This window comes from Microvirga sp. 3-52, assembly GCF_018383585.1.
Taxonomy (GTDB): Bacteria; Pseudomonadota; Alphaproteobacteria; order Rhizobiales; family Beijerinckiaceae; genus Microvirga.
Genome location: NZ_JAHAMK010000008.1, coordinates 57,672 through 143,972 on the forward strand (window position 1 = coordinate 57,672; position 86,301 = coordinate 143,972).

Annotated in this window: 86 protein-coding genes, 1 tRNA gene and 1 other RNA gene (1 of these 88 cut by a window edge); 53 read left to right on the forward strand and 35 right to left on the reverse strand. The window is 64.9% G+C overall.

Going from position 1 to position 86,301, the window contains the following annotated elements; genetic code table 11:
• Nucleotides 1–38, forward strand: the 3' portion of a protein-coding gene (locus tag KHP60_RS08870; RefSeq protein WP_213563540.1) for an NfeD family protein. 412 nt of this gene lie to the left of the window's left edge; 38 of the gene's 450 nt are visible here — the last part of the coding sequence; its start codon lies off the left edge, out of view; the stop codon is at nt 36–38.
• A 60-nt stretch (nt 39–98) separates the two neighbouring features.
• On the opposite strand, the gene KHP60_RS08875 is transcribed toward KHP60_RS08870, so the two are convergent.
• Nucleotides 99–1,094, reverse strand: coding sequence for an SIS domain-containing protein (locus KHP60_RS08875; RefSeq protein WP_213563541.1), 996 nt, complete (start codon nt 1,092–1,094; stop codon nt 99–101).
• A gap of 62 nt (nt 1,095–1,156) precedes the next feature.
• Complete coding sequence (galU, locus tag KHP60_RS08880; RefSeq protein WP_213563617.1) at nt 1,157–2,023, reverse strand: UTP--glucose-1-phosphate uridylyltransferase GalU; 867 nt, start codon at nt 2,021–2,023, stop codon at nt 1,157–1,159.
• A 338-nt stretch (nt 2,024–2,361) separates the two neighbouring features.
• Between galU and KHP60_RS08885 the strand changes: the two genes are divergently transcribed.
• Complete coding sequence (locus KHP60_RS08885; RefSeq protein ID WP_213563542.1) at nt 2,362–3,588, forward strand: lytic murein transglycosylase; 1,227 nt, start codon at nt 2,362–2,364, stop codon at nt 3,586–3,588.
• Between the two features lie 57 nt (nt 3,589–3,645).
• Nucleotides 3,646–4,896, forward strand: a complete 1,251-nt coding sequence (locus KHP60_RS08890) for an SGNH family hydrolase (RefSeq protein ID WP_213563543.1) — start codon at nt 3,646–3,648, stop codon at nt 4,894–4,896.
• Nucleotides 4,897–4,972: 76 nt separating this feature from the next.
• Here the strand turns inward: KHP60_RS08890 and KHP60_RS08895 are convergent, their stop codons facing one another.
• Together KHP60_RS08895 and gltB are read right to left on the reverse strand one after the other, a co-directional pair.
• On the reverse strand, nt 4,973–6,394 hold the full coding sequence (locus KHP60_RS08895; protein ID WP_213563544.1) for a glutamate synthase subunit beta: 1,422 nt from the start codon (nt 6,392–6,394) through the stop codon (nt 4,973–4,975).
• Nucleotides 6,395–6,412: 18 nt separating this feature from the next.
• Nucleotides 6,413–11,131 (reverse strand): glutamate synthase large subunit, encoded by a 4,719-nt coding sequence (gene gltB, locus KHP60_RS08900; protein WP_409366267.1) that lies wholly within the window; start codon nt 11,129–11,131, stop codon nt 6,413–6,415.
• Nucleotides 11,132–11,701: 570 nt separating this feature from the next.
• Here gltB and KHP60_RS08905 point away from each other — a divergent pair.
• Nucleotides 11,702–12,778 carry a low specificity L-threonine aldolase gene (locus KHP60_RS08905; protein ID WP_213563545.1) on the forward strand — a complete coding sequence of 359 codons (1,077 nt, stop codon included), beginning with the start codon at nt 11,702–11,704 and terminating at the stop codon, nt 12,776–12,778.
• 165 nt (nt 12,779–12,943) lie between these two features.
• Here the strand turns inward: KHP60_RS08905 and KHP60_RS08910 are convergent, their stop codons facing one another.
• Nucleotides 12,944–13,402 carry an Hsp20 family protein gene (locus KHP60_RS08910; RefSeq protein ID WP_213563546.1) on the reverse strand — a complete coding sequence of 153 codons (459 nt, stop codon included), beginning with the start codon at nt 13,400–13,402 and terminating at the stop codon, nt 12,944–12,946.
• A 195-nt stretch (nt 13,403–13,597) separates the two neighbouring features.
• Here KHP60_RS08910 and KHP60_RS08915 point away from each other — a divergent pair, with 195 nt between their 5' ends.
• Nucleotides 13,598–14,659 (forward strand): alpha/beta fold hydrolase, encoded by a 1,062-nt coding sequence (locus KHP60_RS08915; RefSeq protein ID WP_213563547.1) that lies wholly within the window; start codon nt 13,598–13,600, stop codon nt 14,657–14,659.
• Here the strand turns inward: KHP60_RS08915 and hisN are convergent.
• On the reverse strand, nt 14,579–15,361 hold the full coding sequence (gene hisN, locus KHP60_RS08920; protein ID WP_213563548.1) for a histidinol-phosphatase: 783 nt from the start codon (nt 15,359–15,361) through the stop codon (nt 14,579–14,581). The two genes, KHP60_RS08915 and hisN, sit on opposite strands and share 81 nt — an antisense overlap.
• Before the next feature lie 116 nt (nt 15,362–15,477).
• Between hisN and KHP60_RS08925 the strand changes: the two genes are divergently transcribed.
• Nucleotides 15,478–16,737, forward strand: a complete 1,260-nt coding sequence (locus KHP60_RS08925; RefSeq protein WP_213563549.1) for an MFS transporter — start codon at nt 15,478–15,480, stop codon at nt 16,735–16,737.
• A gap of 175 nt (nt 16,738–16,912) precedes the next feature.
• Here the strand turns inward: KHP60_RS08925 and KHP60_RS08930 are convergent, their stop codons facing one another.
• Nucleotides 16,913–17,803, reverse strand: coding sequence for an N-formylglutamate amidohydrolase (locus tag KHP60_RS08930; protein ID WP_213563550.1), 891 nt, complete (start codon nt 17,801–17,803; stop codon nt 16,913–16,915).
• Between the two features lie 174 nt (nt 17,804–17,977).
• Between KHP60_RS08930 and cpdR the strand changes: the two genes are divergently transcribed.
• The 5 genes from cpdR to KHP60_RS08955 all read left to right on the forward strand — a co-directional run bounded on the left by cpdR (nt 17,978) and on the right by KHP60_RS08955 (nt 20,342).
• Nucleotides 17,978–18,334 (forward strand): cell cycle two-component system response regulator CpdR, encoded by a 357-nt coding sequence (gene cpdR, locus KHP60_RS08935; RefSeq protein WP_036361886.1) that lies wholly within the window; start codon nt 17,978–17,980, stop codon nt 18,332–18,334.
• Between the two features lie 89 nt (nt 18,335–18,423).
• A tRNA-Val gene (locus tag KHP60_RS08940) sits at nt 18,424–18,498 on the forward strand.
• A gap of 44 nt (nt 18,499–18,542) precedes the next feature.
• Nucleotides 18,543–18,668, forward strand: coding sequence for a type B 50S ribosomal protein L36 (gene ykgO / locus KHP60_RS08945; protein WP_009763379.1), 126 nt, complete (start codon nt 18,543–18,545; stop codon nt 18,666–18,668).
• Nucleotides 18,669–18,737: 69 nt separating this feature from the next.
• Nucleotides 18,738–19,352 (forward strand): M48 family metallopeptidase, encoded by a 615-nt coding sequence (locus KHP60_RS08950; protein WP_213563551.1) that lies wholly within the window; start codon nt 18,738–18,740, stop codon nt 19,350–19,352.
• 15 nt (nt 19,353–19,367) lie between these two features.
• The gene (locus KHP60_RS08955) at nt 19,368–20,342 is read left to right on the forward strand and encodes an alpha/beta fold hydrolase (protein ID WP_213563552.1); all 975 of its coding nucleotides are present in this window, start codon (nt 19,368–19,370) and stop codon (nt 20,340–20,342) included.
• On the opposite strand, the gene pyk is transcribed toward KHP60_RS08955, so the two are convergent.
• The 3 genes from pyk to KHP60_RS08970 all read right to left on the reverse strand — a co-directional run bounded on the left by pyk (nt 20,339) and on the right by KHP60_RS08970 (nt 23,378).
• Nucleotides 20,339–21,775, reverse strand: a complete 1,437-nt coding sequence (gene pyk, locus KHP60_RS08960; protein WP_213563619.1) for a pyruvate kinase — start codon at nt 21,773–21,775, stop codon at nt 20,339–20,341. The genes KHP60_RS08955 and pyk overlap by 4 nt on opposite strands.
• Nucleotides 21,776–21,777: 2 nt before the next feature.
• Nucleotides 21,778–22,239 carry a DUF1036 domain-containing protein gene (locus KHP60_RS08965; protein ID WP_213563553.1) on the reverse strand — a complete coding sequence of 154 codons (462 nt, stop codon included), beginning with the start codon at nt 22,237–22,239 and terminating at the stop codon, nt 21,778–21,780.
• A 200-nt stretch (nt 22,240–22,439) separates the two neighbouring features.
• Nucleotides 22,440–23,378: a DMT family transporter gene (locus tag KHP60_RS08970; RefSeq protein ID WP_213563554.1), complete on the reverse strand. Its 939-nt coding sequence runs from the start codon at nt 23,376–23,378 to the stop codon at nt 22,440–22,442.
• Nucleotides 23,379–23,489: 111 nt separating this feature from the next.
• Here KHP60_RS08970 and KHP60_RS08975 point away from each other — a divergent pair, with 111 nt between their 5' ends.
• The 3 genes from KHP60_RS08975 to KHP60_RS08985 all read left to right on the forward strand — a co-directional run bounded on the left by KHP60_RS08975 (nt 23,490) and on the right by KHP60_RS08985 (nt 24,958).
• Nucleotides 23,490–24,329 carry an N-formylglutamate amidohydrolase gene (locus tag KHP60_RS08975; RefSeq protein ID WP_213563555.1) on the forward strand — a complete coding sequence of 280 codons (840 nt, stop codon included), beginning with the start codon at nt 23,490–23,492 and terminating at the stop codon, nt 24,327–24,329.
• Between the two features lie 4 nt (nt 24,330–24,333).
• Entirely contained in the window at nt 24,334–24,639 is a 306-nt protein-coding gene (locus KHP60_RS08980; RefSeq protein WP_213563556.1) for a DUF1244 domain-containing protein, read from the forward strand.
• 61 nt (nt 24,640–24,700) lie between these two features.
• Nucleotides 24,701–24,958 carry a DUF2312 domain-containing protein gene (locus KHP60_RS08985; protein ID WP_152712898.1) on the forward strand — a complete coding sequence of 86 codons (258 nt, stop codon included), beginning with the start codon at nt 24,701–24,703 and terminating at the stop codon, nt 24,956–24,958.
• Between the two features lie 212 nt (nt 24,959–25,170).
• On the opposite strand, the gene KHP60_RS08990 is transcribed toward KHP60_RS08985, so the two are convergent.
• Entirely contained in the window at nt 25,171–25,611 is a 441-nt protein-coding gene (locus KHP60_RS08990) for a thioesterase family protein (RefSeq protein ID WP_213563557.1), read from the reverse strand.
• 160 nt (nt 25,612–25,771) lie between these two features.
• Between KHP60_RS08990 and KHP60_RS08995 the strand changes: the two genes are divergently transcribed.
• On the forward strand, nt 25,772–26,632 hold the full coding sequence (locus tag KHP60_RS08995; protein WP_213563558.1) for a DUF1989 domain-containing protein: 861 nt from the start codon (nt 25,772–25,774) through the stop codon (nt 26,630–26,632).
• A 59-nt stretch (nt 26,633–26,691) separates the two neighbouring features.
• Here the strand turns inward: KHP60_RS08995 and KHP60_RS09000 are convergent, their stop codons facing one another.
• Both KHP60_RS09000 and KHP60_RS09005 read right to left on the reverse strand, forming a co-directional pair.
• On the reverse strand, nt 26,692–28,338 hold the full coding sequence (locus KHP60_RS09000; RefSeq protein WP_311924731.1) for a DUF882 domain-containing protein: 1,647 nt from the start codon (nt 28,336–28,338) through the stop codon (nt 26,692–26,694).
• Between the two features lie 134 nt (nt 28,339–28,472).
• Nucleotides 28,473–30,239, reverse strand: coding sequence for a murein L,D-transpeptidase (locus tag KHP60_RS09005; RefSeq protein ID WP_213563559.1), 1,767 nt, complete (start codon nt 30,237–30,239; stop codon nt 28,473–28,475).
• A gap of 406 nt (nt 30,240–30,645) precedes the next feature.
• On the opposite strand from KHP60_RS09005, the gene KHP60_RS09010 reads away from it, so the two are divergent.
• From KHP60_RS09010 to KHP60_RS09055, 10 genes are all read left to right on the forward strand, one after another.
• Entirely contained in the window at nt 30,646–32,496 is a 1,851-nt protein-coding gene (locus KHP60_RS09010) for a M3 family oligoendopeptidase (protein ID WP_213563560.1), read from the forward strand.
• 107 nt (nt 32,497–32,603) lie between these two features.
• Entirely contained in the window at nt 32,604–34,550 is a 1,947-nt protein-coding gene (locus KHP60_RS25460; RefSeq protein WP_213563561.1) for a PQQ-dependent sugar dehydrogenase, read from the forward strand.
• Nucleotides 34,551–34,686: 136 nt separating this feature from the next.
• Nucleotides 34,687–35,136, forward strand: coding sequence for a DUF4440 domain-containing protein (locus KHP60_RS09020; RefSeq protein ID WP_213563562.1), 450 nt, complete (start codon nt 34,687–34,689; stop codon nt 35,134–35,136).
• 147 nt (nt 35,137–35,283) lie between these two features.
• The gene (locus tag KHP60_RS09025) at nt 35,284–36,651 is read left to right on the forward strand and encodes an AarF/ABC1/UbiB kinase family protein (RefSeq protein ID WP_213563563.1); all 1,368 of its coding nucleotides are present in this window, start codon (nt 35,284–35,286) and stop codon (nt 36,649–36,651) included.
• A 187-nt stretch (nt 36,652–36,838) separates the two neighbouring features.
• Nucleotides 36,839–38,056: a glycosyltransferase gene (locus KHP60_RS09030; protein WP_213563564.1), complete on the forward strand. Its 1,218-nt coding sequence runs from the start codon at nt 36,839–36,841 to the stop codon at nt 38,054–38,056.
• A 113-nt stretch (nt 38,057–38,169) separates the two neighbouring features.
• The gene (locus KHP60_RS09035) at nt 38,170–38,463 is read left to right on the forward strand and encodes an aa3-type cytochrome c oxidase subunit IV (protein WP_213563565.1); all 294 of its coding nucleotides are present in this window, start codon (nt 38,170–38,172) and stop codon (nt 38,461–38,463) included.
• Nucleotides 38,464–38,541: 78 nt separating this feature from the next.
• Nucleotides 38,542–39,678, forward strand: coding sequence for a Re/Si-specific NAD(P)(+) transhydrogenase subunit alpha (locus tag KHP60_RS09040; protein WP_213563566.1), 1,137 nt, complete (start codon nt 38,542–38,544; stop codon nt 39,676–39,678).
• Nucleotides 39,679–39,698: 20 nt separating this feature from the next.
• The gene (locus KHP60_RS09045; RefSeq protein ID WP_213563567.1) at nt 39,699–40,148 is read left to right on the forward strand and encodes a proton-translocating transhydrogenase family protein; all 450 of its coding nucleotides are present in this window, start codon (nt 39,699–39,701) and stop codon (nt 40,146–40,148) included.
• Between the two features lie 4 nt (nt 40,149–40,152).
• Nucleotides 40,153–41,550: an NAD(P)(+) transhydrogenase (Re/Si-specific) subunit beta gene (locus tag KHP60_RS09050; RefSeq protein WP_213563568.1), complete on the forward strand. Its 1,398-nt coding sequence runs from the start codon at nt 40,153–40,155 to the stop codon at nt 41,548–41,550.
• Nucleotides 41,551–42,187: 637 nt separating this feature from the next.
• The gene (locus KHP60_RS09055) at nt 42,188–42,667 is read left to right on the forward strand and encodes a GNAT family N-acetyltransferase (protein WP_213563569.1); all 480 of its coding nucleotides are present in this window, start codon (nt 42,188–42,190) and stop codon (nt 42,665–42,667) included.
• Here the strand turns inward: KHP60_RS09055 and KHP60_RS09060 are convergent.
• The 6 genes from KHP60_RS09060 to KHP60_RS09085 all read right to left on the reverse strand — a co-directional run bounded on the left by KHP60_RS09060 (nt 42,637) and on the right by KHP60_RS09085 (nt 46,648).
• A complete protein-coding gene (locus tag KHP60_RS09060) occupies nt 42,637–43,260 on the reverse strand; it encodes a nucleotidyltransferase family protein (RefSeq protein ID WP_213563570.1) in 624 nt (207 codons plus the stop codon). The two genes, KHP60_RS09055 and KHP60_RS09060, sit on opposite strands and share 31 nt — an antisense overlap.
• A 21-nt stretch (nt 43,261–43,281) precedes the next feature.
• Nucleotides 43,282–44,145, reverse strand: coding sequence for a tetratricopeptide repeat protein (locus tag KHP60_RS09065; RefSeq protein ID WP_213563571.1), 864 nt, complete (start codon nt 44,143–44,145; stop codon nt 43,282–43,284).
• 233 nt (nt 44,146–44,378) lie between these two features.
• A complete protein-coding gene (gene rpsU / locus KHP60_RS09070) occupies nt 44,379–44,609 on the reverse strand; it encodes a 30S ribosomal protein S21 (protein ID WP_009763401.1) in 231 nt (76 codons plus the stop codon).
• Between the two features lie 157 nt (nt 44,610–44,766).
• A complete protein-coding gene (locus KHP60_RS09075) occupies nt 44,767–45,855 on the reverse strand; it encodes a 5-(carboxyamino)imidazole ribonucleotide synthase (protein ID WP_213563572.1) in 1,089 nt (362 codons plus the stop codon).
• Nucleotides 45,856–45,862: 7 nt separating this feature from the next.
• The gene (gene purE / locus KHP60_RS09080) at nt 45,863–46,354 is read right to left on the reverse strand and encodes a 5-(carboxyamino)imidazole ribonucleotide mutase (protein WP_213563573.1); all 492 of its coding nucleotides are present in this window, start codon (nt 46,352–46,354) and stop codon (nt 45,863–45,865) included.
• Nucleotides 46,355–46,447: 93 nt separating this feature from the next.
• Entirely contained in the window at nt 46,448–46,648 is a 201-nt protein-coding gene (locus tag KHP60_RS09085) for a YdcH family protein (RefSeq protein ID WP_036355000.1), read from the reverse strand.
• Nucleotides 46,649–46,950: 302 nt separating this feature from the next.
• Between KHP60_RS09085 and KHP60_RS09090 the strand changes: the two genes are divergently transcribed.
• Nucleotides 46,951–47,133, forward strand: a complete 183-nt coding sequence (locus KHP60_RS09090) for a YdcH family protein (RefSeq protein ID WP_204238615.1) — start codon at nt 46,951–46,953, stop codon at nt 47,131–47,133.
• 77 nt (nt 47,134–47,210) lie between these two features.
• Here the strand turns inward: KHP60_RS09090 and KHP60_RS09095 are convergent, their stop codons facing one another.
• Complete coding sequence (locus KHP60_RS09095) at nt 47,211–47,969, reverse strand: sulfite exporter TauE/SafE family protein (RefSeq protein ID WP_213563574.1); 759 nt, start codon at nt 47,967–47,969, stop codon at nt 47,211–47,213.
• A 113-nt stretch (nt 47,970–48,082) separates the two neighbouring features.
• Here KHP60_RS09095 and KHP60_RS09100 point away from each other — a divergent pair, with 113 nt between their 5' ends.
• Both KHP60_RS09100 and KHP60_RS09105 read left to right on the forward strand, forming a co-directional pair.
• Complete coding sequence (locus KHP60_RS09100) at nt 48,083–49,996, forward strand: propionyl-CoA synthetase (protein WP_213563575.1); 1,914 nt, start codon at nt 48,083–48,085, stop codon at nt 49,994–49,996.
• 12 nt (nt 49,997–50,008) lie between these two features.
• Entirely contained in the window at nt 50,009–50,236 is a 228-nt protein-coding gene (locus tag KHP60_RS09105) for a hypothetical protein (protein ID WP_213563576.1), read from the forward strand.
• Nucleotides 50,237–50,272: 36 nt separating this feature from the next.
• On the opposite strand, the gene KHP60_RS09110 is transcribed toward KHP60_RS09105, so the two are convergent.
• Entirely contained in the window at nt 50,273–50,989 is a 717-nt protein-coding gene (locus tag KHP60_RS09110; RefSeq protein WP_213563577.1) for a DUF1013 domain-containing protein, read from the reverse strand.
• A gap of 152 nt (nt 50,990–51,141) precedes the next feature.
• Complete coding sequence (locus KHP60_RS09115) at nt 51,142–52,140, reverse strand: NAD(P)H-quinone oxidoreductase (RefSeq protein ID WP_213563578.1); 999 nt, start codon at nt 52,138–52,140, stop codon at nt 51,142–51,144.
• A 102-nt stretch (nt 52,141–52,242) separates the two neighbouring features.
• Here KHP60_RS09115 and KHP60_RS09120 point away from each other — a divergent pair, with 102 nt between their 5' ends.
• Together KHP60_RS09120 and KHP60_RS09125 are read left to right on the forward strand one after the other, a co-directional pair.
• Nucleotides 52,243–52,449 (forward strand): DUF1192 domain-containing protein, encoded by a 207-nt coding sequence (locus tag KHP60_RS09120; RefSeq protein ID WP_213563579.1) that lies wholly within the window; start codon nt 52,243–52,245, stop codon nt 52,447–52,449.
• 327 nt (nt 52,450–52,776) lie between these two features.
• Nucleotides 52,777–53,313: a DUF1465 family protein gene (locus KHP60_RS09125; RefSeq protein ID WP_249688641.1), complete on the forward strand. Its 537-nt coding sequence runs from the start codon at nt 52,777–52,779 to the stop codon at nt 53,311–53,313.
• A gap of 329 nt (nt 53,314–53,642) precedes the next feature.
• Here the strand turns inward: KHP60_RS09125 and rpmE are convergent, their stop codons facing one another.
• Nucleotides 53,643–53,882 carry a 50S ribosomal protein L31 gene (gene rpmE, locus KHP60_RS09130; RefSeq protein WP_213563581.1) on the reverse strand — a complete coding sequence of 80 codons (240 nt, stop codon included), beginning with the start codon at nt 53,880–53,882 and terminating at the stop codon, nt 53,643–53,645.
• A 164-nt stretch (nt 53,883–54,046) separates the two neighbouring features.
• On the opposite strand from rpmE, the gene KHP60_RS09135 reads away from it, so the two are divergent.
• From KHP60_RS09135 to pip, 3 genes are all read left to right on the forward strand, one after another.
• Nucleotides 54,047–55,846: an ABC transporter transmembrane domain-containing protein gene (locus tag KHP60_RS09135; protein ID WP_213563582.1), complete on the forward strand. Its 1,800-nt coding sequence runs from the start codon at nt 54,047–54,049 to the stop codon at nt 55,844–55,846.
• A 117-nt stretch (nt 55,847–55,963) separates the two neighbouring features.
• Nucleotides 55,964–56,137, forward strand: coding sequence for a DUF3606 domain-containing protein (locus tag KHP60_RS09140; protein WP_213563583.1), 174 nt, complete (start codon nt 55,964–55,966; stop codon nt 56,135–56,137).
• Between the two features lie 68 nt (nt 56,138–56,205).
• Complete coding sequence (pip, locus tag KHP60_RS09145; protein ID WP_213563584.1) at nt 56,206–57,159, forward strand: prolyl aminopeptidase; 954 nt, start codon at nt 56,206–56,208, stop codon at nt 57,157–57,159.
• A 1-nt stretch (nt 57,160) separates the two neighbouring features.
• On the opposite strand, the gene KHP60_RS09150 is transcribed toward pip, so the two are convergent.
• From KHP60_RS09150 to tkt, 9 genes are all read right to left on the reverse strand, one after another.
• Nucleotides 57,161–58,189 carry a peptidoglycan -binding protein gene (locus KHP60_RS09150; protein ID WP_213563585.1) on the reverse strand — a complete coding sequence of 343 codons (1,029 nt, stop codon included), beginning with the start codon at nt 58,187–58,189 and terminating at the stop codon, nt 57,161–57,163.
• The gene (locus tag KHP60_RS09155; protein WP_213563586.1) at nt 58,189–59,154 is read right to left on the reverse strand and encodes a flagellar motor protein MotA; all 966 of its coding nucleotides are present in this window, start codon (nt 59,152–59,154) and stop codon (nt 58,189–58,191) included. Before KHP60_RS09155 ends, KHP60_RS09150 begins: the two co-directional genes overlap by 1 nt.
• A gap of 118 nt (nt 59,155–59,272) precedes the next feature.
• Nucleotides 59,273–60,067 carry an inositol monophosphatase family protein gene (locus KHP60_RS09160; protein ID WP_213563587.1) on the reverse strand — a complete coding sequence of 265 codons (795 nt, stop codon included), beginning with the start codon at nt 60,065–60,067 and terminating at the stop codon, nt 59,273–59,275.
• Between the two features lie 130 nt (nt 60,068–60,197).
• A complete protein-coding gene (locus KHP60_RS09165) occupies nt 60,198–61,097 on the reverse strand; it encodes a tetratricopeptide repeat protein (RefSeq protein ID WP_213563588.1) in 900 nt (299 codons plus the stop codon).
• Nucleotides 61,097–61,747 (reverse strand): thiamine phosphate synthase, encoded by a 651-nt coding sequence (locus tag KHP60_RS09170; protein ID WP_213563589.1) that lies wholly within the window; start codon nt 61,745–61,747, stop codon nt 61,097–61,099. Before KHP60_RS09170 ends, KHP60_RS09165 begins: the two co-directional genes overlap by 1 nt.
• Before the next feature lie 265 nt (nt 61,748–62,012).
• Nucleotides 62,013–63,101, reverse strand: a complete 1,089-nt coding sequence (gene fba / locus KHP60_RS09175; protein ID WP_213563590.1) for a class II fructose-bisphosphate aldolase — start codon at nt 63,099–63,101, stop codon at nt 62,013–62,015.
• A gap of 119 nt (nt 63,102–63,220) precedes the next feature.
• Complete coding sequence (locus KHP60_RS09180) at nt 63,221–64,411, reverse strand: phosphoglycerate kinase (RefSeq protein ID WP_213563591.1); 1,191 nt, start codon at nt 64,409–64,411, stop codon at nt 63,221–63,223.
• Nucleotides 64,412–64,424: 13 nt separating this feature from the next.
• Nucleotides 64,425–65,432, reverse strand: coding sequence for a type I glyceraldehyde-3-phosphate dehydrogenase (gap, locus tag KHP60_RS09185; protein WP_213563592.1), 1,008 nt, complete (start codon nt 65,430–65,432; stop codon nt 64,425–64,427).
• Between the two features lie 45 nt (nt 65,433–65,477).
• Nucleotides 65,478–67,412: a transketolase gene (tkt, locus tag KHP60_RS09190; RefSeq protein WP_249688651.1), complete on the reverse strand. Its 1,935-nt coding sequence runs from the start codon at nt 67,410–67,412 to the stop codon at nt 65,478–65,480.
• Between the two features lie 309 nt (nt 67,413–67,721).
• Here tkt and KHP60_RS09195 point away from each other — a divergent pair, with 309 nt between their 5' ends.
• From KHP60_RS09195 to KHP60_RS09205, 3 genes are read left to right on the forward strand one after another with little or no spacing between them, the layout of a single operon-like run.
• Nucleotides 67,722–68,015 (forward strand): DUF4164 domain-containing protein, encoded by a 294-nt coding sequence (locus tag KHP60_RS09195; protein WP_213563594.1) that lies wholly within the window; start codon nt 67,722–67,724, stop codon nt 68,013–68,015.
• A gap of 3 nt (nt 68,016–68,018) precedes the next feature.
• The gene (locus KHP60_RS09200) at nt 68,019–68,387 is read left to right on the forward strand and encodes a cell division protein ZapA (protein ID WP_213563595.1); all 369 of its coding nucleotides are present in this window, start codon (nt 68,019–68,021) and stop codon (nt 68,385–68,387) included.
• A 13-nt stretch (nt 68,388–68,400) separates the two neighbouring features.
• Nucleotides 68,401–69,180, forward strand: a complete 780-nt coding sequence (locus tag KHP60_RS09205; RefSeq protein ID WP_213563596.1) for a GNAT family N-acetyltransferase — start codon at nt 68,401–68,403, stop codon at nt 69,178–69,180.
• 6 nt (nt 69,181–69,186) lie between these two features.
• Here KHP60_RS09205 and KHP60_RS09210 read toward each other — a convergent pair whose 3' ends face one another.
• Nucleotides 69,187–69,471: a hypothetical protein gene (locus tag KHP60_RS09210; RefSeq protein WP_213563597.1), complete on the reverse strand. Its 285-nt coding sequence runs from the start codon at nt 69,469–69,471 to the stop codon at nt 69,187–69,189.
• Between the two features lie 178 nt (nt 69,472–69,649).
• Here KHP60_RS09210 and ssrS point away from each other — a divergent pair.
• The 13 genes from ssrS (at nt 69,650) to tolB (ending at nt 80,183) form a co-directional block, all read left to right on the forward strand.
• Nucleotides 69,650–69,807, forward strand: a non-coding RNA gene (gene ssrS, locus KHP60_RS09215) — 6S RNA.
• A 4-nt stretch (nt 69,808–69,811) separates the two neighbouring features.
• Nucleotides 69,812–70,393, forward strand: a complete 582-nt coding sequence (locus tag KHP60_RS09220) for a 5-formyltetrahydrofolate cyclo-ligase (protein ID WP_213563598.1) — start codon at nt 69,812–69,814, stop codon at nt 70,391–70,393.
• Between the two features lie 13 nt (nt 70,394–70,406).
• Entirely contained in the window at nt 70,407–71,228 is an 822-nt protein-coding gene (locus KHP60_RS09225; protein ID WP_213563599.1) for a TIGR00282 family metallophosphoesterase, read from the forward strand.
• A gap of 195 nt (nt 71,229–71,423) precedes the next feature.
• Nucleotides 71,424–72,116 (forward strand): exopolysaccharide biosynthesis protein, encoded by a 693-nt coding sequence (locus KHP60_RS09230; protein WP_213563600.1) that lies wholly within the window; start codon nt 71,424–71,426, stop codon nt 72,114–72,116.
• A gap of 144 nt (nt 72,117–72,260) precedes the next feature.
• Nucleotides 72,261–73,007 carry a YebC/PmpR family DNA-binding transcriptional regulator gene (locus KHP60_RS09235; protein ID WP_213563601.1) on the forward strand — a complete coding sequence of 249 codons (747 nt, stop codon included), beginning with the start codon at nt 72,261–72,263 and terminating at the stop codon, nt 73,005–73,007.
• Between the two features lie 106 nt (nt 73,008–73,113).
• A complete protein-coding gene (gene ruvC / locus KHP60_RS09240; RefSeq protein ID WP_213563602.1) occupies nt 73,114–73,617 on the forward strand; it encodes a crossover junction endodeoxyribonuclease RuvC in 504 nt (167 codons plus the stop codon).
• 140 nt (nt 73,618–73,757) lie between these two features.
• Entirely contained in the window at nt 73,758–74,375 is a 618-nt protein-coding gene (ruvA, locus tag KHP60_RS09245) for a Holliday junction branch migration protein RuvA (protein WP_213563603.1), read from the forward strand.
• A gap of 285 nt (nt 74,376–74,660) precedes the next feature.
• Nucleotides 74,661–75,707, forward strand: a complete 1,047-nt coding sequence (gene ruvB / locus KHP60_RS09250; RefSeq protein WP_213563604.1) for a Holliday junction branch migration DNA helicase RuvB — start codon at nt 74,661–74,663, stop codon at nt 75,705–75,707.
• Between the two features lie 46 nt (nt 75,708–75,753).
• Complete coding sequence (ybgC, locus tag KHP60_RS09255; RefSeq protein WP_213563621.1) at nt 75,754–76,161, forward strand: tol-pal system-associated acyl-CoA thioesterase; 408 nt, start codon at nt 75,754–75,756, stop codon at nt 76,159–76,161.
• 304 nt (nt 76,162–76,465) lie between these two features.
• On the forward strand, nt 76,466–77,206 hold the full coding sequence (gene tolQ / locus KHP60_RS09260; protein ID WP_213563605.1) for a protein TolQ: 741 nt from the start codon (nt 76,466–76,468) through the stop codon (nt 77,204–77,206).
• Nucleotides 77,207–77,218: 12 nt separating this feature from the next.
• Nucleotides 77,219–77,668, forward strand: a complete 450-nt coding sequence (locus tag KHP60_RS09265) for a biopolymer transporter ExbD (protein ID WP_213563606.1) — start codon at nt 77,219–77,221, stop codon at nt 77,666–77,668.
• A gap of 34 nt (nt 77,669–77,702) precedes the next feature.
• Nucleotides 77,703–78,821: a cell envelope integrity protein TolA gene (gene tolA, locus KHP60_RS09270; protein ID WP_213563622.1), complete on the forward strand. Its 1,119-nt coding sequence runs from the start codon at nt 77,703–77,705 to the stop codon at nt 78,819–78,821.
• Between the two features lie 27 nt (nt 78,822–78,848).
• Nucleotides 78,849–80,183: a Tol-Pal system beta propeller repeat protein TolB gene (tolB, locus tag KHP60_RS09275; RefSeq protein WP_213563607.1), complete on the forward strand. Its 1,335-nt coding sequence runs from the start codon at nt 78,849–78,851 to the stop codon at nt 80,181–80,183.
• 41 nt (nt 80,184–80,224) lie between these two features.
• Here the strand turns inward: tolB and KHP60_RS09280 are convergent, their stop codons facing one another.
• On the reverse strand, nt 80,225–80,839 hold the full coding sequence (locus tag KHP60_RS09280; protein ID WP_213563608.1) for an HdeD family acid-resistance protein: 615 nt from the start codon (nt 80,837–80,839) through the stop codon (nt 80,225–80,227).
• 88 nt (nt 80,840–80,927) lie between these two features.
• Nucleotides 80,928–82,430 (reverse strand): phospholipase D-like domain-containing protein, encoded by a 1,503-nt coding sequence (locus KHP60_RS09285; RefSeq protein ID WP_311924755.1) that lies wholly within the window; start codon nt 82,428–82,430, stop codon nt 80,928–80,930.
• Nucleotides 82,431–82,687: 257 nt separating this feature from the next.
• On the opposite strand from KHP60_RS09285, the gene pal reads away from it, so the two are divergent.
• The 4 genes from pal to KHP60_RS09305 form a co-directional block, all read left to right on the forward strand.
• A complete protein-coding gene (pal, locus tag KHP60_RS09290) occupies nt 82,688–83,188 on the forward strand; it encodes a peptidoglycan-associated lipoprotein Pal (RefSeq protein ID WP_213563609.1) in 501 nt (166 codons plus the stop codon).
• Nucleotides 83,189–83,414: 226 nt separating this feature from the next.
• Nucleotides 83,415–84,401 carry a tol-pal system protein YbgF gene (ybgF, locus tag KHP60_RS09295; RefSeq protein ID WP_213563610.1) on the forward strand — a complete coding sequence of 329 codons (987 nt, stop codon included), beginning with the start codon at nt 83,415–83,417 and terminating at the stop codon, nt 84,399–84,401.
• A gap of 29 nt (nt 84,402–84,430) precedes the next feature.
• The gene (tilS, locus tag KHP60_RS09300; protein WP_213563611.1) at nt 84,431–85,450 is read left to right on the forward strand and encodes a tRNA lysidine(34) synthetase TilS; all 1,020 of its coding nucleotides are present in this window, start codon (nt 84,431–84,433) and stop codon (nt 85,448–85,450) included.
• A gap of 147 nt (nt 85,451–85,597) precedes the next feature.
• Nucleotides 85,598–86,301 (forward strand): ATP-dependent metallopeptidase FtsH/Yme1/Tma family protein (locus KHP60_RS09305; RefSeq protein ID WP_213563612.1); only part of this gene is annotated, 704 nt, incomplete at its 3' end.

The following is an 86,301-nucleotide window of genomic DNA, read 5'->3' on the forward strand; positions in this document are numbered from 1 at the left end:
GGATCGAGGGCTCGACGCTCGTGGTCGACGATCCGTAAGCATTTTCAGGCGAAGTGGACGCCGGTTCGCCGCCTCGGAAATGCGATGCCCAGGAATCTCTACGCCGCTCCGGCGCGCAGCAGGTCGAGGTAGTGCACGAGGCCGATGGGCCGGTTGTTCTCGACCACGATCAGGGCCGTGATCCGGGAAGCCTCTTCCATCTCCAGGGCAGTCGCCACCAGGGCATCCGGCGCGATGGTGCGCGGCGTCTTGGTCATGATCGCTGCCACCGGCAGGCTCATGAGATCAGGCTTCAGGTTCCGGCGCAGGTCGCCGTCGGTGACGATGCCCGCCAGCGTGCCGTCATTGTTCACCACGATCACGGCGCCGAAGCCCTTGCGGCCGATCTCGCCGATCGCCTCGTCCATGCGGGCTTCGATCCCCACGACAGGCAGACGCTCGTCCTTGTGCATGATGTCGCGCACCAGCTTGAGGCGGGCACCGAGCTTGCCGCCCGGATGGAACACTTTGAAGTGCTCCGCCGTAAAGCCGCGCTTTTCCAGCAGGGCGACCGCCAGGGCGTCACCGAGCGCGAGCTGGATCGTGGTCGAGGTGGTCGGTGCGAGACCGTTGGGGCAGGCTTCCTTGGCCTTCGGCAGGGTCAGGCAGATGTCGGCCGCGCGGCCGAGGGTCGATTCCGCATTCGAGGTAAGCGCGACCAAAGGCACCCGGAAGCGTCGGGAATAGCCGATGATGTCGGCGAGTTCCGCGGTCTCTCCCGACCAGGACAGCGCGATGATCACGTCGTCCGTCTGGATCATGCCCAGGTCGCCGTGGCTCGCCTCGGCCGGGTGAACATAATGGGCGGGGGTGCCGGTCGAGGCGAAGGTGGCGGTGATCTTGCGTCCCACGTGGCCGGACTTGCCCATGCCGGTGACGATGACGCGGCCCTTGGCCGCCGCGAGGGTTTCGACCGCAGCCGTGAAGACCGGGCCGAGGCCGTCGCCGATGGCGTCCATCAGGATCGTCAGGCCGTCCCGCTCGGTTTCAAGCGTGCGCAGGGCCGAGGCAATGGCCGGATCGGGCGAATGGGGGGCTGTTTTTGCAAGTGCCATGGCCGCCCCTCTAGCATAGGGAGGCGGCCATGCGGAACCCTTGGCGGAACCCTTGAGCTCGCCTACTTCTGCCGCAGCAGGGCCTCGAGCTCCCGGCGGAAATCGGCGGACAGCTCCTCGCGTTCCAGGGCATAGGCCACGTTGGCCATGAGGAATCCGATCTTGGAGCCGGTGTCGTAGGTCTTGCCCTGGTACTTCATGCCGAAGAACTGCTGCTGCTTCATCAGCCGGATCATGGAATCCGTGAGCTGGATCTCGTTGCCGGCGCCGCGCTCTTGGGTGGAGAGCAGGTCGAAGATCTCGGGCTGCAGGATGTAGCGGCCGGAAATGATGTAGTTCGAAGGCGCGGTGCCCTTCGGCGGCTTTTCCACCATGCCGGTGATCTCGAAAGTCTGGCCGAATTCCTGGCCGACCGAGACAATGCCGTACTGGTGCGTCTGGTCCTCCGGCACTTCCTCCACGGCGATGATGTTGCCGCCATGCTTGTCATGGGCGGCGATCATCTGCTCCATGGAGCCGCGGCTGAGCATGTCGGGCAGGATCACGGCGAAAGGCTCGTCGCCCACGAGCTCGCGGGCGCACCAGACCGCGTGGCCGAGGCCGAGCGGCTCCTGCTGGCGGGTGAAACTCGTCTGGCCGGCCTGGGGCTGGTCCTTAGCCAGAAGTTCCAGCTCCTTCGTCTTGTTGCGGCTCTCCAGCGTGCGGTTGAGCTCATAGGCGATGTCGAAATGGTCCTCGATCACGGCCTTGTTGCGGCCGGTGACGAAGATGAAATGCTCGATGCCGGCGGCACGCGCCTCATCCACCACATGCTGCACGACGGGGCGGTCGACGACGCAGAGCATCTCCTTGGGAACGGCCTTGGTGGCAGGCAGGAACCGGGTGCCGAGACCCGCGACGGGAAGGACTGCTTTGCGGATACGCTTCATTGATTGGGCCATGATTGAGCATCAAGAGGGAAGGGTAATCTAAGTCAGGACCGGGAAAAGGGAACCGATAACTGTCAAGCTTCGGCGCCTTCCAACGCGGCAGGGCTTCCGGGGTTTCACGGTTGCGTGCGCCTTGCTGCAGCTCCCGGTCTGAATTGGAGCTGAAGGATCATGGTTAAGCTGCCAACAGCGGCAGTTTTGAGGAGGCCGATCAGACTGCCTGATCCATGGATGATCTATAAGGACGCACTCTCAACAAGGGGAGCTATCAACCGGCTGTTAACCTGCTTAGTGTCGCATTGGCAGGACAGATCTGTCCTGCTTCGTGAGCGACTTCCATGCGCCAGCCGCTTTCCCTGGTGCGCCGCCTTTCCGGCGCACTCCTTCTCGGTCTGAGCCTCACCGTGGGTGCAGGCGGTAGCGTTCCGCCCGTGCAGGCGCAGGAATCCTCCCAGGCCGGCTTCCAGCGCTTCGTCCAGGGGCTCTGGCCAGCCGCTAAGGCGCGAGGGGTGTCGCGAGCGACCTTCGATGAGGCGTTCCGGGGCGTCGAGCCCGATACCAGGATCATCGCGCTCACGAAAAAGCAGTCTGAATTCGTCCGTCCGATCTGGGACTACATCAACGGCGCCATCTCGGCCCAGCGCCTGAAGCGCGGCCAGGACATGGCGGCCGAATGGTCCAAGACCCTGGCCGCCGTCGAGCGGACCTATGGGGTTCCGCGCTCCGTGGTGCTTGGCGTCTGGGGCATGGAGACCAATTTCGGCAGCTTCACCGGCTCGATCTATGCGGTGCGGGCGCTGGCGACCCTGGCCTATACCGGCTACCGGGGCGATTTCTTCAAGGAGGAACTGCTCACCGCGCTCCAGATTCTGGAAGGCGAGCATATCGACCGCTCCAAGATGCTGGGCTCCTGGGCCGGCGCCATGGGTCAGACCCAGTTCATGCCCTCAAGCTTCATGAAATTCGCTGTCGACGGCAATCGGGACGGGATTCGGGATATCTGGTCCTCGGTGCCCGACGCCATGGCCTCCACGGCCAATTACCTGCGCCAGCACGGCTGGGAGCCAGGGCTGCCCTGGGGCTTCGAGGTGACGCTGCCGCGCGGCTTCGACTATCGGCATTTGAGGCAGGATTTCGCTCGGTGGCAGGCCGTGGGCGTGCGGCGCGTGGATGGGAAAACCATGCCGCGCTCAGGCGAGGCCAGCCTGTTCCTGCCGGGGGGAGCGAGCGGACCGGCCTTCCTGGTGACCCGCAACTACGACGTGATAAAGGCCTACAACTCCTCGGATGCCTATGCCATGGGGGTCGCCCATCTCGGCGACCGGCTCCTCGGCGGATTGCCGATCCAGGGCGCTTGGCCCAAGGACCAGCCCATGCTCGACAAGGATCAGCGCCAGGAATTACAGGAGCGGCTGGCCGGCCTCGGGTTCTATGAGGGCAATACGGATGGTAAGCTCGGCTCCAAGACCCGGGAGGCCGTGCGGAACTTCCAGCTGCGCCGTGGCTTGATCCCGGATGGCTATGCCGATTATGCGGTCTTGCGTGAACTGCGCGCGACCCGCTGACGGAGCCCCCGCAAGGCTCTATACTCGAGGCTGGTCCGGAACGAAATGGAACCGCCTATGACCATGGTGCCGATCCTTCGCTGCGTGTCCCTGGCGCTGCTGCTGGCAGCCCTCGGGGGCGGTGCGGCCATGGCCCAGTCCGGCTATTACCAGCAGCAAGGCCAGCGCGATCTGCGGGCTTATCCTCCAGGCTATTATCCTGGAAAACTCGTACAGCCCGCGCAACCCCGTCCGCAGCAAGGCTTCAGCATCAGGCGCTTCCTCGGGGTCCCGGAGGAGCCTGCCCGGCCGACGCGTACGCCCGTCGCACGCCCCCGCAAGTCCGCCCCGTCATCGGCCGCCGTTGCGAAACAGGAGAAGCCGAAGGTCGATCCGAGCACATACGTGGTGGTGTTCGGCGACGCCCTGGCCGGCTTCGCCCGCCAAGGGCTCGACGCGCATCTCGCCGAAAACCAGGATGTGGCGGTTGTGCCCAAGATCAGGGACACGAGCCTTGTCCGCACCGATCCTGCCGATTGGCCGAATTTCATCAAGGCGGCCCTCGATGGCGGCCAGAAGACCACCATCGCCGTGGTCATGCTCGGCGCAAGCGACCGGCAGGCGATCCGGGAGGGAGACGAGACCGTCGAGCCCCTGTCAGACCGGTGGAAGGAGCTCTACCGCCAGCGCGTCGATGCGATCGTGAACACGTTCAAGGAGCGTAGCATCCCCGTGGTCTGGATCGGCCTGCCGCCGATGAAGAACAGCAAGACCTCCGAGGATCTGGTCGCCATCAACGAGATCTACAAGGAAAGCGTCCAGCGCGGCGGCGGCACTTACGTCGATATCTGGCCGGGTTTCGTAGACGATGAGAACCGCTATACGGCTGAAGGCCCCGACGTCGACGGCGAGCCCGCCAAGCTGCGCACCAACGAGGGTGTGTTCTTCACCCGCGCCGGCGCGCGCAAGGTCGCTTTCTTCGCCGATACCGAGATCAAGCGCATCCTGGGGCAGGGCGGAACGGCGACTGCGGTTGCCCCCAATCCGGCCGATATCACGCCCGCGGACGGATCTTCCCCTCCCTCAATCGAGGCAGCGATCCCGGCCCCGCCGGATGCTGCCGCACCGGTCTCGCTGCCCTCGAAGCCCTTGGTCGGACCTGTCCTCCCGCTCACTCGCCAGGACGTGACCCCAGGGGGAGCGCTGGTATCGGCCCCGCCGAAGCTGGCCGGGGACAATGCCTATACGGCCCAGCGTGCCTTGCGGGTAGGAATCGCTCCAGGTTCCCGTCCCGGGCGGGCCGACGATTTCCGTTGGCCCAATCCTTGAAAGCATCTGGACAACAAAAAAGCGGCGGTTCATCTCGAGGTGAACCGCCGCTTTCGTTTTGGCTAGCAGATGGAGATCAGACCGGCAGGGTGCTGGATCCCATCAGGAAGGTGTCGATGGAGCGGGCAGCTTGGCGGCCTTCGCGGATGGCCCAGACCACCAGCGACTGGCCGCGGCGCATGTCGCCGGCGACGAACACCTTCGCGCTCGACGTGCGGTAAGTCTTGTCGTCGGCGACCACGTTCCCGCGACGGTCCATGGCGACGCCTGATTCGTCCAGCAGGCCGTCCTTCACTGAGCCGGCAAAGCCGATGGCGATGAAGACCAGGTCGGCTTTGAGCACGAACTCCGACCCGGGAATCGGCTGGCGCTTCTCGTCCACGCGAGCGCATTGCACGCCGGCCACGCGGCCCTTCTTGCCGACGACGCCGAGGGTTGCCGCCTGGAACTCGCGCTCCGCGCCTTCCGCTTGAGATGACGAGGTGCGCATTTTGGTCGGCCAATAGGGCCACACGGTCAGCTTGTCCTCGCGCTCTGGAGGCTTCGGGCGGATGTCGAGCTGCGTCACGGAGAGCGCGCCCTGACGGAAGGCTGTCCCCACGCAATCGGACGCCGTATCGCCGCCACCGATGACCACCACATGCTTGCCGTTGGCGAGAATTGGATCGGCGGTGACTTCCTCGTTGCCGAGGCGCTGGTTGGATTGGGTCAGGTACGGCATCGCGTAATGCACGCCGGCGAGATCCTGTCCCGGCAGGCTCGGGTTGCGCGGATCTTCCGCGCCGCCGGCGAACAGCACCGCGTCGAACTCGTTGTGGAGCGAGGCGAAGCTCTTGTCGACGCCGATATTGACGCCGCAATGGAAGACCACGCCTTCCGCCTCCATCTGCTTCACGCGGCGGTCGATGTGGTACTTCTCCATCTTGAAGTCCGGGATGCCGTAGCGCAGCAGACCGCCGGGCTTCGCCTGGCGCTCGAACACGTGCACCTCATGACCCGCGCGGGCGAGCTGCTGGGCGGCCGCCATGCCGGCAGGGCCCGAGCCGATCACGGCCACGCGCTTGCCGGTCGAAACCTCCGCCGGCTCCGGCTTCACGAAGCCCATCTCCCAGGCCTTGTCGGCGATGGCCTGCTCGATGGTCTTGATGGTGACCGGCTGGTTCTCGAGGTTGAGCGTGCAGGCTTCCTCGCACGGCGCCGGGCAGATGCGGCCCGTGAATTCGGGGAAGTTGTTGGTGGTGTGGAGGTTGCGCGCGGCCTCCTCCCAGTCGTTCTGCCAGACCAGATCGTTCCAGTCGGGAATCTGGTTGTGCACCGGACAGCCCGTCGGCCCGTGGCAGAAGGGAATGCCGCAATCCATGCAGCGTCCCGCCTGCTTCTTCAGATCGTTGTCGTCGAGCGGCAGCGTGAACTCGCGGAAGTGGCGCACGCGTTCTCCGGCGAGCTGATACTTCTGCTCCTGCCGGTCGTATTCGAGAAAGCCTGTGACCTTGCCCATGGGTTTGCCCCTTAATCCTTATTCCGCCGCCTGCAGGTTCCGGAGACGATCCATCTCCTGGAGCGCTCGGCGATACTCGACCGGCATGACCTTCACGAACTTGGTGCGGTAGGTCGTCCAGTTGTCCAGGATCTCCTTGGCGCGCGTCGAGCCCGTATAGGTGTGATGGTTGGTGATCAGTTGCATCAGGCGCTCTTCATCGGGGCCCGACATGTTGGCCATGATGTCGATGCGGCCCTTGGTCTCCAGATCACCGCCGTGGTGGTGAAGGCGGCGCATCAGGTCCTCCTCCTCCTCGACGGGTTCGAGATCGACCATGGACAGGTTGCAGCGCTTTGTGAACGTGCCGTCCTCGTCGAGCACGTAGGCGATGCCGCCCGACATGCCTGCGGCGAAGTTGCGGCCCGTCTGACCGAGCACGACCACGAGGCCGCCGGTCATGTATTCGCAGCCGTGATCGCCGGTACCTTCGACCACCGCGATGGCGCCCGAGTTGCGCACGGCGAAGCGCTCGCCCGCGACGCCGCGGAAGTAGGCTTCACCGGCGATCGCCCCGTACATCACCGTGTTGCCGACGACGATGGAGTTCTCAGGGAGCGCCTTCGAGGCAGAGGAAGGGCTAATGATGATCTTGCCGCCCGACAGGCCCTTGCCGACATAATCGTTGGCTTCGCCCTCGAGATTGAGCGTCACGCCGGCCGCGAGCCACGCGCCGAAGCTCTGACCTGCGGTGCCCTTCAGCTTCACGGTGATCGTGTCGTCGGGCAGGCCCTCATGGCCGTAGCGCTTCGCCACTTCGCCGGAGAGCATGGCGCCGACCGTCCGGTCGGAGCTGCGCACACGCGACTCGATGATGACGGCCTCGCCGTTCTCGAGAGCCGTCCCAGCCTGAGCGATGAATTCGCGGTCGAGCACGTTCTCGATGGGGTGGACCTGCCGCTCCTGGTGACGGATCGACACGTTCGGGCCCACATCGGGCTTGTGGAACAGCTTCGTGAAGTCGAGGCCCTTCCCCTTCCAGTGGTCGATGGCCGCGTTCTTGTCGAGGAGATCGGACTGGCCGATCATCTCGTCAATGGTGGTGAAGCCCATCTCGGCCATCAGCTCGCGCACTTCCTCGGCGACGAAGAAGAAGTAGTTGATGACGTGCTCGGGGAGGCCCTTGAAGCGCTTGCGCAGCACCGGGTCCTGCGTGGCGACGCCGACAGGGCAGGTGTTGAGATGGCATTTGCGCATCATGATGCAGCCGGCGGCGATCAGCGGCGCGGTCGAGAAACCGTATTCGTCGGCGCCGAGCAGCGCTGCGATGATGACATCGCGGCCCGTGCGCAGTCCCCCGTCGGCCTGTAGCGCCACGCGTCCGCGCAGCCGGTTGAGCACGAGGGTCTGCTGGGTCTCGGCAAGGCCGATTTCCCAGGGCGAGCCTGCATGCTTCAACGAGGTGAGGGGAGACGCACCCGTGCCGCCCTCGAAACCCGAGATCGTGATGTGATCGGCACGCGCCTTGGCGACACCCGCCGCCACCGTGCCGACGCCGACTTCCGCCACGAGCTTCACCGACACGTCTGCTGACGGATTCACGTTCTTCAGATCGAAGATCAGCTGGGCCAGATCCTCGATGGAATAGATGTCGTGGTGCGGCGGCGGCGAGATGAGGCCGACGCCGGGAGTCGAGTGACGCACGCGGGCAATCTTGGCGTCGACCTTATGGCCGGGCAACTGGCCGCCTTCACCGGGCTTGGCGCCTTGGGCCACCTTGATCTGCATCATGTCGGCATTGACGAGATATTCCGTCGTCACGCCGAAGCGACCGGAGGCCACCTGCTTGATGGCGGAACGCTTGGAGCGACCGTCGGACAGGGGGCGGAAACGCTCCGGCTCCTCGCCGCCCTCGCCCGTGTTGGACTTGCCGCCGATGGCGTTCATGGCGAGCGCCAGCGTCTCGTGCGCTTCCTTCGAGATCGACCCGAAGGACATGGCGCCGGTGGAGAAGCGCTTCACGATCTCCTGGGCCGGCTCGACCTCGCTCAAGGCGACGGGCGTGCGTCCCGACTCGTCCGCCTTCTTGATGCGGAAGAGGCCGCGGATCGTCTTGAGCTCGTTGTCCTGCTCGTTCACGAGACGGGCATATTCGCGGTAGCGGTCCTGCGCGTTGAGGCGCACGGCGTGCTGCAGCGTCGCGACCGTATCCGGGTTCCAGGCATGCACCTCGCCGCGCTGGCGGTAGGCGTATTCGCCGCCGACATCGAGCGCGTTGCGGTAGATCGGCGCGTCGCCGAAGGCGTCGCGGTGGCGGCGCACGTTCTCTTCCGCCACCTCGTCCATGCCGATGCCTTCGATGGTGGTCGCCGTGCCGAAGAAGTCACGAGACACGAAGTCGGACTTCAGGCCGACCGCGTCGAAGATCTGTGCGCCGCAATAAGACTGGTAGGTGGAGATGCCCATCTTGGACATCACCTTGAGCAGGCCCTTGCCGATGGACTTGATGTAGCGCTTGATCGCCTCGTCCGCGTCCACTTCCTCCGGGAGCTCGCCGGCTTCAAGCATGGCTTCGATGGTCTCGAAGGCGAGATACGGGTTGATCGCTTCCGCGCCGTAGCCGGCCAGGCACGCAAAGTGATGGATCTCACGCGGCTCGCCGGACTCGACCACGAGGCCGACCGAGGTGCGCAGGCCCTTGCGGATCAGGTAGTTGTGCACGGCGGCGGTGGCGAGCAGCGCCGGGATCGGAATTCGGTCCGGACCGACCATGCGGTCGGTGAGGATGATGATGTTGTAGCCGCCGTGCACCGCCGCTTCCGCACGGTCGCAGAGGCGGTCGAGGGCGCCATCAAGGGCAGCGGCGCCGAGTTCGGCGTCATAGGTGATGTCGAGGGTCTTCGTGTCGAAGCGATCCTCGAAATGGCCGATGCAGCGGATCTTCTCCAGGTCCTCGTTGGTGAGGATCGGCTGACGCACTTCCAGTCGCTTGCGGCGCGACGTGCCTTCGAGGTCGAGGATGTTCGGACGCGGACCGATAAACGACACGAGGCTCATGACGAGTTCCTCGCGGATCGGATCGATCGGCGGATTCGTCACCTGGGCGAAGTTCTGCTTGAAATAGGTGTAGAGCAGTTTCGACTTGTCGGAGAGCGCGGAAATCGGTGTGTCCGACCCCATGGAGCCGACGGCCTCCTGGCCGGTGACGGCCATGGGCTGCATGAGCAGCTTCAGGTCCTCCGAGGTGTAGCCGAAGGCCTGCTGGCGGTCGAGGAGGGACACGTCCGTGCGGGACTCGCGCGCCTGGACGGGCTTGAGGTCCTCCAGCACGATCTGCGTGCGTTTCAGCCACTCCTTGTAGGGATGGGCGTTGGAGAGCTGCTGCTTGATCTCGTCATCGGAGACGATGCGGCCCTCCTCGAGGTCGATGAGAAGCATCTTGCCCGGCTGCAGGCGCCACTTCTCGACGATCTTCTCCTCCGGGATCGGCAGAACGCCCATCTCGGAAGCGAGCACCACGAGGCCGTCGTCGGTCACGAGATAGCGGGCGGGGCGTAGGCCGTTGCGGTCGAGGGTCGCGCCGATCTGCTTGCCGTCGGTGAAGCACACGGCGGCCGGGCCGTCCCACGGCTCCATGAGGGCCGCGTGATACTCGTAGAACGCACGCCGGTCGTCGTTCATGAGCGGGTTGCCGGCCCATGCTTCCGGAATGAGCATCATCATGGCGTGCGACAGGGAATAGCCGCCGCGCACCAGGAATTCGAGCGCATTGTCGAAGCAGGCGGTGTCGGACTGGCCCTCATAGGAGATGGGCCAGAGCTTGGAGATGTCGTTGCCGAAGAGTTCCGAGTCGACCGAAGCCTGACGGGCGGCCATCCAGTTCACGTTGCCGCGAAGCGTGTTGATCTCGCCGTTATGGGCGACCATGCGGTAGGGATGCGCGAGCTGCCAGGTCGGGAAGGTGTTGGTGGCGAAGCGCTGGTGCACGAGGGCGATGGCGCTTTCGAAGCGTTCGTCCTGCAGGTCGAGGTAGTAGTCGCGCAGCTGCGTGACGAGCACCATGCCCTTGTAGACGATGGTGCGGGACGACAGGCTGACCGGATAATAGCCGGCCGTCCGCACGTCCTTCATGTCGTAGACGGCGTTGGAGATGACCTTGCGGGCGATGAACAGGCGGCGCTCGAAGGTCTCGGCATCGTCCATGCCCTTGCCCTTGCCGATGAAGATCTGGCGGTGCTGCGGCTCGGTGGCCTTCACGCTCTCGCCAAGATCGCTCGAATCCACCGGCACTTCGCGCCAGCCGAGGACCTGCAGGCCCTCGTCGGTGATCGCCTTGGTGACGATCTCCTCGACGAGCTGGAAGCCCTCCGGATCGCGGGGCATGAACAGATGGCCGACACCGTATTGGCCTTCCTCGGGCAGCCAGATGCCGACCTTGGCGCATTCGGCGGCGAAGAACTTGTGCGGGATCTGAACCAGGATGCCGCAGCCGTCGCCCATCTTCGGATCGGCCCCCACCGCACCACGATGGTCGAGGTTGTGCAGGATCGACAGGCCCTGCTCGACGATGTCGTGCGACTTGCGGTTCTTCATGTCGGCGATGAAGCCGACGCCGCAGGAATCCTGCTCGTTGGACGGATTGTAGAGCCCCTGGGCAACCGGCAGGCCCGGATCACGCACCACTTTGACCGTGTCCGCCATCGTGGCGGTACGGCTTGGCACTTGGGTTTCCAGGCTCTTCGTCGGCTCGTCGCTCATGGCAGATCCTCACATCCGAACACGTCTTCAAGGCTCTTTGAGGCGGCTTTTGGGCCCGCCGGATGATTGGATCGTCCGGGTGCCCGCCGCTTCTTCGGTTTTTCGAGGGTTGGGTCCGGCAGGGGAGCCCGCTCCTCGCGGGCATCCTTGGGCTTTCAGAGTTCAGCCCAGAGTCGCCCGTCCCGCCCACGTTTTGCAGGCGGCTTTGTTGGTATCTCGTTTCGTTCGCGTCAGGCGAAGCATCAAGAAGACCCCAAGGCGAAAGTCGAGGAGTGCAGGCACTCCAAAAAGGGACAGTATCGCTGTCCTAATGGCGGCAAAGTGCCAGAGTTCAGCGCAGTGCACAAGAGGGTTTAGAAACATTTTAGACAAAAGTTACAAGCCGATGACCGCGAATGTAACAAAAGCAGCTTTCGGGCCTTAGGGACGAAAGTCTTCGCCGATGGGTCAATGATCTTGACATGTTGCCGCGACCGATCCGGATCCCGTCCCGACCTAGACGGCAGGAGCATCCAGGCCATGCCCAGAATGGCATTCCCCTTTGGGATCTGATGCTCTAGGAAACCCTTCATGAATTTCGCCAGCGACAACATCGTGGGGGCCAGCGCTCCTGTTCTCCACGCCATTCTGGAGGCCAATGCCGGGACCATGGCGGCCTACGGCAACGACGAAATCTCGCAATGCGTCAAGGCGCGGTTCAACGAGATCTTCGAACGTGAAGTCTCCGTGTTCTTCGTGACCACCGGAACGGCCGCGAACGCGCTTGCCCTGTCCTCAGCCGTGCCGCCCTACGGTCTCTGCGTCTGCCACCGGGAAGCGCATGTCATCGACGACGAGTGCGGCGCGCCGGAATTCTTCATGCACGGGGCGAAGCTTGCGGGGCTGCCTGGTGTCGGGGCCAAGCTTAAGGCGGACGACGTCGACGTCTATCTCAAGAGCCTGCCCAAGGCGGTCAAGCAGATGCCGCCGAAGGCGCTGTCGATCTCGCAGGTGAGTGAGGGAGGTCTGGTCTATGGCCTCGATGAACTCGCGGCGCTTGGAGCGGTCTGCCGCGAACATGGGCTATCCTTCCATATGGACGGCGCCCGCTTCGTCAACGCGCTCGTCTCGCTGGGCTGCACCCCAGCCGACATGACCTGGAGGCGCGGCGTCGACATACTTTCCTTCGGCGCCACCAAGAACGGCGGCCTCATGGCAGAGGCCATCGTAGTGTTCAAGCCGGCACTCGCGGAGGCGCTCGACTACCGGTCGAAGCGTGCCGGTCAGATTATCTCCAAGGGGCGTCTCATCGCGGCGCAGTTCGAGGGCTATTTCGCGGACGGTCATTGGCTCGACAATGCGCGCCATGCCAATCGCATGGCGACGCTTCTCTCTGATGGGCTCCTGCAGTTGCCCGGCGTGCGTCTGGCATGGCCGACCCAAGCCAACGAGGTCTTTCCGATCATCCCGAAGACCCTGGATCAGGCGCTGAAAGCCGCCGGCATCCTCTACCATCCGTGGACGGACCTGAGCCTGCCTGAGGCCGAGCACGTTGCCGATCACGAGGTGTTGATCCGCCTCGTCACGTCCTGGGCTTCCAGGGAAGAGGACGTGCGCAGGCTGCTGGAGGTTGCGTCTTCGGGGATATCGCGCCACGCCGCCGAGTGATTGCCCTAACCCTGCCGCAATCACCCGCGATTGGTTCTCTCCAGAGACCCTTGACCGACGGGGGCCCCTCCAGCCCCAGCGGGATTATTCAAGGACCAGGATCCGACAATAAAAAAGCGCCCCGGCCGAACCGGGGCGCTCTTCGTTTGGGTTTCAGACGAACCGTTAAGCAGCCTGCTTGGCTTCGATGGTCCGAGTGCCGTTCGAGGAAATCGGGATGAGCTTCGGCTTCTTGGCCTCCGGGATCTCGCGCACGAGGTCGAGATGGAGCAGGCCGTTCTCGAGCGCCGCACCCGTCACCTGGACGCCGTCAGCCAGCTGGAAGCGCCGGTCGAAGCTGCGCGCCGCAATGCCCTGATGGAGCACGTCGACTTTGCGCTCTTCGGAGGGCTTGCGCTCGCCGCGGACCGAAAGGGTGTTTTCCTTGACCTCGATGGTCAGATCGCGATCGGTGAAGCCGGCAACCGCGATCGAGATGCGATAGGCATTCTCGCCGGTGCGCTCGATGTTGTAGGGCGGGTAGCTCGGGGCCGCATCGACGCTGACGAGCTGGTCGAGCATCGAGAAAAGACGGTCGAAGCCGACCGTGTTGCGATAGAGGGGAGCAAGATCGTACTGTCGCATGGCATATCCTCCGCTTGAAGCGACATGCAGAATAAGAATCCACCTTGAAGAGGCTGGATCCGGGTTGATGTGCCGCCGTCATGGCCGGCACAGGTTCGATTTGGGAATAGATGTGTTTGCTTTCAAGAGGGTCGTTTTCTGCACTGAAAATGCCCTATAACAGAGCCCAAGCGTCTGATCCTGGAACCTCCTCCCGTGGAATTCATCACCCCCCCCGACAATCCCGTGCCCGGCGAGCCCAAACTCGTCAGCGTTACGACCCGTGACGGCATCACGCTCCGGGCCGCCACCTGGATGCCGGAGACCGAGGAGCCGCAGGGGACGGTCTGCATCCTGCAGGGCAGGGCGGAATTCATCGAAAAGTACTTCGAGGTGGTGAGCGAACTGCTCGACCGGGGATTTGCCGTCGTTGCCTTCGACTGGCGCGGGCAGGGGCTGTCCGGGCGGCAGGTAAGCAACCCGCGGAAGGGCCATGTCCGGCGCTTCGCCGATTTCCGGCACGATCTGGAGGCGGTCCGGGACCAGATCCTGGTGCCTCACATGCCGCAGCCGCATTTCGGCCTCGCCCATTCCATGGGCGGCGCTATTGCCCTGAACGCGGCCTATGAAACCTGGCTGCCCTTCCGCCGTCTCGTGACCACGACGCCGATGATTGCCTTGTGCATCGTCAAGCGCACCCGCTCGTCCGCATTTCTGGCGCGTATCCTGCGGTTTTTCGGCATGGGCAAGATGTTCGTGCCGGGCGGTGGCGAGACATCGATCTCTACGATGCCGTTCAAGGGAAACCGCCTGACGAGCGATCCCGTGCGCTATGCCCGCAACGCCGATGCGGCTCATGCCATCGGGGCCGGCGCGGTGGGCGCGCCGACCGTCGCCTGGCTCGACAGTGCCTTCCGCTTCATGAAGCGCTTTGCCGATCCGCGCTATGCCGTGAAGATCCGGTTGCCGACCTTGATCGTGGCGGCTGGTGCCGATCCGGTCTGCGCCACGCCGGCCACGGAGCGGTTTGCCGCGCGTCTTAAGGCCGGCTCCGTCATCGTGATTCCGGGTGCCCGGCACGAGATCCTGATGGAGCGTGATGTGATCCGCGAGCAGTTCTGGGCCGCTTTCGATGCCTTCGTCCCCGGCACTCCCGATCCGGAGGTGGGGGCGAAGCGCAGTTTGGCCGAGGTCGGTTTAGCGGCTGAGCAGCTCGACGGCGGCGGCGTGGACCCGGCGGTCGCCCGCAGCCACGATGCGCCCGCCGTCAGCAGCTGAGCCCCCTTCCCAGGTGGTGACGACGCCGCCGGCCCCCTCGATGATCGGCACGAGAGCCGCGATATCGTAGGGCTTCAGCCCGGACTCGACCACAAGGTCGATATGGCCTGCGGCCAGCATGCAATAGGCATAGCAATCGCAGCCGTAACGGGCAAGGCGGGCGACGCTCTCCACCCGGTCATAGGCGCGCAACTCGTCGCCGGCGAAGAGGCGCGGGCTCGTGGTGGAGATGACGGCATCCTTCAGCGAGGCGCAGCGGCGCGTCATGAGCTTGCGATCCCCGCCCGGCCCCCGATAGGTCGCGCTGCCCCCGTCGCCGAAGAAGCGTTCGCCGGTGAAGGGCTGATGCATCATGCCGAAGACCGGCTGGCGCCTGTAGGTCAGCCCGATCAGCGTGCCCCAGGTGGGAAGCCCGGCGATGAAGGCCCGCGTTCCGTCGATGGGATCGAGCACCCAGACGTAATCCGCATCCTCGCGCTCGGCGCCGAATTCCTCGCCGACGATGCCGTGGGTGGGGAAGCTGCGCTTGATGAGGTGGCGCATGGTCGCCTCGCTCGCCCGGTCGGCTTCCGTCACCGGGTCGAAGGCGCCGCCGCGGGATTTATCCTCGGTGGCGATAGCGGTGCGGAAGAAGGGCAGGATCGCCTGGCCCGATTGCGTCGCGAGCTCGTTGACGAAATGCGTGAAGTCGATGAGCCCCATGACGCGCGTGTCTCCTTAAAGACTAGTACGGGCGGCCTTGGCCCGCCTGCCATCAGCTTTTATCAAGCGCTTGGCGCGCGGCAAGAGAGCGGCGCTGTCAAAGGGACACGGTATCGATGAATTTTGCGCCCAAGCTCGACACGACCCGCTCTGAAACGGCCCTGTTCCTGATCGCAGTCCTCGCTGCGCTCTATGCGGTCAGCCAGTTCCTGCGCAATTCCATCGGTGTCATCGCCAACGATCTGGCCCGGGAGCTCGATCTTACGGCCACACAGACGGGACTTCTCTCCAGCGCCTTCTTCTTCGCCTTCGCGGCAGTCCAGATCCCGATCGGCATTCTCATCGACCGCTACGGTCCGAAACGGACCATGCTGGCGACGGCGGTCCTGACGGTAGCGGGAACCATACTCTTTGCTCTTGCACCTTCCGCCCTCATGCTCATCGCGGCGCGGGCTCTCATGGGGCTCGGCTGCTCCACATTCTTCATGGCGCCGCTCGTAATCTATGCCCGGCGTTTCCCGCCGGAACGGTTCGCCGGGCTCACGAGCCTGCAGATGGGCTTGGCCAATATAGGCACCCTGGTGGCGACGGCTCCGCTGGCAGCATCGGCGGCGACCTTCGGCTGGCGCGACTCGTTCCTCGCGGTCGCCGTCCTGACGGTTGTCATCCTAGTTGCCATCGTGTGGATCGTGCCCAGGGATTCTGGCTCGGACCGACCCAAGGAGACCTGGGCTGCCGCCTTCCGGGGTGTGGCGGCTGCCCTGAAGGTACCGTCCTTCTGGCCGGTCTTCTTCATGCACCTGACCACCTACGGATGCTTTGCCTCTGTCATCGGGCTCTGGGGCGGGCCTTGGCTGTCCGACGTGCACGGGGCCGATCTTGGCATGAGGGGGAATATTCTGCTCCTCGGCGCGACGGCTCAGATCTGCGGCATGTTTCTCTGGGGGGCGATGGACCGGTTCTGGGGCAGCTACAAGAAGCCCGTGCTGATCGGCAGCACGGCGACAATCCTGCTTCTGAGCGTTCTCGTTCTTGCGCCCCTTGACCGGACATCCGCCACGCTGTGGTTTCCGCTCTTCGGCCTGTGCGTCGCCTACACGCCCATTCTCACAAGCCATGGAAAGTCGTTGTTCCCGGCGACGCTGACCGGGCGGGGCATCACGCTCATGAACATCGGCACCATGGGCGGCGCCTTTCTCTCCCAGAGCGTGACGGGAATATTGATTGATCTCGTGGGGCGGTCCGAACAGGGGCTCTACCGGCCGGAGGGCTACCGCCTCGTGTTTGCCGCCCTGGCGGGCTGGCTGTTGCTGAGCCTCGTCTTCTACGTCAGAGCCATCGATCCGCATCCAAGCAGTCATGCGTACAAGGCATGACAAAAGCGAAGATTTCGGTTGCAATTTGTGCGATGCGGCGTGATTATTGCAGTGCGATATGGCGATGGCGTCGCCTTATCGTAGCCCTTCTTGGGCGTTTCCTCCCTAAACTTCGGGCCGCTGGCAACAGTGGCCTTTTTTCTTGCCTGAACGACAGCGCAAGGTCTTGAGAGGATCACTCCGCCGCGATCGACCGGATCGTCAGCTCGCCCTCGACATCCGAGATCACCTGGGCAAAGGCCTGCGTCAGGTCGCCTGCCAGAACCGCAAAGCCGGGCTTCTTATGCATGTTGCGCTCGTCCATGTAGAGCGCCCGGTTGATCTCGATCTGGAGCGCGTGGCGCCCCAAGGCCGGCTCGCCGTAATGTTCGGTGATGAAGCCGCCGGCATAGGGCTTGTTGCGGATCACCGTGTAGCCGCGCCCTCTCAGGGCCGCTTCCACCAAATCGATCAGAAGGGTGGTGCAGCTCGTTCCATAGCGGTCACCGAGCACGATGTCGGCCTTGGCCCCGTCCTCGCGGCTGACGCTGGAGGAGGGCATGGAATGGCAATCGATCAGGATGGCGTGCCCGAAATGCTGAGCCGTCCGGCGCACGAGATTCCGAAGGGTCCGGTGATAGGGCTTGTAGAGCCATTCGATCCGATGCAGGGCCTCCTCCACATGGAGGCGCGAGCGGTAGATCTCCTGCCCGTCGGCCACGATGCGCGGGATGGTCCCGAGGCCCCCGGCCACCCGCATGGAGCGGGTATTGGTGAAAGGCGGCAGGCGGCCGTCGAACATGCGGGAGTCAAGTTCGTAGGGCTCCCGGTTCAGGTCGAGATAGGCCCTTGGGAAGCGCGCGGTCATGAGTGGGGCGCCGAGATCAGCCATCGAGCCGAAAAGCTCGTCCACGAAGGCGTCCTCGGACCGCCTCAGGGCGATGGCATCGAGGCGGGACGCAGCCAGAAAGGAGGCCGGATACACCGCGCCCGCATGCGGCACGTTGAAGACGAAGGGAATCGTCTGTGCCGAAGGTTCGGTGACGGTGAAGGGAGGGTCGAACTCATCGACGATGGCTGGCCGCATCAGAATTCTTGGCTGTGTTGGAATAGAAGCAGGACTTTGTGCTAGTGTAAGGCAGCGCCGCCGCCTGTCCATGACAATATCGTAGCAAGTCTGCGTCCGACTTTCACGGCTTGTTTACCCTCGACCCGTCATGAAGGAGAGAGCACCTCCGCCACGATTCGGGACTGGCAACCGATGAAGATCCTTCTTGCCGAAGACGATAACGACATGCGCCGCTTCCTCGTGAAGGCGCTGGAGAACGCAGGCTACGACGTCGCCTCGTTCGATAATGGCCTTTCCGCCTATAACCGCCTGCGTGAGGAGCCCTTCGAGCTCCTCCTGACGGACATCGTCATGCCGGAGATGGATGGCATCGAGCTCGCCCGCAAGGCCACCGAGCTCGATCCGGAGATCAAGGTGATGTTCATCACCGGCTTTGCCGCCGTTGCGCTCAACCCGGATTCCCAGGCCCCGCGCGATGCCAAGGTCCTGTCGAAGCCGTTCCATCTGCGCGATCTGGTGAGCGAAGTCGATAAAATGATGGCTGCCTAAAAAAGGGCAGGTCTAAGGCTTGCGCCAAAGCCCGCTTGTGGGTATATCGCCCCCACAGCCGAAGCGGGACGTCAAAATCACCGTTTCCCGGGCGCGTAGCTCAGCGGGAGAGCACTACGTTGACATCGTAGGGGTCGCTGGTTCGATCCCAGCCGCGCCCACCATTTTCTTTTTTCCGGCCTTCCCGAAGGGCCGCAGGAGACCGGATATGAAGATCCGTAACTCGTTGAAGTCGATCCGCGGCCGCCACCGCGACAACCAGCTGGTTCGTCGCAAGGGCCGGGTCTACATCATCAACAAGACCCAGAAGCGCTACAAGGCTCGTCAGGGCTAAGTTCGCTGCGGCGATGCCGCACACGAGAATCTGAATTGACCGCGCATGCCGGGACCCTAAAATCCCGGCATGCGTTTTTTCGCGTGCCTGCTGGCCCTCACCTTAAGCTTTTCCGCACTCCCGGTCAGTGGGCAGGAGCCCGCGCGTCCCAAGGATTCGAAGGAGCAGGCTCAGCCGCCCCAGCCGCCCCAGGCGCGACCCCGGGCCTCTACCCTGGATGAGCTGTTCGAGCGCTTAGGAAAAGCTCAGACCGAGCGCGAGGCGGAGGGCATCTCCTCTCTGATCGAGCGGCGCTTTGCCCGATCCGGCTCCGATACGGCCGATCTTCTTCTGAACCGTGCGGCCGAGGCCTTCGGGAAGAAGGACTTCCCGCTTGCGATCGAACTGATCGACCGGGTCCTGGCGCTCCAGCCCAACTGGGCGGAAGCCTGGTACAAACGGGCGACCGTCTTCTACCAGCTCGACGATCCGGTGGGCGCCATGGCCGACCTGCACCGTGCGATCAAGATCGAACCCCGCCACTTCAATGCCTGGACCGGGCTAGGCCATATCCTCATGGCCTCGGACGACAAGGCGCGGGCCCTTGAGGCCTACCGGCGGGTGCTCACGATCAATCCACAGATGTCCGACGTGAAGACCATCGTGAACCGCCTCGGTCCCGAGGTTGACGGGCAGGACCTCTAAACCCAGCTTGCGGGGATGACCCTGCTTCTCGTCATCGCCGTGCCGCTCGCATTCCTCGCCCTGGGAGCCGCTTTCTCCTATCTCTATGCCTGGACCATCGAGAGGCGCTACCCGCCGACCGGCCGGTTCGTCGCGGTCGACGGCTGCAGGCTCCATTATCGGGAGGAGGGGCCGAAGGACGAGCCGCGCGGGACCGTCATCCTGCTGCACGGCGCTTCATCCAACCTCGTCGAGTCCATGCTCGGCCTCGGTCGATCGCTCGCGCAAAGCTATCGGGTCCTCGCCTTCGACCGTCCCGGACACGGCTGGAGCGAGCGCAAGCCGGGCCTGGGCGAAGCAGAGCCTGCCCGCCAGGCGGCGATGATCGCGGGTGCCTTGCGGCAGTTGGGCGTTCGGAATGCGGTGATCGTCGGGCATTCCTGGTCGGGCACCATCGTCCCGCATCTCGCCCTCGATCATGCCGATGTGGCGGGAGCGATCCTCGTGCTTTCCGGCATCACGTCGCCCTGGCCCGGAGGCTACATCGGCTGGTACCGGCGCCTGATCGATTCCCGGGTGGGATGGCTGCTGATGCGCACGCTTGCCGTGCCGGTTCTGCTCATGCTGCGGCCCCCGATGAAGAGAAAGACCTTCCGGCCGCAGGCGGCTCCGCGGGACATCGTCACGGAGGGCTTCATTCCCCTGGCTTTCCGGCCGAGAACCTATGAGGCGAACATGCAGGATTTCGCCGTCATGTACGATGCGGTCCTGCGGCAGAGCAGGCGCTACCGGGAGATCCGGCTGCCCGTCACGGTGGTTGCGGGCGACCGGGACGAGATCGTCTGGACCGATCTCCACAGCGTCTCCTTTGCCCGGGAGGTGCCAGGTGCGGAGCTGATCCTGATGCCCGGCATCGGCCACATGCCGCAATATGCCGATCAGGAGACGGTGATTGCGGCTGTCATGGCCCTGGCCGAACGGGTCGCGCCGGCCAGGATCGGGGTGGATTAGGCCTGTGCGGCGTGTTCCTGGTTGACGAAGGCGATGCGCACCATGTTGGTGGCGCCGGGCGTGCCGAAGGGCATGCCGGCCACGACGATCACGCGGTCGCCGACGGACGAGTATCCCTCGCGCAGGGCGAACTTGCAGGCGCGGAATGCCATGTCGTCGATGTCGCTGGCATCCTTCGTGCGGATCGAGTGCACGCCCCAGACCAGCGCCAGACGGCGGGCCGTGTTCACGCTGGGAGTGAGGGCAACGACCGTTGAGTTCGGCCGCTCGCGGGCGATGCGGAAGGCGGTGGAACCTGAAAAGGTCCAGGCCGCCACCGTCTTGATGTTGAGCGTGTCGGCGATCTGGTGGGAGGCCGCCGCGATGGCGTCCGAGCCGGTGGCTTCCGGCGCTGCGTTCAGGGTGCGCATGATCGACCAGTAGTTCTGGTCCTGCTCCACCTCTTCGGCGATCCGGCTCATGGTGGCGACCGCATCGATCGGGTACTGACCCGAGGCGCTCTCGGCCGAGAGCATCACCGCATCCGCGCCATCGTAGACGGCCGTCGCCACGTCGGAGACCTCGGCGCGGGTCGGAACCGGCGACGTGATCATGGATTCCAGCATCTGGGTGGCCACCACCACCGGCTTGCCGAGCTGGCGCGCCGTGCGGACGATGCGCTTCTGGATGCCCGGCACCTTTTCCAGCGGCATCTCGACGCCGAGGTCCCCGCGGGCGACCATGACCGCATCGGAGATTTCCATGATTTCGTCGAGGCGGGTAATCGCCTGCGGCTTCTCGAGCTTGGACATCACGAGCGCGCGGCCGCGGGCGACCTTCTTCACCTCGGCTACGTCCTCGGGACGCTGCACGAAGGAGAGGGCGATCCAGTCCACGCCGGCATCGAGTGCCGCTTCGAGATCAGAGCGGTCCTTCTCGGTCATGGCTGCGACCGGGATCGTGGTGTCGGGCAGGCTCACACCCTTGCGGTTGGAGATCTTGCCGGCGACCTCGACCGAGGTGGTGGCCGAGCCCTGCTTCACGCTTTTGACGCGCAGGCGCAGCTTGCCGTCGTCGATCAGCACCGTATGGCCGGGCTCGAGGGAGGAAAGGATCTCCGGATGGGGCAGGTGCACGCGATCCTTGGTGCCGAGAGTCTTGTCGGCATCGAGTGTGAAGCTCTGGCCCTGCACGAGCATGGTGCTGTCGCCCTCGAAGGCGCCCACGCGCAGCTTGGGACCCTGCAGATCGGCCAGGATCGCGATGGGGCGCTTGAACTTGGCCTCGACGGCGCGGATCATTTCGACCCGCTCCTTCAGCTTCTCGCGCGGCAGATGGCTCATGTTGAGACGGAAGACGTCGGCGCCGGCCTGGAACAGTTTGGCGATCATCTCCGGGTTCTCGGAAGCCGGTCCCAAGGTTGCAAGGATCTTCGTGCGCCGTTCGCGTCTCATCGTCATGGCCCCCCTGGCCGGTTCGTTTCGGTGAGCTGGATCGTCCAGCTCTTCTGTTCACCTGTATCGACTTCGAAGAAGCCGCTGCGATCAAAGCCTCTGGCGAGGCAGTCTTCCGTTCCGCGAATCGTGAATTCGCGCTCCCGGGTGCACATGAAGGAGCGTCCGCTCCATTCGCCGCCCCGGTCGTAATCGATGCCATAAATATAATAGAAGCGTCCGCCGAGCTGACCTTTCAGCAGGGTCTCGCAGGCGCGGGCGTTAAGATTCCACCAGCCCTCCGTCACCCAGCCCTGTGCGTCCCGGTAGCCCAACGCGATGCCGACCCGGCTTGACGTCATGTTGCACAGACGCAGGTCCGCCTTCGCGGGGGATGCGGCCAGAAGGCACCCACTGACGAGGAACGATGCAAGTGCAAGGCTTCGCCGCCAGCGAGGAGACGAGGAGAGGAGAACGGCCTTCATGGATGCGGTATGATCGAATCGAAAGGAATGAAATCGCACAATGCTGTGAGAACTATGTCGAATCGTTGTCGGCCAGAAGTCGAGCCGGAGCAAGACTTTACAGCAGGGATGCTGCAGATTTTGCAGGCCGCATGGCCTTTCCGACACGGTCGGGGAGCCTTTGGCCGATCTTTACTCTCCGTATGAAGAGGATCCGGGACTTACTCGCCCAGCGCGTCGACCTTGGGCCGCGCGGTCCAGATGCCGAACAGGATCAAGGCGCCGCCCAGGCTCTGGACCAGCGTCAGCTCCTCGCCGAGGATTGCCCAGCCGAACAAGGCCGCTGCAATCGCTTCCAGGAAAATCACCAGCGATGAAAAGACCGCTGGCAATCGCCCGAGCGCGATGGCGAGAAGTCCCTGACCGCCCGCGTGGCTGACATAGGACATGGCGAGAAGGGCCGCGATGCCTTGCGCCGTCTGCGGGATCACCCGCGTGTCGAAAAGAAGCGCGATGACCAGAAGAATGGCGGAGGTGATCAGCCCTGCCTCGAACGTGACCCGCGCGGCGCCTGCCGTCTTGCGCGCCCGGCTTGCGGCCAGGAAATAAAGGCCGAAGAAGAATGCCGTGGCGACACCGTAGAGATCCCCCTCGATCCGGGCAGGATCAGCCTGCAGGCTCTGGCCGATCAGCGCCGCGCCGCCGAGAAGACACAGGGCAAGGCCCATGAAGGTGCCCCGCGACACCCTCTGCCTCAGCACGAGCCAGACGATCAGCACGACGAAGAGTGGAGCCATGGTGGCGAAGAAGGTGGCGTTCGCCACCGTGGTCCTGAGGATCGCCAGATGCCAGAAGAAGAGATCACCCGCAAAGACGATGCCGCCGAAGATGCTTGCCTTGGAGAATCGCACCTTCGGCGCATCGGCAGGGGCGCGTTTCTCCTCGATTCGCATCCAGGCGTAGAGCAGGGGCAGGCAGAGCGAGACGCGCCAGAAGGCACTGGCGAAGGGGCCCACATCGGCCGGCGCCCCACCCATGTCGGCGGAGGCGAAGCGCACGAAAATCGGGGAAACTCCCATGGCGACGGCGCCGAGGCAGAGCGCGGCAAAAGCGGAGGCGAAGCCCGGCTCGAGCCGGGCCGTTGTGGATGGGGCGGCCATGAACGTCGTGAAAGTATGTTGCGCGGAAGGTCGCGTTGTCAGGGTTGGAGGGGCAGGGTAAGGCTTTTCGTCCGCCGTTCAATCCACCCTTCCTGAAATTCATTCCTCGCCATGTCAGCTTCCGCCGCGCTCAAGCTCGACGATCCCTGCCCAGAGCCTCACCCGGTCGAGATTCTTCCCGGCTCCGTCGAATCGGGGATCCTGATTCTGTGCGACCACGCCTCCAACGCCGTGCCGTCTGACTTAAGCGATCTGGGTCTGCCGGAATCCGAGTTCGGGCGCCATATCGCTTACGACATCGGGGCCGCGGCCGTGACCCGCTCCCTGGCTCGCCGCCTGGGCGCTCCGGCGATCCTGACCCGGTTCTCCCGGCTCATCATCGACCCGAATCGAGGCCGCGACGATCCGACGTTGGTCATGCGCCTGTCCGACGGCGCTGTGGTACCGGGCAACGCCGAAGTGGACGACGCCGAGGTGCAAAGGCGCATCGCCCGGTTCTACGATCCGTACGACGATGCGATTGCGGATGCGATCCACAAGGCCATGGCGGCGGGTCACCCGCCCGTCGTCGTAACGGTCCACAGCTTCACGCCGGTCTGGCGCGGCAGGCCTCGGCCCTGGCACGTGGGAATCCTCTGGGATGCGGACGATCGCTTCGCCAGGCCCCTCCTGGAAGGGCTGGAGGCCGAGGGCGGACTCGTCGTCGGCGACAACGAGCCCTATGATGGGGCTCTTGCGGGCGATACTGTCGACCGTCACGCCACCATCCGGGGCCTCGCCAATGCGCTTATCGAGATCCGCCAGGATCTGACCGCCGCGGAGGAGGGGGCCGAGGAATGGGCCGACCGCTTCGCGCGGCTGATCAAGCCGCTCGCCGGCCGGCAGGAGCTTCGGGAGCCCAAGATTTTCGGCACCCGCACGCGCGACCGCCTGCGCCAGCATGGAGGGTAGGCTCATGAAGGACATCGACGGGAGAACTCAGGTAGAGCTGGAGGCCGCCGCCTTCCGCAGGCTTGTCGAGCATCTGCGGGAACGGACCGACGTTCAGAACATCGACCTCATGAATCTGGCGGGGTTCTGCCGGAATTGCCTGTCGAACTGGCTGAAAGAGGCCGCCGACGAGCGGGGCATCGCGCTCTCCAAGGATGAGAGCCGGACCCACGTCTACGGCATGCCCTACGAGGAATGGAAGGACCGCCACCAGCGCGAGGCCGCCCCATCCCAGCTCGCCGATTTTGAGAAATCGAAGCCGGGGCATTAAAACGGCTTCAACCAAATAGCCATAACACTGGCGCCAACACCACACGTAAGGGGCTTTCCTCATGGATGACGCAGCTTTCAACACCGAATCCGTCGCAGCCGACCAGCTGAAGGCTTTCATCGAGCGCATCGAGCGTCTCGAGGAGGAAAAGGCCGGCATCGCGGGCGACATCAAGGACGTCTATGCCGAGGCCAAGGGCAACGGCTTCGACACCAAGGTCCTGCGCAAGATCATTTCCCTGCGCAAGCGCGACTACGCCGAGCGCCAGGAGGAGGACGCGATCCTCGAGCTCTACATGCAGGCGCTCGGAATGGTCTGAACCGTTCCTGCCGTTCAAGCCTTCCAAAGGCCTCGCAGATCGCCCTGCGAGGCCTTTCTTGTTTCGGATAGGTTTAACCTGACCGCTTCCGTCATCACCGGCCTTGTGCCGGTGATCTCGATGGTTTGAGGCGCCACGCTTCTCCGTATTGGGATGGCCGGGACGGGCCCGGCCATGACGGCAAGGAAACGGCCTGCTCTACGAGCGCTTGACTAGGATTCATCCTTCAACATCAACTCTTGCAGAATATCGCGGGTCTGCAGCGGTAGAGGCGTCGAGCCGCGCGTTTCCTTGTCCACCATGACGATGGTGGCCTCCGTGGCTGCCGCAAGATGACTTTGGCTGAACAGGTCCTGCCCCAGGGTGAACGAACTGCGCCCCACCTTCAGAACGCCTGTGCCGATGTCGACCGTGCCCGGCCAGAAGAGCTCAGCCCGGAAGTCGATCAGCAATCTGGCGATGACGAAGCTCCGGCCCTCAGGTGCGAGCGGCCGTGCCGGATCGTACATGAAGGCTACCCGCCCTACCTCCGAGAAGGTCGCGAAGACCGCGTTGTTCACGTGCCCCTGCCGGTCGAGATCGGAATAGCGGATATCGGCGGAGGTCCGGCTCGGAAAGTCTTCCAGGGCGCGGCGGGTATCCAGGTCTGTCATGCGGCCGTCCTTGCGATGGTGCCATACCATACGGGATAGCGGCCGGCTCAAGCAAAAAGCGCTCTCTCCCCGATCCGACTATCTGCCATGCATGCTTCCCGCTCGCTTGCGACGATCCGGTTTCCTATAAGGAACTGACCAAGAAGAGCTGGAGAGATGCATGAAGCTGACCCGGGACCAAGTGTCCGAACCTGTCGACGCACACGCGCGTCGCAAGATCGCTCCCGTCATCTGCTACCCCGTGGAGACCCTGCCGCGACCCGATCTCGCTGCGTACCGGGCCGCTCGCGAGGGCTGGCAGAAGGTCGATGAGGTGATCGTCCCGCCCCGCGACGCGCGCTCCTTCAACGTGCCCGCGGGCTGCTTCTTCCGGATCGTCAGCATTGAGGGACCGCAGGTGGGAGACCTCAATCTCTGGTCGGCGGACGATCTCGGCGAGCGCTTCTTCTCCGGCAAGACCAGGGCTCTCAACGGCACGCATCTGTCGACCGGGGACCAGCTCTGGTCGTCCCTGCCGTATCTGCGGCCGATGGCGACGATCACCCACGACACCCTCGACTGGTACGGCTTCGACGAGTACGGCGGCTCCGTGCACGACGTGATCGGCACGCGCTGCGATCCCTACACGCACCGGCTGCTCTCGGGCCAGGACTATCACTATTGCTGCCACTCCAACCTGACTCGCGCCCTGGCCCATGGTCTGGACCGTCCCAAGGAGGAGGTCGAGCCGGCGGTGCACGATGTGCTGAATGTCTTCATGTGCACCGGGTTCACCCGTGACACGGGGCAGTACTTCATGAAGGCGAGCCCCGTCCGGCCGGGCGATTATCTCGAATTCTTCGCTGAGATCGACCTGTTGGGCGCGCTCTCCGCCTGCCCGGGCGGCGATTGCAGCACGGAGCATTCCAGCGATGTGGCTGTCTGCCATCCGCTGCTGGTGGAGGTCTACCGGCCGAAGGCGCCGCCGCAAGGATGGACCTCGCCGGGGCGCAATCCCTATGGCCGGCAGCACGGCGAGTGAGTGATCCTGCCTTCCAGGCAACGATCTGATCGAACAGGGCTCCGGGAGGAGCCCTGTTCTCAGCGCGCGACGGGAAGCGGTTTGACCGCCGGTCCTGTGAATCGGTTCGTGGCCAGATCGCCCACGGGCTTGCTCGAGAAGCCCATATGCAGGCTGGGTTCCGCCGACATCAGAGCGGTCAGCGCCGTCGCCGGCGGCTTCTTTGCGGCCGGCTGGGCCTTGGCTTCGGGAGCCGCCGCGGGCTTTGCCTTCGTGACTTCCTTAGGCGTCGAGCCGGTGACCGGAATGTCGACTGGGCTTGCGGCGGCGACCACGATGGTACGCAGGTCCGGACGCGGCGGTGGCAACGGGTGCTGGACCGCGGCCATTTCGGTGGAACCGCGCAATTCCGGAATGCCGGGGATCGGGTTCGTCGCCGCAAGCGAGCCCGGGCGGGCCGGTGGAAGCGGGGCATAGGCCACGGCAACGGTGCCTGCGACAGTGTCTGCGCCCGCATCATCCGCATCGGGGCGACGGGGCGGCATCGGCGCGAAGGACATGCCCTTGGCGATGGACATCTGGGCTTCCGGTCCCTGCTGCCACGCGAGCGCCGGGCCCGATGCGGTCTGGACGGTGCCGGGCGCTCCGTTGATCCGGGTCGGCGGCAGCGGCGCGGAGGCTGGCGGGGTCAGATCCTCACGCAGGGCCGGCGCCATGGCGGCGACGACCGCAGGAGCGGGCGGTTCGGCCCGCGGCTGGATCGCGACCGGGGCCCGACGCGTCGGCTCCGGGGTCTGGCCCGGCTGCAGCGCCGCATAGACCGATGAACTGCTGTCGCTGGCGTAATAGTTCTGCGTCGGCTGCGATTGGCGGGAGGCGATGAGCGCCCGGCCCGGCCGCGACGCGACGCGGATCTCCTCCGCATCCTCCTCTTCGTCGTCTCCGCCGAGGCCGAACAGGGTGGCCCAGAAGCTCTTGCGGCGCGGCTGGCTGGCGACGGCCTCCCCTGCATCCGCGTAGGCCGTGTAGCCGGCCACCGTGCCGCCCTTGGCCAGCACCTCGGCACGGGCCTCGTCATAGCCCGGCAGGGGTCTGCCGTCGGAGGGGATGTGGACGGTCTTGCCGTCGGGAAAGATGCTCGCGAGCTGGGCGCGGGTCATGCGTGGCCAGGCACGCACGCTGCCCACATCGAGATGGACGAAGGGCGTATAGGCATTGGGATAATAACCGACGCCGCCGTTTTGAAGCCGCATGCCGATGGCGCGCAGGCGCACAGTCGACACATCCGGCAGGTAGAAGTCCATGGCCTTGCCCTGCATGTGCTGGCTGTTCTTGGCCACCGCGCTGGAGCGCCGACGGAGCATCGAATTGGTGTTTGGAGAGCGGTAGCCCGAGTTCACATGCACCGGCGCGCTCGATCCAGCCTCGCGATAGACTTCCCACACCGTATCGAACAGGCGCGGGTCCATGCGGGTCGGCTCATCGCGCCGCCAGTCGCGCAGGAACCAGTTGAGCTGCTGCAGGGCGCCCGAATCGTACTGGCCGTTGCGCCGGAACGTGACGGTGAGGCTTTCCTTAGTGTTGTTGTTGTAAAGGCTGAGCGTGCGGGTATCGCCATTGGCCACCGCATCCTGCGTGCCGCGCACCCCGCCCACGATGACGGCCAGAAAGGCCGCAAGACCGATGCCGGCGCGACGCGCCAGGCGGTCCGTACGCAATACTCTCACTGTGATACTCGTCTTTACCGGTCCGCATCCGTGGATGCAGCGATCCTTATGGTGAAAGGATCTTTGCCGAGGACGGTTACCTTCCCGTTAAGTGAGCGAAAGAAACTCGCCGAAAAACGGATGGGAAGAGGGAGCTATTCGGACAGGTTCAAGGCGGCGCGGACCTTGCGGTCAAGTCCGTAGAGATCCTCGAAACGCCTCACCTCGCCCTTTTCGTCGACTGCGAGCGTGAAGTAGGTCAGATGCACGGGCAGGGGATTGGTCAGGTGCACGTAGCGCTCGCCCTTGCCGATGAGCCCGCGCAGCCTCTGCTCGGTCCATTTGCCGTCCTTGCCCATGATCTCTTCTGCGAGCTCGAAGGGCTTGTCGACGCGCACGCAGCCATGGCTGAACGCGCGCTTGCCGGCTGAGAACAGATTGCGGTTCGGCGTGTCGTGCAGATAGACCGCATGCTGGTTGGGGAACATGAACTTCACGAAGCCCAGCGCGTTGCGCTCCCCCGGCGGCTGCTGGACCGTGATCCGGTCGCCCCTGCGGATGATCTTGTAACCCTTGCGTGCAGCGTAATAGGGATCGTTGGCAAGTCCCGGCAGGATCTCCTTCTTCATGATCGACGGCGGGATCGTCCAGGACGGATTGACTACGAGATACTTCATGTTCTCGGAGAAGATCGGCGTCTGCGACTGTTCCTTGCCCACGATCACGCGGGTCTGGTGAACTACGTTGTGCCCTTCGACCACCTGCAGGCGGAATTCGGGCACGTTCACCATGATGTGCCGCTGCCCCAGATCGGCCGGCAGCCAGCGCCAGCGCTCCATGTTGGCGATCAGGTCGGATTGCCGTTGCGCCACCGAGGGGCCCGAGAGGGCCGCCACCGTCTGGGCGTTCAGAACGCCCGTGTTCGGCAGGCCCTTTTCCTTCTGGAAGGCGGCCACCGCGGAGGCCACGCGCTCGTCATAGACGGTCTGATTGTCCGTACCCTTGGCAAGATTGAATCTCGCGCGGATCAGGGGTACGCGCGGATCCTTCATGCCTACGCGCAGGATCGGGCCCCGGGGCAGGCGCACGCTCGGCTGCGAGGGATGGTTCTCGCGCAGTTTCGCCAGCCGCTCCTTCAACGCCTTGTAGCCAGGATGGGGCGGGTTGTAGGCCTCGAGCACTCCGCCCGCATCCCCGGCGGAGGAGACCTTGCGCAACACCTCGTCGATCGCCGGAAGGGCGAGCTTCGGGGTCACCAGGGGCGAAAGGCGGGCAAGATCGATGCGCCCCCCGCGGGCATCACGGGCATAGCGGATCACGGACAGGGAGAGTTTCACATCGGCCCGGGCCCATTGGGCCGGAGGCGCATCCTTGCGCAACCCTCTGTCGGGCAGGGAATAATCGGCGGGATCGAGGCCGTCTTCGTCAGCGGCCTTCAGGCGCTCCATCGCCCCTTGTGCAGCGGGCGACCAGGCACCGTCCTGCGTCCAGACCAGAGGACGCTCGGCCTGCGCGTAGAAAGCCGACAGGGCTTCCCGATCCTTGCCGCTCACGCGCAGTTCCCGCATGGCGGCATCGTCCGCGAACAAGCCCTCCACGGCCATGCGGAAAAGGTCCGCCTGCATCAGGGCCGTCACGGGGGCCGCATCGGGCAGGGGAATGTCGATGGCCGGAGCGGGCTTCAGATCGGCTGATTCGATGGTGACCGGTGCCGGCTCAGGGATCGGGATGGCCTGGGAGGCCTCGTCCTTCTGCGCGGGGGACTGCCGAACGGCGACATCGTGGAAGGAGGGTTCTGCAGGAACGGACTGAGCGATGTCGGGCTGGGAGCTTCCCGTATCTTCCGCCAGGGCGGAAAGGGGGAGGAGGGAAACAGATCCAATGAGACCTAGCCAAAGTGCCGTCTTGCGCAGGTCACGCATGATCTTGCTCCTCGTCGCAATGAGAGTGGAGGACGGAAGATTCCTCCATCAAATGAATTTCGTCAGTGTTCCCGCACACGTTCTGTTACGCTTAACGCACAAAACGTCATGCGGCTTCATCGTCTAGGCCAAGTTCCTTCAATTTTCTGTAAAGGGCCGCGCCAAAGCGCGCGTCCTGCCTTCCCACGAGCGTATCGTCCAGAGGATGACCGGAGACGGGTATGAAGATGCAAAAGGACCTCCGGGAATCGTTCGGGCGATGCTGGTCGAGAAGGGTAAACCGGTTCTTAACGAAGGGCGGGAGCGGAATCCACCCCTCGGCCGATATGGGTTGATCCGGAGAGCGCGGCGGCCAATATGTGTGCAGAACCATTCCTTTAGTCCGTTCCCAATCAGGCTGTCGTCCGTGACCTCTCAGAACGCTTCTCCCTTGTACCATCCGTCCTCTGCCGGCGCCGCGCAGGCCGAACTCGGGCCGCTGCCGGAATGGAACCTGTCCCATCTCTATCCCGGCATGGACAGTGAGGAATTCAAGCGGGATCTCGCGAAGGCCGAAACCGAGTGCAAGGCGTTCGCGGAAGCCTTCCGCGGCAAGCTCGATGAGATGGCCAGGGGCGAGAAGGCGTCCGAGCGACTGGACGAGGTGGTGAAGCGATACGAGGCGCTCGAAGACCTTCTCGGCCGCCTCATGTCCTATGCGGGCCTCGTCTATTCCGGCGACACCACCGACCCGGTCCGCGCGAAGTTCTATGGCGACACCCAGGAGCGCCTGACCGCGGCCTCGACCGAACTGCTCTTCTTCGGGCTCGAACTCAACCGGATCGATGATGCCGTGCTCGACAAGGCCATGAGCGAGGGGCCGCTCGCTCATTACAGGCCCTGGATCGAGGATCTGCGCAAGGACAAGCCCTATCAGCTCGAGGATAAGATCGAGCAGCTTTTCCACGAAAAGTCGGTCACCGGACGCTCTGCCTGGAACCGCCTTTTCGACGAGACCATCGCGTCCCTGCGCTTTACGGTGCGCGGCGAGGATCTGCCCATCGAACCGACCCTGAACAAGCTGCAGGACCCGGACGAGAGCGTGCGCAAGGACGCCTCCGACGCCCTGGCAAAGACCTTCAAGGCCAATCTTCGTACCTTCACCCTCATCACGAACACGCTCGCCAAGGACAAGGAAATCTCCGACCGCTGGCGCGGCTTCAAGGACGTGGCCGATTCCCGCCATCTGGCGAACCGGGTCGAGCGCGAGGTCGTCGAGGCGATGGTCTCCGCCGTGCGCGAGGCCTATCCACGCCTGTCGCATCGCTATTACGCCCTGAAAGCCAAGTGGTTCAGCAAGGACAAGCTCGACCATTGGGACCGCAACGCACCCCTGCCGAAGGTCGAGCAGCGCACCATCTCCTGGAGCGAGGCGAAGGACACGGTTCTCTCGGCCTATTCAGCCTTCTCGCCGCGCATGGCCGACATCGCGCAGCGCTTCTTCGACGAGAACTGGATCGATGCGCCGACCCGCCCCGGCAAGGCGCCGGGGGCCTTCGCCCACCCGACGGTGCCCTCGGCCCACCCCTATGTGCTCCTGAACTACCAGGGCAAGCCGCGGGACGTGATGACGCTGGCTCACGAGTTGGGACATGGCGTGCATCAGGTCATGGCCGGACCCAACGGGGCTCTCATGGCGCCCACGCCCCTGACGCTGGCCGAGACGGCATCCGTCTTCGGCGAGATGCTCACGTTCCGCCGCCTCCTCGACCAGACCACCGATCCGGTGCAGCGCAAGGCGATGCTGGCGGCGAAAGTCGAGGATATGATCAACACGGTGGTTCGCCAGATCGCGTTCTATTCCTTCGAGCGCAAGGTGCATCTGGAGCGCCGCAACGGCGAACTCACGGCAGACAAATTGTGCGAACTCTGGATGTCGGTTCAGGACGAGAGCCTCGGACCGGCGATCCGCCTGGGTCCCGGCTACGAGAGCTTCTGGACCTACGTCCCGCACTTCATCCACTCGCCGTTCTATGTCTACGCCTATGCCTTCGGCGATTGCCTCGTGAACTCGCTCTACGGCGTCTATGAACGTTCCAACGAAGGCTTCGTAGACCGCTATTTCGCACTCCTCTCGGCGGGTGGCACCAAGCATTACTCGGAGCTCCTCGCCCCCTTCGGCCTCGATGCCGGGGATCCGTCCTTCTGGCAGATCGGCCTGTCGATGATAGAACGGCTGATCGGCGAGCTCGAGGCGATGGAGACGGAAACGGCGTGATTGCTCTGCCCTGGGCGGCGGAATGACTTGTCGCTCAGGGCAGCCTAATCTTGTAAATCAAAGAGTTACAGAACGATCGCTATGGGGGCAGGACCGGGAGGTCGACCATGGCAGTTCGTATCGGAAGTCAGGCTGCAGACCGGCTGAGCGGCACCGGTGCGGCGGATGTGATCTACGGCTACGATCCCAACGCCAGAACCCCGCCCACCATGGCGGCCAGCATGATCGTGTCCGGCCTGGAAAATCCCCTGTACCTGACGTCGGCGCCGGGCGATCCAAGGCACCTCTTCATCCTCGAGAAACGCGGGCTGGTGAAGGTCTATGACACCGCGACGAACCAGACCCTCGGCACCTCTTTTCTCAACGTGTCCACCCAAGTCGCGACCGATGGGGAGCAGGGCCTTCTCGGCCTTGCCTTCGCGCCCGATTTTGCCACGAGCCGGACGTTTTACGTTTATCTCAGCACGACGGCCGGCGATGTGGAGATCCGCGAATACAGGACGCTGGCGTCCAACCCCCTCGTTGCCGACGCCGGCAGCATGCGTCTGATCGACCGGATCGACTACCCGTCGTCCACCAACCATCGCGGCGGGTGGATCGGCTTCGGCCCTGACGGCTATCTCTATGTGGCGACCGGCGACGGCGCCGACGGAGCCAATTCGCAAAACCTCGGCAATCAACTGGGCAAGATCCTGCGGCTCGACGTGATGTCCGATGCCTTCCCGACGGATGCTGCCAGGAACTACGCCTTGCCCACCGACAATCCGGCTTCCATCGATGGGCTCGCGGGCAGTGCGGTGGGAACGGGAATCTATGCGGCCGGACTGCGCAACCCCTGGCGCGTGAGCTTCGACCGCCTGACCGGCGAGATGTATATCGGCGACGTCGGCCAGAGCACCTACGAAGAGATCAATCTCGGAAGGGCCGGAGCCAATTACGGCTGGAGCGTCACCGAGGGGCCGTTCAATCCCGGATCGTTCCCGAATTATGCGAACCCGATCCATTTTTATGATCGCAGTCTCGGTCAGGCGGTCACTGGAGGCTATGTCTATCGCGGCCCCGAGCAGGATTTTCAGGGAACGTATTTCTTCTCCGATTTCGCCAGCAGCGGGATCTGGTCCCTGCAACGGGCCTCCGGTTCGTGGTCGTTCCAGGATCGGACGGGACAGGTCGCAGTGGGAGGCGGCCCAATCGGTTCCGTTTCATCCATGGGGGAGGACGGATCCGGCAACCTCTACATCGTCGATTACGGCGGCAAGATCTTCCGTCTCGACCTGAGATCCGGGAGCGGTTCCGATCCCGGGGCCGACGCTGCGGATGTTCTCAGGGGCGGCGGCGGTCATGACCGGATCTATGGCGGCGGCGGGAACGACTCGCTCTATGGCGGCAGCGGCAATGATTATCTCCGAGGCGGACCGGGCGCCGATCTCCTGTCGGGCAGCAGCGGATTCGATTACGCCGATTACCGCGATTCTCCAGGGCGCGTGGCCATCGACCTCCTGAAAAGGACACAGGCTGGCAGCGATGCCTCCGGCGACCGTCTTTCCAGTATCCAGGGCGTATGGGGCAGTGCGTTCAACGATGTTCTGAAAGGCTCCACGGGTGACAACGTGCTTCGCGGCGGAGCCGGCAGCGACCGCCTCTCCGGCCATGCGGGCGATGACAGGCTCTACGGCGATGCCGGTCGGGATACCATCTTCGGAAGCTCCGGGAAGGACTGGCTGTCCGGAGGATCGGAGGCCGACGTGTTCCGCTGGCAATCCATCGGCGCTGTCGATCCCGCCTTGAGCCGCGCGGACATCGTGCGCGATTTCAGTCGCGGCGCCCGGGATCATCTGGATCTGGCGGGGATCGACGCCAACGCTCTGCGCGGCGGAAACCAGGCCTTCGCTTTCATCGGCAAAGGGGAGTTCACGACGGCAGGACAGGTCCGGTATGAGGTCGCGGGCTCCGAGGCGCGGGTCTTCCTGAATACGGATGCCGACCAGGATGCGGAAGGCATCATTCGTCTTGCCGGTATCCGCAGCCTGAAATCCGGCGATTTCGTGCTGTAATCCAGCCGTTATGGAAAGGGCGATCAGGTCGCCGGCCCAGGCTTGGGCCCAGGCCATGAGAGCGGCTCCCGCGAGTGGAACAAGGCCGGCGACATGAGACTGTCAGCGGGCGCCGCGGGGATCATTGGGTGAGGTCATGGCACACGAAAGCATCACGGACGAGGAGCTTGCCGAACTCATCCAGCGCACAGAGGAAGCCACGTCGGCGTTTATGCGCGGGGACATGCATCGTTACCTCGCATTGACGCCCCACGCTCGCGGCTTCGTGCTGATGAATCCTTTCGGCGGAGAGCCCACCCGCTATGACGACCGGAGCGAGAGCCTGCTCAAGGTCGCCGGCTACTTCAAGGCCGGCGAGGCACGGTTGGAAGTGGCCGAAACCTATGCATCGGGCGATCTCGTGGTTCTTGTGATGGTCGAGCGCCAGCATGGCGAGGTCGGCGGTCGGCCGGACCAAGAGTGGCCGCTGCGCGTCACCCAGGTCTACCGCCGTGAAGAAAATCAATGGAAGCTGGTGCATCGGCATGCCGATCCGCTCTCCCGCCCTATCAGCCTGGAGCAGGCGGCGGCCCTCGCCCGCGGCTGACCGAGGGTGCCCCCGTGATGGCGCATCCCCGCAGCCATTCGGGACGTGCATGGGCGCGATCTTGGTCGAATCGGCCCACATGGCCTAGCGGTTGGCACAGCAGACCATATCTTAAGCTCTCCGGTTCAGAGCAAGAGATCCCACATCATGGCCGATTCCGACCGCGAAGCGAACCGCTTCTCCGCGCGTGCCGCCCGTTATGCCCGCGTGGGCGCCAATATGGGCGGGGTCGCGGCCCGCATGGCCGGTTCGCGGCTGTTCGGGGGCGATGCCCGGGACGCTTCCAATGCGGCGGTGCTGGCACAGGCGCTCGGCGGGCTCAAGGGACCTATCATGAAGGTGGCGCAGCTTCTGGCCACCATCCCGGATCTCATCCCGCCGGAATATGCCGCCGAGCTGCAGAAGCTCCAGAGCGAGGCCCCTCCCATGGGGGCCGCGTTCGTGAAGCGTCGCATGCAGGCGGAGCTGGGGCCCCAATGGCAGGGCCGCTTCGGCTCCTTCGATCTCAACCCGGCGGCCGCCGCGTCCCTCGGCCAGGTCCATCGGGCGACCACGAAGGACGGCGAGAGGATCGCCTGCAAGCTGCAATATCCCGACATGCAATCCGCCGTGGAGGCGGATCTGAGCCAGCTCGAACTCGTCTTCGCCCTCCACCGCCGCATGGATCCCGCCATCGATACCCGCGAGATCGCCAAGGAGATCGGCGAGCGTGTGCGCGAGGAGCTCGATTACGAGCGTGAGGCCAAGCACGCAGGGCTCTATGCCCAGACTCTCGCGGACGTGGAGGAGGTCCGGGTCCCGCGGGTTCACCCTGAGCTCTCCACCCGGCGGCTTCTGTCGCTCGAATGGCTGGAGGGGGAGAAGATCCTGCAATTCACGGAAGCCCCGGTCGAGATCCGCAATCGGCTGGCGGTCGCCATGTTCAAGGCCTGGTGGCACCCCTTCAGTCATGCCGCCGTCATCCATGGCGATCCGCACCTCGGCAACTACACGGTGTTCTCAGAGGACGGCGAGGCGAGGGGCATCAACCTCCTCGATTACGGCTGCATCCGCATCTTCCACCCGCGCTTCGTCGGCGGCGTGGTCGATCTTTATCGCGGCCTCCAGACCGACGACCGGGCCCGGGTCGTCCATGCCTACGAAACCTGGGGCTTCAAGAATCTCTCGAACGAGCTGATCGACATCCTCAACATCTGGGCCCGCTTCATCTATGCCCCGCTCCTCGACGACCGGGTCCGGACCGTGGCCGACGGGGTGAAGCCCGGCGAGTACGGCCGCCGCCAGGCCTTCGAAGTCCACAAGGCCTTGAAGGAGAAGGGGCCCGTCACCGTCCCGCGCGAATTCGTGTTCATGGACCGGGCGGCCGTGGGCCTGGGCGCGGTCTTCCTGCACCTGAAGGCAGAACTGAACTACCACCAGCTGTTCGAAAACGAGATCGAGCGCTTCTCTCTGGAGAACCTGGAGCAGAAACAGAAAGAAGTCTTGGCTGCTTCCGGTTTACCAAATCCTGTGTAATGAGGTTGCATTTTCCGCCGTTCGGCCTTAGGGCATGACGATGCGTTAGCGCACCGTGCGGAAATGCGGATCCGGTTTTCGCTGACGCGGCCCTCCGGATCCGCTTCAAACGATGCGCTCAGAAAATGAGAAGCATCGGACCCGAAAGTGCCTTCCACTTTTGGGTCCGATGCTCGAGGGGCAGCCGATGAAGATCGCTTTCGTTCACCAGAACTTTCCCGGCCAATTCCTCCGACTGGCCAGGACCTTCGTCGCCGAGGGGCATGAGGTCGTGGGCCTCGGGATGGTCAAGCAATGCGCCATCCCGGGCGTGAAGTACTTTTCCTATGATGCGGTCCCCGGTCCGGAGGATGCGCCCTATCAGAACCGCTATTCCCCGGTCATGCCGCGCCTGCGACGCGCCTATGGCGTTGCCTACAAGGCGCGGGCCCTCGCCCAACAAGGTTTCGAGCCTGATGTGGTGGTCGTGAACACCGGCTGGGGCGAGAACCTGTTTCTGAAGGATATCTGGCCCAAGGCTCGCCACGTGGCCTATTTCGAGTATTACTATCACGCGAAGGGCCAGGACCTCGATTTCGACCCCGAGTTCCCGGTCACAAACGAGGAAGTGATCTGGCGTCTGCGCCTGAAGAACTCGATGCAGCTCGGCGCTCTCGACGCCGCCGACGCGGCTGTGGCGCCGACCCGCTACCAGCGGGACACCTTCCCGACCTATCTGCGCGATCGCCTCGCGATCATCCATGACGGCATCGACACCCATAAGCTCCTCCCCGACCCGCATGTCAGGCTCCAGCTCGGCGAGGGCGGGCCGCAGCTCACCCGGGAGAAGCCCGTCGTCACCTATGTGACCCGCAATATCGAGCCGATGCGCGGTGCTCACATCGTCTTCAAGAGCCTGCCCTACATGCTCGATATCGATCCCGAACTCCGGGTGGTGATCATCGGCGGCAAGGGCGCGAGCTATTCCGGCTCCGCGCCCGATGGCCAGTCCTGGTTCGACGTCTTCAAGTCCCGGATCGAGCGCCCGGTCGACTGGTCCCGAGTTCATTTCGTCGGAAACCTGCCTTACGACCAGTTCGTGAAGGTCCTGCAGGTCTCCTCGGCCCATGTCTACATGACCTATCCCTTCGTGCTGTCCTGGTCGTCCATCGAGGCCATGGCGCTCGAATGCCGGATCGTGGCCTCTGATACGGAGCCGGTGCGCGAGGTCATTCAGGACGGGGTGAACGGACGCCTCTTTCCCTTCTTCGACGAGAAGGCGCTTGCCGAGCGGGTGCGCGAGACCCTTACGGAGAAGGAGAGATCAGCCGCCATGGCTGCAGAGGCCCGCCGGATCGCGGTTGCAAAATATGATTACGAGACCGTCTGCCTGCCTCAGTGGCGCGAGTTTCTCGGGATCAAATGACCGGAAAAAGCATTCATAAAGTTTTCATTTGGAGCCATTCGAAAGATTGCAGCTCTTCATCGGTTGCGTTAAACGCAGCAGTTAACAAGTGACGCTGAACAGGGCTTAGAAACATGGCCGATACAAAACATGCGCCGCACGGGGGCTACAGTCCGGATATGGACAGCCGCGCTCATGAGGCGACCTATCAGGGATTTGTCCAGTTCGCCGAAATCGCGACCGCCGTCATCATCTGCCACGTGCTGGCGCTGGCCGTTGGCGGTATCAAGCATGCCTGGCTGACGGCGATTTTCGGTGTGATCCTCTCGCTCGTCGCGGGTGGCATCGGCGCGATGGCACCCTCCGTCGGGGTGCGGGCTCCGGCGGCCGTCGGCGTCCTCCTCCTGCTGGCGCTCGTTTTCTACTGAGCAGAGCGGACGGCCTTAGGACAGAAGTGAGATAAGAGCTTGATTTCAAGCCGTTGACCAGATCGCAGGGGGGCTAAAATGCGGATCGCCGTTCTCTCCGAAACCGATGGAGCGGAGACACGCGTTTCCGCCACCCCTGAGACCGTCAAGAAATACAAAGCCCTCGGCGCGGACGTGGTCGTGCAGGCCGGGGCGGGCGTCAAGGCGGGACTTCCCGATGCGGAGTTCGAGGCCGCAGGCGCTTCCATCGCCAAGACGGCCAAGGAGGCCCTGAAGGACGCCGATATCGTCCTCAAGGTGCGCCGCCCAGCCGAGGGCGAACTGAAGGGCGCCAAGCCCGGGGCCCTCGTCATCGCCATCATGGACCCTTATGGCCAGGAAGCGGCCCTCAAGGCCCTGGCCGATGCGCAGGTCTCTGCCTTCTCCATGGAGCTGATGCCCCGCATCACCCGTGCGCAGGTCATGGACGTGCTGTCCTCCCAGGCCAATCTCGCCGGCTACCGCGCCGTCATCGACGCCACCGCCGAATACGGCCGCGCGCTGCCGATGATGATGACCGCCGCCGGCACCGTGCCGGCCGCCCGCATCTTCATCATGGGCGCGGGCGTCGCCGGCCTCCAGGCCATCGCCACCGCCCGCCGCCTCGGCGCCGTGGTGACCGCCACCGACGTGCGCCCCGCCGCCAAGGAGCAGGTGGAGAGCCTGGGCGCCAAGTTCGTCGCCGTGGAGGACGAGGAGTTCAAGCAGGCGGAGACGGCCGGTGGCTACGCCAAGGAGATGTCGGCGGAGTACAGGGCCAAGCAGGCCGAGCTGGTGGCCTCCCACATCGCTAAGCAGGACATCGTCATCACCACGGCCCTCATCCCGGGCCGCCCGGCGCCGAAGCTCGTCACCCGCGCCATGGTCGAATCCATGAAGCCGGGCTCGGTCATCGTCGATCTGGCGGTGGAACGCGGCGGCAATTGCGAGCTGGCCCAACCCGGCCAGGTGGTGGATCACAACGGCGTGAAGATCGTAGGCCACCTCAACGTGCCCGGACGCCTCGCCGCCACGGCGTCCAGCCTCTACGCGAAGAACCTCTACGCCTTCGTCGAGACGCTGGTGGACAAGGAAACCAAGGCTCTGGCGGTGAAATGGGACGACGAACTGGTCAAGGCCACTTGCCTGACCCGCGACGGCGCCATCGTCCACACCGCCTTCCAGCCGACCGCTTAAACCGTCCAGGGGAGGACACCATGGCAACGCTTACGCCCGAACAGGCCGTCGAGCAGGCCCGAGCGGCGGCAGAGGCTGCCCGCCGCTCGGCCGAGGCGGCCCAGACCATTGCCGACCAGGTGGCGGATGCGGCAGGAGCCGCCGCCGCCGCCGTCACCCACGGAGCCGTCGACCCGACGGTGTTCCGTCTCGCCATCTTCGTGCTGGCGATCTTCGTCGGCTACTACGTGGTCTGGCAGGTGACCCCGGCACTGCATACGCCGCTCATGTCGGTCACCAACGCCATCTCCTCCGTGATCGTGGTCGGCGCGCTGCTGGCGGTGGGCGTCGACGTGGCTCCCGGTCTTGGCGACGGCCCGATCTGGGCCCGGGCGCTCGGCTTCATCGGCCTCGTCCTGGCCGCCATCAACATCTTCGGCGGCTTCCTGGTGACCCAGCGCATGCTCGCCATGTACCGCAAGAAGGGATGAGGCGATGTCGGCCAATCTAGCCTCGATCCTCTATCTCGTCTCGGGCGTCCTGTTCATCCTGGCCCTCCGGGGCCTGTCGCACCCCACCACGTCCCGACAGGGCAATCTCTACGGCATGGTGGGCATGGGGATCGCCATCCTCACCACCCTGTTCGTCTCCCCGCCCAGCGGCTTCGGCGGCTGGGCGCTGGTGATCTTAGGGTTGGCCATCGGCGGCGGCATCGGCGCGGTCATCGCCAAGCGGGTGCCGATGACCGCGATGCCGCAGCTCGTGGCTGCCTTCCACTCCCTGGTCGGGCTCGCGGCCGTGCTCGTGGCGGCAGGCGCCCTCTACGCACCGCAGGCCTTCGGCATCGGCTCGGTCGGCACCATACATGGCGGTTCGCTGTTCGAGATGGCGCTCGGCGTCGCCATCGGGGCCGTCACCTTCACCGGCTCCGTGATCGCGTTCCTGAAGCTTGACGGGCGGATGTCCGGCAAGCCGATCCTGCTGCCGAGCCGTCACCTGATCAATATCGGCCTTGGCCTCCTGCTGCTGCTTCTGCTCGTCACCTTCATCCGCACCGAGAGCTACGCGGCCTTCTGGCTCATCGTGCTGGTCTCCTTCGTGCTCGGCGTGACGCTCATCATCCCCATCGGCGGCGCCGACATGCCGGTGGTGGTGTCGATGCTCAACTCCTATTCCGGTTGGGCGGCGGCGGGCATCGGCTTCACGCTCGGCAATCTCGCGCTCATCATCACCGGCGCGCTGGTCGGCTCCTCGGGCGCGATCCTGTCCTATATCATGTGCAAGGGCATGAACCGCTCCTTCATCTCCGTGATCCTCGGCGGTTTCGGCGGCGAAACGGCGGCTGCCGCCGCCGGTGCGGTCGAGACCCGGCCCGTCAGGCAGGGCTCGGCGGACGATGCCGCCTTCATCATGAAGAACGCTTCCAAGGTCATCATCGTGCCGGGCTACGGCATGGCGGTCGCCCAGGCGCAGCACGCCCTGCGCGAGATGGCGGACGAGCTGAAGGCCGAAGGCGTGGAGGTCAAGTACGCCATCCATCCTGTGGCGGGCCGCATGCCCGGCCACATGAACGTGCTGCTGGCGGAAGCCAACGTGCCTTACGATGAAGTGTTCGAACTCGAGGATATCAACGGCGAGTTCCCGCAGGCCGACGTCGCCTTCGTCATCGGCGCCAACGACGTGACGAACCCGGCGGCGAAGACAGACCCGTCCTCGCCGATCTTCGGCATGCCGATCCTCGACGTTGAGCGTGCCAAGACGGTGCTGTTCATCAAGCGCGGCATGGGCTCGGGCTATGCGGGCGTCGAGAACGAGCTGTTCTTCCGCGACAACACCATGATGCTCTTCGGCGACGCCAAGAAGGTGGTCGACGAAATCTTGAAGAATCTCTGACGCTACCTGTCGGAAGCCTGCTCCATGCCCGGCCTCGCGCCGGGCATTTTCGTTCCATGTCATCACCGTCCCCGGATCGAGCCGGGGACGGTGATGACGTGCGCAAATTGAATCTCTGATGTCAAAGAGCCAGCACTGTGTGGCCCGGAGCTGGTGAGCTCCGAGCCCGAAGGCAATCGAGGGTGGCGCGAGAGGCAGCCCGGCTCGATGGTATGGGAAAGATGGAAGAGCCGGACGGCCGCTTCGCGCATGGTTTGTTTCGGCGGACCTCCTGGCTGTGCCAGGGTCGGCCACCCGCAATCGCCGGCTTGCGAGGCCTGCGGCGGGACCGTGCCTGCTCCCTTCACTGCGACGCCTCGCGAGCGCGCCCCTCGTCGGAGCAGATCTGACCAGGGATATAGCCCAGGTTAGGATAACAGTCAAGAACAAAATAAGAACATCCTCGCCGTGACAGCTCCCTCGACGTCATCACCGGCCTTGTGCCGGTGATCCCGATCCGACGAGCACGGCGCCTCACCGTATCGAGAGGGCCGGGACTGATCTTTAGATCAAGTCCGGGGATGGCCATGATGAGGGAGAGAATGACGGCCCGCGCAAAAGCTGATTTAAGAAGCCGTCTTCGTTCTGGAAACTTTCTATGTCCGCCATCGCCCTCCGCACCGCCCTTCCTGCCGACCGGGATGCCGTCGTTGAACTCATCCACCAGCTCAATGTCTTCGAGGCTGATCTTGTCGGCGACCGACGGCGCGACTATGCGGCTGCGGCGGAGTATTACGACGAACTTATGCAGCGCCTGTCCCGCCGCAACGGTCGTATCGTCCTGGCAGTGACGGAAGGGCTGACGGTCGGCGCCATGGGCTTCTCACTCGATCAGGACGCGGCCTATGTGGCCGACAGCTTGCGCAACCACGGTACGGTGACGGATCTGATCGTGCACAACGACTGGCGCGGACGGGGCATCGGCCAGATGATGTTGAACGAGGCCGAGCGCCTGACAAAGGAGGCCGGCCTGAAGCGCCTCTTCATCGGCGTTCTCGTGGCCAATGAAAGAGCCGAGCGCACTTATCGTGCCTTCGGCTTCGAGCCTTACGTCTCGATCCTGTCGAAGGAACTGTGAGAGGCCGGATAAGCCTCTCCCCACGTCATGAGCATCGTCAGCCTCGGCCAGCGAGCTGGCCAATCCTTGCTGAGAACACGTTTCCGATAGACCTCCATCTTCTGCTCGAAGGCCGGCACCGGCCGCACGATCAGGTTCAGAAGATCCTTCACCCCATGGGGCGCCATCACGTCGATTCTTCCGTCGAGTGATCGCGCCGCGAGGGCGGTGGCGGTTTCCGCCCAGTGAGCGACGGCGTCGAACGTATCGCGATAGGGTGCATCGCCATTGCGACGATGCATACGGGCCTGGTTCTTCACCGACCAGATTGCCCCGGGAGAGATTTCGTGGAGGCGGTTCTCAAGGTCGCTTTCCCGCTCCCTCCGGGTGTCGCTCGGATCGAAGAAGATCACGTCCACGTCGTTGAGACAGGACACATCGATTGCGCGCCCGTGCAGGACGTCCCAGACGGTGTTGCGGATGAAGCCGGCGCCGATCCAGCAATCGGGAAGTCCGAGGCTTTCCACATGCAGAAGAAGCGCATGCAGGTCCGCATGCGCTTCCAAAAGTCTTGCGATATCGGCGATGGTCCGCAGGGGAGGGGCGGAGTTCATGCCGCCTTGCTCCGGGAGCGCTTATGAACGGAACAGGCCCGCGACGCCGCCCTGGAGCCTGGAGCTGCCCTGGCGCGCGACGCTGTTGCTGTTGTCGACGGCGAGCGCGCGCTGGTAGCTCTCTATTGCCTGCGTGCGGTCGCCCTTGCGCTCGAAGGCCACGCCGCGCCAAGCCCAGGAATTGGCGTCCTTGTTGTCGACGTTGAGGGCCGCGTTGAAGTCCTCGATAGCCTTGTCGTACTGGTTCGTCGCCACGAAGCTCTGGCCACGCGCGGCATAAGGGGCGCCGACGAAGGGGTTGCGGTCGATGGTGGCGTCGAAGTCCAGAATCGCCTGCTGGTGCATGCCCTGGCGCTGATACAGCAGACCGCGCGAGTGAAGCGCCTCGGCCGATTCGGGCAGGAGGCGGGTCGCCATGTTCAGGTCGCTGAGGGCTTCCTGATACTGGTTCTGGGCGCGGTACAGATTGGCACGGCCGATATAAGCCGGACCGTAGTTCGGATCGGCCTGGATCGAGCGGGTGAAGTCGGCGAGCGCCTGATCGTTGCGGTTCGTCTGACGCAGCGCCAGTGCCCGGTTGGTATAGGCCGGCGCGTAGTTCGGATCGAGCTGCACCGCCTTGGTGAAGTCGGCCATGGCGCTGCTGTAGTTCCCCACGCGGGCATAGGCGGCGCCGCGGGTGTTGTAGGCGCTCGGATCATTCGGGTTGCGCTGGATCACGTCCGACAGGGAGGAAATGTTGACCGTACTCGTGCCCTGCGTGTCCTCTTCCACAACGGCGATGCGCTGAGTGGGGCCGCCACCCGTGGTGCTGCAGGCGGCGAGGCCGAGGGCGACAAGGGTCAGGCTCAAGGGGGCCAAATGGCGAATCGATGGGGCGAACACCTTCGTCTCCAGCTTATTTACTCACGGATACCAGGGAGCGGCACTCTGGCGGGAAATCCTTAACAGCCGTGAAACAAGGCATCAAAAAGGCTTCGACGCAAGTGATATTGCAACTGGGTTTCGCCGCTGTCCGGACGAAGCGGGACCCCAGACATGCAAACAGCGCCCCGCTTGCGCGACGGGCGCTGGTTCACAACCGATAGGCTGGCCTTTTCAGGCGTGCTCGGAAGAGCTTAGCGGGTCGGACGGGGCTTCGAAGGCAGCAGGCCCTCGCGCTGCATGCGCTTACGGATCAGCTTGCGGGCGCGGCGAACGGCCTCAGCCTTCTCGCGGGCCTTCTTCTCGGACGGCTTCTCGTAGTGGCCGCGAAGCTTCATTTCGCGGAAGATGCCCTCACGCTGCATCTTCTTCTTGAGAGCGCGGAGCGCCTGATCGACGTTGTTATCCCGGACAAGAACCTGCACGCGAATTCCTCGTATTTGAACCGTTTCGACTGTGAAAAAACAACGAGGCGCGTCATGCGCACCTCTATCTGGTCGGCGTCGATATCAGAAGAAGCCTTGCCTGTCCAGGGTTGCTTCCCAAGAAATGCGCCGGTCCGGAGGGACAACGGCTCCGGTTCTAGAATGTTCGGCCCGCTTCCGGAAAAACCCGGGTGACATGTCCCATTTTGCGACCGGCCCGGGCTTCCGTCTTGCCGTAGAGGTGCAGATGTGCACCGGGCTCGGCCAGGAGTTCCTCCCAGGCATCCGCATCGTGCCCGATCAGGTTCTTCATCTCGACCCGGCCGAGACGGGCAGTGTCGCCCAACGGCCAGCCGCAGACCGCCCTCACGTGCTGTTCGAATTGCGAGGTCCTGGCGCCGCCGAGCGTCCAATGGCCGGAATTGTGCACCCGAGGAGCGATCTCGTTCACCATGAGGCGCTCGGTGCCGTCCTCGGTGATCAGAAACAGCTCGACCGCCACCACGCCCACGTAGTCCAAAGCCTCGGCGATGGCGCCGGCGATCCGGAAGGCCTGCTCTTCCGTCTCAGGGGAAACTCCGGCCGGAACCCGGGTGATGTCCAGGATGTGATGGCGGTGCTCATTGGCGCACAGGTCGTAGGCCGCGAACGCTCCCGCAGCGGTGCGGGCGGCAACCACCGAGACTTCCCGCTCGAAGGGCACGAAGCCCTCCAGGATGGAGGCGGCGCGTCCGACCTCCTCCCAGGCCGCGGCGGGATCCGTCCCGGGCGTGATCTTCACCTGCCCCTTGCCGTCATACCCGAAGCGGCGGGTCTTGAGCACGGCGGGCCTGCCGATGCGCGCGAGAGCCTCGGCCAGTTCGGCCTCGCTGGAAACGGGCGCGAAGGGCGCGACCGCGATGCCGAGGCCTGCGATGAAGCTCTTTTCGAGGAAGCGGTCCTGCGACACGGCCAGCGCCTGCGCGTTGGGAGCGAGCTTCGCATGGGCGCTCAGGGTGGCGGCGGTCTCGCTGGGTACGTTCTCGAATTCGTAGGTCACCACATCCACGGCCTTGGCGAAGCGCACCAGGTTCGCTTCGTCCTCGTAAGCCGCGATGGTGAATTCGGTCGCCACTTCGAAGGCCGGGCTGTTTTCCTCCGGCGCGTAGATATGGGTCTTCAGGCCCAGCTGCGCCGCCGCCATGGCGATCATGCGGCCAAGCTGGCCGCCGCCGAGAATGCCGAGGGTGCAGCCGGGACGGATCATGAGCTTTCTAGCTTTCGTTGGAGGGGCGCTCGGCCACGCTCTCGCTCTGGCGCCGGCGCCAGGCGTCGAGGCGATCGCTCAGGGCAGGATCGTGCAGAGCCAGCACGGCGGCCGCAAGCAGGCCGGCATTCACGGCCCCCGCGCGCCCGATGGCGAGCGTGCCCACCGGAATGCCGGCCGGCATCTGGACGATGGAGAGCAGGCTGTCCTGGCCTGACAGAGCCTTGGATTCGACCGGCACGCCGAAAACGGGCAGGGGGGTCATGGCGGCGGTCATGCCTGGCAGGTGAGCGGCCCCTCCGGCTCCGGCGATGACGACCTGAAAGCCTTCCGCCTTGGCGCCCTTGGCAAAGGCCACCAGCCGGTCCGGGGTGCGGTGGGCCGAGACGATGCGGGTGTCATAGGCAACGCCCAGCGCATCCAGCGTCTCGGCGGCGTGGCGCATCGTGGCCCAGTCGGACTGACTGCCCATGATGATGGCAATGGGGGGACGCGCCATGGCGTGGCTCCGGCTTCAAGGCCTCACGTATCCAGCCGGAATAGCGAAGCCGCCCCAGGCAGGCAAGGCCGTTCCCGAGCGGGCCACGCTTTCTCAGGCGATAATGTCAGGGGTCAGCTGATCTTCGAGCCGGATGATCTGGTCCTTGAGCGAAAGCTTACGCTTCTTCAGGCGCTGGACCTGCAGCTGGTCCCCGGCAACCATGCTCTCCAGGGCGTCGATGGCCATGTCGAGATCACGGTGTTCCTGCTTGAGACGGGCCAATTCCGCTTCCAGTTCAGCCAATTCAGTCATTGAAAATACCTAGACCATCGGACCCGAAAGTGATTTCCGCTCAAGGGATTGATCCTATGCTCAATCCTTGAGCGGCGCATCGTTCGAGCGGAAAACCGGATCCACTTTTCCGCACGATGCGCTAAGATGCCAAGCTGCCTTCGGGCGCCGGGCCAAGAGAGGCGGAAGTATGCTCTGAGGCCCTGGGGAGGGCAAGATCGCTCAAGCATCTTCTACTCTCGATTCTTCGAATTTCGCCTTCGACTCGCCACACTCTGTCTGCCACAATTGGCGGGTCAGTAGATCGAATAGGAGGAACTGACATGCCGCTGCAGAATCACCTGACGGAACTGGAACGGAAGCATCGGGCTCTCGAGCGCGAGATTCAGGACACTCTCAACAGACCGTCGGCAGATGACATGAGGCTGGCAGAGCTCAAACGAAGGAAGCTTCAACTCAAGGACGAGATTACACGGCTGAGAAGCTCCGAATCGGCGGTGCATTAGCCGCCCGGCTCCTCGATATTTCCCACCGGAAGAAGCCGTCGCTTCACGCAAGGAGTGGCGGCTTTTTCGCGGGGATTTCAGACAAGCGCGCTGATGCCGTCATAGATGAGCTTGGCACCGACAAGAACCAGCAGCACATAGACCGCCGTATAGAAGCTCTGGCCCGAGACGCGCCGCACGAGCAGGACGCCCGCCCAGGTGGAGGCGATCGCCACCGGGAACAGGGCCCCCGCCGTTGCCATGTTCTCCATGGTGAACTGACCGAGCGCCAGATAGGGCGGAACCTTGATCCAGTTGATGAGCGCGAAGAGCACCGCGCCCGTGCCGACGAAGATATCCCGCGGCAGGCGCTGGGGCATGACATAGATCTGGAAGGGCGGCCCGCCCGCGTGGGCGACCATGCTGGTGAAGCCCGTCACCCAGCCCCAGAAGATGCCGCGCGGCACATCGGCCGGGGCAGGCTTCGGCGGGGTCGCATGGCGTTCCACCACCATGCGGCGGATGGCGAAGGCCACGGAAATCACCCCGACCGCCAGCTTGACTGCCGCATCGGAAACCTGGGCCGCCAGGAGATAGCCCGTCACGATCCCGGAGATGGCGCCGAGGAGCAGGATGACCACGTTGCGGCGGTCCCAGGTATGCCGGTACGCCCAGACCGACACAACATCCTGGACGATCAGGATCGGCAGGGTGATGGCAGCCGCCTGCACGGGCGACACCACCAAGGCCATCAGGGGCAGCGAGAGGGCGCCGAGTCCCGAGAAGCCCCCTTTGGCGAGTCCAAGCAGGATGACCGCCGGAATGGCGGCGGCATAGAAGAGAGGATCGGTAATCACGAAAGCACTCGCCGAAAGTCGACTCGCCGAAAGTCGCCCCTGACCACGGCCTGGTGGCCTGCTACCACAGCAAGCGCTGGAAGTCTCATGCAGAGAACGCAACAGGGAACGCCATGTCATCCGCTCAAAGCCGCTATCATGAGGTCTATGCCGGCTGGCAATCCGATCCGGTGCGCTTTTGGGAAGAGGCCGCACGGGAGATCGACTGGATCAAGCCGGCCGAGAAGGTCTTCGACAGCCAAGCCGGCATCTATGGTCGCTGGTTCGCTGGCGCGGAATGCAACACCTGCTACAACGCCGTCGACCGGCATGTCGCCACGCGCGGCGAACAGGCGGCGATCATCTACGACAGTCCCGTCACGAACACCAAGCGCAGCATCACCTATGCGGAGCTGCGGGACGAGGTGGCGACGCTCGCCGCCGTGCTCCAGGACATGGGTGTCGCCAAGGGAGATCGCGTCGTCATCTACATGCCGATGATCCCGGAGACGAGTTTCGCGATGCTGGCCTGCGCCCGCATCGGGGCGATCCATTCCGTGGTCTTCGGCGGCTTTGCGGCGAAGGAACTCGCGACGCGCATCGACGATGCCAAACCGAAGATCATCCTCTCCGCCTCATGCGGCGTCGAAGGCGCCCGCGTCATTCCCTACAAGCCGCTTCTGGACGAGGCGATCGCGCTCTCCTCATCCAAGCCGGAGGCCTGCCTCGTCTTCCAGCGGCCGCAGCTCGCATGCGCCCTTGACGAAGGTCGCGACCGGGATTGGGCGAGCGCGGTCGACGCGGCGAGAGCCGAGGGCCGCAGGGCCGAATGCGTGCCGGTTGCGGCGACCGATCCGCTCTACGTGCTCTACACGTCGGGCACGACGGGCATCCCCAAGGGCGTGGTGCGCGACAATGGGGGCCACATGGTCGCGCTCAAATGGTCCATGGGCCATTTTTTCGGCGTGGAGCCCGGCGAAGTGTTCTGGGCTGCTTCCGATGTGGGTTGGGTGGTCGGACATTCGTACATCGTCTACGGGCCGCTTCTCCATGGCTGCACCGCTATTCTCTACGAGGGCAAGCCGGTGGGCACGCCTGATGCCGGCGCCTATTGGCGGGTGATCTCGGACCATGGGGTCGTGACGCTCTTCACCGCACCGACCGCCTTCCGCGCCATCAAGAAGGAGGATCCGAAGGCGGAACTCCTGAAGCAATACGATCTCTCGTCGTTCCGCGCCCTGTTCCTGGCCGGCGAGAGGGCAGACCCCGATACGGTCAAATGGGCCGAGGACATCCTGCAGGTGCCCGTCATCGACCATTGGTGGCAGACGGAGACCGGCTGGCCCGTGGCCGGCAATCCGCTGGGGCTCGGTGCCCTGCCGGTGAAGCACGGATCGCCCACGGTGCCGATGCCCGGCTATACCCTCGACGTGCTGGACGAGGGCGGCCGATCGGTCGGGCCCAACACGATGGGCGCCATCGTGATCAAGCTGCCTCTGCCGCCCGGCGCCCTGCCGACCCTGTGGCAGGCAGACCAGCGGTTCCGGGAATCCTATCTCTCGGTCTATCCCGGCTATTACAACACGTCGGATGCGGGCTATCTCGACGAGGACGGCTATATCTGGGTCATGGGCCGCACCGACGACATCATCAACGTCGCGGGCCACCGCCTCTCGACGGGCGGCATGGAGGAGGTGCTGGCCTCCCACCAGGCCGTGGCGGAATGCGCCGTGATCGGCGTGAAGGATGCGCTCAAAGGCGAGGTGCCGTGCGGCTTCGTGGTGCTCAAATCCGGCATCGACCGATTGCCGGAGGAGATCGAGGCGGAACTCGTGGGCCTGGTGCGCGAGAAGATCGGGCCCGTCGCCGCCTTCAAGCTGGCGATCACCGTCGCTCGCCTGCCCAAGACCCGCTCGGGCAAGATCCTGCGCGGCACCATGAAGAAGATCGCCGACGGCGACCCGTGGTCGACGCCCGCGACCATCGACGATCCCATGATCCTGTCCGAGATCGGGGACGCGCTGAAGGCGAGGGGGCTTTCCGGCTGAGAGGGTTCACGGATGACAAAGCCGACCGAGGATAAGCAGGCGCTCTTCGAGGCTTTGCTGTCGCAGGCCCTCGGAGACGATGAGAAGGCATTGGCCCATCGGATCGACAAGGACCTGCGCAACGCGGCTCGGCTTGACGCCATCGGGGCAAAAGCGCGCTTTGAGCGTAACCGTGGCAGGCCATCAAAGCCGCGGCGGCGGCAGCCCAAGCGCCAAGGGTCGGCAGACGAGACCAAATAAAAAGGCCCGGATTGCTCCGGGCCTTTCGCGTAAACCTTATTCCTCGTCCTCGTCGTCGCGCTTGAGCTGCTTGAGCTTGGCGAAGACCGAGTTGACGTCGATGTTCTCTTCCTGGGCCGGCTTCGGGCGGCTCATGTCCGCGAAAGGGTCGACCCGCTCGGGAGCCGTGGAGATCTCGGCCGGCATCAGGGTGCCGCCATGCTCCTGGGCCTCCACCTGCGGACGGTCCTTGGCGGCACGCTGCACCTCGAAATCGAGATCGATCTGCGAGCACAGGCCCAGCGTCACCGGGTCCATCGGTGAAAGGCTGGCCGAGTTCCAGTGCGTGCGGTCGCGAACCTGCTGGATCGTGGTCTTGGTGGTGCCCACCAGACGCATGATCTGCGCGTCCTTCAGTTCGGGATGGTTGCGCACGAGCCAGAGAATGGCGTTCGGGCGGTCGTGACGGCGGGACACGGGGGTGTAGCGCGGTCCCTTCTTGACCCGCTTCTGCTCAGGCAGCTTCACCCGCGACTCGGCGATCCGGAGGCGGTGATTGGGGTCCTTCTGGGCCTTCTCGATCTCTTCACGGGTCAGCTGGCCCGTGGTCACCGGATCGAGGCCCTTGATGCCGGCCGCGACTTCGCCGTCGGCAATGCCCTTCACCTCGAGCGGGTGCAGCTTGCAGAAATCGGCGATCTGGTCGAACGACAGCGATGTATTCTCGACGAGCCAAACGGCTGTCGCCTTCGGCATCAACGGTCCCTGGGACATGTGCGTGAACCTCCTTCAGGCCGGGCGCCGGATCATCGGCGCCGCACGGCAAAACTCTCTCGCGCTCCGAACCGGTCCGGACCGGAGCATCTCGTCTCACGATGTGAGGGAAACGAGATGATTATAGGGATCGTGCCGGGATGTTGCAAATTTTAAAGGCGCAACACGATCTTGCCGATATGCTGGCCTCCGTCCATGCGGGCATGGGCCTTGGCCACGTCCTCAAAGGCAAAGGTCGAGTCCATCACCGGCCTGCAGCGGCCCTGTGCCAGGAGCGGCCAGACCTTATCCTCGAGCGCCTCGGCAATGCCGGCCTTCTCTGCCGGCGAGCGGGGGCGCAGGGTCGAACCCGTATGGGTGAGCCGCTTGACCATCAGGCGGCGGAAGTCGACCTCGGCTTTCGGGCTCTGGAGGAACGCGATCTGCACGATCCGCCCATCCTGTGCCGCAGCCTCGTAATTGCGGGGGATGTAATCGCCTCCGACCATGTCGAGGATCACGTCCGCGCCCCTGCCGCCGGTGGCCTCCTTGGTGGCCGTCACGAAGTCCTGATTCCGGTAATTGACCGCGACATCGGCGCCAAGCCGCAGGCAGGCGTCGCATTTTTCCTGAGATCCTGCGGTCGCGATGACCGTGGCGCCGAAGGCCCTGGCGAGCTGAATCGCCGTGGTGCCGATGCCGGAGGTCCCGCCATGCACGAGGAGCGTCTCGCCCGATTGCAGGCGCCCCCGGTCGAACACATTGGTCCAGACGGTGAAATAGGTTTCCGGGATCGCCCCTGCTTCCTCGAAGGACAGGCCGGCGGGAATGGGAAGGGCGTTGCTCTCATGGACGATGGCGTAATCCGCATAGCCTCCGCCGGGCACCAGGGCCATGACCGGAGTGCCGACGGCAAACCGGGCGGCGTTCGGGCCATTGGCCGTCACTTCGCCTGCGATCTCGAGCCCGAGGATGTCCGGAGCCCCGGGAGGAGGGGGGTAGCCGCCCTGCCGCTGGATCACGTCCGGGCGGTTCACGCCCGCCGCCTTCACACGCACCAGGATCTCGCCCTCCTTGGGCTCGGGAACCGGGCGCTGGACCACCTTGAGAACCTCCGGCCCTCCGCTCCCATCGGCAATGACGGCGCGCATCATATCCGGGGTCTGCCCCATTTTTCCCTCCTTTGGTCAACAAGCTCACGGGATATAGGCCCCGTTGGCAAGGAATACATGCCGGAATAGCGTTGATGACCAACCCTTGAAGAGGAGAATGCCATGGCCCTCGATCCGTTCGCCGATGAGCCGCGCCAGATCATGAGCGGGCACGAGATCGGCCAGGATCTCTCGATGCTCTCCATCGACGAACTCGATGAGCGCGTCGAGATGCTGGAGCAGGAGATCGTGCGCATCAAGGAGGCGAGGGCACGGAAGGAAAACTCCCGCGCCGCCGCGAGCGCCTTCTTCAAGCTCGGCCAGGATTGAGACGGCCGTAACGAAAAAACGTCCTTAACGGTGCATTAACCATTCTCGGATAGGAGTAAAGGCATCCAGGTCTCTTCCTGGATGCCGAGTGGCTTCGTAGCCTACTCTGTTCGACGCTTCCCTGTTAGACTTCAAGAGCCGCCTCGCGCGGCTCGATTTTTATGAGCTTCCCGAGCATCGGCGAAAAAATGGAAGCCGCTTCTGCGCACCATGCGCTGGCTTAACCTTAAGAAGAGGTTACCGAGGCAAGCGCGGCCAGTCCGTCCTATAATCAGCCCATGAATTGCAGAACCTCCGCCCTTCGAGGCGGGGAGAGGCCCTTGGGAGATGTGCGTGAACGAACCCGATGTGATCCAGCTCGACATCGATCCTGTCCGGTTCGGGCAGAGCTTCGTGGGCTCTGAGGCTTTCAAGGCCCTCTTTCAGGAGGGCATGGAGCTCATCGAGGAGACGGCCGCCTATCTCGACGGACCGGGCCGTGAGGAATCCCGCAACCTGCCGCGCCAGGCAAGCCTCGTCTATGCCAGCGAAAGCATGCGGCTCACCACGCGCCTGATGCAGGTCGCCTCCTGGTTGCTCCTGCAGCGGGCCGTTGCCGAGGGAGAGATCTCCTCCGATCAGGCCCGGACCGAGAAGAACCGCGTCCGCCTGAACGCGCATGACACCGCCACGACCGTTGCCGAATACGCGGCGCTTCCCGTCCGGCTGCGGGAGCTGATGGGCCTCGCGACAAGGCTCCACGCCCGGATCCTCCATCTCGAGCGCCTCATCTCCGAGGGCGAAACGCCCCCACGGGCGTCGGCCCCCAACCCGGTCGCCACCCAGCTCGGCATGCTGCAACGGGCCTTCGGGACGGCGGAGTAAGGCCTCGGGCCCGGATTATCGCCAAACCCCATCCTCATAACCCGACCCGTGAAGGGCCGGCCGGCCTCACGTCATCAACGGCCTCGTGCCGGTGATCCCGGTTGATTGAGGCGCAGCGCCTGTCCCATCGGGATGGCCGAAACCGTCCCCGGATCACGTCCGGAGACGGCCATGACGGCGGGGGAAGGGCCTGATGAGCCAGCACCGAGGAGCCTGCGTGGCAGCTTCAGATCGAACCCGATGCCAGTGGGGAATTGTCCAAAGAAAAAGCCCCGCCGAAGCGGGGCTTTTTGCATTCCGGTCGGAAATCATCAGCGCCGGGCGCCGGATTACTTCTTGGCGCCGAGGCCCAGGCCGCCGAATCTCGAGTTGAAGCGCGACACGCGGCCGCCGCGGTCGAGCAGCTGCTGCGAGCCGCCGGTCCAGGCCGGGTGGGTGTTCGGGTCGATGTCGAGGTTGAGGGTGTCGCCCTCTTTGCCGTAGGTCGAGCGGGTGGTGTACTCGGTGCCGTTGGTCATGACCACTTTGATGAAGTGGTAATCGGGATGATCGGTTTCTTTGCGCGCCATTGCCATAGTCCTTCTTGCGGCCAGCCAGATCTGGTCCAGCCCGCAATGTTAAGATCGAGCCTGAATTGATGAATGCGCGCCTATACCTCACTTAAGACCTTGAAACAAGCCGGGGCAAAGGTGCTAAACCGCCCGATGTCGCGTTTCCGGAAAACGAAGGTGTCATGGCCGACCATTCCCAAGGGCAGAACCGCCCCAAGGCTGCGCTTAGCGCCCTGAAGCCGCTCATCCCCTACGGCCTGGCTTACAGGGGGCGGATCGCAGCCGCGCTGGTCGCCTTGGCCATGGCGTCTGCGGCCACGCTCGTCGTGCCCATCGCCGTGCGCCGGGTCATCGATTTCGGCTTTTCCGAGCAGGGCCGGGCCTACATCAATGCCTATTTCGTCCTCCTGATCGTGGTGGTGGGCGTGCTGGCCCTGGCCAGTGCGTTTCGATACTATTGCGTCATCACGCTCGGTGAGCGGGTGGTGGCGGATCTGCGCTCCGCCGTGTTCCGGCACCTGACGTCCCTCGATCCGGCCTTCTTCGACCAGACCAAGAGCGGCGAGATCGTCTCGCGGCTCACGGCCGACACCACCCAGGTCAAGGCGGCCTTCGGGGTCAGCATCTCGATTGCGCTGCGCAATCTCTTTCTCTTCCTGGGCGCGACCGTGCTCATGATCATCACGAGCCCGAAGCTCTCGGCGCTGGTGCTCCTCGCCATTCCGGTCATCGTCCTGCCCCTGGTCTTTTCCGGCCGCGCCGTGCGGCGGCGCTCGCGGGCGGCGCAGGACCGGCTGGCCGACGCCTCGGCTTATGCGGCGGAGGCCATCGGCGCGGTGCGGACCATGCAGGCCTTCGGCATGGAGAGCCTCACCGCCTCCCGTTTTGCTGCAGCTGCCGAGGAGGCCTTCGGCGCAGCCCGGCTCTCCACCACCATGCGGGCGTTCCTGACCGGCGCGGGCATCTTCCTGGTCTCGGCGAGCGTGGTCGGGGTGCTCTGGTACGGCGCGCAGGATGTCCTGGCGGGAGAGATGACCGGAGGACGACTGTCGCAGTTCGTGCTCTATGCGGTCTTTGCCGCAAGCTCGCTCGGTCAGCTCTCGGAGGTTTATGGCGAGCTCGCCCAGGCCGCCGGCGCGGCGGAGCGCCTCGGTGAAATCCTGGCGGCGAAGCCGGCCGTCGAGCGGCCCCACAATCCCAAGGCCCTGCCCAATCCGCCCCTCGGCACCGTAGCCTTCCAGGATGTGCATTTTTCCTATCCGACGCGCTCCGAGCAGAGAGCCCTGCACGGCCTGAGCTTCACCGTTTCCTCCGGCGAGCGCGTGGCCATCGTTGGACCCTCCGGTGCGGGAAAAAGCACGATCCTGCAGCTGCTGCTGCGCTTCTATGATCCGCAAGGCGGCACGATCTGGGTCGATGGCGTGCCGATCACCGAGGCCGATCCCTTCGCGCTGCGCGCCCGCATGGCCCTGGTGCCGCAGGAGCCGACGATCTTTGCCGCATCCGTCCTCGACAACATTCGTTACGGCCGCACTGATGCGGCGGAGGACGACGTGCGCCGCGCGGCCGAGCTCGCCTCCGCCGACGGCTTCATCCAGGCCTTGCCGGAGGGCTATCGGACGATGATCGGCGAGCGCGGGGTGACCCTGTCGGGCGGCCAGCGCCAGCGCTTGGCCATCGCCCGCGCCATCCTGAAGGATGCGCCGATCCTGCTCCTGGACGAGGCGACCTCGGCTCTCGATGCCGAGAGCGAGCGCAAGGTCCAGACGGCCCTCGACCGGCTGATGGAAGGCCGCACCACCCTCGTCATCGCCCACCGACTCGCCACCGTACGGTCTGCCGACCGCATTCTGGTCATGGACAAGGGTCTGATCGTGGAGGAGGGCACGCACGACACGCTCCTCGCCCAGGGCGGCCTCTACGCCCGCCTCGCCCGGCTCCAGTTCACGAGCGCGCAGGAGCACAACGAGGCGGCCGAATAGGCCGCTGCCTGAAAAAGATGCATGGCTGCGGGCTGACTTCCCCCGCGCCGCTCCCATCTGATGGGAAGAGTGGCGTCGGAACGAAAACGGCTTTTGGGACTGGCCGGGAGCTCAGCCATGGGCGTCAGCAGGAGACATCCCCAGGACTCGACCCGCATCAACATCCTTGAATCGTGGGATCTCCAGTACTGGTCCGACCGCTGGAACGTCCCGCGCCAGCAGGTCGTGGATGCCATCCGTCGTGTCGGCGATCAGGTCCACGACGTCGCCCAGGCGCTGGGGAAGATGTAAGCGGAAATCCCGCAGATCAGCATTCGGCCCGATCTGGCGTGACAGAGCCGGCATGATAAACAGGGGGAATGCCCGACCTCTACCCTCCCATCGAACCTGACACTTCCGGCATGCTCGATGTCGGGGACGGGCATCGCGTCTATTGGGAGACCTGCGGCAATCCCGCCGGAAAACCTGCTCTGGTTCTCCATGGCGGCCCCGGTTCAGGTTGCACCGTGAATGCGCGGCGATATTTCGATCCGAGCGCCTACCGGATCGTGCTCTTCGATCAGCGTGGCAGCGGGCGGAGCACGCCGCATGCCAGTACTCCTGGCGTCGATCTTTCCACGAATACCACAGCGCATCTCATCGCCGACATCGAGCAGCTGCGGCGGCATCTCGGGATCGAACGATGGCTGGTGCTGGGCGGGTCATGGGGTTCGACCCTGGCGCTTGTCTATGCCCAACAATATCCCGAGCGGATCACCGAAATGGTGCTGTTCAGCATCGCCACCACCACGGCCTCGGAAATCGAGTGGATCACTCGCGGCGTCGGCGCCTTCTTCCCTGAGGCATGGAGCCGGTTTCAGGCAGGTGTCCCGGACGGGGATCGGAACGGAAGTCTGGTCGAGGCCTATCACCGCCTCCTTGTGCATCCCGATCCGGTCGTCCACGAGAAGGCGGCGCGGGACTGGTGCGATTGGGAAACGGCCATCGTCGCAAGACATCCCGGACACAAGCCCCATCCCCGCTATGAGGATCCGGCATTCCGCTTGGGCTTCGCGCGGCTGGTGACCCATTACTGGCGCCACCGGGCCTGGCTTGAGGACGGGGCTCTGGTGCGGGATGCGCACCACCTTGCCGGCATTCCCGGCATCCTGATCCACGGCCGGCTCGATCTCGGCGGCCCGCTCGTCACGCCCTGGACGCTTCAGCAGAACTGGCCCGGCAGCGAACTGATCGTCGTCGGCGGGGCCGGACACGATGCGCGTGATCCTGGCATGACTGAGGGCATCGTCGCGGCGACCGATCGCTTCGCGTGACCTAGCGTTCCGTCAATTTCAGCTCGATGCGGCGGTTGCGGGCAAAGGCTTCTTCCGTGGTCCCGTTGTCGAGGGGCTGGAACTCGCCGAAGCCGGCGGCGACGAGATGCTGGGGCTGGACGCCTCGGGCGACCATGGCCTGGACCACGGCGATGGCGCGGGCCGAGGACAGAGCCCAGTTCGACGGGAATTGCGGCGTGTTGATAGGGCGTTGGTCGGTGTGACCATCCACGCGAATCACCCACGGGATATCCGGTGGAACCTGCTTTTCGAGTTCGATGAGCGCACTGGCGATGCGGTCGATCTCGCCGGAGGCTTCCGGACGCAGGACGGCCTGGCCTGCCGGGAAGAGCACTTCGGACTGGAACACGAAGCGGTCGCCGACGATGCGCACGTCGGGGCGGTTGCCGAGGATCTGCCTCAGGCGCCCGAAGAAGTCGGACCGGTAGCGGGCGAGTTCCTGCACCCGCTGGGCCAGCGCCACGTTGAGGCGGCTGCCGAGGTCGGCGATGCGGGCCTGGCTTTCCTTGTCCCGGTTCTCGGAGGCGGACAGCGCCTCCTCCAGGGCCGCGAGCTGGCGGCGCATGGCGGCGATCTGCTGGTTGAGGATCTCGACCTGGCTGAGAGCCCGCCCGGTGGCCTGACGCTCGGTTTCGAGCTGCGTGCCCAGCTCCTGCGCCTGGACCTGTGCCGCGCCGCCGCTGTCCAGGAGGCCCTGCAGGCGCGCGCGCTCGGCCTCGTTGGCCCGCAGCGTCGTCTGCAGTGATGCTACGGTATCCTCGATGGTGCGCCGGTTCGAGCGTTCCAGGGAGAGAAGGTCGGTCAGCTCGGAAATCTGTCGGTTCAGGCGGTCGAGCACGGTGTCGCGGCCAGAGAGTTCGCGCGACAGGAAGAACTGGCCGACCGTGAAGACCGAAATCAGGAAGATGATGGCCAGCAGGAGCGTCGACAGGGCGTCCACGAAGCCCGGCCAGTAGTTGATCTGGCCTCCGCGTCCCCGCCGCCGTCCGCCCGCGCTCGAGACCGGCATCAGGGCAGCCTTTCACGGGAAATGCGGTCCAGGACCTGCTTCAGCTCCTTCTCGCGGGCCGCCTGGGCCTCGACCCAATCCCGGATCATCTGCTGCTCCGCCCTCATATGCTGGACGAGGCCCTGGACGCCCTCGGCCAGATTGGCCATGGCCTGGGTCGCCGCCCGGCCGCCGGCGCCGTCGTTGACGGCGGCGGTCAGCCGGTTGAGGGCCACCGTCAGGTCGTGCGAGGTGGCGCCGGCGCGCAGATTCGTGTCGGCGGGCGTGTCCATGGTCGAGGTGGCCAGCCAATCCTCCAGCTCCGTATAGAAGCGGCTCTGGGCCTGGCCGGCCTGAAGGTCGAGGAAGCCGAGGACGAGAGAGCCCGCCAGGCCGAAGAGGGAGGCCGAGAAGGACAGGCCCATGCCCTGCAGGGGGCCGGCGAGGGAGTTCTTCAGCTCGTCGAAGAGAACGGCTGAATCCTGGCCCGTCCTGAGCGAGGAGATGATGCGCCCGACCGAGCCAACGGTATCGATGAGGCCCCAGAACGTGCCGAGAAGGCCGAGGAAGACCAGCAGGCCGGCGAGATAGCGGACGATCTCCCGGCTCTCGTCGAGGCGCGCGCCGATGGAGTCGAGGACCGAGCGGGTCGCCGCAACGGAGAAGCCGGACTGGCCGGGCCGGTTGCCGAGGAGAGCCGCGAGTGGCGCCAGCAGGACCGGCGGGGAGGGAGCGACGAGCCCTTCTTCGGTCTGCCGCAGGGTGTTGACCCAGCGCACCTCGGGAAAAAGCCGCCAGACCTGCCGGATCGCGAGCGCGATGCCAATGAACATCACGCCCAGAATCAGGGCATTGAGGCCGGGATTGGCCTGGAAGGCTTCCCAGATCTGCCGATAGAGGATGAAGGCGACAAACCCCGCCAGAACCAGGAAGACCGCCATGCGGATCAGGTAGATCCGCGGTGGGGTAAGGGGTTGGTCCGCCATCGTTATCCTGTGCATTCGTGCTTCGGGACTGCATCAATGTGACCGCGCCCGTCCGAAGGATCAAGCGCGACCATAGCCGTCTTCAACCTGCACGAACAGAAATCTCACCGGCAGAAAGTTACCCCTTGGCTTTTTTCAGGAGCTTGAGCAGCTCGCGGTGCATGGTCTCGTTCCCGCAGGCGATCGAACCCTTGGCGAGCGGGTCGCTGCCGCCGTCCGCGTCGGAGACGAAGCCGCCCGCCTCGCGGATCATCAGGATGCCGGCGGCGATGTCCCAGGAATTGAGGCCTCGTTCCCAATAGGCGTCGAAACGCCCGCAGGCCACATAGGCGAGATCCAGGGAGGCCGCGCCCCAGCGGCGCATGCCGCCCACATTGCCCATCACGGAGGCGCATTCGCGCAGGAACAGGCCGTGGTCGCCCTTGCCGATATGCGGAAGGCCACAGGCCACGACGGCATCCGGCACCTCGGTGCGGGCCGCCACCCGGATGCGGCGGTTGTTGAGATAGGCGCCCTTGCCGCGCTCGGCGATGAAAAGCTCGTCCTTGGCCGGATCGTAGATCACGCCGGCAACGATCTGGCCATCACGTTCCAGGCCGACGGAAATCGCGAATTGCGGCAAGCCGTGCAGGAAGTTCGTGGTGCCGTCGAGCGGGTCGATATGCCAGCGATGGCTCGTATCCGTGCCCTCGACGACGCCTTCCTCCTCCAGGATGAAGCCGTAGCCGGGACGCGCCTTTTCGAGCGCCTCGCGCAGGATCTTCTCAGCCTTGCGGTCGGCAGCCGAGACGAAGTCGCCCGGCCCCTTTCGAGAGACCTGCAAGTTCTCGACCTCGCCGAAATCGCGCTTGAGCGAGCGCGAAGCCTTCATCACGGCATCGGTCATGACGGTCATGAGGGGCGAACGGATCATGGGGCAGGTCCTGACAAAGAGCAATTTTCAAAGAGAAGTGTGGTCGATGGACCACGGGACGGTTTGCGTCAAGCGGTGGTCAACCGAGCAGCCGCGCGAATGATCCCGAAGGTCCCGGGTATTCATGCGCTCAGCGCATGCCGAGGCGTTCCGCCGCCAATTTTTCGGCGCGCTTGCGATCCTCGGCGCTCAGATCTTTGAGCGCGTCGTCGAGCCAGGGGTCGGCGAGGCCCTGCGCGGCGGCAAGAATATGCCAGGCCGCCGCATCGACCTTGTTGGCGGGCACCCCGCGTCCGGCGACGAGGAGGCGGGCGAGGCGGTTCTGGGCAATGGCGTTGCCCTTGGCGGCGGCCCGGCGGAAATAGCGCGCAGCCTGGGATTCGCTCGCCTGAACCCCGTCTCCGTTGAAGAGCAGGATCGCGTATTCCACCTCGCCGACCGAACTGCCGTTGCGGGCCGCACGCTCGAAAAGGCGCGCGGCCTCGGATGCATCCGGGGCGACGCCCCGGCCCTTGAGGTAGAGCACGCCGAGCGCATGCTGCGCGTCCGGGATCTCCGCCGCGGCCGCCTTCTTCAACAGCTCGACGGCCTTCTGCAGGTCCGCGTCGCTGCCGCTGGTCAGCAGGAGCAGGGCCAGGTTGTGGGAGGCCAGCGGGCTGCCCTTCGCGGCCGCCTGTTCGAGCCAGGTCCGGCCCTGTGCCGCGTTCTTGGCCATGCCGCGCCCGTCGAGAGCCATGAGGCCCAGGGAGGCGAGCGCATTGGCGTCGCCGCGTCCCGCGGCCAGACGGTACCATTCCGAGGCCTTCTTGGGATCCATGGCGACGCCGAGGCCCTGATTGTAGAGTTCGCCCAGAAGGGTCATGGCGGCGGCATCGTTGGCGTTCTTTTCCAGGCGCAGGTTCGCCTCGCGGAAGGCCGTCTGGTAGAGGCCGCGCTGATAGGCGCCATAGGCGAGATCGGGCTCCGCCGCATGGCTCGACGTTGCGACGGCCGCCAGGAGAGCGCCGCCGATGATCCAGGACGACCGCATCAGCGCGATGCCTCCTGTCGCTCAAGGATCTCCACTGCCGCCCTCACGGCGGCCGCGGGCCCGTCCGGATGAGACCAGACCGCATCGCCCAGGGCGACGAACTCAGCGTTCGTGGCCGCCAGGGTCCCGACCGCATCGAGGCTCGGAGCATAGGCGACGCAGGGCGTCTCGAAGATCTCGGCCCACCAGGAGGCCCGCTCCACCACGCTTTCCAGGGAGGGGAGAGACCCGTCGGGACGGGGTTCGCCGAAGAGCAGGTAATCGACCCCGGCTTCCCCTAAGGTCATGGCATCGTCCTTGGTGCGGATCGCTCCGACGCCGATGGCGCGCTCGGATTTCAGCCGGTCGCGCAGGTCGCGCACGCGGACCGGATCCCCCGGAACATGGACGCCGTCGGCTCCGCCCCGGGGGGCGACATTCGCGAGATCCGCCTTGCCCTCGGCCGAGACGAGCACGGCTGCCCCATGCTCCTGCGCCATGGGAGCCAGAGCCTTCACCTGATTGGTGAGGCCGCGCTCGTCGGCAAAGGCGAGCCGCAGCAGGACGGCCGCGACGGCTCCGGTTCCGCAGGCCTCGGCGAGGCGCGGTGCGAAGGACGCATCCTCCAGGACGGGGGTGATGAGGTAAAGGCGGGCGGCGGTGTCGGCCATGGGTCTCGAGGTCACGAAAAAGGAAAGACAGCGTTTCCATAACGAAAACAGGGCCATCTTGCGAGGCCCCGCTTGTCGATCATGATTGAGGCGAAAGCCCGATCGATGAATAGCGCGCCCCGCTTCCGTCATGGCCGTCCCCGGACGTGAGCCGGGGATCGGTCCCGGCCGTCCCGATCAGGGGAGGCACGGCACCTCTCGAAACGAGATCACCGGCACGAGGCCGGTGATGACGTGGCGGGTTCATCGGGGGCCGGAACCCTCTTTACTCGGCCGCCTGACGGCTCGCGCCGAAGGTCGGGTCGAGTTCGCCGGAGGCGTAGCGCTTGGCCATCTCGGCGAGGGTGAACACGCGCTTGATCTTGGAGGCCTGGCCGGCGGTGTTGAACTCCTGCAGGCGCTGCTTGCAGAGCTTCGTCATCGCTTCCATGGCGGGCTTGAGATACTTGCGCGGGTCGAACTCGCCCGGGTTCTCGGTCAGCACCTTGCGGATCTGGCCGGTCATCGCCATGCGGTTGTCGGTGTCGATGTTGATCTTGCGCACGCCGTGCTTGATGCCGCGCTGGATCTCTTCCACCGGAACGCCCCAGGTCGGCTTCATCTGGCCGCCGTACTGGTTGATGATGTCCTGCAGATCCTGCGGCACCGAGGAGGAGCCGTGCATCACCAGGTGGGTGTTCGGGAGCTTCTTGTGGATCTCCTCGATCACGTGCATGGCCAGGATCGCGCCGTCGGGCTTGCGGGTGAACTTGTAGGCCCCGTGCGAGGTGCCCATGGCGATGGCAAGGGCGTCGACCTTGGTCTCGGCCACGAACTTCACGGCTTCGTCGGGGTTCGTCAGCAGCTGATCGTGCGAGAGCTTGCCCTCGGCGCCGTGGCCGTCCTCGGCCTCGCCTTCACCGCTCTCCAGCGAGCCGAGCACGCCGAGCTCACCTTCCACCGAGATGCCGCCGAGATGGGCCATCTCGACCACCTTCCTGGTGACGCCGACATTGTAGTCCCAATCGCCCGGGGTCTTGCCGTCGGCCTTCAGCGAGCCGTCCATCATGACCGAGGTGAAGCCGGCCTGGATCGCCGTCATGCAGGTGGCGGGCTCGTTGCCGTGATCGAGATGCACGCAGACCGGAATATGCGGATAGATCTCGGTGACCGCGTCCATCATGTGCTTGAGCATGACGTCGTTGGCGTAGGAGCGCGCACCGCGGCTCGCCTGGATGATCACCGGTGCATCGACGTCGCTGGCGGCGGCCATGATGGCGAGCGCCTGCTCCATGTTGTTGATGTTGAAGGCAGGCACGCCATAGCCTTGCTCGGCTGCGTGATCCAGAAGCTGCCTCATGGTGATGCGTGCCATTTCGTCCTCCTTATTGGGCGCCGTTCTTCTAAGCGCGCCGAAACTGAACCTTAGCTTAAGCGAACCCGGGAGTGCGTTTCCGTACGAGGAAGGTTAACCCCTCGCCGGAGAACGGTCCTTCAAGCTCTCAGCGCTTCCACGCCGGGCAGCGACTTGCCTTCGAGCCATTCGAGGAAGGCGCCGCCTGCAGTCGATACATAGGTAAAGTCGTCCGCAACGCCAGCGTGGTTGAGGGCCGCCACCGTATCGCCGCCGCCGGCGACGGAGACGAGCTTGCCTTCCCTGGTGCGCCGGGCCGCATGGCGGGCTGCCGCCACAGTGCCCTGATCGAAGGGCACGATCTCGAAGGCGCCGAGCGGACCGTTCCACACCAGGGTCGCCGCGTCGTTGATCGCAGCCGAGATGCGCTCGACCGATTGCGAGCCCACGTCCAGGATCATCTGATCCTCGGGGATCGCATCGATGCCGTAGGTGTGGTTGTGGGCGCCCGCCTTGAAGTCGTAGGCGCAGACGCCGTCGACGGGCAGGATGATGGCGCAGTTGGATTCCCGCGCCTTTTCGATGATGCGCATGGCGGTCGCCGCCAGATCCTTCTCGGCCAGCGACTTGCCGATGCCGAGCCCCGTGGCGTGGACGAAGGTGTTGGCCATGCCGCCGCCGATCACGAGGGCGTCGACCCTGGTCACGAGGTTTTCGAGCAGGTCGATCTTGGTCGAAACCTTCGCGCCGCCCACGATCGCGACGACCGGGCGCTTGGGTGCCTCCAGGCCCTTGGTCAACGCATCGAGCTCCGCCTGCATGGTGCGGCCGGCGAAAGCCGGCAGCGCGCGGGCGAGGCCCTCCGTCGAGGCGTGAGCGCGGTGCGCCGCCGAGAACGCGTCGTTGATGTAAAGGTCGCCGAGCTTCGCCAGCTCCTGAACGAAGGCCGGATCGTTCTTCTCCTCGCCCGGGTGGAAGCGGGTGTTTTCGAGGAGAAGCACATCACCGTCCTTGAGAGAGCTGACGGCTTGAGCGGCGGCTTCGCCGATGCAGTCATCGGCGAAGGCCACGGGCTTGCCGAGATGCTTCGAAACAGCTTCCGCGACAGGCTTCAGGGATTCCTTGGGATCGCGTCCCTTCGGGCGTCCGAAATGGGCGAGAAGGATCACCTTGCCGCCCTTGTCGGCGATTTCCTGGATGGTGGGAAGGACGCGCTCGATGCGCGTCGCGTCCGTCACCCGGCCGTTCTCCATCGGGACGTTGAGGTCCACCCGGACGAGAACGCGTTTCCCCTTGACCTCTGCCTGGTCGAGCGTGCGGAAGGCGGTCATGAAGCGGCCTCCCTTAGATGAGCTTTGCCATGGCGATGGCGGTGTCCGCCATGCGGTTCGAGAAGCCCCACTCGTTGTCGTACCAGGACAGCACGCGCACGAAGTTGCCCTCCATCACCTTGGTCTGGTCCAGGTGGAACACGGAGGAATGCGGATCGTGGTTGAAGTCCGACGAGACGTTCGGCTGGTCCGTGTAGCCGAGGATGCCTTTCAGCGGTCCGTCGGCGGCAGCCTTGATCGCCGCGTTGATCTCTTCCTTCGTGGTGTTCTTCTTGGCCACGAACTTGAAGTCGACCACGGAGACGTTCGGGGTCGGCACGCGGATCGACGAGCCGTCGAGCTTGCCGTTGAGGTCGGGCAGGACGAGGCCCACCGCCTTGGCGGCGCCGGTCGAGGTCGGGATCATGTTCAGGGCCGCCGCGCGGGCGCGGTAGAGGTCCTTGTGCATCTGATCGAGGGTGGGCTGATCGTTGGTGTACGAGTGGATCGTCGTCATGAAGCCCTTCTCGATGCCGACCGCGTCGTGAAGCACCTTCGCCACGGGGGCGAGGCAGTTCGTGGTGCAGGAGGCATTCGAGATGACGACGTGATCCTTCGTCAGCTTGTCGTGGTTGACGCCGTAGACGACCGTGAGGTCGGCGCCGTCCGCAGGAGCCGAGACGATGACCCGCTTGGCGCCGGCGGTCAGATGCGCCGAGGCCTTCTCCTTCGAGGTGAAGATGCCGGTGCATTCCATCGCGATATCGACGCCGAGTTCCCGATGCGGCAGGGTCGCCGGATCCTTGATCGCCGTGACCCTGATCTTCTGGCCATTGATGACGAGGAACTCGCCGTCGACCTGCACATCGGCCGGGAAGCGGCCATGGACGGAGTCGAAGCGGAGCAGATGGGCGTTCGTCTCGACCGGACCGAGATCGTTGATGGCAACCACCTCGATATCCTTGCGGCCGCTCTCTACGATGCCGCGGAGGATGTTGCGTCCGATGCGACCGAACCCGTTGATCGCGACCTTCACCGTCATAGTCTTAGCTCCCTTGTGTAGCGAGGCCTAAGGTCTTCTCGAGCCTCAGAGATTATGTGTCCGGAGAACCTTTTCCGCCACGGCCTCGGGGGTGATGCCGAAGTGCTTGTAAAGGTCCTTGTAGGGCGCACTGGCGCCAAACCCATGCATGCCGACGAAAATTCCGTCGGGGCCGATGACCGAATCCCAGCCGAAACGCACGGCCGCCTCCACCGCAACCTTGATCGGCGCGTCGCCGATGATCCGGGCGCGGACCTTCTCGGGCTGGGCTAGGAAGAGGTCGAGCGAGGGCACCGATACAACGCGTACGGCGAAGCTTTGTTCATCGAGAAGCTTCTGGGCCGCGAGGGCGATCTCGACCTCGGAGCCCGAGGCGAAGATGGTCGCCCGGGCCTTGCCGTTCGCCGGAGAGAGCTCGTAGGCTCCCGTGGCCGAGAGGTTGGCGGCGTCGCCATCCCGGCGGACCTGCGGCAGGTTCTGGCGGGTGAGCGCCAGGGTGCTCGGGCCGTCCGTGCGCTCGAGGGCGAGCTGCCAGGCTTCCGCCGTCTCGACGGCGTCCGCCGGGCGGAACACGCGCATCTTCGGCATGGAGCGCAGGGCTGCGAGGTGCTCCACCGGCTGATGGGTCGGGCCGTCCTCGCCAAGGCCGATCGAATCGTGGGTCATCACGTAGATCGCCGGAACGCCGGCGAGCGCCGCGATGCGCATGGCAGGACGGGCATAATCGGTGAAGACCAGGAAGGTCGCGCCGGCCGGCACATAGCCGCCATGGAGCGCGATGCCGTTCATGGCCGCCGCCATGCCGTGCTCGCGGATGCCGTAATGGATGTAGCGGCCGGCATAATTGCCGGGCGAAACGGCTGCGAGGTTCTTGGTCTTGGTGTTGTTGGAGGGCGTCAGGTCCGCCGAGCCCAGCACCAGTTCCGGCACGGCCTCGGTGATGACCTCGAGCGCGATCTCGCTCGCCTTGCGGGTGGCGACGTTCTGCGGCTCGGCCACCAGCCTGTCCTTCAGCGTGGCGACCGCATCGGCCAGGCCTTGCGGACGCACGCCCTTCACGCGACGTTCGAATTCGGCGCGCCTGTCCGCGGGCAGCGCCTTCAGGCGATCTTCCCAGGCCTTGCGCTGGCGGCGGCCCCTCCGGCCGGCCTTCGCCCAGGCATCGGCGATATTGGACGGGATTTCGAAGGGGGCGTGGCTCCAGCCGTAAGCGGACTTGGCGCCGGCCAGCTCCTCGGCGCCCAGCGGCTCGCCGTGAGCCTTGGAGGTGCCGGCCTTCTTGGGAGCGCCCAAACCGATGGTGGTCTTGCACGCGATCAGGGTCGGCCTATCCGACTTCTGGGCGCGGGCGATGGCGCGCTGGATCGCCTTGGGGTCATGGCCGTCGACGCGCAGGGCATTCCAGCCGCAGGCCTGGAAGCGCTTCACCTGGTCGACGGAGTCGGAGAGCGACAGGGGCCCGTCGATGGAGATGCCGTTGTCGTCCCAGAGGACGATCATCCGGTTGAGCTTCAGGTGACCGGCGAGCGCGATCGCCTCGTGGCTGATGCCCTCCATCAGGTCGCCGTCGGAGGCGAGCACATAGGTGTAGTGGTCGACGAGATCGTCGCCGTATTCGGCGTTCAGCATGCGCTCGGCGAGGGCGAAGCCCACGGCGGTGGCGATGCCCTGGCCGAGCGGGCCCGTGGTGGTCTCGACCCCGGGGGTCATGAAGTTCTCAGGATGGCCCGGGGTCTTGGAATCGAGCTTGCGGAAGTTCTTGAGCTCCTCGATGGTCATGCCCTTCACGCCCGTCAGGTGCAGGAGCGAGTAGAGCAGCATCGAGCCGTGTCCGGCCGAGAGTATGAAACGGTCGCGGTCGGGCCAGATCGGGTCGGCGGCGTCGTATTTCAGGAACTTGGTGAACAGCACCGTCGCCATGTCGGCGGCGCCCATGGGCAGGCCCGGATGGCCGGATTTGGCTTGTTCGACGGCATCCATGGCGAGGACGCGCACGGCGTTCGCCAGATCGGAATGGGTGACGCGATCGGCGGAGACGGTATCTTGCACGGCGAGATCCACAAGTCTTGAGGGCCCCGCAACGGGGCGGTCTGTCTGGAAAAGGCGTGGGCTCCTTAACACGCAGGCTGGGCGAGTCAAAGACTGGAAGGGCGTAATCCCCTTAGGACCGCCGGCCCCCACACCTGCGAATTCCGATGCCCAACCCCTTCAGGGCATGTCGCCGATACGCAAAACCGGGTCCACTTTTCCGCACGATGCGCTAGTGTCATCCGCGATTCAGGAGGCATGATGGCGCCCACACTCGAGGAAGCAATGAAGCGGCTGGACATGGCCTTGGGGCTTCTCGAGGCCTCCGTCTCCCGCCGTCTGGAGGCCGAGAAGCGGCGCGGCGGCCTGGAAACCGAGCTCCAGCTCATGCAGGACGACCGGGCCCGTCTCGCCGTGGAGCTCGACGGTGCGCTCACCCGGCTTCATCGCTTCGAGGCGGCGGCCGACGATGTCGGCCGGCGGGTCCGCCACGCCATCGGTGCCGTCCAGACCGTTCTTGCTCAGGCCGGCCAGCTCGAGCCGGAGGAGGGCTAGGCTATGCCCCAGGTGACCGTGACGATTGCCGGAAAGACGTACCGCATGGCCTGCGCCGAGGGCGAGGAGCGGCATCTCGAAGGCCTCGCCGCCGCCTACGACGCCCGGATCGAGCAGATGCGGACTTCCTTCGGCGAGATCGGCGACCTGCGCCTCCACGTGATGGCGGCCATCGCCCAGGCGGACGAGCTGCACGAGACGAAAAGGCGGGTCGCCGCCCTGGAAGAGGAGGTGGCGGCGCTCAACAGCATCAACGCCTCCCGGGACGAGCGCCTCGAACGGATCGAGGCAAGGCTTGCCGAGGGCGTTCAGATGGCGGCCGAGCGGATCGAGGAACTGGCGCGCAGCCTGAACGGGGCAGGGCAGGGCTGAGAAGCTGCGAGAGATGGATTCCCCTCCTGCTCATCATCTCGCCAGGCGCGTCGAGGAAGCCTGCCTGAACGGCTGGCCCGCCCTGCGGGAGGTGGTCTTCGACGGCTGGCTGATCCGGCTCGCCGACGGGCATACCCGGCGCACGAACTCGGTGAACCTGCTCTCCCCAGGAGCGCAGCCGCTGGATCGGAAGGTCCGCTATTGCGAGGGGATCTATTCCGCCCAGGGACTGCCGACGATCTTCTGCATTCCATCCACGGCCGATCCTGCCCTCGGCCGTCTGCTCGACGAGCGGGGATACGATCCTCCCGAGGACGAAAGCTGCGTTCTGTTCATGGATCTTGCACAGACGCGGCCACAGCCGGTGACGGGCGTCCTCCTGGAGGCGGGCCTCCCCGGCGAGTCTTGGCTCGCCGGGCTCGCTCGGCTCCATGGCCAGAATGATCACGCGCAGCGGACCCATCGGAAGATTCTCGAAAACCTGGCGATTCCCGCCGTGTTCGCCGCGGTGTCTCTGGATGACGGAAGCCCGGGGGCCCTTGCCTATGGCGCTGTCCATGACGGGATCGTCTGCGTGAACTCCGTCGTCACTCACCCGGACTTCAGGCGGCAGGGACTGGCGCGAAAGGCCGTCGCTGCCGTCCTCTCCTGGGCGCAGGAGCTTCGCGGGGCCACAGGGGCTTGCCTGTCGGTCGTCGCCGAGAACGCCTCAGCACGATCTCTCTACGCGAGCATGGGCTTTACGCGCGAGATGTACCGCTATCACTACCGCCGTCGATCGGAACCGACGTGATGGAGTTCAGTGGTGCAGCGACAGGCGAAGCTGGCGTTGCCGGAGCTGGGCCAGCAGCTCCACATAGGGCTCCCGCCTCTCACGATGGGCGGCCTCGATCTTCTTCCTGATGGAACTCTTCAGCTCCTGGTCGGTCAGGTTCCTCTCGACCTTGTCCAGTTCGACTTCATGCTCGAAGTCGATGTTGCCGAGCATGTGCAGCACCTCCCGCATCATGGAGTCGATACTGGGAGATCTGTCGCAATCTTTGCGATGGAGTTCGTTATATTTGCCGTGCTTCAGATGAACCATGTTTCCTCCGCTGATGGATGGCGCATCCCCTACCGGAGCAGTGGAGAATAATTCTGCCGTCAAGGCCAGCCCGTAATTTCCCTAAGGGAAGAATTGCTTCGACTGTTGGCTAACAAAGATTTCAGGGCGCCCGACTTTTCCCCTTCCAACCGGCCCCCATCCTCCCTACATAGAGAAGGCGGGGCTGCGGGGCGCGTTAGGAGTTCATATTCCCCGGGGCCTTATCGATCCTGAAGGGAGCTGTCCCTGACCCGGTCCCTGGACCGGGACATACGGCGCCCACCTACTTTGTAGGTTCCCGGGATCGCTTCTCCGACGGCTTTTCGTGGCTCCGCACCTTATGCAATCTCCTCCCCCTCCCGCCTTGAAAGAGCGCCTGCGCGGCGAAGTTTTCGCGCGTCGCGACGGGCTCGACAAAGAATTTCGGCACGAGGCTGCGCAGCGCATCGCCGATCGCGCCCTCGCCTTTCCCCAACTCGAGGACGTCACTCCCGTGGGAGGCTATTGGCCGATCCGCAGCGAGGTCGATCCGCGTCCGCTCATGGAGGCGCTGATCGCACGCGGGCAGGATGTCGCCCTCTCCCAGATTCTCCATCCTCACTTGAGCTGGCGCCTGTGGCGGCCCGGCGACGTGCTGATCAAGGGCGGCTTCGGCGTGCGCGAACCCGGCCCGGACGCACCGGAGGTTTTCCCCAAGGCGTTGCTCGTTCCCTTGGTCGCCTTCGACCGCCGGGGCGGGCGCATCGGCTACGGCAAGGGGCATTTCGACCGGGCCATCGCGGCCCTGGAAGCACAGCATCCGGTCTTGACCATCGGGCTCGCCTATGCGGTTCAGGAGATCGACGAGGTGCCGGTCGAGCCCCATGACCGACTCCTCGACGTTATCATCACCGAAGCCGAACTCATTCGGACGACATCCTAGTTAAGGACCCATCATGCGTCTTCTCTTCCTCGGTGACATCGTCGGGCGGCCCGGCCGCAATGCGGTGATCGAGCGCCTGCCCGGGCTTCGTGACCGCTGGCAGCTCGATTGCGTGGTCATCAACGGCGAGAATTCCGCCGGCGGCTTCGGCATCACCGAGGCGATCTGCGATGAGATCCTGAATGCGGGCGCCGACGCGATCACCCTGGGCAACCACACCTGGGACCAGCGCGAGACGCTCGTGTTCATCGAGCGGCAGCCGAGGCTGCTGCGCCCCGTGAACTACCCGCCCGGAACGCCGGGGCGCGGCGCGAACCTCATCGACACCCGGTCCGGACACCGGATTCTCGTCGTCAACGTCATGGGCCGCCTCTACATGGACCCCCTCGACGATCCCTTCGCGGCCGTCGAGCGGGAGCTCGAAACCTGCCCGCTGGGGCAGGTCGCCGACGCGATCATCGTCGACGTGCACGCCGAGGCGACGAGCGAGAAGGAGGCCATGGGCTATTATCTCGACGGGCGGGCGAGCCTCGTCGTCGGCACCCATACCCATGTGCCCACCGCCGATCACCGGGTGCTGCCCGGCGGCACGGCCTACATGTCGGATGCGGGCATGTGCGGCGATTACGATTCCGTGCTCGGCATGCAGAAGGAGGAGGCGATCCGCCGCTTTCTTCAGAAAACTCCGGGCACCCGCCTGGAGCCCGGCCTGGGCGAAGGCACGATCTCCGGCATCGCCGTCGAGACCGACGACCGCACGGGGCTCGCCAAGCGAGTGGCGGCCGTACGGCTTGGGCCCAACCTGGAAGAAACGTGGCCTCGCTTCTGGGATTGAGTGGCGTCCTCTGATGTCATGGCCGGGCTCGTCCCGGCCATCCCGCTGATATGAAGTGCTGTGCTGTCCGGATCGGGATCACCGGCACGAGGCCGGTGATGATGTGGGGATGTATGGAAGGGAGCGCTCGATCGCGCACGGCTCCCTTGGCGTGGAGCGTCGCCGTTCCCATCTCTCCCGTCACGGAGGAAACCGGTGGACGCGGATACGGAGACGGCAAGGCCGAAAAAGAGCCTCTATCGCGAGGAGAGCGAGTTCCATCGGGCGCACCAGCACCAGAGCGCCTCCGCCGTTCTGCGCGCCGTGATCGACGAAGCCGCAGGCGAGACGATCTCCATCGGGGCGATCATCGAAGCCTTCGGCGAGCGCGCCTTCGGGTTCGTGCTGATCCTGTTTTCCTTGCCCAATTGCGTTCCGAATGTCCCGGGAATCGCCGGCATCGTGGGGACGCCGGTCCTGATCTTCGGCATCCAGATGATGCTGGGGCATACCCGTCCCTGGCTGCCCGGCTTCATCCTGCGGCAGACGGTCTCCGTGGCGAAGTTCAAGCGCCTCATCGATATCGCGGAGCCCAGGCTCCAGAAGCTCGAGAGCTACTGCAAGCCCCGTCTGCTCCAGCTCTTCGGCCCCTTAGGGGATCGTGTGGCCGGGTTCTTCGCCTTCCTGGTCGCGGTGTCTGTGCTGATCCCGTTCCCCGGCACCAACTTCCCGCCCTCCATCGCCCTGGTCATCGCCTCCATCGCCATCATGGAGGAGGACGGATATCTCCTGATCGTCGGGTATCTCATCGGTCTGGCGGGTCTTGCCTATACGGCCACGGTGCTGGGGGCATCCTACCACCTCATCCTGGCGGCCTTTCACAACCTGCCGTCCTGGCTCGGATTTTAGGCAGATCGGGTATTTTTATATACGCGTGCCGGGGGGCTTTGCCTGAAGCCCTTCGCCGCCTTATAAGCCTGCCATCGTCAACTTTTCCGGCCTGACGGGCGCTTGCCGTGCAAGCCGCCCTCGGCCGAACTTTCGGAGGCCCCCATGGCCGGGCATTCACAGTTCAAGAATATCATGCACCGCAAGGGCAAGGTGGACGCGGTGCGGTCCAAGGTGTTTTCCAAGCTCGCCCGGGAAATCACCGTGGCGGCCAAGATGGGCATGCCCGATCCCAACATGAACCCGCGCCTGCGGGCCGCGATCCTTGCCGCCCGCGCCGAGAACATGCCCAAGGACAACATCCAGCGCGCCATCAACAAGGCCTCCGGCGGCGATGCGGAGAACTACGACGAGATCCGTTACGAGGGCTACGGCCCCGGCGGTGCCGCCATCATCGTCGAGGCGATGACCGACAACCGCAACCGCACGGCCTCCGACATCCGCTCCTACTTCACCAAGAGCGGCGGCAACCTCGCCGAAACCGGAGCCGTCTCCTTCATGTTCGACCGGGTCGGTTACATCGAGTTCGGGCCCGATGTGGCGGATGCCGACGCCATGCTGGAAGCCGCCATCGATGCCGGCGCGGACGACGTGGTCTCCTCCGAGAACGGCCACGAGATCTATTGCGACCAGGGCTCCCTCAACGAGGTGACCAAGGCGCTCGAGGACAAGTTCGGCGAGCCGAAGGCCTCGAAGCTCGTCTGGAAGCCTCAGACCCCCGTCGCCGTCGACGACGAGACCGGCGAGAAGCTCATGAAACTCATGGAGTCCCTCGAGGAGCACGACGACGTCCAGAGCGTCTACGGCAACTTCGAGCTCTCGGAAGCCCTCATGCAGAAGATGGCCGAGTAATAAACCGTTCGTCATGCCCGGACTTGTTCCGGTCATCCACGCCTTAGCATGGTAAGAGGACCGGCATGCCCGGGACAGGCCCGGGCATGCCGGTGGAGAACAGTCTTTGAGCGAACGGATCCGGATCCTCGGCCTCGACCCTGGCCTGCGCAACACGGGCTGGGGCGTCATCACCGTCGAGGGGACGAAGCTCTCCTTCGTGGCCTGCGGGGTTGTGACCTCCGACGGAGACCTCGACCTGGCCCTGCGGCTCAAGCAGCTCCACGATCGGCTGACGGACGTGATCAGGACCTGGACGCCCGACGAAGTGTCCGTCGAAGAGACCTTCGTCAACAAGGACGCCCAGGCGACCCTCAAGCTCGGCCAGGCCCGAGCCATGTCCCTGCTGGTGCCGGCCCTCCACGGCCTGCCGGTGGCGGAGTACGGCGCCAACCAGGTCAAGAAGACCGTGGTCGGCGTCGGCCATGCCGACAAGGACCAGGTCCAGGCCATGGTGAGGATCCTGCTGCCCAAGGCCGACTTCAAGAAAGCCGATGCGGCGGACGCGCTGGCGATCGCCATCGCCCACGCCCACCACCGCAAGGCCCGCGCCCTGGCGGCGAGCTATTAATCTGTTACAGAAATACTTATGTCTTTCCGGGGCGGCGGAGCCGGGCCCGGAACCCATAGACACCGGCGTGGCAGAATGAAGATCCGCCGGCGGTTAGGGATCCCCGCCTTCGCGGGGATGACGGTGGAGAGGGCAGGAACGTGATCGGCAAACTCAAAGGCGTGGTGGATTCCTATGGCGAGGATTTCGTGATCCTCGACGTGCACGGGGTCGGCTACGTGGTCCATTGCTCCTCCCGCACGCTCCAGAACCTGCCGCCCACCGGCGAGGCGGCGGTCCTGTCCATCGAGACCCATGTGCGCGAGGACATGATCCGGCTGTTCGGCTTCCGCTCGGATTCCGAGCGCGAATGGTTTCGCCTGCTGCAGTCGGTCCAGGGCGTTGGCTCGAGGGTGGCGCTCGGCATCCTCTCGGTGCTCGATCCCGGCACCCTCGCCACGGCGATCGCCACCGGCGACAAGGCTTCCGTGGCCCGTGGACCCGGCGTCGGCCCGAAGCTCGCCCAGCGCATCGTCTCCGAGCTCAAGGACAAGGCTCCGGCCTTCGCAGCCGTCGATCCGGCGCTGATCCGCCTCACAGGGGCGGTGGAGGACAGGAGCGCCCCGGCGCCCGTAGCGGACGCCATCTCGGCTCTGGTCAATCTCGGGTATCCCCAGGTTCAGGCCTCCGCGGCCGTGGCCGCCGCCATGAAGCAGGCGGGCGATGAAGCCGAAGCCAAGACGCTCATCCGGCTGGGACTGCGGGAACTGGCGCGGTAATCGTTAGAGCATTCGTCGTCATCACCGGTGGGAGACCAGTCATGACACCCACGTCATCACCGGCCTTGTGCCGGTGATCTCGATTGGAAAAGCGCGGAGCCTCTCCTCATCGGGATGGCCGGGTCAAGCCCGGCCATGACGTCAGAGGGTGTCATTCCCGGCGGCCGCAGGGCGGAATGGGATCCATGTCGCGGAGCGCCCGCTCAACGTTCCTGTTTTGATCTTGTTAAGAATGGCGTATTAGAGCGTCATCGCTTATATGAAGCCTTCGGAAGGTAAGCCTCTTTGACCGATTCCCGCCGCCTGCTCAGCCCTGAAAAGCGCGAGGACGATGTCGATGCGTCGATCCGGCCGCTCTCGCTCGACGATTTCACGGGCCAGAAGGCCGCGCGGGCCAATCTCCAGGTCTTCATCAACGCCGCCAAGAGTCGGGGCGATGCTCTCGACCACGTGCTCTTCGTCGGTCCTCCGGGCTTAGGAAAAACCACGCTTGCCCAGATCGTCGCGCGCGAACTCGGGGTCAATTTCCGCTCGACCTCGGGCCCTGTGATCGCCAAGGCGGGCGACCTAGCGGCCCAATTGACCAATCTCGAAGAACGCGACGTGCTCTTCATCGACGAGATCCACCGCCTCAACCCGGCCGTGGAGGAAATCCTCTATCCCGCCATGGAGGATTATCAGCTCGACCTGATCATCGGCGAAGGACCGGCCGCCCGCTCGGTGAAGATCGAGCTGCCGAAATTCACCTTGGTGGGCGCCACCACCCGCGCGGGCCTGCTCACCACGCCGTTGCGCGACCGCTTCGGCATCCCGATCCGGCTCGAATTCTACACCGTCGACGAGCTGGAGCTGATCGTGCGCCGCGGCGCGCGCGTGCTCGGCCTCGGCATGAGTGAAGAAGGGGCGAACGAGATCGCCCGCCGCTCCCGCGGCACGCCCCGCATCGCCGGGCGCCTCCTGCGCCGGGTGCGCGACTTCGCCATCGTCGATGGCGTCCAGACGGTGTCGCGCGACCTCGCCGACCGGTCGCTTCGCCTCCTCGACGTCGACCCCATCGGTCTCGACCTGATGGACCGCAAGTACCTGACCATGATCGCCAATTCCTTCGGCGGCGGCCCGGTCGGCATCGAGACCATCGCGGCGGCGCTCTCCGAGCCGCGCGATGCCATCGAGGACATCATCGAACCGTATCTCATCCAGAAGGGCTTCGTGCAGCGCACCCCGCGCGGGCGCATCCTCACGCCCCACGCCTTCAAGCACCTCGGCATTCCGGAGCCCACCCGTGAGACCGCGGCGCAGTTCGGGCTGTTCGGCGGGGACCCGGATGAGTGAAAAGCGCGATCAGAGAGGAGTGATCGGCTCCCATCTCTCCGGCTTCATGCAGGACGGAGCTCACATCCTGCCCCTCCGGGTTTACTATGAGGACACGGATTTTTCCGCCCGGGTCTATCATGCGAGCTATCTCCGCTTCATGGAGCGCGGGCGCACGGAGCTTTTGCGGGCGGTCGAGGTGGCGCAGTCGGATCTGCATGCGGATATGGACGGGCTCGCCTTCGTGGTCCGCAGGATGACGATCGATTTCCTCGGCGGGGCCGTCATGGACGACGTGCTCACCATCGTGACCCGCCCCAAGGAGATGCGCGGCGCCTCGATGACGCTCGCCCAGGAGGTCCGGCGCGGCGACGATGTGCTGGTGACTGCCGATGTGATGGTCGCGGCCGTCCGGGGAGGGCGAGCCGTGCGGATACCGGACGAGCTGAGGGCGGCACTGACTGTCAACCCGTAAGCGTGCGCCATGCCCTATGGGCAGGGTGCGCAGGAGCCCTGCCACCAGCGCATGCCAGCCGGAATTTTCTTATCAATTTCAGATAATTCGCCTCCGCGCCGCCGCAGTTAAACCAGACCTTAACCTTACCCTGTGCCTAACAGGTAACGGTCTTGGACGATCTCGCGTCTTGTTACCCTGTGCCCTTATTTTCGACAGATTCAGGGGCGAACGAACGGTAACACAAGAACAGATTTTCCTAGACCATTCTGCGGTGGGCCTTGGATCGCCTTCCAAGGCTGCTCGAAGAGCGAGGACGAGAATTATGAACCCGGCTGATGTGGCCCAGGCTGCTCCTGTGGCCCACGACCTGTCCTTCTTTGGCCTGTTCTGGCAGGCCCATTTCGTCGTCAAGCTCGTGATGCTGGGCCTGCTCGCGGCCTCCGTCTGGTGCTGGGCCATCATCATCGACAAGACCCTGCTCTACGCCCGCACCAAGCGGGCCATGGACCGGTTCGAGGACGTGTTCTGGTCCGGCCAGTCGCTCGAGGAGCTGTTCCGCTCCCTCCAGAGCCGCCCCGCCACGGGCCTCGCCGCCGTGTTCGTGGCCGCCATGCGCGAGTGGAAGCGCTCCTTCGAGGGCTCGGGGCGCTCGTTCCAGAGCCTGCCGCAGCGCATCGACAAGGTGCTCGACGTCACCATCCAGCGCGAGGTGGAGCGGCTCAATTCCCGCCTGACGGTCCTGGCCTCCATCGGCTCTGCCGGCCCCTATATCGGCCTCTTCGGCACGGTGATCGGCATCATGAATTCCTTCACGTCGATCGCCGCCTCCAAGAACACGAGCCTTGCGGTCGTGGCACCCGGCATCGCGGAGGCGCTGTTCGCCACCGCCATCGGCCTGTTCGCGGCCATTCCGGCGGTGCTCGCCTACAACAAGCTGCAATCGGAAGTCGGCAAGCTCCAGTCGCGGCTCGAGGGCTTCGCCGACGAGTTCTCGGCCATCCTGTCGCGCCAGATCGACGAGCGCATCGGCCATGCGGGTCACCATCCCGCCAACGCCGCGTAAGGAGAGCCTGGCATGGCCATGATGGCAGGGGCAGGGGCAGGAGGCAGCGGGCGTCGGCGCAGGCGCGCCCGGACGCCAGGCGCGATCAACGAGATCAACATGACGCCGTTCATCGACGTCATGCTGGTGCTGCTCATCATCTTCATGGTGGCAGCGCCGATGATGACCGCCGGCGTGCCGCTCGATCTGCCGCAGACGAAGGCCGCGCCGCTGAACTCCGATGCGACGCCGGTGACGCTCTCCATCAAGGCGACCGGCCAGGTGTTCCTCGGCGAGACCGAGTTGGTGGACGAGGCCATCGTCGGCAAGCTTGCGGAAGCGGCGAAATCGGGCTTCGACGAGCGCATTTTCGTGCGCGGCGACAAGAAGGTGGATTACGGGCGCGTCGCCCAGGTGATGTCGATCGTGACCACGGCCGGCTACAAGCGCGTCGCCCTCGTGACCGAGGTCGATCAGCGCTGAGCGGAATGAGAGCAAGGGGCAAACACACGTGGCGTTGAAGCTGAAATTCAACACCTCCGAGCCGGGCCTATGGGTCTCGGGCGTCGCGCATGCGTCGCTGTTGGCTGCTGCCCTGATCGGCCTGTCGGTCGGTTCCGAATTCCCCGAGGCGCAGGAAGGCATCCCGGTCGAGATCATCACCGACAACCAGCTTTCCCAGATCACCAAGGGCGAGACGAACGCCAAGGCCCCGCAGCCGAAGCCCCGCGCCGAGCGCGTCGCCGACAAGACCGAGCTGAAGGATCCCGGCGAGGACAAGCGGGATGCGCCGGCTCCTCCCAAGCGCCCGGCCGAGATGAAGGTCGCCGAGAAGGAAGAGCCGGTGGCTGCCCAGCCTCCGCCGCCAGCGCCGCCGACCCGCTCGCAGGAAGAAAAGGCCGCCGAGGCCAAGGCCGAGGAAGAAAAGAAGCTCCAGGAAAAGGCCGAAGCCGAGGCCATCGAGAAGGCCAAGGCCGCCGAGCAGGCGAAGATCGAGGCTGAGGCGAAGGCCAAGGCGGAAGCCAAAGCCAAGGCGGAAGCCGAGGCAGAGGCGAAGCGCGTCGCGGAGGCGAAAGCCAAAGCGAAGGCCGAGGCGGAAGCGAAGGCAAAAGCGGAAGCCGAGAAGAAGCTCGCGGAAGCCAAGGCCAAGGAAGAGGCCGAGGCCAAGGCGCGCAAGGAGGCCCAGATCGCCAAGAAGCTCGACATGGGCGACCTGAAGCAGTTCCTCGACAGCAAGGAAAAGAACCAGTCCACCGGCGCGACCGGCGCGGAGGTCCAGAAGACCGCCTCGCTCGGCACCGCGACGGGATCGGCGGCGAAACTCTCTCCGAGCCTGAGGGATGCGCTCATCGGGCTCTTGGTCTCGCAGATCGAGCGCTGCTACAGCGCGCCGATCGCGGCCTCAGGCGGCCAGGTCACGGCTCCCGTTCTCGATATCCGCCTGAACCAGGACGGATCGCTCAGCACCGAGCCGCGGATTCTCCAGGCCGGGAGCAGCTCGACCGATCGTGCGGTTGCCGATGCGGCTGTTCGAGCCATTCGCAAGTGCCGCCAGTTCGAAATCCCGGCGAAGTTCGTTCCCTATTACGCGGACTGGAAAGTCTTGAACGTCCAGTTCGATCCTCCTCTCTCTTAAAGCCCATCAAGCTTGAGACATCATCCCATGATCACTCGCTTCGTTTCCCGTCTTCTTGTCGCGCTGGCCATAGCCGTGCCCATGGCGGCGCTTGTGCCTTCCGCCCAGGCGCAGCTCTCGTTCCGCGTTGGACCGGGCGGCCAGTTCCAGCCCATGCCCATCGCCATTGCCGATTTCTCCGGCGAGGGCGATCTCGGTCAGCGCGTGTCCGGCATCATCACCAACAACCTGCAGCGGTCGGGCTATTTCGCGCCCCTCGACAAGTCGCGTTTCCCGGAGCGTCCGTCTTTCGACGCCGCGCCGCGTTTCGATGCGTGGAAGATGGCGGGCGCGCAGGCGCTCGTGACGGGCCGCATCTCGCGCGATCCCTCGGGCCGTCTTCGTGCGGAGTTCCGCCTGTGGGACATCGAGTCGGGCCAGCAGCTCACCGGCCAGCAATACGTCACCGACGCCAATTTCTGGCGCCGGGTCGGCCACATCATTTCTGACGCGGTCTACACCAAGGTGACGGGCTTCGGCGGCTTCTTCGACACGCGCATCGTGTTCGTCGATGAATCGGGACCGAAGGAGAACCGTCGCAAGAAGCTCGCGATCATGGATCAGGACGGTGCGAATGTGCGCTACCTGACGCAAGGCGATACGTCCGTCGTGACGCCGCGCTATTCGCCCGCGACGCAGGACATCACCTACTCGGCTCAGGTCGAGGGCCAGCAGCCGCGCGTGCAGGTGATCAACCTGGAAACCGGCTCGCGCCAGGTGCTCGGCAACTTCCCCGACATGGCCTCCTCGCCACGCTTCGCGCCGGACGGACAGCGCATCGTCCTGAGCCTGCAGCAGGGCGGCAATGCCAACATCTTCATGATGGATCTGGGCTCGCGCGCCACCACGCGCCTGACCTCGACCGCCGCCATCGATACCTCGCCGTCCTTCTCGCCGGACGGCAGCCAGATCGTGTTCGAAAGCGATCGCGGCGGCAAGCAGCAGATCTACGCCATGAATGCGGACGGCTCGAACCAGCGCCGCATCTCCTTCGGCGACGGCTCCTATTCGCAGCCGGCCTGGTCGCCGCGCGGCGACTACATCGCCTTCACGAAGCAGCGCGCCGGCGGCTTCGCCATCGGGATCATGAAGCCGGACGGCTCGGGCGAGCGCATCCTGACCGAGGGCTTCCACAACGAGAGCCCGACCTGGGCGCCCAACGGCCAGTACATCCTGTTCTTCCGCGATCCGGGCGGACAGGCCGGCGGCAAGCTCTACATGGTCGACATCACCGGCCGCGTGGAACAGCCCGTGCCGACCCCGTCCTTCGCGTCCGACCCGACCTGGTCGCCGCTTCTGAGCGAAAGCCGGCAGAGCAACTGATCGAAAGAGACAAAGGGCGCTTCAAGCGCCCTTTTCTTTGATCAAGCCGCCATGGGTGCCGCGGTGCCGGTTTCGTCCTTGTGGCCCTTCAGCTTGAAGGCGAGAACGAGAAGGGAGATGCCGAAGACGAGCGCATAGGCCCCCAGCCACCAGGTCAGCACCACGGCGCCGACGAGCGGGGCAAGCAGGAGCGCGATCCCGAACAGAACTGAGACGACGCCGCTGAAGATCAGCCAGCCGCGGCCGTAGGTCGGGTTCAGCTTGAAGGCGGCGACGATCATGAGAACGCCTGAAATGAGCGACCACACGGCCATCAGGGTGACGAAGAACAGGACCGTCAGCCCCGGCATCAGGAAGGCCACGATGCCCACCAGGATGTTCAGGATGCCGCCGAGGATCAGAAGGCCCCAGCGCTGGTTGTTGGAGGCGGCCCTGATGCCTGAGACGATGCCGAACACGCCGTCGACCAGCATGTAGGCGGCAAAAACCCAGACCAGGGACAGGAGCGTGGCTCCCGGCATGAAGAACGTGATGAGCGCGAAGATGATCGCGAAGACGCCGCGGAGCGCCAGCGCCCACCAGTTCTGCGCCAGAAGCTGGCTCATGGCGTGGGTGCGATCGAGGGTATCGAAAGAGCCGGTGGTGCCTGTAACCATAGGAGTCCTCCTCGAAAAGGGATGCACTGCCCTGCCCAGAGATCAACGCCAAGCTTGACCGTTGGTTTCCTTTTATTCTTCCCGGGTCCTACTCTCCTGGCGAAGCCTTGCTATCGTTGATCTTGGTCAGTCTGCGCCGCAGGGCAAGCTTTCGCCGTCTCAGGCGCACACGGCGCTTGAGCCGGAAGGCGCGGATGAGAAGTGCGATGCCGAGCCAGGCCAGGACGATGACGATCGGCGACACGATCACGACCGGAAAGAATGTGATCAGTGCGGCGAGGGCCAGAAGCGCGAAGCCGATGATGGCGACGCTGCTCGCTTCCGTCGCCGTCAGGGAGCGTGAACCGACCGCCTTGCCGACCGTGCTCGAGAGGGCGAGGGCACCGGCGGCGAGCCTGCGCACCCCGCCTCTTTTAAAGCGGTGGCCGCGGCGCGAACGCATGTTTCTGGCCTGACGGCGCCTGGACTGCCAGCCGGGAACGATCTCGGTCGCGTTGGCGAGATCCTCCAGATACATCGCCTCCATGGCCTCGGCGAAGCCGGCATCCTCGACCACCACGTCGAGTTCCCAGTTGGTCGCCCAGCTTGCGATGTTGAGATTGGTGGAGCCGACGCGGGCCCAGCGTCCGTCCGCCACGGCAGTCTTGGCGTGGAGCATCGAGCCGTTCCACTCATAGACCCTGATGCCAGCCTCGATCAGCGAGCGGTAGCCGGCCCGCACCACGGGCTGCAGGGCGGGCACGTCGCTCGATCCTGGAACGAGGATGCGCACGTCCACCCCGTCACGCGCCGCTTCGCCCAGGGCCTGCACATAGGAGGTGGTGGCTACGAAATAGGCGTCGGTGAGCCAGAGATTGCGCTGGGCCGTCGCGGCGATGAACTGGTCGACGCGGTAGGTGCGGAACATCCCGGGCTCGCCGCTGATGACCCGTGCCGGTACGGAGCCGGCATGGGGGATCAGGTCCGCGTGGGGCAACTCGGATTTCGGGATCGCCTTCATGCCCGCGAGCACCCAGCTTTCCGCAAAAGTGGCATCGAGATCGGCCACCACCGGTCCCACCAGGGACAGGCCGGTGTCCCGCCATGGCTCGACGCCGTTCTTGCCCACCCAGCTGTCGGAGATGCAAAGTCCGGAGACGAAGGCGATGCGCCCATCGACGGTGATCAGCTTGCGATGGTTGCGGCGAATCCAAAACGGGTCCGTGAGCCGGGGCGGATTGAAGACCCGGGCTTCGACGCCCGCCTCGCGCAGCCTCCGCCAGTAATGGGGCAGGGCGCGCATGGACGAGCCGAGCCAATCGTAGAGCACCCGCACCCGCACGCCGGCGCGCGCGCGCTCCATCAGGGCTTCCGCGAATTGGCGGCCCGAGTCGTCATCGGCAATGATGAAGTTCTCGAAATGGATGACGGTCTGCGCCGATCGGATCGCCTCCAGCCAGGCCGGGTAGTTTTCTCTCGAGTCCCGGAGCAGGGCAACGGCGTTGCCGTGGCGCAGGTCGCTGTCGGCGATGCGCGCGAAAGCCCTTTCCAGGCGGAGATCGTCCAGGGCTTTGCGATAGGGATGTCGGAGGCTTCCGGGTTGGGTCGTCACGATATTTATGACCTCTCAACGCTTGAAACCGACAAACGGTAGCAGCCTAGCTTCATTTGACTTCCCTTGCGGTAGGAATAAACGACTCAGCTCGATGCTGTTTACTGCCGGTTAACCCTAACCCCAACTTCCACAACTTGGCCATAATTCACCTTAATCCCGCGTGCGTCCTCACGGTTGACGGAACCCTCCTTTAACCATCCTCCCGATATGAAAGACACAACGTTCGGCAAACGTATGTGTAAGGAGTACTGCCAATGATGACGCTGCGCGCCGTCAAGTTCGCCGCTGCTATCGTCCTCGCTCTCGGGGCGGCGGCGTGTTCATCCAACAAAGATGGTATGGCCGATGGGGCCGGAGGCTTCGGGGCCGGCGGCGCCGCGACCCCGGGCAGCGCCCAGGATTTCGTCGTCAACGTGGGCGACCGCGTGTTCTTCGAGACCGATTCGACCGACCTGACCCCCACGGCCGTCTCGACCCTCGACAAGCAGGCACAGTGGCTGCAGCGCTACCCGCAGTACACCTTCATCCTCGAAGGCCACGCGGACGAGCGCGGCACCCGCGAGTACAACTACTCGCTCTCCGCCCGCCGCGCACAGGTCGTCCGCGATTACCTGATCTCGCGCGGCATCCCGGGCAACCGCTTCCGCACCGTGTCCTACGGCAAGGAGCGTCCGGTGGCGGTCTGCAACGACATCTCCTGCTGGTCGCAGAACCGCCGCGCGGTCACCGTGCTCGGCGGCGGCGCCGGGGCATAAAGCCTCACCTAGCCCATCGTGAGGAAAAGTGGATCCGGTTTTCCGCCCTAACGATGCGCCAGCCAAGAGGGAGAGCATCGGATTTGCCCCCAAAAGTGAGTCCACTTTTGGGTCCGATGCTCGAGCTCAAGCCTTCGTGACATCGCAGAGCGCCGCCACATTCTCGCCGTGGCGGCGCTTTTGTGTTATCGGCCTCCTCATTCGAGGACCTTCACGGTATCCCAGCATGTTTCGACGCCTGTTTGTCTTTTTCGCCTTTGCCCTGGCTCTGGCTGCCACTTCGGTTTTCCCTGCCGCCGCGCAGGACGCCGCCGACGCGATCGTGCGCCTGAACCGGCTCGAGAGCCAGTTCCGCCAGATTTCCGGGCAGATGGAGCAGCTTCAGTACGAGAACCGTCAGCTCAAGGAGCAGCTTCGCAAGTTCCAGGAGGACGTGGAGTTCCGCTTCCAGGAAAGCCGCGGCGGCTCCCGGCCGTCGTCGCCCACGACCACCCCTTCGCGCCCGGCGCAGCCTCCCGCCCAGCCCACGCCGGCCCAGCCGCAGCGCCGAAGCGACCTCTTCGACCCTTCCGAGGCACCGGACGCTCCCGGCGCGCCTCGTCCGCTCGGCACCACGGCGCCGTCCGCCCCCCTGACGGCGGACGCGAACCGTCCCATGCCGCTGCCCGGCGGGCAGCTTGCCGGAATCGGCGACCTGATCGAGCAGGACGAGCAGGTCGGCGTGGACGGTGCGCCCATGGATGGCGGCGTGCACGACCGGGAGGCGGCTCTGCCGCAGGGTGCCCTTGCGGAGCGCCCGGGTCCGAGCGTCGCGGCGACGAGCGTCGGCAATCCGCGCTCCGATTTCGACGCTGCATACGCCTCTTTCAGCCAGAAGCAGTACGATCAGGCCGAGATGGGCTTTCGCCGCTTCCTCCAGTCCAATCCCCGCGACAAGCTGGTTCCCGAGGCGACCTTCTGGCTGGGTGAGACCTATCTCCAGCGCAGCCGCTACCGCGAGGCCGCGGAGCAGTTCCTGAACGTCACGGCCGAACATCCGGATGCCGCCAAGGCGCCCGATGCCCTGCTGCGGCTCGGCATCTCGCTGAACGGTCTCGGTGCCAAGGATCGCGCCTGCGCGGTCTTTGCCGAGCTCGACCGCAAGTACCCCCAGGCCTCCGCCCCCGTGCGCCAGGCATCCGACCGCGAGCAGAAGCGCATCAAGTGCAGCTGAGCCGCTGACGAAATTTGAAGGGCCAAGCCATGGCCGCCCCTCCGCCTTCCGACGATGTGCTCTCGGGTGAAGGACTGGAGCATCTTTTCGAGGTCTTGAACCGGGCCTCGGGCATCGTCGCCGCCGTCTCCGGCGGGCCCGATTCAACGGCCCTGATGCATCTCCTCGCCCGCTGGCATGCCGCCGGTTCGCGACCTCCCGTTCACGTTGCCACCGTTGACCATGGCTTGCGGCCGGAAGCCGCCGAGGAGGCTGCCTTCGTCGCGCGGGAGGCCGCTGCTCTCGGCCTGTCGCACCGGATTCTCACCTGGACGGGAGACAAGCCTCGAACCGGCATTCAGGAGGCCGCGCGCGAGGCGCGCTACCGGCTTCTCGTCGATTATGCCCACGAGGTGGGCGCGTCGCATCTGGCCACCGCCCATACCCTCGACGACCAGGCCGAGACGGTGATGATGCGCTTGGCCCGGGGATCAGGCCTTTCGGGCCTCGCCGGCATGCGCCGGGAGACGGACAGGCACGGTATCCCGCATGTGCGGCCGCTCCTCGATTGGCCGAAGGCAACTCTTCTCGATCTGTGTCAGGGGTACGGCTGGCGCTATGTGGACGATCCGTCCAATGCCGACGAGCGGTATGCCCGCGTCCGCTGGCGGCGGCTCATGCCGCTCCTGGCTGCGGAAGGGCTCGATGCAGAGCGCCTGGCGCGCCTGGCCGAGCGCGCCGCCCAGGCCGACGAGGCCCTCGACCTCAAGGCGCAGGAAGCGCTGGAACGAGCTGGGCCGGTTCTCGAGGGCGGCAATCTCTCGTTCCAGGCCGGCATCCTTGCAAACGAGCCTTTCGAAATTGCCCTGCGGATAATGGAGCGGGCCATCGCCACGACAGGGCTCGAAAACAGCCGCCTCCATCGGCTCGAAGCCTGCACGGAGCGGTTGCGGGAGGCCGTCAGGGCAGGGGAGGCGTTGCACCTCACCATCGCCGGCGCTCTCGTTCGGCTGGGCCGCTCAGGACCAATCTCCATCGGCCCGGAACCGCCGCGCCGCCGGGGCCGTTAGCCAATTCTCTTAGCCAGCGTAATCGGATATCACGCCCCATGGACGCCGCATTCCCTTGGCAAGGCGAGACGGTGTGCCTACATTGAGTCTAACCGCACGGGGAGATCTCCTCGCGCTTCATCTCCCTCTGGGGCAGAACCTGATCCGATGAATTCAAATTTCCGCAACTTCGCCTTGTGGGTCGTCATCTTCCTCCTGGTGCTGGCGCTCGTGACCCTTTTCCAGAGCCCAGGCCAACGGGGCGGCGGCAGCGATATCGCCTACAGCCAGCTCCTCAGCGAGGCCGATGCCGGGCGCATCACCAGCGTGGTCATCTCCGGGCCGGAGATCAGCGGCACCTATACCGACGGTCGCACCTTCACGACCTATGCGCCGAGCGACCCGATGCTGGTCACGAAGCTGCAGCAGAAGGGCGTGCAGATCACGGCCCGTCCGCAGTCGGATTCGACCCCCTGGTTCATCGCGGTCCTCATGAACATCCTGCCCATCGCGCTCTTCATCGGCGCCTGGGTGTTTCTGTCGCGCCAGATGCAGAGCGGCGCCGGCCGGGCCATGGGCTTCGGCAAGTCGAAGGCGAAGCTTCTGACGGAGGCGCATGGGCGCGTGACCTTTGATGACGTAGCCGGCATCGACGAGGCCAAGGAGGACCTGCAGGAGGTGGTGGAGTTCCTACGCGATCCGCAGAAGTTCCAGCGCCTCGGCGGCCGCATCCCCCGCGGCGTGCTGCTCGTCGGCCCTCCCGGCACCGGTAAGACCCTGACCGCCCGTGCGGTCGCGGGCGAGGCCAACGTGCCGTTCTTCACCATCTCGGGCTCCGACTTCGTCGAGATGTTCGTCGGCGTCGGCGCCTC

Coding starts and splice junctions, on each gene's coding strand:
- KHP60_RS09150 (WP_213563585.1), bottom strand. CDS start 58,189: ATGCCGGTCTCGAGCGCGGGCGGACGGCGGCGGGGACGCGGAGGCCAG.
- KHP60_RS09235 (WP_213563601.1), top strand. CDS start 72,261: ATGGCCGGGCATTCACAGTTCAAGAATATCATGCACCGCAAGGGCAAG.
- KHP60_RS09210 (WP_213563597.1), bottom strand. CDS start 69,471: ATGGTTCATCTGAAGCACGGCAAATATAACGAACTCCATCGCAAAGAT.
- KHP60_RS09085 (WP_036355000.1), bottom strand. CDS start 46,648: ATGACTGAATTGGCTGAACTGGAAGCGGAATTGGCCCGTCTCAAGCAG.
- KHP60_RS08885 (WP_213563542.1), top strand. CDS start 2,362: ATGCGCCAGCCGCTTTCCCTGGTGCGCCGCCTTTCCGGCGCACTCCTT.
- KHP60_RS25460 (WP_213563561.1), top strand. CDS start 32,604: ATGGCAGTTCGTATCGGAAGTCAGGCTGCAGACCGGCTGAGCGGCACC.
- KHP60_RS08975 (WP_213563555.1), top strand. CDS start 23,490: ATGTCAGCTTCCGCCGCGCTCAAGCTCGACGATCCCTGCCCAGAGCCT.
- KHP60_RS09050 (WP_213563568.1), top strand. CDS start 40,153: ATGTCGGCCAATCTAGCCTCGATCCTCTATCTCGTCTCGGGCGTCCTG.
- KHP60_RS09125 (WP_249688641.1), top strand. CDS start 52,777: ATGTGCGTGAACGAACCCGATGTGATCCAGCTCGACATCGATCCTGTC.
- ybgC (WP_213563621.1), top strand. CDS start 75,754: ATGCAGGACGGAGCTCACATCCTGCCCCTCCGGGTTTACTATGAGGAC.
- KHP60_RS09040 (WP_213563566.1), top strand. CDS start 38,542: ATGCGGATCGCCGTTCTCTCCGAAACCGATGGAGCGGAGACACGCGTT.
- KHP60_RS08950 (WP_213563551.1), top strand. CDS start 18,738: ATGCGTTTTTTCGCGTGCCTGCTGGCCCTCACCTTAAGCTTTTCCGCA.
- KHP60_RS09055 (WP_213563569.1), top strand. CDS start 42,188: ATGTCCGCCATCGCCCTCCGCACCGCCCTTCCTGCCGACCGGGATGCC.
- KHP60_RS09045 (WP_213563567.1), top strand. CDS start 39,699: ATGGCAACGCTTACGCCCGAACAGGCCGTCGAGCAGGCCCGAGCGGCG.
- tolB (WP_213563607.1), top strand. CDS start 78,849: ATGATCACTCGCTTCGTTTCCCGTCTTCTTGTCGCGCTGGCCATAGCC.
- KHP60_RS09140 (WP_213563583.1), top strand. CDS start 55,964: ATGGGCGTCAGCAGGAGACATCCCCAGGACTCGACCCGCATCAACATC.
- tkt (WP_249688651.1), bottom strand. CDS start 67,412: ATGGATGCCGTCGAACAAGCCAAATCCGGCCATCCGGGCCTGCCCATG.
- pyk (WP_213563619.1), bottom strand. CDS start 21,775: ATGAGACGCGAACGGCGCACGAAGATCCTTGCAACCTTGGGACCGGCT.
- KHP60_RS09020 (WP_213563562.1), top strand. CDS start 34,687: ATGGCACACGAAAGCATCACGGACGAGGAGCTTGCCGAACTCATCCAG.
- KHP60_RS09135 (WP_213563582.1), top strand. CDS start 54,047: ATGGCCGACCATTCCCAAGGGCAGAACCGCCCCAAGGCTGCGCTTAGC.
- gltB (WP_409366267.1), bottom strand. CDS start 11,131: ATGAGCGACGAGCCGACGAAGAGCCTGGAAACCCAAGTGCCAAGCCGT.
- gap (WP_213563592.1), bottom strand. CDS start 65,432: ATGACGGTGAAGGTCGCGATCAACGGGTTCGGTCGCATCGGACGCAAC.
- KHP60_RS09180 (WP_213563591.1), bottom strand. CDS start 64,411: ATGACCGCCTTCCGCACGCTCGACCAGGCAGAGGTCAAGGGGAAACGC.
- KHP60_RS09200 (WP_213563595.1), top strand. CDS start 68,019: ATGCCCCAGGTGACCGTGACGATTGCCGGAAAGACGTACCGCATGGCC.
- KHP60_RS09105 (WP_213563576.1), top strand. CDS start 50,009: ATGACAAAGCCGACCGAGGATAAGCAGGCGCTCTTCGAGGCTTTGCTG.
- rpmE (WP_213563581.1), bottom strand. CDS start 53,882: ATGGCGCGCAAAGAAACCGATCATCCCGATTACCACTTCATCAAAGTG.
- galU (WP_213563617.1), bottom strand. CDS start 2,023: ATGAAGCGTATCCGCAAAGCAGTCCTTCCCGTCGCGGGTCTCGGCACC.
- KHP60_RS09165 (WP_213563588.1), bottom strand. CDS start 61,097: ATGCGGTCGTCCTGGATCATCGGCGGCGCTCTCCTGGCGGCCGTCGCA.
- KHP60_RS09030 (WP_213563564.1), top strand. CDS start 36,839: ATGAAGATCGCTTTCGTTCACCAGAACTTTCCCGGCCAATTCCTCCGA.
- KHP60_RS09120 (WP_213563579.1), top strand. CDS start 52,243: ATGGCCCTCGATCCGTTCGCCGATGAGCCGCGCCAGATCATGAGCGGG.
- KHP60_RS08980 (WP_213563556.1), top strand. CDS start 24,334: ATGAAGGACATCGACGGGAGAACTCAGGTAGAGCTGGAGGCCGCCGCC.
- KHP60_RS09220 (WP_213563598.1), top strand. CDS start 69,812: ATGCAATCTCCTCCCCCTCCCGCCTTGAAAGAGCGCCTGCGCGGCGAA.
- KHP60_RS09225 (WP_213563599.1), top strand. CDS start 70,407: ATGCGTCTTCTCTTCCTCGGTGACATCGTCGGGCGGCCCGGCCGCAAT.
- tolQ (WP_213563605.1), top strand. CDS start 76,466: ATGAACCCGGCTGATGTGGCCCAGGCTGCTCCTGTGGCCCACGACCTG.
- KHP60_RS08965 (WP_213563553.1), bottom strand. CDS start 22,239: ATGAAGGCCGTTCTCCTCTCCTCGTCTCCTCGCTGGCGGCGAAGCCTT.
- tilS (WP_213563611.1), top strand. CDS start 84,431: ATGGCCGCCCCTCCGCCTTCCGACGATGTGCTCTCGGGTGAAGGACTG.
- KHP60_RS09170 (WP_213563589.1), bottom strand. CDS start 61,747: ATGGCCGACACCGCCGCCCGCCTTTACCTCATCACCCCCGTCCTGGAG.
- KHP60_RS09280 (WP_213563608.1), bottom strand. CDS start 80,839: ATGGTTACAGGCACCACCGGCTCTTTCGATACCCTCGATCGCACCCAC.
- hisN (WP_213563548.1), bottom strand. CDS start 15,361: ATGGGGCTCATCGACTTCACGCATTTCGTCAACGAGCTCGCGACGCAA.
- cpdR (WP_036361886.1), top strand. CDS start 17,978: ATGAAGATCCTTCTTGCCGAAGACGATAACGACATGCGCCGCTTCCTC.
- KHP60_RS08925 (WP_213563549.1), top strand. CDS start 15,478: ATGAATTTTGCGCCCAAGCTCGACACGACCCGCTCTGAAACGGCCCTG.
- KHP60_RS08905 (WP_213563545.1), top strand. CDS start 11,702: ATGAATTTCGCCAGCGACAACATCGTGGGGGCCAGCGCTCCTGTTCTC.
- KHP60_RS09115 (WP_213563578.1), bottom strand. CDS start 52,140: ATGGGGCAGACCCCGGATATGATGCGCGCCGTCATTGCCGATGGGAGC.
- KHP60_RS09075 (WP_213563572.1), bottom strand. CDS start 45,855: ATGATCCGTCCCGGCTGCACCCTCGGCATTCTCGGCGGCGGCCAGCTT.
- fba (WP_213563590.1), bottom strand. CDS start 63,101: ATGGCACGCATCACCATGAGGCAGCTTCTGGATCACGCAGCCGAGCAA.
- KHP60_RS08970 (WP_213563554.1), bottom strand. CDS start 23,378: ATGGCCGCCCCATCCACAACGGCCCGGCTCGAGCCGGGCTTCGCCTCC.
- KHP60_RS09155 (WP_213563586.1), bottom strand. CDS start 59,154: ATGGCGGACCAACCCCTTACCCCACCGCGGATCTACCTGATCCGCATG.
- KHP60_RS09195 (WP_213563594.1), top strand. CDS start 67,722: ATGGCGCCCACACTCGAGGAAGCAATGAAGCGGCTGGACATGGCCTTG.
- KHP60_RS08995 (WP_213563558.1), top strand. CDS start 25,772: ATGAAGCTGACCCGGGACCAAGTGTCCGAACCTGTCGACGCACACGCG.
- KHP60_RS08890 (WP_213563543.1), top strand. CDS start 3,646: ATGACCATGGTGCCGATCCTTCGCTGCGTGTCCCTGGCGCTGCTGCTG.
- KHP60_RS08990 (WP_213563557.1), bottom strand. CDS start 25,611: ATGACAGACCTGGATACCCGCCGCGCCCTGGAAGACTTTCCGAGCCGG.
- KHP60_RS08955 (WP_213563552.1), top strand. CDS start 19,368: ATGACCCTGCTTCTCGTCATCGCCGTGCCGCTCGCATTCCTCGCCCTG.
- KHP60_RS09205 (WP_213563596.1), top strand. CDS start 68,401: ATGGATTCCCCTCCTGCTCATCATCTCGCCAGGCGCGTCGAGGAAGCC.
- KHP60_RS08985 (WP_152712898.1), top strand. CDS start 24,701: ATGGATGACGCAGCTTTCAACACCGAATCCGTCGCAGCCGACCAGCTG.
- KHP60_RS09110 (WP_213563577.1), bottom strand. CDS start 50,989: ATGTCCCAGGGACCGTTGATGCCGAAGGCGACAGCCGTTTGGCTCGTC.
- KHP60_RS09100 (WP_213563575.1), top strand. CDS start 48,083: ATGTCATCCGCTCAAAGCCGCTATCATGAGGTCTATGCCGGCTGGCAA.
- KHP60_RS09160 (WP_213563587.1), bottom strand. CDS start 60,067: ATGATCCGTTCGCCCCTCATGACCGTCATGACCGATGCCGTGATGAAG.
- KHP60_RS08875 (WP_213563541.1), bottom strand. CDS start 1,094: ATGGCACTTGCAAAAACAGCCCCCCATTCGCCCGATCCGGCCATTGCC.
- KHP60_RS09035 (WP_213563565.1), top strand. CDS start 38,170: ATGGCCGATACAAAACATGCGCCGCACGGGGGCTACAGTCCGGATATG.
- KHP60_RS08910 (WP_213563546.1), bottom strand. CDS start 13,402: ATGCGACAGTACGATCTTGCTCCCCTCTATCGCAACACGGTCGGCTTC.
- KHP60_RS09005 (WP_213563559.1), bottom strand. CDS start 30,239: ATGCGTGACCTGCGCAAGACGGCACTTTGGCTAGGTCTCATTGGATCT.
- purE (WP_213563573.1), bottom strand. CDS start 46,354: ATGGCGCGTCCCCCCATTGCCATCATCATGGGCAGTCAGTCCGACTGG.
- KHP60_RS09265 (WP_213563606.1), top strand. CDS start 77,219: ATGGCCATGATGGCAGGGGCAGGGGCAGGAGGCAGCGGGCGTCGGCGC.
- KHP60_RS09025 (WP_213563563.1), top strand. CDS start 35,284: ATGGCCGATTCCGACCGCGAAGCGAACCGCTTCTCCGCGCGTGCCGCC.
- pal (WP_213563609.1), top strand. CDS start 82,688: ATGATGACGCTGCGCGCCGTCAAGTTCGCCGCTGCTATCGTCCTCGCT.
- pip (WP_213563584.1), top strand. CDS start 56,206: ATGCCCGACCTCTACCCTCCCATCGAACCTGACACTTCCGGCATGCTC.
- ybgF (WP_213563610.1), top strand. CDS start 83,415: ATGTTTCGACGCCTGTTTGTCTTTTTCGCCTTTGCCCTGGCTCTGGCT.
- KHP60_RS08930 (WP_213563550.1), bottom strand. CDS start 17,803: ATGCGGCCAGCCATCGTCGATGAGTTCGACCCTCCCTTCACCGTCACC.
- KHP60_RS09060 (WP_213563570.1), bottom strand. CDS start 43,260: ATGAACTCCGCCCCTCCCCTGCGGACCATCGCCGATATCGCAAGACTT.
- KHP60_RS09090 (WP_204238615.1), top strand. CDS start 46,951: ATGCCGCTGCAGAATCACCTGACGGAACTGGAACGGAAGCATCGGGCT.
- KHP60_RS08895 (WP_213563544.1), bottom strand. CDS start 6,394: ATGGGCAAGGTCACAGGCTTTCTCGAATACGACCGGCAGGAGCAGAAG.
- ykgO (WP_009763379.1), top strand. CDS start 18,543: ATGAAGATCCGTAACTCGTTGAAGTCGATCCGCGGCCGCCACCGCGAC.